At 60.5% G+C, this 95,438-nt stretch carries 80 protein-coding genes and 2 pseudogenes; 42 read left to right on the top strand and 40 right to left on the bottom strand.

Annotated features, from left to right (window positions below; genetic code table 11):
• Positions 1–117, top strand: a pseudogene (locus AACX99_RS18890) (IS1595 family transposase); the annotation flags it as partial.
• 62 nt (positions 118–179) lie between these two features.
• Here the strand turns inward: AACX99_RS18890 and AACX99_RS18885 are convergent.
• Both AACX99_RS18885 and AACX99_RS18880 read right to left on the bottom strand, forming a co-directional pair.
• Positions 180–1,547, bottom strand: coding sequence for a DUF1329 domain-containing protein (locus AACX99_RS18885; RefSeq protein WP_339413971.1), 1,368 nt, complete (start codon positions 1,545–1,547; stop codon positions 180–182).
• A 29-nt stretch (positions 1,548–1,576) separates the two neighbouring features.
• Complete coding sequence (locus AACX99_RS18880; protein ID WP_339413970.1) at positions 1,577–3,328, bottom strand: DUF1302 domain-containing protein; 1,752 nt, start codon at positions 3,326–3,328, stop codon at positions 1,577–1,579.
• A gap of 571 nt (positions 3,329–3,899) precedes the next feature.
• On the opposite strand from AACX99_RS18880, the gene gcvH reads away from it, so the two are divergent.
• The 5 genes from gcvH (at position 3,900) to gcvT (ending at position 11,258) form a co-directional block, all read left to right on the top strand.
• The gene (gcvH, locus tag AACX99_RS18875) at positions 3,900–4,283 is read left to right on the top strand and encodes a glycine cleavage system protein GcvH (RefSeq protein WP_090380831.1); all 384 of its coding nucleotides are present in this window, start codon (positions 3,900–3,902) and stop codon (positions 4,281–4,283) included.
• 9 nt (positions 4,284–4,292) lie between these two features.
• Complete coding sequence (gcvP, locus tag AACX99_RS18870) at positions 4,293–7,145, top strand: aminomethyl-transferring glycine dehydrogenase (protein ID WP_339413969.1); 2,853 nt, start codon at positions 4,293–4,295, stop codon at positions 7,143–7,145.
• Positions 7,146–7,269: 124 nt separating this feature from the next.
• The gene (gene glyA, locus AACX99_RS18865; protein WP_339413967.1) at positions 7,270–8,523 is read left to right on the top strand and encodes a serine hydroxymethyltransferase; all 1,254 of its coding nucleotides are present in this window, start codon (positions 7,270–7,272) and stop codon (positions 8,521–8,523) included.
• 99 nt (positions 8,524–8,622) lie between these two features.
• The gene (locus tag AACX99_RS18860; protein WP_339413966.1) at positions 8,623–9,999 is read left to right on the top strand and encodes an L-serine ammonia-lyase; all 1,377 of its coding nucleotides are present in this window, start codon (positions 8,623–8,625) and stop codon (positions 9,997–9,999) included.
• Positions 10,000–10,136: 137 nt separating this feature from the next.
• Positions 10,137–11,258: a glycine cleavage system aminomethyltransferase GcvT gene (gene gcvT, locus AACX99_RS18855; protein WP_339413965.1), complete on the top strand. Its 1,122-nt coding sequence runs from the start codon at positions 10,137–10,139 to the stop codon at positions 11,256–11,258.
• A gap of 51 nt (positions 11,259–11,309) precedes the next feature.
• On the opposite strand, the gene AACX99_RS18850 is transcribed toward gcvT, so the two are convergent.
• The gene (locus tag AACX99_RS18850) at positions 11,310–11,675 is read right to left on the bottom strand and encodes a glyoxalase superfamily protein (protein WP_339413964.1); all 366 of its coding nucleotides are present in this window, start codon (positions 11,673–11,675) and stop codon (positions 11,310–11,312) included.
• 61 nt (positions 11,676–11,736) lie between these two features.
• Positions 11,737–12,093: a 5-carboxymethyl-2-hydroxymuconate Delta-isomerase gene (locus AACX99_RS18845; protein ID WP_339413963.1), complete on the bottom strand. Its 357-nt coding sequence runs from the start codon at positions 12,091–12,093 to the stop codon at positions 11,737–11,739.
• Between the two features lie 614 nt (positions 12,094–12,707).
• Between AACX99_RS18845 and AACX99_RS18840 the strand changes: the two genes are divergently transcribed.
• Positions 12,708–13,961: an OprD family porin gene (locus AACX99_RS18840; RefSeq protein WP_339413962.1), complete on the top strand. Its 1,254-nt coding sequence runs from the start codon at positions 12,708–12,710 to the stop codon at positions 13,959–13,961.
• Between the two features lie 152 nt (positions 13,962–14,113).
• Here AACX99_RS18840 and AACX99_RS18835 read toward each other — a convergent pair whose 3' ends face one another.
• On the bottom strand, positions 14,114–15,244 hold the full coding sequence (locus tag AACX99_RS18835) for a M14 family metallopeptidase (RefSeq protein WP_339413961.1): 1,131 nt from the start codon (positions 15,242–15,244) through the stop codon (positions 14,114–14,116).
• Between the two features lie 229 nt (positions 15,245–15,473).
• Here AACX99_RS18835 and AACX99_RS18830 point away from each other — a divergent pair, with 229 nt between their 5' ends.
• Complete coding sequence (locus AACX99_RS18830) at positions 15,474–16,019, top strand: tetratricopeptide repeat protein (RefSeq protein WP_339413960.1); 546 nt, start codon at positions 15,474–15,476, stop codon at positions 16,017–16,019.
• Positions 16,020–16,044: 25 nt separating this feature from the next.
• Here the strand turns inward: AACX99_RS18830 and AACX99_RS18825 are convergent, their stop codons facing one another.
• Entirely contained in the window at positions 16,045–16,755 is a 711-nt protein-coding gene (locus AACX99_RS18825; RefSeq protein WP_339413958.1) for a glutathione S-transferase family protein, read from the bottom strand.
• A 114-nt stretch (positions 16,756–16,869) separates the two neighbouring features.
• Between AACX99_RS18825 and AACX99_RS18820 the strand changes: the two genes are divergently transcribed.
• The gene (locus AACX99_RS18820) at positions 16,870–17,817 is read left to right on the top strand and encodes a helix-turn-helix transcriptional regulator (RefSeq protein WP_339413957.1); all 948 of its coding nucleotides are present in this window, start codon (positions 16,870–16,872) and stop codon (positions 17,815–17,817) included.
• Between the two features lie 145 nt (positions 17,818–17,962).
• Here AACX99_RS18820 and AACX99_RS18815 read toward each other — a convergent pair whose 3' ends face one another.
• The 6 genes from AACX99_RS18815 to kdgD form a co-directional block, all read right to left on the bottom strand.
• Entirely contained in the window at positions 17,963–18,901 is a 939-nt protein-coding gene (locus AACX99_RS18815; RefSeq protein ID WP_339413956.1) for a 2-hydroxyacid dehydrogenase, read from the bottom strand.
• A gap of 59 nt (positions 18,902–18,960) precedes the next feature.
• The gene (gene garD / locus AACX99_RS18810) at positions 18,961–20,517 is read right to left on the bottom strand and encodes a galactarate dehydratase (protein ID WP_339413954.1); all 1,557 of its coding nucleotides are present in this window, start codon (positions 20,515–20,517) and stop codon (positions 18,961–18,963) included.
• 24 nt (positions 20,518–20,541) lie between these two features.
• Positions 20,542–21,882, bottom strand: coding sequence for an MFS transporter (locus AACX99_RS18805; RefSeq protein ID WP_339413953.1), 1,341 nt, complete (start codon positions 21,880–21,882; stop codon positions 20,542–20,544).
• Positions 21,883–21,969: 87 nt separating this feature from the next.
• A complete protein-coding gene (gene gudD, locus AACX99_RS18800) occupies positions 21,970–23,325 on the bottom strand; it encodes a glucarate dehydratase (RefSeq protein ID WP_339413952.1) in 1,356 nt (451 codons plus the stop codon).
• A gap of 139 nt (positions 23,326–23,464) precedes the next feature.
• Positions 23,465–24,907, bottom strand: a complete 1,443-nt coding sequence (locus AACX99_RS18795) for an aldehyde dehydrogenase family protein (protein ID WP_339413951.1) — start codon at positions 24,905–24,907, stop codon at positions 23,465–23,467.
• Between the two features lie 54 nt (positions 24,908–24,961).
• Positions 24,962–25,873 carry a 5-dehydro-4-deoxyglucarate dehydratase gene (gene kdgD / locus AACX99_RS18790; RefSeq protein ID WP_339413950.1) on the bottom strand — a complete coding sequence of 304 codons (912 nt, stop codon included), beginning with the start codon at positions 25,871–25,873 and terminating at the stop codon, positions 24,962–24,964.
• A 662-nt stretch (positions 25,874–26,535) separates the two neighbouring features.
• Here kdgD and AACX99_RS18785 point away from each other — a divergent pair.
• The 10 genes from AACX99_RS18785 (at position 26,536) to AACX99_RS18740 (ending at position 37,132) form a co-directional block, all read left to right on the top strand.
• Entirely contained in the window at positions 26,536–27,936 is a 1,401-nt protein-coding gene (locus AACX99_RS18785) for an enolase C-terminal domain-like protein (RefSeq protein WP_339413976.1), read from the top strand.
• 43 nt (positions 27,937–27,979) lie between these two features.
• Complete coding sequence (locus AACX99_RS18780; RefSeq protein ID WP_339413949.1) at positions 27,980–28,951, top strand: tripartite tricarboxylate transporter substrate binding protein; 972 nt, start codon at positions 27,980–27,982, stop codon at positions 28,949–28,951.
• Positions 28,952–29,011: 60 nt separating this feature from the next.
• Positions 29,012–29,500: a tripartite tricarboxylate transporter TctB family protein gene (locus tag AACX99_RS18775; RefSeq protein WP_339413948.1), complete on the top strand. Its 489-nt coding sequence runs from the start codon at positions 29,012–29,014 to the stop codon at positions 29,498–29,500.
• 11 nt (positions 29,501–29,511) lie between these two features.
• A complete protein-coding gene (locus AACX99_RS18770; RefSeq protein WP_339413947.1) occupies positions 29,512–31,032 on the top strand; it encodes a tripartite tricarboxylate transporter permease in 1,521 nt (506 codons plus the stop codon).
• A gap of 427 nt (positions 31,033–31,459) precedes the next feature.
• Entirely contained in the window at positions 31,460–32,278 is an 819-nt protein-coding gene (locus tag AACX99_RS18765) for an NAD-dependent epimerase/dehydratase family protein (RefSeq protein WP_339413946.1), read from the top strand.
• Positions 32,279–32,335: 57 nt separating this feature from the next.
• Positions 32,336–33,226, top strand: a complete 891-nt coding sequence (locus tag AACX99_RS18760) for a glucurono-1,5-lactonase (RefSeq protein ID WP_339413945.1) — start codon at positions 32,336–32,338, stop codon at positions 33,224–33,226.
• Between the two features lie 70 nt (positions 33,227–33,296).
• Positions 33,297–34,268: a TRAP transporter substrate-binding protein gene (locus AACX99_RS18755; RefSeq protein WP_339413944.1), complete on the top strand. Its 972-nt coding sequence runs from the start codon at positions 33,297–33,299 to the stop codon at positions 34,266–34,268.
• Between the two features lie 65 nt (positions 34,269–34,333).
• A complete protein-coding gene (locus AACX99_RS18750; RefSeq protein ID WP_339413943.1) occupies positions 34,334–34,861 on the top strand; it encodes a TRAP transporter small permease in 528 nt (175 codons plus the stop codon).
• Positions 34,862–36,142: a TRAP transporter large permease gene (locus AACX99_RS18745; protein ID WP_339413942.1), complete on the top strand. Its 1,281-nt coding sequence runs from the start codon at positions 34,862–34,864 to the stop codon at positions 36,140–36,142.
• Between the two features lie 81 nt (positions 36,143–36,223).
• Positions 36,224–37,132, top strand: a complete 909-nt coding sequence (locus AACX99_RS18740) for a DMT family transporter (RefSeq protein WP_339413941.1) — start codon at positions 36,224–36,226, stop codon at positions 37,130–37,132.
• Positions 37,133–37,153: 21 nt separating this feature from the next.
• Here AACX99_RS18740 and AACX99_RS18735 read toward each other — a convergent pair whose 3' ends face one another.
• Complete coding sequence (locus AACX99_RS18735; protein WP_339413940.1) at positions 37,154–37,909, bottom strand: FadR/GntR family transcriptional regulator; 756 nt, start codon at positions 37,907–37,909, stop codon at positions 37,154–37,156.
• A gap of 139 nt (positions 37,910–38,048) precedes the next feature.
• On the opposite strand from AACX99_RS18735, the gene AACX99_RS18730 reads away from it, so the two are divergent.
• Together AACX99_RS18730 and AACX99_RS18725 are read left to right on the top strand one after the other, a co-directional pair.
• Complete coding sequence (locus tag AACX99_RS18730) at positions 38,049–38,924, top strand: aldose 1-epimerase (RefSeq protein ID WP_339413939.1); 876 nt, start codon at positions 38,049–38,051, stop codon at positions 38,922–38,924.
• Between the two features lie 716 nt (positions 38,925–39,640).
• Positions 39,641–39,853: a hypothetical protein gene (locus AACX99_RS18725; protein ID WP_339413975.1), complete on the top strand. Its 213-nt coding sequence runs from the start codon at positions 39,641–39,643 to the stop codon at positions 39,851–39,853.
• Positions 39,854–39,912: 59 nt separating this feature from the next.
• Here the strand turns inward: AACX99_RS18725 and AACX99_RS18720 are convergent, their stop codons facing one another.
• Complete coding sequence (locus AACX99_RS18720) at positions 39,913–41,412, bottom strand: helicase HerA-like domain-containing protein (RefSeq protein WP_339413938.1); 1,500 nt, start codon at positions 41,410–41,412, stop codon at positions 39,913–39,915.
• 127 nt (positions 41,413–41,539) lie between these two features.
• Here AACX99_RS18720 and AACX99_RS18715 point away from each other — a divergent pair, with 127 nt between their 5' ends.
• Entirely contained in the window at positions 41,540–43,417 is a 1,878-nt protein-coding gene (locus AACX99_RS18715; RefSeq protein ID WP_339413937.1) for a methyl-accepting chemotaxis protein, read from the top strand.
• A gap of 128 nt (positions 43,418–43,545) precedes the next feature.
• Here the strand turns inward: AACX99_RS18715 and AACX99_RS18710 are convergent, their stop codons facing one another.
• Genes AACX99_RS18710 through purU form a run of 3 tightly spaced genes read right to left on the bottom strand, consistent with a single transcriptional unit; the run spans position 43,546 to position 45,082 of the window.
• Positions 43,546–43,731: a hypothetical protein gene (locus AACX99_RS18710; RefSeq protein WP_339413936.1), complete on the bottom strand. Its 186-nt coding sequence runs from the start codon at positions 43,729–43,731 to the stop codon at positions 43,546–43,548.
• Positions 43,732–43,759: 28 nt separating this feature from the next.
• Positions 43,760–44,185, bottom strand: coding sequence for a CBS domain-containing protein (locus AACX99_RS18705; protein WP_339413935.1), 426 nt, complete (start codon positions 44,183–44,185; stop codon positions 43,760–43,762).
• Positions 44,186–44,230: 45 nt separating this feature from the next.
• A complete protein-coding gene (gene purU / locus AACX99_RS18700; RefSeq protein WP_339413934.1) occupies positions 44,231–45,082 on the bottom strand; it encodes a formyltetrahydrofolate deformylase in 852 nt (283 codons plus the stop codon).
• Positions 45,083–45,384: 302 nt separating this feature from the next.
• Between purU and mvaT the strand changes: the two genes are divergently transcribed.
• On the top strand, positions 45,385–45,759 hold the full coding sequence (mvaT, locus tag AACX99_RS18695; protein ID WP_339413933.1) for a histone-like nucleoid-structuring protein MvaT: 375 nt from the start codon (positions 45,385–45,387) through the stop codon (positions 45,757–45,759).
• Positions 45,760–45,861: 102 nt separating this feature from the next.
• On the opposite strand, the gene sbcB is transcribed toward mvaT, so the two are convergent.
• Positions 45,862–47,292: an exodeoxyribonuclease I gene (gene sbcB / locus AACX99_RS18690; protein ID WP_339413974.1), complete on the bottom strand. Its 1,431-nt coding sequence runs from the start codon at positions 47,290–47,292 to the stop codon at positions 45,862–45,864.
• Between the two features lie 170 nt (positions 47,293–47,462).
• Between sbcB and AACX99_RS18685 the strand changes: the two genes are divergently transcribed.
• From AACX99_RS18685 to AACX99_RS18655, 7 genes are all read left to right on the top strand, one after another.
• Positions 47,463–48,224 carry a hypothetical protein gene (locus tag AACX99_RS18685; protein ID WP_339413932.1) on the top strand — a complete coding sequence of 254 codons (762 nt, stop codon included), beginning with the start codon at positions 47,463–47,465 and terminating at the stop codon, positions 48,222–48,224.
• 100 nt (positions 48,225–48,324) lie between these two features.
• Positions 48,325–49,047, top strand: coding sequence for an RDD family protein (locus AACX99_RS18680; protein ID WP_339413931.1), 723 nt, complete (start codon positions 48,325–48,327; stop codon positions 49,045–49,047).
• Positions 49,044–50,024: a stage II sporulation protein M gene (locus AACX99_RS18675; protein WP_339413930.1), complete on the top strand. Its 981-nt coding sequence runs from the start codon at positions 49,044–49,046 to the stop codon at positions 50,022–50,024. The genes AACX99_RS18680 and AACX99_RS18675 overlap by 4 nt, the downstream gene beginning before the upstream one ends.
• Complete coding sequence (locus AACX99_RS18670; protein ID WP_339413929.1) at positions 50,011–51,588, top strand: DUF4129 domain-containing protein; 1,578 nt, start codon at positions 50,011–50,013, stop codon at positions 51,586–51,588. The genes AACX99_RS18675 and AACX99_RS18670 overlap by 14 nt, the downstream gene beginning before the upstream one ends.
• Positions 51,585–52,838, top strand: coding sequence for a DUF4350 domain-containing protein (locus AACX99_RS18665; RefSeq protein ID WP_339413928.1), 1,254 nt, complete (start codon positions 51,585–51,587; stop codon positions 52,836–52,838). The genes AACX99_RS18670 and AACX99_RS18665 overlap by 4 nt, the downstream gene beginning before the upstream one ends.
• Before the next feature lie 86 nt (positions 52,839–52,924).
• Positions 52,925–53,941 (top strand): AAA family ATPase, encoded by a 1,017-nt coding sequence (locus tag AACX99_RS18660; protein ID WP_339413973.1) that lies wholly within the window; start codon positions 52,925–52,927, stop codon positions 53,939–53,941.
• A 40-nt stretch (positions 53,942–53,981) separates the two neighbouring features.
• Complete coding sequence (locus AACX99_RS18655; protein WP_339413927.1) at positions 53,982–55,313, top strand: DUF58 domain-containing protein; 1,332 nt, start codon at positions 53,982–53,984, stop codon at positions 55,311–55,313.
• 68 nt (positions 55,314–55,381) lie between these two features.
• On the opposite strand, the gene AACX99_RS18650 is transcribed toward AACX99_RS18655, so the two are convergent.
• The 3 genes from AACX99_RS18650 to AACX99_RS18640 form a co-directional block, all read right to left on the bottom strand.
• On the bottom strand, positions 55,382–56,119 hold the full coding sequence (locus tag AACX99_RS18650) for a nitroreductase family protein (RefSeq protein ID WP_339413926.1): 738 nt from the start codon (positions 56,117–56,119) through the stop codon (positions 55,382–55,384).
• Positions 56,120–56,214: 95 nt separating this feature from the next.
• A complete protein-coding gene (locus tag AACX99_RS18645; RefSeq protein WP_339413925.1) occupies positions 56,215–56,697 on the bottom strand; it encodes a glutathione peroxidase in 483 nt (160 codons plus the stop codon).
• A gap of 222 nt (positions 56,698–56,919) precedes the next feature.
• Entirely contained in the window at positions 56,920–57,405 is a 486-nt protein-coding gene (locus AACX99_RS18640) for an FKBP-type peptidyl-prolyl cis-trans isomerase (protein WP_269380130.1), read from the bottom strand.
• Here AACX99_RS18640 and AACX99_RS18635 point away from each other — a divergent pair.
• From AACX99_RS18635 to AACX99_RS18620, 4 genes are all read left to right on the top strand, one after another.
• Positions 57,374–57,745 carry a DUF3565 domain-containing protein gene (locus AACX99_RS18635; protein ID WP_339413923.1) on the top strand — a complete coding sequence of 124 codons (372 nt, stop codon included), beginning with the start codon at positions 57,374–57,376 and terminating at the stop codon, positions 57,743–57,745. The genes AACX99_RS18640 and AACX99_RS18635 overlap by 32 nt on opposite strands.
• Positions 57,746–58,933, top strand: coding sequence for an acetate kinase (locus tag AACX99_RS18630; protein ID WP_339413922.1), 1,188 nt, complete (start codon positions 57,746–57,748; stop codon positions 58,931–58,933).
• A 59-nt stretch (positions 58,934–58,992) separates the two neighbouring features.
• Entirely contained in the window at positions 58,993–61,086 is a 2,094-nt protein-coding gene (pta, locus tag AACX99_RS18625) for a phosphate acetyltransferase (RefSeq protein WP_339413921.1), read from the top strand.
• A 241-nt stretch (positions 61,087–61,327) separates the two neighbouring features.
• Positions 61,328–62,233 carry an acyltransferase gene (locus AACX99_RS18620; protein ID WP_339413920.1) on the top strand — a complete coding sequence of 302 codons (906 nt, stop codon included), beginning with the start codon at positions 61,328–61,330 and terminating at the stop codon, positions 62,231–62,233.
• A gap of 28 nt (positions 62,234–62,261) precedes the next feature.
• On the opposite strand, the gene AACX99_RS18615 is transcribed toward AACX99_RS18620, so the two are convergent.
• The 5 genes from AACX99_RS18615 to AACX99_RS18595 form a co-directional block, all read right to left on the bottom strand.
• Positions 62,262–64,412, bottom strand: coding sequence for a putative bifunctional diguanylate cyclase/phosphodiesterase (locus tag AACX99_RS18615; RefSeq protein WP_339413919.1), 2,151 nt, complete (start codon positions 64,410–64,412; stop codon positions 62,262–62,264).
• 71 nt (positions 64,413–64,483) lie between these two features.
• A complete protein-coding gene (locus AACX99_RS18610) occupies positions 64,484–68,242 on the bottom strand; it encodes a response regulator (RefSeq protein ID WP_339413918.1) in 3,759 nt (1,252 codons plus the stop codon).
• 162 nt (positions 68,243–68,404) lie between these two features.
• On the bottom strand, positions 68,405–69,061 hold the full coding sequence (locus AACX99_RS18605) for an OmpA family protein (protein WP_339413917.1): 657 nt from the start codon (positions 69,059–69,061) through the stop codon (positions 68,405–68,407).
• Positions 69,062–69,173: 112 nt separating this feature from the next.
• Positions 69,174–69,821 carry an MBL fold metallo-hydrolase gene (locus AACX99_RS18600; RefSeq protein ID WP_339413916.1) on the bottom strand — a complete coding sequence of 216 codons (648 nt, stop codon included), beginning with the start codon at positions 69,819–69,821 and terminating at the stop codon, positions 69,174–69,176.
• Positions 69,822–69,823: 2 nt separating this feature from the next.
• Positions 69,824–70,843: an AraC family transcriptional regulator gene (locus AACX99_RS18595; protein ID WP_339413915.1), complete on the bottom strand. Its 1,020-nt coding sequence runs from the start codon at positions 70,841–70,843 to the stop codon at positions 69,824–69,826.
• 385 nt (positions 70,844–71,228) lie between these two features.
• On the opposite strand from AACX99_RS18595, the gene AACX99_RS18590 reads away from it, so the two are divergent.
• A complete protein-coding gene (locus AACX99_RS18590; protein WP_339413914.1) occupies positions 71,229–72,068 on the top strand; it encodes a metal-dependent hydrolase in 840 nt (279 codons plus the stop codon).
• A 150-nt stretch (positions 72,069–72,218) separates the two neighbouring features.
• Here the strand turns inward: AACX99_RS18590 and AACX99_RS18585 are convergent, their stop codons facing one another.
• Together AACX99_RS18585 and AACX99_RS18580 are read right to left on the bottom strand one after the other, a co-directional pair.
• Complete coding sequence (locus AACX99_RS18585; protein WP_339413913.1) at positions 72,219–73,160, bottom strand: alpha/beta fold hydrolase; 942 nt, start codon at positions 73,158–73,160, stop codon at positions 72,219–72,221.
• A 79-nt stretch (positions 73,161–73,239) separates the two neighbouring features.
• A complete protein-coding gene (locus AACX99_RS18580; protein ID WP_339413912.1) occupies positions 73,240–73,920 on the bottom strand; it encodes a TetR/AcrR family transcriptional regulator in 681 nt (226 codons plus the stop codon).
• Between the two features lie 87 nt (positions 73,921–74,007).
• Between AACX99_RS18580 and AACX99_RS18575 the strand changes: the two genes are divergently transcribed.
• Positions 74,008–74,847 carry a hypothetical protein gene (locus tag AACX99_RS18575; protein WP_339413972.1) on the top strand — a complete coding sequence of 280 codons (840 nt, stop codon included), beginning with the start codon at positions 74,008–74,010 and terminating at the stop codon, positions 74,845–74,847.
• Position 74,848: 1 nt separating this feature from the next.
• Here the strand turns inward: AACX99_RS18575 and AACX99_RS18570 are convergent, their stop codons facing one another.
• The 4 genes from AACX99_RS18570 to AACX99_RS18555 all read right to left on the bottom strand — a co-directional run bounded on the left by AACX99_RS18570 (position 74,849) and on the right by AACX99_RS18555 (position 83,273).
• Positions 74,849–77,572, bottom strand: a complete 2,724-nt coding sequence (locus AACX99_RS18570) for a LuxR C-terminal-related transcriptional regulator (RefSeq protein WP_339413911.1) — start codon at positions 77,570–77,572, stop codon at positions 74,849–74,851.
• Positions 77,573–77,852: 280 nt separating this feature from the next.
• Complete coding sequence (locus AACX99_RS18565; RefSeq protein WP_339413910.1) at positions 77,853–79,220, bottom strand: DUF1329 domain-containing protein; 1,368 nt, start codon at positions 79,218–79,220, stop codon at positions 77,853–77,855.
• A 31-nt stretch (positions 79,221–79,251) separates the two neighbouring features.
• Positions 79,252–81,219 carry a DUF1302 domain-containing protein gene (locus tag AACX99_RS18560; protein WP_339413909.1) on the bottom strand — a complete coding sequence of 656 codons (1,968 nt, stop codon included), beginning with the start codon at positions 81,217–81,219 and terminating at the stop codon, positions 79,252–79,254.
• A gap of 371 nt (positions 81,220–81,590) precedes the next feature.
• Positions 81,591–83,273, bottom strand: coding sequence for a fatty acid--CoA ligase (locus AACX99_RS18555; protein WP_339413908.1), 1,683 nt, complete (start codon positions 83,271–83,273; stop codon positions 81,591–81,593).
• Positions 83,274–83,455: 182 nt separating this feature from the next.
• On the opposite strand from AACX99_RS18555, the gene AACX99_RS18550 reads away from it, so the two are divergent.
• Positions 83,456–84,631 carry a thiolase family protein gene (locus AACX99_RS18550; RefSeq protein WP_339413907.1) on the top strand — a complete coding sequence of 392 codons (1,176 nt, stop codon included), beginning with the start codon at positions 83,456–83,458 and terminating at the stop codon, positions 84,629–84,631.
• A gap of 126 nt (positions 84,632–84,757) precedes the next feature.
• On the opposite strand, the gene AACX99_RS18545 is transcribed toward AACX99_RS18550, so the two are convergent.
• The 6 genes from AACX99_RS18545 to AACX99_RS18520 all read right to left on the bottom strand — a co-directional run bounded on the left by AACX99_RS18545 (position 84,758) and on the right by AACX99_RS18520 (position 90,073).
• A complete protein-coding gene (locus AACX99_RS18545) occupies positions 84,758–85,366 on the bottom strand; it encodes a DUF2846 domain-containing protein (protein ID WP_339413906.1) in 609 nt (202 codons plus the stop codon).
• Positions 85,367–85,441: 75 nt separating this feature from the next.
• Positions 85,442–86,599, bottom strand: coding sequence for a phospholipase D-like domain-containing protein (locus tag AACX99_RS18540; protein WP_339413905.1), 1,158 nt, complete (start codon positions 86,597–86,599; stop codon positions 85,442–85,444).
• Between the two features lie 97 nt (positions 86,600–86,696).
• Positions 86,697–87,035: an amidase gene (locus tag AACX99_RS18535; protein ID WP_339413904.1), complete on the bottom strand. Its 339-nt coding sequence runs from the start codon at positions 87,033–87,035 to the stop codon at positions 86,697–86,699.
• The gene (locus AACX99_RS18530) at positions 87,032–88,156 is read right to left on the bottom strand and encodes a serine hydrolase domain-containing protein (RefSeq protein WP_339413903.1); all 1,125 of its coding nucleotides are present in this window, start codon (positions 88,154–88,156) and stop codon (positions 87,032–87,034) included. Before AACX99_RS18530 ends, AACX99_RS18535 begins: the two co-directional genes overlap by 4 nt.
• Before the next feature lie 122 nt (positions 88,157–88,278).
• Entirely contained in the window at positions 88,279–89,064 is a 786-nt protein-coding gene (locus AACX99_RS18525) for an MBL fold metallo-hydrolase (protein ID WP_339413902.1), read from the bottom strand.
• A gap of 121 nt (positions 89,065–89,185) precedes the next feature.
• Positions 89,186–90,073 (bottom strand): acyl-CoA dehydrogenase, encoded by an 888-nt coding sequence (locus AACX99_RS18520; protein ID WP_339413901.1) that lies wholly within the window; start codon positions 90,071–90,073, stop codon positions 89,186–89,188.
• 300 nt (positions 90,074–90,373) lie between these two features.
• On the opposite strand from AACX99_RS18520, the gene olsB reads away from it, so the two are divergent.
• Both olsB and AACX99_RS18510 read left to right on the top strand, forming a co-directional pair.
• Positions 90,374–91,132, top strand: coding sequence for an L-ornithine N(alpha)-acyltransferase (gene olsB, locus AACX99_RS18515; RefSeq protein WP_090249004.1), 759 nt, complete (start codon positions 90,374–90,376; stop codon positions 91,130–91,132).
• 83 nt (positions 91,133–91,215) lie between these two features.
• The gene (locus AACX99_RS18510) at positions 91,216–92,010 is read left to right on the top strand and encodes a lysophospholipid acyltransferase family protein (RefSeq protein ID WP_339413900.1); all 795 of its coding nucleotides are present in this window, start codon (positions 91,216–91,218) and stop codon (positions 92,008–92,010) included.
• Here the strand turns inward: AACX99_RS18510 and AACX99_RS18505 are convergent.
• A complete protein-coding gene (locus tag AACX99_RS18505; protein ID WP_339413899.1) occupies positions 92,007–92,591 on the bottom strand; it encodes an acyl carrier protein phosphodiesterase in 585 nt (194 codons plus the stop codon). The genes AACX99_RS18510 and AACX99_RS18505 overlap by 4 nt on opposite strands.
• Before the next feature lie 127 nt (positions 92,592–92,718).
• On the opposite strand from AACX99_RS18505, the gene AACX99_RS18500 reads away from it, so the two are divergent.
• From AACX99_RS18500 to AACX99_RS18490, 3 genes are read left to right on the top strand one after another with little or no spacing between them, the layout of a single operon-like run.
• Positions 92,719–93,021: an ArsR/SmtB family transcription factor gene (locus AACX99_RS18500; protein ID WP_339413898.1), complete on the top strand. Its 303-nt coding sequence runs from the start codon at positions 92,719–92,721 to the stop codon at positions 93,019–93,021.
• Between the two features lie 38 nt (positions 93,022–93,059).
• Positions 93,060–94,226, top strand: a complete 1,167-nt coding sequence (locus AACX99_RS18495; RefSeq protein ID WP_339413897.1) for an MFS transporter — start codon at positions 93,060–93,062, stop codon at positions 94,224–94,226.
• Between the two features lie 17 nt (positions 94,227–94,243).
• Entirely contained in the window at positions 94,244–95,293 is a 1,050-nt protein-coding gene (locus AACX99_RS18490; protein WP_339413896.1) for an alkene reductase, read from the top strand.
• Between the two features lie 28 nt (positions 95,294–95,321).
• Here the strand turns inward: AACX99_RS18490 and AACX99_RS18485 are convergent.
• Positions 95,322–95,438 (bottom strand): annotated as a pseudogene (locus AACX99_RS18485) (IS1595 family transposase); the annotation flags it as partial.

The following is a 95,438-nucleotide window of genomic DNA, read 5'->3' as shown; positions in this document are numbered from 1 at the left end:
CTCCCGAACTACCTGGGCTGGCGCCGCATGCTTGAACGCTATCAGCAGCGTATTCAGCCCGTTCACTGTATCCAGGAGGCGGTTGGTCGGACCATGCAACACGTAATTGGGACATAGCCATAAAAAAGGCGGCCCGCAGGCCGCCCAATCACGGAGTAACACGATTACAAGTTTCGCGGTTAGCGCACACCGCTATTACGCAGCGCGGCTGGAGTGAAATCCGCGGCACTGGCTTTGAAGCCGAAGAGATAGGCATGTTTCTCTTCGTTTTTCATGCCCAGCGCCAGGTAACGGCCAGCCGTCAGGTCATAAAGCGCTTCAAGGGTGTAGCCTGGGGTTTTATGGTTGTAGTAGTTCTGCGCGTGCCCTTCGGCAACACGCCACAACTGACCACGACCGTCGTAGTGATCAACCAGAGCCAACTGCCAGGTGTCTTCGTCGAAGTACATATGGCGCTTGGCGTAGATATGGCGCTCACCCGATTTGAGGGTCGCCTCCACTTCCCACACTCTGTGCAATTCGTAACGAGTCAGGTCCTGATTGATATGACCGGCGCGAAGGACGTCATCGTATGTCAGCGATGGCGAGTCCAGCTTGTAGGCGTTGTAGGGGATGTACACCTCCTTCTTGCCAATCAGCTTCCAGTCATAGCGATCTGGGGCGCCGGAGAACAGGTCGAAGTTATCCGCGGTGCGCATACCATCTGCGGCGGTACCTGGCCCGTCATAAGCCACCTGCGGCGCACGACGAACACGGCGCTGACCAGCGTTGTAGATCCACGCCAGACGAGGCTCTTTCACCTGATCAATGGTTTCGTGCACCAGCAGTACGTTACCGGCCAGACGCGATGGCGCAGTAACCCGCTGCTTGAAATACAGCAGCACGTTGGCCGACTTGGCCGGGTCGATATCGGGCATGTCCGACGGCACGGCGACCTCGTCAGCGAACTTAACAATGCTGAATGAGCCATTGGTCTGCGGCGTGGCCTGCGCAATCAGGCGCTGGACGTTGCCACCACGGTAGCGGGTGATGTGGTTCCAGATAACCTCGACACCGGTTTTCGGGATCGGGAAGGCGTAGTAACGGCTATCGCCGAAGTTCTGCAGGCCGTTGCCGCCATCAATGGTGGTGGTATTCAGCGCGCTTTTTTTGGCTGCGGCATAAACAGCATCCGGCACTGCAGCGGTGCGATGGGTCGGATACACCGGAATTTTATAATCGGCGTAGCGCTGCAGCATCGCCAGCTGCCCAGGCGAGAGCTTGTCCTGATACTGCGCCGCATTGGCAGCGGTAATGGTGAACAGGGGTTGCTCACTGGCAAATGGGTCAGCGAGGAAACCCTTGCCATCTACTGCACCGGCGTCAGTCGCCAGGCCACCGGTCCAGGCGGGAATGCTGCCATCAGCATTACCGGCCATCTCCGCGCCCAGCGGCGTCAGACTGGTGCCCAGCTGAGCTGCTTCTTGCTCAGAGACTGCGGCCATCACGCTGCTGGCTAACAAAGTCAGCACCAGCGCACCAGCTTGCAGGATTCTTGTATTTTTCATGGTGTACGGATCCTTTTGCACTGCGTTGATCAGAAGTTCACACCAAAGCTCAGGGCAACAAAGTCACGGTCGACGTTGGTGTTGTAATCACCACCAAAGAAGTCGGTGTAACTGAGGCTGGCGTTATAGGTGTTCTGGTAGTCAGCGTTCAGGCCCAGGCTCACCGCCTTACTGCCCTCGCTGAAGTTGGGGCCATAACCATCGACGTCATGCGACCAGGCAATGCTCGGCGTCAGGTTGACCCCGGCGAAAACGTTGCTGTACTCGGCGCTGGCCCGTAGGCGGTAGCCCCAGGAGCTGCTGGTGAAAAAACCATCGTCATTACACTGATCAGGGTTGGCAGCGTTCACCCCTAAAGTACAGGTCGTATTGGGGTTGAGCTGACCAATGCCATAGACCGGATCGCGACCGAAGCGCAGTTCACCGACATCATCACTGATACCACTGACATGGTTGTAACCCACCTCACCCAGCAGGGTCAGGCGACTGGCCCCCAGCACCCGGTCAAAAAACTGCACCGCCGTAACTTGCGCCTGGGTCACCGGCTTGCGCACGTAACCGGATACTTCCTCGCCCACGGCGTTTAAACCATGGCCACTGGTAAATACCGGCGAAAAACCCTGCCGAAGGGATGCAAAGGTCATGTCAGTGGAGTTGATGCCAATTGGCATATTTGGTCGGTAACTGAGTTCACCCGACAACGCCGTGCCTTCGATATTGGTCTGGAAACTTACGCCATAGAGGCGAATATCCTCCGGGTACTCCAGAAAGTAGCGGGCAGCCTGCGGCGCTCCAGTCCCAACAATGATGCTGCCGCTCGGGGTGCGGCTGTGGTAATTCATCGCGTACAGGCCGAACTCAGTGTCATTCAACGACTCGGCAAACCAGCGCAAGGCAACGCCGAACTGACCGCTGTCACGAGCATCACGGTCACCCGCGCGTGGAATGAAGACGGGGTTGCCCGGCGCACCAGTGTTGTTTGACGCGTCCGGCGCGACATCGGCCCCCGCTACAACCAGGCGGTCATTACAGCCATCGGCGGCTGTGTCGCTGGGCGCAAAGAACGTTCCGCAGTTATCGATAACAGTCTGATCCCACTCCAGCTGGTAGAACGCCTCCATGCTGATGGTGTCGGTCAAGCTCTGCGAGACATAGAGCATGTTGACCGGAATCAACCCCTCCTTGATCTCCGCGCCAGGCCGGCGGAACGCTGCCGCATCCACTGGGTTGATCGAGTTGATCGAGTTACCAATAAAGGTACTTTCACCCCAGCTGACCACTTGCTTACCCACCCGCACACTGCCCGGCATGCTGCCCAGGCTGTAGTTGTGATAGATGAAGGCATCGAGAATTTCGGCACCGGAGGCCTGTGCCGCTGTTTTGCGGTTGTGGTCATCGATGTCATACAGCAGACGGCTTTCGTCCTTGGTCTCGAAGTCGTACCAATACTTACCGCGAACAAACACGCCGGTATCGCCGTACTTCAATTCAAGGTCGTGAATACCTTTGAATATCTTCGAAAAGGTTTCACCTTTTTTGAAGTTCAAGCGTCCGTCATCGTTGGTTTGAGAAGATGCCTTACCACCGTTGCGCGTGCCGATAAAGTCAGGATCGGCCCCACGCACGCTCCAACTTGCCCCCACAGAAAGCGATGAATCGAACTGCGCTTCGACCTCACCAATATTGAACGTAATAGCCTGGACAGGCCCTACACAACCGACAGCGATGGCTATTGCCAAGATGCTGGGCTGGAAGATGGCATGTCTTGTTGTTGTTCTCATGCGGCTCTCCTAGAAAGCGGGTTTCGTGTTGAGCCTCCACGCTACCCAGGCACCAGATCCTGGATAAGCGCCCGAAAGAGGTATTTGCCTTGTCAGCCGAAAGAGTGAACGCGCCTCTAAAAAGCCGCTCTGCGCCCGACCCATGAGCCATTTCAATAGAGCTTTATAGGGTGGGTGAATGGCCCTGCCGGCTCTGCGCCAAAATTGGTCATTGCCGGCGCGACGGCGCAGGCCGCATTACAGCGCCAGCGCCGTGGCTGACAGTGAAGCGAAACGAGCCACTGTATCGAATTAAGTACATCGTAATGAAAGCGACACAAAGCGTTCAGCCCACGACGCCAGAGCTTTAGCGCTGTGCTTTGCGTATGAATCGATCGCGCGTGTATCTATATCGATACACGCTTTACAAAAGCAAACTTACAACAACTAACTAAGTCATTGTTTTTGTTGATAAAAATAACAATGGCACCTACCTTGCTAAGGTCTTTTCACCTTCCGCTCGTGCCCGCCACGAGCATCCAGCACATCGCCCCCAGTAGAAAGGGCGAGTCACCACCCTTGAGGAGTTCACATGAGCGAATTGCGTTTTACCGTTGAGCACGAATGGCTGCGTCAGGATGCCGATGGTCTGGTTACCGTGGGCATCACTGCCTATGCCCAGGAGGCCCTGGGTGACGTGGTATTCGTGCAGCTGCCGGAAGCCCAGAGCTACGCTGAAGGCGCTGAAGTTGCCGTGCTGGAATCGGTGAAAGCTGCAAGCAATATCGCCATGCCGCTGGACGGAGAGGTGGTTGAGGTCAATGGCGAGCTAGAATCCAGCCCTGAGCTGGTCAACGAAGATCCCCTGGGCAAGGGTTGGTTCTTCCGTTTCCGTCCGGCCAATGCCAGCGCGGTAGCCGACCTGCTCGACCAGGCCGCCTACGAGCGCCTACTCAACGCCAATGCTGACGCCTGAGAGATTGCAATGACCAAGTTGACCACCCAGAACGAATTTGTCGCCCGGCATATCGGCCCGCGTGACGCCGATACTGCGGCCATGCTCGAACTGCTCGGCTACGCCAGCATCGACGCACTGACCGACAACGTGATTCCCGAGAGCATCAAGGGCACCAGCGTGCTGGGCGCGCTGCCGGGCCTGTCGGAAGCCGACGCCCTGGCCAAGATCAAAGCCATCGCGGGTAAAAACCAGCAATTCAAAACCTATATCGGTCAGGGCTACCACGGCACCCACACGCCGAGCCCGATCCTGCGCAACCTGCTGGAAAATCCGGCCTGGTACACCGCCTACACCCCCTACCAGCCGGAAATCTCCCAGGGTCGTCTGGAGTCCTTGCTGAACTTCCAGACCTTGATCAGCGACCTCACCGGTATGCAGATCGCCAACGCCTCGCTGCTGGATGAAGCCACCGCCGCTGCCGAGGCCATGACCTTCTGCAAGCGTCTGTCGAAGAACAAAGCCAGCAATGCCTTCTTCGCCTCCCAGCATTGCCACCCGCAGACCCTCGACGTGCTGCGCACCCGCGCCGAACCGCTGGGTATTGACGTGGTGGTCGGCGACGAAGCCAGCATCACCGATGCCAGCGCCTACTTTGGCGCCCTGCTGCAGTACCCGGCGAGCAATGGCGACATCTTCGATTACCGCGAACTGGTTGAGCGCTTCCACGCCGCCAATGCCCTGGTCGCCGTGGCCGCTGACCTGCTGGCCCTGACCCTGCTCACCCCACCGGGTGAGTTCGGTGCCGACGTGGCCCTGGGCAGCGCCCAGCGTTTTGGTGTGCCGCTGGGCTTCGGTGGCCCACACGCCGCCTACTTCGCCACCCGCGACGCGTTCAAGCGCGACATGCCGGGCCGCCTGGTCGGCATGTCGATCGACCGTTTCGGCAAGCCGGCTCTGCGCCTGGCCATGCAGACCCGCGAGCAGCATATCCGCCGCGAGAAGGCCACCAGTAACATCTGTACCGCCCAGGTACTGTTGGCCAACATCGCCAGCATGTACGCCGTGTATCACGGCCCAGCCGGCCTGACCCAGATCGCCCAGCGCACCCACCAGTTCACCGCGATCCTGGCCAAGGGCCTGCGCGCACTGGGTTACAGCGTCGAGCAGGAATTCTTCTTCGACACCCTGACCCTGGCCACTGGCGACAAGACCGCGGCCCTGCACGCCGCTGCGCGCAAGGCAGGGATCAACCTGCGGGAAATCGATGGCGAGCGCCTGGGTCTGTCCCTGGATGAAACCACCGATCAGGCTGCCATCGAGGCACTGTTGGCGGTATTCGCCGAAGGCAAGGCTGTGCCGGCCTTCGCCGAACTGGCTGCCGATGTAATCGCCCAGCTGCCGAAAGGCCTGTTGCGCGAATCGGAAATCCTCAGCCATCCAGTATTCAATCGCTACCACAGCGAAACCGAATTGATGCGCTACCTGCGCAAGCTGGCCGACAAGGACCTGGCGCTGGACCGCAGCATGATCCCGCTGGGCTCCTGCACCATGAAGCTCAACGCCGCCAGCGAAATGATCCCGGTGACCTGGGCCGAGTTCGGCAACCTGCACCCCTTCGCCCCGGTCGAGCAAAGCCAGGGCTACCAGCAGTTGACCACCGAACTGGAAGCCATGCTCTGCGCGGCCACCGGTTACGACGGCATCTCCCTGCAGCCGAACGCCGGCTCCCAGGGCGAGTACGCCGGCCTGATGGCCATCCGCGCCTACCACCACAGCCGCGGCGATGATCAGCGCGACATCTGCCTGATCCCGCAGTCGGCCCACGGCACCAACCCGGCCACCGCCAGCATGGTCGGTATGCGCGTAGTGGTCACCGCCTGCGACAGCAGCGGTAACGTCGACATCGCTGACCTCAAGGCCAAGGCCGAAGAGCACAAGGATCGTTTGGCCGCGATCATGATCACCTACCCGTCGACCCACGGCGTGTTCGAGGAAGGCATCCGCGAGATCGCCCAGATCGTCCACGACAACGGCGGTCAGGTGTATATCGACGGTGCCAACATGAACGCCATGGTCGGCCTCTGCGCCCCGGGCAAGTTCGGCGGCGACGTCTCCCACCTGAACCTGCACAAGACCTTCTGCATTCCGCACGGCGGTGGCGGCCCAGGCGTCGGCCCGATTGGCGTCAAGGAACACCTGATTCCGTTCCTGCCCGGTCACGGCCATATGGCCCGTAAAGAAGGTGCGGTCAGCGCCGCGCCGTTCGGTAGCGCCAGCATCCTGCCGATCACTTGGATGTACATCAGCATGATGGGTGGCGAAGGTCTCAAGCGTGCATCGCAGATGGCCATCCTTAATGCCAACTACATCGCCCGTCGCCTGGAAGAGCACTACCCCGTGCTGTATTCGGGCAGCAACGGCCTGGTAGCGCATGAGTGCATTCTGGATATCCGCCCGATCAAGGACAGCAGCGGCATCAGCGTTGACGACGTGGCCAAGCGCCTGATCGACTTCGGCTTCCATGCCCCGACCATGTCCTTCCCGGTGGCCGGCACCCTGATGATCGAGCCGACCGAGAGCGAGTCCAAGGAAGAACTGGACCGTTTCTGCGACGCCATGATCGCCATCCGCAACGAGATTCGTGCGGTGGAAGCTGGCCAGTTGGATGCCAACGACAACCCGCTGAAAAACGCTCCACACACTGCCCTGGAACTGACCGGCGAGTGGACTCACGGCTACAGCCGCGAGCAGGCCGTGTACCCAGTGGCCAGCCTGATCGAGGCCAAGTACTGGCCGCCGGTCGGCCGCGTGGACAACGTGTTTGGCGACCGCAACCTGATCTGCGCCTGCCCGTCCATCGAGGCGTACCAGGACGCGTGATGAACCTCCCCTCTCCCCAAGGGGAGAGGGAATGGTTCGGCGTTTAGCTTCCCCCCAATTTTCAACTCACCCCTACCCGGGGCGGGTCAGTTGCATCCCGAAGAACAATAACGAGGGCCTCACCATGTTTAGCAAGCACGACCAACTGCAAGGCTACGATGATGCCCTGCTCGCCGCGATCAACGCCGAAGAGCAGCGCCAGGAAGACCATATCGAGCTGATTGCCTCGGAAAACTATTGCAGCCAGCGCGTGATGCAGGCCCAGGGCAGCGGCCTGACCAACAAGTACGCCGAAGGCTATCCAGGCAAGCGCTACTACGGCGGCTGTGAGCATGTCGACAAGGTCGAGGCCCTGGCCATCGAGCGCGCCAAGCAGCTGTTCGGCGCCGACTACGCCAACGTCCAACCGCACTCCGGTTCCTCGGCCAACAGCGCGGTGTACCTGGCCCTGCTGAATGCCGGCGACACCATCCTGGGCATGAGCCTGGCCCACGGCGGCCACCTGACCCACGGCGCCAAGGTGTCGTCCTCTGGCAAGTTGTACAACGCGGTGCAGTACGGCATCGACGAGCAAGGCCTGATTGATTACGCCGAGGTCGAGCGCCTGGCCGTCGAACATAAGCCGAAGATGATCGTCGCCGGCTTCTCCGCTTATTCGCGCACCCTGGACTTCGCCCGCTTTCGCGCCATCGCCGACCAGGTTGGCGCACTGCTGTTTGTCGACATGGCCCACGTCGCCGGCCTGGTCGCCGCCGGCCTGTACCCCAACCCGATTCCCTTTGCCGATGTGGTCACCACCACTACCCATAAGACCCTGCGCGGCCCGCGCGGCGGCTTGATTCTGGCCAAGGCTAATGAAGCCATCGAGAAAAAGCTCAACTCCGCCGTTTTCCCTGGCAGCCAGGGCGGCCCGCTGATGCATGTGCTCGCCGCCAAGGCCGTGTGCTTCAAGGAGGCGCTGGAGCCTGGCTTCAAGGCCTACCAGCAGCAGGTGATCGACAATGCCCAGGCGATGGCCGAAGTGTTTGTGCAGCGCGGCTATGACGTAGTCTCCGGCGGCACCGACAACCACCTGATGCTGGTCAGCCTGATCAAGCAGGGCCTCACCGGCAAGGCCGCCGATGCCGCCCTCGGCGCAGCGCATATCACGGTGAACAAGAACGCCGTGCCCAACGATCCGCAGTCGCCGTTTGTCACTTCCGGCATCCGCATCGGCACCCCAGCCGTCACCACCCGCGGCTTCAAGCAGGGCGAGTGCCGCACCCTGGCCGGCTGGATCTGCGACATCCTCGACGACTTGGAAAACCCGACGGTAATTGAGCGCGTTCGTGGTCAGGTTGCGAACCTATGCGCCAGCTTCCCGGTCTACGCTGACTAGAGCGGTACGCAGTTTTTGCCACTCGCGGCGCGGTTATCCAGCGCGCCGCATCAACGCTGCCCCACAAGGGCGGCAGCAAAACACGCAGTCGGAGCAAGCATGTCACTAAGCGTTTTTGACCTTTTCAAGATCGGCATCGGTCCGTCCAGCTCGCACACAGTCGGCCCAATGCTGGCCGCCCTGCGCTTTGCCGAAGGCCTGCGCCGCGATGATCTTTTGACCACCACAGATAGCATCAAGGTCGAGCTGTACGGCTCCCTCGGTGCTACCGGCAAGGGCCATGGCAGCGACAAAGCCGTGCTACTCGGCCTGGAAGGCGAACAGCCGGACAGCGTCGACACCAGCAATGTCGATACCCGTCTCGCAGCAATCCGCAGCAGCGGCGAACTCAAACTGCTCGGCGAGAAAGCCATTCGCTTTGCTGAAAAACAGCACCTGGCGATGATTCGCAAGCCGCTGCCTTACCACCCCAACGGCATGATCTTCCGCGCCTTCGACGCCGCCGGCTTGCAGATCCGCTCGCGCGAGTACTACTCGGTTGGCGGCGGTTTTGTGGTCGATGAACAAGCCGCCGGCGCCGACCGCATCGTCGAAGACACCACCCCGTTGCAGTACCCCTTTACCACCGGCAAGCAACTGCTGGCCCACTGCGCCGAGCACAACCTGTCGATCAGCCAGGTGATGCTGGCCAACGAAGCGGCCTGGCGACCGGAAGCGGAAACCCGCGCGCGCCTGCTGCAGATCTGGCAGGTGATGCAGGATTGCGTCGAAGCCGGCTGTCGCAACGAGGGCATCATGCCGGGCGGGCTCAAGGTCAAACGCCGCGCCGCCGCCCTGCACCGCCAGCTGTGTAAACACCCGGAAGCCAGTCTGCGCGATGCCTTGAGTGTGCTCGACTGGGTAAACCTCTACGCCCTGGCGGTGAACGAGGAAAACGCCAGCGGCGGCCGCGTAGTCACCGCACCGACCAATGGCGCGGCCGGCATCGTGCCGGCGGTGCTGCATTACTACAGCCGTTTTATCCCCAGCTCCAACGACGACGGCGTGGTGCGCTTTCTGCTCACCGCCGCCGCCATCGGCATCCTCTATAAGGAAAACGCCTCGATCTCCGGCGCCGAAGTCGGCTGCCAGGGTGAGGTCGGCGTGGCTTGCTCGATGGCCGCCGGTGCCTTGTGCGAAGTGCTCGGTGGCAGCGTCAACCAGGTGGAGAACGCCGCCGAGATCGGCATGGAACACAACCTCGGCCTGACCTGCGACCCCATTGGCGGCCTGGTCCAGGTGCCGTGCATCGAGCGCAACGCCATGGGCTCGGTGAAGGCGATTAACGCCGCGCGCATGGCCCTGCGCGGCGACGGCCAGCACTTCGTCTCGCTGGATAAAGTGATCCGCACCATGCGCCAGACCGGTGCCGATATGAACAACAAATACAAGGAAACCGCCCGCGGCGGTTTGGCTGTAAATATTGTCGAGTGCTAAAGCCAACACCCCTGTAGGAGCGGTGTGACGCCTAGTCCCGTGCCCGCGAAAATTGCTGCAGAAAAGCATCGCGGGCATGGCCCGCTCCTACCTTGAATCTCTATCCGTCATACAGACACTTAGCTTTGGAGAACCGCATGACCACTGAAACCCTGGCGAAAACCCCGCTACACGCCCTGCATCTCGAACTGGGCGCGCGCATGGTGCCGTTCGCCGGCTACGACATGCCGGTGCAGTACCCGCTCGGGGTGATGAAGGAACACCTGCACACCCGTGAAGCCGCCGGCCTGTTCGACGTCTCGCACATGGGCCAGATCATTCTGCGCGGCCCGCAGGCGGCGCAGGCCCTGGAGCGCCTGGTGCCGGTGGACATCATCGACCTGCCCGTGGGCATGCAGCGCTACGCCATGTTTACCGATGACCAGGGCGGCATCCTCGACGACCTGATGGTCGCCAACCTGGGTAACGACACCCTGTTCCTGGTGGTCAACGCAGCCTGCAAGCACCAGGACCTGATGCACCTGCAACTGCAGATCGCCAGCCAGTGCCAGATCGAAGCTTGTTTCGATCGCGCCCTGCTCGCCCTGCAAGGGCCGAAAGCGGTCGATGTACTCGCCCGCCTGGCACCTGAAGTGGCCAAGATGACCTTTATGCAATTCGCCCCCGTGCGCCTGCTGGGTGTTGACTGCTACGTCAGCCGCTCCGGCTACACCGGCGAAGACGGCTTCGAAATCTCAGTGCCGGCCGCCCACGCCGAAACCCTGGCTCGCAGCCTGCTGGCCGAACCGGAAGTGGCCGCCATCGGCCTTGGCGCGCGCGACTCGCTGCGCCTGGAAGCCGGTCTGTGCCTGTACGGCCACGACATGAGCACCAGCACCACACCGATCGAAGCCAGCCTGCTGTGGGCCATGTCCAAGCCGCGCCGCGCCGATGGCGCACGCGCTGGCGGTTTCCCCGGTGCGGCGCGGATCTTCGCTCAGCAGCAGGAAGGCGTGGCCAGCAAGCGCGTCGGCTTGCTGCCGCAGGAGCGTGTACCTGTGCGTGAAGGCGCGGAAATCGTCGATGCCGACGGCAATGTGATCGGCACTGTATGCAGCGGTGGCTTCGGCCCGACGCTGGCTGCGCCGGTAGCCATGGGTTATCTGCAAAACAGCCATATCGCCCTGGATACCGAGGTATGGGCCATGGTGCGCGGCAAGCGCGTGGCGATGAAAGTAGCCAAGACCCCGTTTGTGCCGCAGCGCTACTACCGCGGTTAACCACTGGATCTGCAGCACCGCCCGCCAGGCCGGTGCTGCTGGCGCTCAACGCTATGCAGCATTGATATCGGTAAAGATCAGCCGATTGCCAAACGGATCGGTCACAGCCATATCACGCCCCCAAGGCTGGTTGGTGATACCCGGCCGCGCATTGCCATACGCCCGCGCCGTCAGCTCGGCGTGCAGGGCATCCAGATCATCGACACTGATACGCAGCGCAGCGCCAGGGCAGCAATCGCCGTGGTGTTCGGACAGATGCAGCACACACCCCGCCCTGGACACTTGCAGATAGAGCGGTAAGCCCGCCTCGAAGCGATGCGCCCAGTCCTCGCAAAAACCCAGAAACTCGCAATAGAAGGCCCGCGCCTTGGCTTCATCGAAGCTGCGCAGAATGGGAATCGGAGCCGCCAGCTGCATAGACACCTCTGCCTGATTATCTGTCGGCACTCTATTTCAGCCCTAGGCGTATGTCACCGGCTCAGTCCGGCAGCAGACAATTGCGCTTGTTGCTGAAGACCTCTCGGTCGATGTCACGCACGTCCAGCGACACGGCATTAACGCTTGGCAAACGCTCGACCAGCGCCCGCACGATCTGCCGCGAGAGCAGGCGCTTCTGCTCATCGGTGCGCCCGGCGAGGATGTAGAAAATCAGGTGAACAAAATCTTCCTGGCGACCGCCCACGCTGAAATGCTCATACAGACTTAGGCGCAGTTTGACCTCGCCCGGCTGGAACAACTGGGTAGCAGTCGCAGCATCCTCGACGACGCCAAGCAGTTCGGACGGAGTGATCAAACGCGTGAGGGTAAGCGAGCCTTCAACCAAGCAATGCGGCATGTTCGTCTCCAATGGCTGGACCCGGGCGGCAGTAATCCAACCGGGGAAAATTGTCATACGTTATCGCACAACCAAGTTATCCGAAATATCCAGCGTGGTATCGACAGCAGGTGACTGAACGTGGCCATAGCCTGTTAATACATAACGTTTAGGCCGATTTACAAGCCCATGCAGGCCTTAAAAACAAAGGAATTAACCTGTTACCCCGCCTCTCTCTGGATGGCTACACGGCAGCTAGCCCATACAACTTTGGTCTGGCATGCGTTGACAAACCCGGCAGAGGCTGTCGATAATCCGATCAATGTTGTATGACAACATACAACAAATCATAAAAACAAAAATAAAGGTCCCGTCATGACGATTGTCGCGCTCGCCACATCGCTCACCCTGTGCCCTGCCACAGCACGCAACGCCACGCCGCTCTATCGACCGAGCCGCCGGCAACTCGCGTATCGCCCTACTGAATTCGCCGACGGCTAAGCCTGAAGCAGAGGCGCACCCCGACCGAGGGTGCGTTTGTCGCCCTGGCATGGGGCAACTCACTCGTTCCTTTCGCCGCTGGCAACTCAGGCCGGCAAGGGAACGGCTTGTTCAAAAATGGGAGCACAACAACAATGACTGCACGCAATGCCCTCTCGCTCGCCCTGCTCACCACTGCAGGCAGCATGGCCCTCGCTCTGCCACTCAGCAGCCAGGCTGCCGGTTTTATCGACGACGCCAAGGTCAACATTGGCCTGCGCAACTACTACTTCAACCGTAACTTCCTCAACCACACCGGGGCGAATGACCAGGGTCAGGCCGCCGAGTGGGCGCAGAGCATGATCATCGATGTACGCTCTGGCTTTACCCAAGGCACCGTAGGTTTTGGCCTGGACGCGCTGGTTCTTGGCGCGATCAAGCTCGACAGCGGCGGCGGCTCTACTGGCAGCGGCTTGCTGTCGACCGACCGCAGCGATGGCGAGTCGGCCGATAGCTACGGGCGCATTGCCGTTGCAGCTAAAGCCAAGCTGTCAAAAACCGAACTGAAAGTCGGCGAGTGGTTTGCCGTGCTGCCTATCCTCCGCGCGGACGACGGTCGTGCCCTGCCGCAAACCTTCCAGGGTGCACAGCTCACCTCCAACGAAATCGACGGCCTGAGCCTGTACGGCGGTCAATTCTGGAAGAACAGCCAGCGTAACAATGCCAGCCGTGAAGAAATGAGCTACAGCGGTATCGAAGGCGATGATTTCAACTTCGCGGGCGGTGAGTACAAATTCAACGCCAACAACACCCTGGTTGGCGTCTGGCACGCCCGCCTGGAGGACGTTTACCAGCAGAGCTACGTGCAACTGACCCACAGCCAACCGGTCGGCGACTGGGTGCTGAGCACCAACCTAGGCTACGTCGACGGCAAGGATGAAGGTGCGGCCAAGGCCGGCAAGCTGGACAACAAGGTCTACCAGGGCAGCCTTACCGCCAAGACCGGCAACAACGCTTTCACCCTGGCCTACCAGCACCTGGACGGCGACACCAAGTTTATGCGTATCGACGGCGCCAGCGGCGGCACGCTGGTCAACGACGGGTTCACCAACTCCTACGACAACCCCGAAGAGCGCTCCTGGCAGGTGCGTCACGACTACAACTTCGCCGGCCTTGGTGTGCCGGGTCTGACGCTGATGAACCGCTATGTCAGCGGTGACAACATCAAAGCAGCGGGCCGCGATGACGCCGAAGAATGGGGCCGTGAATCCGAGCTGGCCTATACCGTGCAGAGCGGTGCGCTGAAAAACCTCAACGTGAAATGGCGTAACTCCAGCGTCCGTCGTGACGTTGGCCAGGATATTCACGAAAACCGGCTGATCTTCAACTACCCGCTGTCCCTGCTGTAAATCCACCGCTCCATCGGCATCGATTACTCCTCGTGTGTGAAACCTTCAGCCCGTCCTTGCGACGGGCTTTTTTATGTCCTGCTATCCATGGCACCCACCCTGCGGGCCGTCGCTACGCGACGTTAAAAATAGCCCTCGGTGATTTCTATGCCTTAGCGCAAATCGTCGACCATCGCCGCAACAACGCTAAGCACATCCTTGCCCAACTGCATCGAGCGCTCGCCGTTCCAGCCCGTGTGCGGGTTGGGGTTGTCGTCGTGATCCTTGAACGGCATTTCGATGGTAAAGGCCAGGCAATCGAACTCCATGCCGACAGCGTTGCAGGCCAGGCTGGTGTTGGCTTGGCCGAACTGATCGGGGGTGTAGCCGAAGGTGGTCTGGAATTCGGCGCCGTTATCGATCAGCAACCGCTTGAACTGGTTTTCCAGACGTTCCAGGCGCGGGCTGTAACTCGGATTGCCTTCGCAACCGGCGGCAAACACATGAGGGATTTCCTCATCACCGTGGATATCCAGAAACAGATCGACGCCCACCGCGCGCATCTGCTGCTGGACGAAAAACACCTCGGGGCTGTCCGCCTCACTGGCTGATTGCCAGGCGCGGTTGAGGTCGCGCCCGGCGGCGTTGGTGCGCAGATGCCCCCGGAAGGCGCCGTCCGGGTTCATATTCGGCACTAGGTACAGGTCGGCCGTATCCAGCAGGTCATTTAGCTCAGCATCGTCGCGTAGTTGCAGGCGCTCAAGTAGACCTTGCATAAACCACTCGGCCATATGCTCGCCGGGATGCTGCTGGGCAATCAGCCAGATCTTGCGCTGCGCCTGTGGGTTGCGGCTGATGCGCAGCAACTCGATGGGCCGACCTTCTATGCTCTTGCCCGTGGCAAACAATTCAGCACCGGCCAAACGCTGCGCATCCTCAATCAACTGGCTATGGCGCTCGCGGCTGTAAGGCTCGAAATAGGCGAACCAGACCTGCTCGTCCTGCGGCTCGATGTCGAACTTCAGTGCGCCTTCTTCAAAGCGGCTCGGCACCCGAAACCAGTTGAACTGATCGTAAGAGGCCACAGCGTGATAACCGCTCCAGGCATCCTTGTAAGACGACTGCCCGGCGTTGCTCAGGCTAAAGCCATAGCGCTGCCCAGGCTGCAAGCCTTCAACCTTGAAATGGAACCACTGGAAATGTCCGCTGTTGAGATCCGGACGAATCGCCAGCACCACTTGCTGCGGGTTGCTGGCGTCGATGACCTCGATATTGCCGCTGTCGAAGTTGGAGCTGATCTGCATGGATACCTCGGAGGCTTGGATGCACGAAAAGACACGAATATGACCAAGAATCGCAGCTCTGGTGCATGGGCGAAACGCTGCAGGCGACAAACTGATATGGATTGTGCAACCTGCAACACAACCGATCACCCGAGCGCCGCGCAACTTGCGTGCGAGCCTGCAGTCTGGTGTTTACCTGCCACAGGTTCAACTCAAGTGCCAAGGCAATATCAAAGGAGCAGCCATCCGTATGAACATTGCGCCATTACGCCAACGCCCACTGTTGTTACTGCTCTGCGCCGGCCTGTTGCTGGGCGGTTGCGCCAGCCAGCCGGAACATAGCCAGACCGAACAGCCCACCCTGGAAGCTGATGCCCCCAGCGAAAACCGTGCTGCCGAGGCCAACCTGCGCAGCCAGGCCAATCGCGGCGACCTCGACAGCCAGTTCCAGCTCGGCAGCCTGTACTTCGTCGGCAAGCCTAATAAGGACCTCAAACAGGCCGAATACTGGTGGAAGCTCGCCGCCGACAAAGGCCACGCCATGGCCGCTGTCAGCCTGGCCTACCTGTATACCGGCCGCGACAACCCGGATTTCAACAACCCGCCGCTGATGCTCAAGTACCTCAACCAGTCCGCCGCCGGCGGCAACCCGATGGCCCAGCACATCCTCGGCAACCTCTACCTGCGCGGCGAACAAGGCGTACCACTGGACGCCAACCAGGCCCGACGCCTGTTTACCAGCGCCTGCCAGCAGAACTACAGCGCCAGTTGCGAAGCGCTAAAAACACTGCCTTGATACCCACGGCCCGAAGCGTTTCGCGTCAATCAGTCGGCAGGCGCGAACGCAGATGCTCCAGGCTGACATGCCCCTGAAATGTGCCGCTTCCTGTGACCGCGTCGCCCTGCTCGATGGCGCTGGCAAAGCGCACCGCAGCGTCGCTACCCAACCGGTCCAGATAACGCGCTAGGTTCGGGTAATCCGCAGGCAGGTCGAACAACTGGTGATAGCTCACCCAGCGCGCTACTCCCGCCAGATAGGCATCGGCCAGGCTGCGCTGCTCGCCGAGCAGCCACGGCCGCTCAGACAGCAGTTGGCTCAGATAGCGACAGGCGTTGCTGACCTGTTCGCGGCCGACGGCTTGCAAAAGGTCACGTTGATCCGCGCTCAGCTCGGCCTTCTCATAGGCGATCCATAGGGGACTGAAGGCGCTGAAAAAATCAGTCACCAGATAGGACAGCATCTGATTGAGCTGGTCGAACGCCGCACTGCCCTGCCGCGGACCGAGACCATCCGCAGCTGAACGAGCGGCCACGTGCAGCAAAATGGCCAGGCTTTCATTGACCACTGCACCGTTCTCGGTCAGCAGCGACGGGGTCTGATACAGCGCATTGATCTGGCCGTACAACGGGTCCCAGGGTTGCTCGAGCATCTCGATACGGCAGAGCTGGTAGGGCTGGCCCAACCATTCCAGAGCCACGATAGAGCCGAACGAGCAGCCCTGGGGAACGCCATAAAATAGAACCGGGTACATAGCTTGTCTCCTTGACGGGGGCTTGCCGCAGCGCCTTTCGCTGCGGCGTTAAACACAAGCTAATGGACTAATAGGCTATATTCCGCCCTATTAAAAAACCGAATTCAATTTTTTATGAGCAACCCCACCACCCGCGTGCTGGCCCTACTGGAGCTGCTGCAAAGCCAGGGGCAGATCAGTGGTCGCGAACTGGCGCAGCGCCTGGAGGTCGATGGCCGCACCCTGCGCCGCTATATCAGCAGCCTGGAAGAACTCGGCATCCCGCTGACCACCGAGCGCGGCCGTCACGGCGGTTATCGGCTGGTCGCCGGCTTCAAGCTGCCACCGATGATGTTCAGCCCCGACGAGGCCCAGGCCATTGCCCTCGGCCTGCTCGCGGCGCGCAGCCTGGGCCTGAGTGACAGCGCACCGGCGCTGGCCAGCGCCCAGGCCAAGCTAGAACGGGTGATGCCGGTTGCCCTTAAGCAGCGGGTTCGCGCCCTCGGCGAAAGCGCGACCCTGGATATACCGCGCAGCCGTGACGAAACCGACCATCAGCTACTGGACGCACTGGCTTTCGCCGCGCAAGCCAGGTTGCGGGTACGCCTCACTTACGAGACAGCGAACCAGGCCAGTAGCGAACGCGAAGTCGACCCCTATGGCCTGGTTTACCGTTGGGGGCTCTGGTACCTGAGCGGGTTCTGTCATCTACGTGGCGACCTGCGCTCGTTTCGTCTGTCGCGCATTCAAGACCTGCAGCCCATGGACATCCCCTTCGAGCGCCCCGCGGACTTCGATGCCGCACAGCACCTGAGTGCCAGCATCGCCAACCTGCCGCGCAGCTATCCGCTGGAAATCCAGCTGCTGACCGATCTACACAGCGCAACCCTGGAGCTGGGTGGCAATGCCGGCATGCTGGTGCCCAATGCCCAGGGCGTACGACTGGTCAGTAGTACCGACAGCCTGACCTGGTTTTCCCGCCAACTGGCGCGCCTGCCATTCGATTTCAGGGTGATCAGCCCGCCCGAACTGAATGCCGCGCTGCACGCCCAGGGACAACGCCTGCTGCGCCTGAGTCAGTAAGGCGTGGTAAAGAGGAATTACCCAGCGCGCTTGTGGCGCGCCGGTCACGCTAGGAGGTGGGGGTAAAACACCCCGCCGCTTGTGGCCGCGAGGCTGATAAGTGCGCCGAGCAGGCTCGGTGCGCTTATTAGGGAAGGCCAATTGCTTACAGCGGGGTAAGCAACTCGCCGCGTTCGATAAAAGCCTGCAGATTGGCCAGCACCAGCTCTTCCATCTGCAAGCGGGTCTCCACGGTACCGCTGCCAACATGTGGCAACAGCACCACGTTAGGCAGGGCGAACAGCGCCTCCGGCACCTTGGGTTCACCTTCAAATACATCCAGCCCGGCGCCGCCCAGCGTGCCGTTGACCAGCGCTGCGACCAGCGCCGATTGCTCGACCACGCTGCCGCGGGCGATATTCACCAGAATGCCCTGCGGCCCCAGTGCGCCCAGTACCTCGGCATCGATCAGATGATGAGTCGCGGCGCCGCCTGGGCAGGCCAGCAGCAGAAAATCCGCCCACTGCGCCAGGGCCAGTAGATCCGCCTCAAAACCATAAGGACTGCTCGGGTCCTGGCGGCGCTTGTGGTAGCGCACCGGCATGGCAAAACCTTCGGCGCGCCGGGCGATGGCCTGACCGATGCGGCCAAGGCCAACGATGCCGAGCTTCTTGCCGCTGACCTTGCGCGTCAGCGGGTAGTTGCCCGCCAGCCACTGCCCTTGCCGTACAAAGCGATCAGCTGCACTCAGTTGTCGCGCCGTATCAATGATCAGGCCCATGGCCAGGTCGGCGACACAGTCGTTGAGTACATCCGGGGTGGTGCTGATAGCGATACCACGCTCGCGCAAAAGCTCCAGCGGATAGGGGTCGTAACCCACGCCAAAGCTGCAGATGGCACGCAGGTTCGGCAGGCACGCCAGCTGCTCAATGCTGCAACCGAAGCGCGCCGAAGACACCAGCAGCTCGAACTGCTGGCCCTGCTCGTGCAGAAAGGTCAGGGGATCGGCCTGTTGCCATAGCGCGGTGACCTTATATTGCTCGGCCAGCGTGCGATTGAAGCGCTCGCTTAACGGACCGATCTGCAGTACCTGGGGTTTGCTCATGGAAGCTCCTTGGTTGAGCGCGGTATCGGTGACGGCTGATGCCTGTGGCACACCGGCATTCAGGTCACGGGGGCCGGGTTGAACAGGGTCAGGTCGTTGTGCAGCCTGTGCTTCTCGGCCCAGGTCTGTTGCTTGCCGCTGGCGACATCCAGGTACAGCTGAAAGATATGCCAGCCCATTTCGTCCAGAGTCATGCGCCCGGAGGTAATCTGCCCGGCATCGACGTCGATCAGGTCGGGCCAGCGCTCGGCCAGCTGGGTACGGGTGGCGACCTTGATCACCGGCACCATGGCCAGGCCGTAAGGCGTGCCGCGGCCGGTGGTGAAGATATGCAGGTTCATCCCGGCGGCGATCTGCAGGGTGCCGCAGATAAAGTCGCTGGCCGGTGTGGCGCAAAACCACAGGCCCTTGCCGCGCACCCGCTCACCCGGTGAAACCACCCCGGCAATGGCGCTGGAACCGGACTTGGCGATGGAGCCCATGGCCTTCTCGACGATATTGTTCAGCCCGCCCTTCTTGTTGCCCGGCGTGGTGTTGGCGCTGCGGTCGGCCATGCCGCGCTGCAGGTAGCGGTCGTACCAATCCATCTCGCGGATCAGCGCATCGGCCACTTCCACCGTGGCGGCCCGCGGGGTCAGCAGGTGGATACCGTCACGCACCTCGGTGTTCTCCGAGAACATCACCGTAGCCCCGGCGCGCACCAGCAGGTCGGCGGCGACACCCAGGGCCGGGTTGGCGGTGATACCGGAAAACGCGTCGCTGCCACCACACTGCATGCCCACCGACAACTCCGACGCCGGCACCGTCTCGCGGCGGCGCTCGTTCAGCACCTGCAAACGCGCTTCGATCATCGCCATGATCTGCTCGACCATGCCGGCAAAGCCGCTGCTGGAGTCCTGCAGGCGAAACAGCCACTCCTCCTCGTCCATGCCATTGGTGAGCTGATCACCATCCATCAACTGGCTGGCCTGCAGCTTCTCGCAGCCGAGGCTGATCACCAGCGCCTGACCGCCGAGGTTGGGGTTGCGGCTGATGTTGTACAGCGTGCGGATCGGCACCACCGCGTCCGGCGCATTGATCGCCACGCCGCAGCCATAGCTGTGCGACAGCGCCACCACATCATCAACGTTCGGGTACTTGGGCAACAGCTCCTTGCGCACTCGGTCCACGCAGTGATCGAGCACCCCGACCACGCATTGCACGGTGGTGGTCACGCCGAGAATATTGCGCGTGCCGACGCTGCCGTCCGGGTTGCGGAAACCTTCGAAGGTGTAGCCGGTAAGCATTTCGACAACTGGCGCGGGCAAGGTTGCCTTGGGCAGGTTGTCCAGCGCCGGCGGCTCCGGCATGCGCAGCTGCGCTTCGGTGACCCAACGCCCGGCGGCGATGGGCTCCAGGGCATAACCGATGACCTCGCCGTAGCGCACCACGTCGCCGTCCACGGCGATGTCCTGCAACGCCACTTTATGGCTCTGCGGAATACCTTCGACGGCCACCAGACCATCGGCAAAGCGGCCGCCCTTGGCCACGCCCTGCTCGTTGACCACCACGCCGACGTTGTCGGCCGGGTGCAGGCGGATATAGCGCGGCGAATCCTGATGGGGAATCAACTGCATGGACATGTTCTCCTCTAGTACTGATCAGGCGCGCGAAATGGACGCCGACGGAGCTGGCGGCTCGTCCAGCTCGATCCTGTGAATACGACCGACGATAAACAGGTAACTGATGACCGCCAGCACAGCGTTGGCGCCGACATAGATCAGCGCCGCATCAAATGAGCCGGTGTGGCTAACCAGGTAACCGACCACGATAGGTGTGGTGATCGCCGCCAGGTTGCCGAAGGTATTGAACAGCCCGCCGGAGAGGCCAACGATCTGCCGTGGCGAGGTGTCGGCCACCAGCGTCCAGCCGAGCGAACCAAAGCCTTTGCCGAAAAACGCCAGGGCCATCAGGGCGATCACCGCGCTATCACTCTCGACATAGATGCTCAGCACGATGCAGCTGGCCAGCAGCATGCCAACAACGATGGGCAGCTTGCGCGCCAGGGTCAGGGAATAGCCGCTGCGCAGCAACCCATCCGACACCAGGCCGCCAAGCATGCCGCCGACAAAGCCGCTGATTGCCGGCAGCGCGGCCATCAGGCCGGCGGTGAGAATGCTCATGCCGCGCGCCTGCACCAGGTACACAGGAAACCAGGTGAGGAAGAAATAGGTAATAGCGTTGTTGCAGTACTGCCCCAGGTACAGACCGATCAGCGTGCGCTGGGTCAGCAGCAGTTTGAGGGTGCGCCACTGCGAGCCGCCCGCAGCGGCCGGCCGTGGGGCCAGGTCGATCAGGCCGCCGCCGTCTTCGATATGAGCGAACTCGGCCGCCCCCAGACGTGGATGTTCACGCGGGCTATGCATCAGCTTGAGCCACACGCCACAGAGCAGCAGGCCCAGGCCGCCCAGCACGAAAAACACATACTGCCAGCCCATGTCCTGCACCACCCAGCCCATCAGTGGGGCAAACACCGCAGTGGCGGCATATTGCGCCGACGTGGACATGGCGGTGGCGGTGGCCCGCTCGCGGGTGGGGAACCAGGCGGCGATGATCCGCGCATTGCCGGGGAAGCACGGTGCCCCGGCAAAGCCTACTGCCAGGCGCAGAAGGAACATGCTGCCAATTGCCCAGGCCAGCGGCAGCATGTCGACAAAGCCCTGCAACAGGGTGAACAGCGACCAGCACAGCAGCGTGATGAAATACACGCGCTTGGCGCCAAAGCGATCAAACAGCCAGCCACCGGGAATCTGCCCGATCACATAGGCCCAGCCGAACGCGGAAAAGATATAGCCGAGCATCACCGCATCGATACCCAGATCCGCCTGCAGCGCGGCACCGGCAATCGACAGGCTGGAGCGGTCAGCAAAGGTGACCGTGGTGACGAGGAACAGCATCAGCAGAATGGAATAACGCACCCGGCCTGGTTTGACTGCTTGCATCTGGCCAACTCATCGAGAAATTCGCGTGGAACGGCCCGGTGTCGTTGGACACCGGGCCGCTAGACCGCCGGGACGCCGGACCGAGGTTTAGCGCACCAGGCAGGGGCGCTTGTTATCGAACTGCCAGTTGGGGATCAGGTACTGCATGGCCACGGCATCGTTGCGCGCGCCCAGACCCATGCCCTTGTACAGCTCGTGGGCCTTGGCCAGCGCATCCCAATCCAGCTCCACACCCAGACCGGGAGTTTTCGGCACCTGCACCAGGCCGCCTTCGATCTGCAGCGGGTTGTGGGTCAGGTACTGGCCGTCCTGCCAGATCCAGTGGGTGTCGATGGCGGTGACCTTGCCCGGCGCGGCGGCAGCCACGTGGGTGAACATCGCCAGGGAAATGTCGAAGTGGTTGTTGGAATGCGAGCCCCAGGTCAGGCCCCACTCGTTGCACATCTGCGCCACGCGCACCGAACCCTGCATGGTCCAGAAGTGCGGGTCGGCCAGCGGAATATCCACTGACTGCAACTGGATGCAGTGACCCATCTGCCGCCAGTCGGTGGCGATCATATTGGTCGCGGTCGGCAGGCCGGTGGCGCGGCGGAACTCGGCCATCACCTCGCGGCCGGAGTAGCCGTTTTCCGCACCGCAGGGGTCTTCGGCATAGGCCAGCACGCCGTGCAGATCGCGGCACAGGTGCACGGCTTCGGCCAGGGACCAGCCGCCGTTCGGGTCGAGGGTTACCCGCGCTTCGGGGAAGCGCTCAGCCAGGGCACGAATCGCCTCGACTTCCTCGGCGCCTTGCAGCACGCCGCCCTTCAACTTGAAGTCATTGAAGCCATAGCGCGCATGGGCCGCCTCGGCCTGGCGGACAATAGTCTCGGGGCTCAGTGCTGTTTCGTTACGGGTACGGAACCAGGCGTCGTCGGCATTGCGCTCATCGCGGTAGCCGAGGTCGGTCTTGCCCTTGTCGGCGATAAAGAACAGGTAACCGAGCATCTCCACCGCATCGCGCTGCTGGCCTTCGCCAAGCAGGGCTGCGACCGGCACACCGAGGTGCTGGCCGAGCAGGTCGAGCAACGCCGCTTCGAGGGCGGTGACCGCGTGGATGGTGATACGCAGATCGAAGGTCTGTAGGCCACGACCGCCAGAATCGCGGTCAGCGAAAGCCTTACGCACTTGGTTAAGCAAGCCGTTGTAGTTACCTATGGACTGGCCGATCAGCAGCGCGCGGGAATCTTCCAGGGTCTGGCGAATGGCTTCGCCGCCCGGTACTTCGCCAACGCCGATATGCCCGGCGTTGTCTTTGAGAATCAGGATATTGCGGGTAAAGAATGGGCCGTGGGCGCCACTCAGGTTGAGCAGCATGCTGTCGTGGCCGGCGACCGGAACCACCTGCAGCTCAGTGATAATCGGGGCACCTGCAAAGGCGCCGGCAGTATTCAGTGCACTCATGACCGTTCCCTTTTTATTGTTAGGCGGGATGCTTACAGCACGGAGTAAATAACCTGAGGCCCGTAGGGTGGATGACGCTTTTTCATCCACCACAACGACGCTGTGGTGGATCGGTGAAGCGTGATCCACCCTAAGTGGGCTAGCCGATATAGGTGGTCTTCACCGTCGTATAGAACTCCTGGGCGTATTTGCCCTGCTCGCGGCTGCCGTAGGACGAGCCTTTGCGGCCACCGAACGGCACGTGGTAATCCACCCCGGCAGTGGGCAGGTTGACCATGACCATACCGGCCTGAGCATGACGCTTGAAGTGATTGGCGTATTTGAGCGAGGTGGTGCAGATACCGGCGGACAGACCGAACTCGGTGTCATTGGCCATGGCCAGTGCGGCGTCGTAATCGGCGACTTTGACGATATTCGCCACCGGGCCAAAGATTTCTTCGCGGCTGATGCGCATATCGGCGGTGCTGTCGGCAAACAGCGTCGGCGCCAGGTAGTAGCCGTCCTGCTCGCAGGAAACGCGCTCGCCACCGCAGACCAGGCGTGCGCCTTCCTGCTTGCCGATTTCGATATAACGCAGGTCCTGTTCCAGCTGCGCCTGGGAGACCACGGGGCCGACGTCCACGCCTTTTTCCAGGGCGTTGCCGACCTTGATCGACTTCATCCGCTCGGCCATGGCCGCGACAAACTGGTCGTAGATACCGGCGGTAACGATCAAACGGCTGGACGCCGTGCAACGCTGGCCGGTGGAGTAGAAGGCGCTCTGCACCGACAGCTCGACAGCAGTTTTCAGGTCCGCGTCATCGAGGATCACCTGCGGGTTCTTGCCGCCCATTTCCAGCTGCACCTTGGCGCCACGCGCCACACAGTTGGCGGCGATAGTGCGGCCGACGCCGACCGAGCCGGTAAAGCTCACGCCATCGACCTGGCTGTTCTGCACGATGGCTTCACCGACCACGCGGCCGCTGCCCATCACCAGGTTGAACACGCCGGCCGGGAAGCCCGCGCGGGAGATGATTTCGGCAATCGCCCAGGCGCAGCCCGGCACCAGATCGGCCGGTTTCAACACCACGCAGTTGCCGTAGGCCAGCGCCGGAGCGACTTTCCAGGCGGGAATGGCGATGGGGAAGTTCCATGGGGTGATCAGGCCGATCACGCCCAGCGGCTCACGGGTGACTTCTACCGAAACACCGGGACGCACCGACGCCAGCAACTCACCGGCCTGACGCAGGCATTCGCCGGCGAAGAACTTGAAGATATTGCCGGCGCGGCTGACTTCACCGATGGCTTCGGGCAGGGTCTTGCCCTCTTCCCGAGCCAGCAGGGTGCCGAGCTCTTCGCGGCGGGCGAGAATTTCACTGCCGACTTTATCCAGCGCATCGCTGCGCGCCTGGATGCCGGAGGTCGACCAGGCCGGGAACGCGGCGCGGGCGGCAGCGATGGCCTGCTCAACCTGGGCAGCATCGGCCTGGGCGTACTCGCCGATCACATCGGACAGATCCGACGGGCTGGTGTTGCTCGAGTAACTGGCAGCAGCGACCCATTGGCCGCCGATAAAGTTGTCGTAACGCGATGGATTGGCCACAAGTGCCTCCTGTTGCGAAGCGGCGCATAACGCGCCGCTATCAGATGACGGGGTTTATTGCGCGCCCTGGGTTTCGATCAGCGCGGCGAGCATCTCGTACTCTTCCGGCAGCAGGTCGGTCAGCGGCGTGCGCACGGGGCCGGCGTCATGCCCAACAATCTTCGCACCGGCCTTGATGATGCTGACGCCATAACCGGCGCAACGATTGCGGATGGCCAGGTACGGCAGGAAGAACTCGTCGATGATCTTGCCAACGGTGGCGTGATCGTCACGGGCCATGGCGTGGTAGAAGGTCATCGCGGTTTTCGGAATAAAGTTGAACACCGCCGAGGAGTACACCGGCACGCCCAACGCTTTATAAGCAGCGGCGTAGACTTCAGCAGTCTGCAAGCCGCCGAGGTAGCTCAGGCGATCACCCAGACGACGGCGGATGGAGACCATCAGCTCGATATCGCCGATGCCGTCCTTGTAGCCGATCAGGTTCGGGCAGCGATCCGCCACCTGCTCCAGCAGCGGCGCGTTCAAGCGGCAGACGCTGCGGTTGTACACCACCACACCGATCTTCACCGACTTGCACACGGCTTCAACGTGCAGCGCCACGCCTTCCTGGCTGGCTTCGGTCAGGTAATGCGGCAGCAGCAGCAGGCCTTTGGCCCCCAGGCGCTCGGCTTCCTGAGCCATTTCGATGGCCTGACGGGTCGGGCCACCGACGCCAGCGAGAATTGGCACGCTGCCGGCGCAGGTATCGACCGCAGTCTTGATTACAGCCGAATACTCTTTGCCCGTCAGCGAGAAAAACTCACCGGTACCACCGGCAGCGAATAGCGCAGAGGCGCCGTAAGGGGCCAGCCACTCCAGGCGGCGGGCATAGGTATCGGCGCGGAAATCGCCGGCAGCATCGAAGTCGGTCACCGGGAAGGACAGCAGACCGGAAGAGAGGATGGACTTCAGTTCTTGTGGATTCATTATTCGAACACCCTGTAGAGCAATTGTGAGGGGAAGCGTCAGCCGCAGCTGTAGAGATACGTTATCGTACAACAATCACTAGCGCCATACCTTTACGCTACCGACCATCGTCGATAGCCGCCCTCGCGTGCCGGCCACACGCCGTGTAGCAATCGCCACACTTCGCATCAGCCCTGATCTAGACGCCCGCTATCGCAATGGCGAAGCACCGCGCAAGGCAGCTGTGCAATCCACTGATTCCGTCCGTAGCGAAAACCAGTGGTCGCTCATCGCACTTTTCAGCCCAGGCTGCGTTGACAAGCCCGGCAAACGCTGCTGATAATCCAGCCAAGTTGTACGACAACGCATAACAACTCTAAAATAAAAGATCAGGCCCAGCCATGATTACAGCAACCCAGGCCCACGTGCCTTTGACATGCCCGACCGCCGCCATCCCGCGAACTTCACTGGGTGTCCGCCAGCCTAATGCATTGCGCCTGCGATGCAGTTCGACCTTCGTCTGCCTTCCTGCCGGCCGATTGCCCCTGCAGCAAAGCGACAGCCCAGCACCCCTCTTTCTATTTGCCCCCATTGCCCAGCGCCATGCTGGTAATGCCGAGCGCCCGAACCGTTAGCGGTTAAGCCCATCACTGCACCGTGCTGTCATCAGGAGAACCATGCGTATGTTTGAACAGGCCCCGACACACACACCGCACGTGGTGACGATGCAGGTCATCCCGGTGGCCGGCCGCGACAGCATGCTGCTCAACCTGTGCGGCGCCCATGCGCCGTATTTCACCCGCAACCTGGTGCTGCTTACCGACAGCGCCGGACGCACCGGCTGCGGTGAAGTGCCGGGCGGCGAAGGCATTCGACAGGCACTGGAACGCTGCCGCGACCTGGTCATCGGCCAGCCAATCGGCCGTTACAACCGCGTGCTCAATCGCCTGCGCCAGGCCATCGCCGGTCGCGGCAATGGCCCGCAAACCACCCAGCATCAGGTCACCTCGGAATCCGAAGCGCGGGTGCTGCAGCAACCCCACGAAATCAACTTGCGCCTGGACAACGTGATCACTGCTGTAGAAGCTGCCCTGCTCGACCTGCTCGGCCAGCACCTCGATGTGCCGGTGGCCGAACTGCTCGGCAACGGCCAGCAACGCGACCGCGTGCCGATGCTGGCTTACCTCTTCTATATAGGTGAGCGCCAGCGCACCGACCTGCCCTACCTGACAGGCAAGGGTTCGACTGAGGACTGGTATCGCCTGCGCCACCAGGCCGCGCTAACGCCAGATGCCATCGCCCGCCTGGCAAAAGCCGCGCATGCGCGTTACGGCTTCAACGACTTCAAGCTCAAGGGCGGCGTAATGCGCGGCGAGGAGGAGATGGACGCGATTCGCGCGATCAAGGCGAGCTTCCCCGACGCCCGCGTGACCCTCGATCCCAACGGCGCCTGGTCACTGGCCGAGGCCATTGAACTGTGTCGTGGCCAAGGCCATGTGCTGGCGTATGCCGAAGACCCCTGCGGCCCGGAGAACGGTTACTCGGGTCGCGAAATCATGGCCGAATTCAAACGCGCCACCGGCATTCCCACCGCCACCAATATGGTGGCCACCGACTGGCGGCAGATGGGCCATTCGCTGCGCCTGGAGTCTGTGGATATTCCGCTGGCCGACCCGCACTTCTGGACCATGCAGGGGGCGGTGCGCCTCGGCCAGGTCTGCGAGGAATTCGGCATGACCTGGGGCTCACACTCCAACAACCACTTCGATATTTCCCTGGCCATGTTCACCCATGCCGCAGCCGCCGTACCGGGGCGCATCACCGCCATCGACACCCATTGGATCTGGCAGGAAGGCGAAGAACGCCTGACCCGTGAGCCGTTGCAGATCGTCGGCGGCCAGGTCGAAGTGCCCAATAAACCCGGCCTCGGCATCGAACCTGATATGCAGCGGATCATGGCCGCCCATGAGCTTTACAAGGAAGTGGCCAGCGGTGCGCGCGACGACGCCATGGCCATGCAGTACCTGATTCCAGGCTGGCAGTACCACCCCAAGCAACCGAGCCTAGGCCGCCAACCGGCCTAGCGCGCAACGCACCCCAGCAACACCTCACCACCGGAGACTTACAATGAAAAAAACACTCTGCGCGTCCCTGATGTCAGCCATGCTGACCTTTACTGCCGGCAGCGCCTTGGCTGCCGACGCCGCCAACTGGCCGACCCGCCCGGTGCAAGTGGTGGTTATCGCCAACGCCGGCGGTGACACCGACTTCAACGCCCGCATGATGGCCAAGTATTTCAACCAGATCACCGGCAAGAACATGGTGGTAACCAATATGGCCGGCGGCGGTGGCACCTTGGCCGCCGAGCAGGTCAAAGGCGCCGCAGCGGATGGCAACACCATCCTCTTTACCCACACCGGCCAACTGATCGTCAACGAAGTCGCCGGTCTGTCCGAAGACAGCTTCGAGGCCTTCGACATTGCCTGTATTGCCGGCGTGGACAAGGGCGCGATCTTCGTTGCCGCTGAGCAAGCCGGGGTGAAAAGTCTGCAAGAGCTGATCGACAAGGCCAAAGCCAACCCCAACAGCGTCAGCTATGGCACCGAGATGGGCAGCTTCTCGCACATCCAGGGCCTGATGTTTGAACAGCTGGCCGGGGTGAAGCTGAAAATGGTCGATGCCGGCACCGTGTCCGAGAAGGTAGTGGCGCTGCTTGGCGGGCGTATCGACCTCGGCGCCATCAGCTACGGCTCCGTGCAGGACTACGTCAGCGGCGGGCAGATGTATGCCCTCGGCCAGCCGAATCAGGAGCGCAACGCACTGCTCGGGGAGGTGAAAACCTTCAAGGAGCAAGGCGTCGACTTCACCATCGACAAGCCTTACGTGGTGGCTTTCCCGAAAGGCACCGACCCGGCAATCGTGCAGAAAATGGCCGGCATCATGAAGCAGATCACCGAGCTGCCTGAATACGCCGACGAGCTGAAGAAGTCCTTCAAGCAACCGGTTGCCTACTACGACAGCGAAAAAGCCGTTGCCGTACTGAGCAAAACCCGCGACGACTTTATGCAGTACAAAGACGCCCTGCGCCAATCCAAGTAATGCCAACGTTAGCCGGCTACCCCAGCCGGCTGGCCGTTACCCATCATGCGAGGTTTCCTGATGGTTATCCGTAATAAGAAGGAGCTGCTGATCGGCGTCGCCATGCTTGGCGTCGGCCTCGGCTACCTGTTTATGACCAGCAAACTGCCACGGCATGCCGGCATCGATGTGGCGTTTGTACCCTACCTGCTCTCAGCCATGCTCTGTTTGCTCGGCGCCATACAGCTGGTCAGCGGCTTTACCGCAGCCAAAGCGACTGAGCAGGGCGCGGATGACGAAACGCTAACCAGCGCGGAGGGCATCGACGTCAAGACTGTGATCAAGACCATGGCGCTGATCATCGGCTATATCGCGCTGCTGAAAACGCTCGGTTTCCCAATCATGACCGTGATCTACCTGTATCTGCAGTTCTGCGTCCTCACCCCGCTCGGGCAGAAGATCAATCACCTGGTCTACGGCCTGATTGCACTGATCAGCTCGGCGACGATTTACCTGCTGTTCCGCGAGGCCTTCGATCTGATGCTGCCATCCGGATTACTCGGCCTTTAGGAGAATCGACCATGCTCGACTTACTGCAGCAAGGCTTCGGCGCCGTGTTTTCGTTTCACATCCTGTTTTTGATGGTGGCGGGCGTGGCCGTGGGCATTGTCTTCGGCGCCGTGCCCGGGCTTTCGGCGACCATGGCGGTGGCCCTGTGCCTGCCGCTGACCTTCACCATGGGACCGCAAGCCGGCCTGTCACTGCTGGTGGCACTGTTTATCGGCGCGACCTCGGGCGGGCTGATCTCGGCGATTTTGCTGAAAATTCCCGGCACGCCCTCCTCCATCGCCACGGTTTTCGACGGAGGCCCGCTGATGGAGCAAGGCCATGGGGTCAAGGCTCTCGGCGTCGGTATCGTGTTCTCTTTTCTCGGCACCATTTTCAGTATCGTCGCGTTGATGTTTATCGCCCCGCAGCTGGCCAAGGTCGCCCTGCGCTTCGGCCCGCATGAATACTTTGCCATCGCGGTGTTCTCCCTGACCCTGATTGCCACCCTGTCTGCCGGCTCCATGGCCAAGGGCCTGTTCGCCGGCGCCCTGGGTTTTGCAGTTTCCACCGTGGGTATCGCCCCCGTGGAAGCGGTTCGGCGCTTTACCTTCGGCGTTACCGAACTCAATGGCGGCTTTGCCATGCTCACGGTGATGATCGGCATGTTTGCCGTCGCCGAAATCATCAAGGTGGCCGAACGTGGCCGCACCGTTAGCCAGGGCAAGGCGCAGTCGGTGAGTATGAAAAACATCAAGGGCTTCGGTTTCTCGCTCAAGGAATTTCGCGAGCAGGTGCCCAATGCCTCGCGCTCCGGCCTGATCGGCCTGGCCATTGGCATTCTGCCGGGCATCGGCGCCGGCACCTCGAACCTGGTGGCCTATATCATTTCCAAGAAGCGCGCGAAAAACCCGGAAACCTACGGCAAAGGCAATATCGGCGGCATCGTCGCCAGCGAGACGGCCAACAACGCAGGTATCGGTGGCGCCATGCTGCCGCTGATGACCCTGGGCATTCCCGGCGACACAGTCACCGCGATCCTGCTTGGCGGTTTTCTGATTCACGGTATCCAGCCCGGGCCGCTGCTGTTTATCAGCCAGGCGCCACTGGTGTACACCATCTTCGCCGCGCTGATCATGTCCACCGTGCTGATGCTGTTTATGGAGTTCTACGGCCTGCGGTTGTTTATCAAGCTGCTCGATATTCCCAAGCACATCCTGTTGCCGATCATCCTGGTGCTCTGTGTCGTCGGCGCCTTTGGCCTCTCCAGCCGGCTGTTCGATGTCTGGTCAATCCTGCTGTTCGGCTTGCTCGGCTATGCCTTTGTCAAAGCGGGGATGCCGGCCGCGCCCTTTATCATCGGTTTTATCCTGGGCCCCATGGCGGAGACCAACCTGCGCCGCGGCCTGATGCTGTCGGATGGCAACTTCGGGGCGTTCCTTAGCAACCCCATCGCGGCGTCGTTTCTCGGCCTGGCGCTAGCGTTCATCATCTGGCAGGGGTTCAGCTCGCTACGCACCAAGAAAAGCAGGGTCAGCGAGATCCTGCGCACCTGACGCTGCTAGCTGCGATGCCGCCCACCCCATGCTCGGTGAACGGCATTGCACACGCACCTAACGCCAGCCTGAGCGCGGCCTCTGTCAGTAAGACCGTACAGCAAAACGATAAGTCGTCGTACAACTAGACATTTATTGGCTTCCTATCGTCCTGCCGCGTGACGGCTCAAGGTTACTACGCTTCACGCTGCTATCCAGCTCCTGATAAAAGCAGCAAAAGCACCGATTTAGAGCGCCTTATCTGAGAATAAAGGCGTAATACCACACGGGTAATACGGCTACTACGCGCGCTACTTAGCCTGCAATTCGAGCAAATTTTCGACCATAGTCGCGTTGACAAAGATCAGCAACACTCCCGATAATCGGAACAAGTCATACGACAACAGATGACACCTCAATAACAACAAGCAGAGACGCAGAGACTGCCATGACCACATCCTACACACCCTTCAATCGCCTGCTGCTCACCGGAGCGGCAGGCGGCCTCGGCAAGGTACTGCGCGAAAGCCTGCGACCTTATGCCAACATCCTGCGCGTATCCGATATCGCGGCCATGAGCCCTGCCACAGGCGCCCATGAAGAAGTCCAGGTCTGCGACCTCGCCGATAAAGCGGCAGTTCACCAGTTGGTCGAAGGCGTGGATGCAATCCTGCACTTCGGCGGCGTATCGGTGGAGCGGCCCTTCGAGGAAATTCTCGGCGCCAATATCTGCGGCGTGTTCCATATCTACGAAGCGGCGCGCCGGCATGGCGTGAAGCGGGTGATCTTCGCCAGCTCCAACCACGTTATCGGTTTCTACAAGCAGGACGAAACCATTGACGCCAACTGCCCACGCCGCCCGGACAGCTACTACGGCCTGTCCAAGTCCTACGGCGAAGACATGGCCAGCTTCTACTTCGACCGCTACGGCATCGAGACCGTGAGCATCCGCATCGGCTCCTCGTTCCCCGAGCCGCACAACCGCCGGATGATGAGCACCTGGCTGAGCTTTGCCGACCTGACGCAGCTGCTTGAACGCGCCCTCTACACCCCCAATGTCGGCCACACCGTGGTCTACGGCATGTCCGACAACAAGACCGTCTGGTGGGACAACAGCCTGGCCGCGCATCTGGGCTTTGCGCCCAAGGACAGCTCCGAGGTGTTCCGCGCGCAGATCGACGCGCAACCGATGCCCGCCGCTGATGACCCGGCGATGGTTTATCAGGGTGGCGCCTTCGTCGCAGCCGGGCCGTTCGGCGACGACTGATCGCACGACAGCGACGCGCAACCTTCATAACAAGAACACACCAGAGAACGAGCTGCCATGCACGCTGAACTGATTCTCGACGCCCGCAATGCCACAGGTGAAAGCCCGGTGTGGAGTGCCGCCGAACAGGCGCTGTACTGGGTCGACATTCCGGCCAAACGCCTGCACCGCTGGAGCGCTGCCGACGGCCAGGCACAGAGCTGGCTTGCCCCGCAAATGCTCGGCTGCATCGCCCGCAGCAGTGACGGCGGCTGGATCGCCGGAATGCAGAGCGGCCTGTTCCACCTGCATCCCCAGGCCGATGGCCAACTGAGCAGCAGCCTGCTCTGCGAGGTCGAGCATGCTCGGCCGGGCATGCGTTTCAACGACGGTCGCTGTGACCGCCAAGGCCGTTTCTGGGCTGGCAGTATGCTGCTCGATATGGCCGCCGCCGCTCCGGTCGGCGCCATGTACCGCTACAGCGCCGGCCAGGACGAGCCGCTCAATGCGCAACTGAGTGGCTTTATCGTGCCCAACGGCCTGGCGTTCAGCCCGGACGGCCGCACGATGTACCTGTCCGACTCGCACCCCTCCATTCAAGCCATCTGGGCCTTCGATTACGACATCGACAGCGGCACGCCGCACAACCGCCGGCTGTTGGTCGATATGCATGACTATCCCGGCCGCCCGGATGGCGCCGCCGTGGATGCCGAAGGCTGCTACTGGATCTGCGGCAACGACGCCGGACAAATCCATCGTTTCACCCCAGGTGGTCGCTTGGACCGCTCCCTCACTGTGCCGGTGAAGAAGCCGACCATGTGCGCCTTTGGTGGCCGCAACCTGGACACCCTCTACGTCGCCTCGATTCGCCCGGATGGCATCGACCTCGCCGATCAGCCGCTGGCCGGCGGCGTGTTCGCCCTCAACCCGGGTGTTACTGGCCTGGAGGAACCCTATTTCAACGACTGAGGCGTACCCGCTGCGCCTCAGTCATCGCAACGCTGCACTCCCAACAACAACAATAGACTGGAGCTTAACCATGACTTTCAAACGCAAGTTGCTTGTCGCCGCCCTGCCCTTTGCTTTCTGCCTGACAGGCCTGGCGCAAGCCACCACGATGAAGATGGCCGAGATCCACCCGGCCGGTTACCCGACCGTGGTCGCCCAGGAAGCCATGGGCAAGAAGATCGAAGCAGCCACCAATGGCGAGCTGAGCTTCAAGATGTTTGCCGGCGGCGTGCTCGGCTCGGAAAAGGAAGTGGTCGAACAGGTGCAGATCGGCGCCGTGCAGATGACCCGCGTCAGCCTGGGCACCGTCGGCCCGGTAGTGCCTGACGTCAACGTGTTCAACATGCCGTTTATCTTCCGCGACACCGCGCACATGCGCGCGATCATCGACGGTGAAATCGGCCAGGAAATCCTCGACAAGATCACCAACTCCGAATTCAACATGGTCGGCCTGGCGTGGATGGATGGCGGCACCCGCAACATCTATTCGAAGAAGCCAGTACGCAACCTTGAAGACCTCAAGGGCATGAAGATCCGCGTGATGGGCAACCCGCTGTTTATCGAAACCTTCAACGCCATGGGCGCCAATGGTGTGGCCATGGACACCGGCGAAATCTTCAGCGCCTTGCAGACCGGCGTGGTCGATGGCGCGGAAAACAACCCGCCAACCATGCTTGAGCACAACCACTTCCGCACGGCCAAGTACTACAGCCTGACTGGCCACTTGATCCTGCCGGAGCCACTGGTGATGTCCAAAACCAGCTGGAACAAGCTCACCCCAGAGCAGCAAGAAATCGTCAAGAAGTACGCCAAGGAAGCGCAGTTCGAGGAGCGCAAGCTGTGGGATGAGAAATCCGCCAGCAGCGAAGCCAAGCTGAAGGAAGCCGGCGTCGAATTTATCGAAGTCGACAAGAAGCCCTTCTTCGACGCCACCGCGCCGATTCGTGCCAAGTACGGCGCGCCCTACGCTGAGCTGATCAAGCGTATCGAAGCGGTCCAGTAACTCGGCATCTCTGAAGAACCCCGTGGCGGCGGCTCAGGCCGTCGCCACGCGCGTGGTGAAGTCTCATGAAAAACTTGCTGTTACGCATCAACGACGTGATTTACCAAGCCTGTATCTGGGTAGCTGGCACCGCCATCGTGGTGATGGCGCTGATCATTCCCTGGGGCATTTTTGCCCGCTACGTGCTGGGCAGCGGTGCCGGTTGGCCGGAACCCATTGCGATCATGCTGATGGTGCTGTTCACCTTTATCGGTGCCGCCGCCAGTTACCGGGCCGGTGCACACATGGCCGTAACCACCTTTACCGACCGCCTCTCGCCCACCTGGCAGCCCTACATCAGTCTGCTGGTGCAACTGCTGATGGCCGCCATCGCGCTGTTTATGACCATCTGGGGCATCAAGCTGTGCGCGGCCACTTGGAACCAGTTTATGAGCACACTGCCGACACTGCGCGTAGGCATCAGCTACTCGCCTATTCCGATTGGCGGTTTTATCACCCTGATCTTCGTCCTTGAGCGCCTGTTCCTCGGCGACCAAAGCCATCGCCGCGTGGTCAACTTCGAGCTGGTTGAAGACAGCAAGGAGGCCGTGTAAATGGACGCTCTGATCCTGCTTGGCAGCTTTATGCTGCTGATTCTGCTGCGCGTACCTGTGGCCTATTCGCTGGGTTTATCGGCCTTGCTCGGTGCCTGGTACATCGATATTCCGTTCCACGCGATCATGATTCAGATCAGCGGCGGCGTGAGCAAATTCTCCCTGCTGGCCATCCCGTTCTTCGTCCTGGCTGGCGCGATCATGGCCGAGGGCGGCATGTCGCGGCGCCTGGTGAATTTTGCCAACGTGCTGGTGGGCTTCGTACGTGGCGGCCTGTCGCTGGTCAACATCCTCGCCTCGACCTTCTTCGGCGCAATCTCCGGTTCGTCCCTGGCGGACACTGCCTCGGTCGGTTCGGTGCTGATTCCAGAAATGGAAAAGAAGGGCTACCCGCGTGAATACTCCACTGCGGTCACCGTCAGCGGGTCGGTACAAGCGCTGCTCACCCCGCCCAGCCACAACTCGGTGCTGTACTCGCTGGCGGCTGGCGGCACGGTGTCGATCGCCTCGCTGTTTATCGCTGGTATCGGCCCTGGCCTGCTGCTCAGCGCGGTGATGATGAGCCTGTGCCTGTTCTTCGCGCGCAAACGCAATTACCCCAAGGGCGAAGTCATCCCGCTTAAAGATGCACTGAAAATCTGCGTGGATGCGCTGTGGGGCCTGTTCACCATGGTGATCATCCTCGGCGGCATTCTCTCGGGCATTTTCACCGCCACCGAGTCAGCCTCGATTGCCGTGGTCTGGGCATTCTTCGTGACCATGTTTATCTACCGCGACTACAAGTGGCGCGAGCTGCCCAAGCTGTTGCACCGCACGGTGCGCACGCTGTCGATCGTGATGATCCTGATCGCCTTCGCCGCCAGCTTCGGTTACATCATGACGCTGATGCAGATTCCCTCGAAGATCACCGCGCTGTTTCTGACCCTGTCGGATAACCGCTACGTGATCCTGATGTGCATCAACTTTATGCTGCTGGTGCTCGGCACATTGATGGACATGGCGCCGCTGATTCTGATCCTCACGCCGATCCTGCTGCCGGTGGTGATGGACATTGGCGTCGACCCGGTGCACTTCGGCATGATCATGCTGGTCAACCTGGGCATCGGTCTGATCACTCCGCCGGTGGGTGCGGTGCTGTTTGTCGGCGCGGCCATCGGCAAGGTCACCATCGAAAACACTATCAAGTCGCTGCTGCCGTTCTACGCCGCGCTGTTTATGGTGCTGCTGGCGGTAACCTATGTTCCGGCCATTTCGTTGTGGCTACCGAGTGTGGTGCTGTAAGCCAGCCCCCAAGCTGTCGCAATGCGTCATGATCCCCTGGAGCCGCCGACCTGGCGGCTCCTTGTTTTGTAAGGACACTGCATGTCTGCCGCGCTCTTCCCCCGCCATATTGCGGTGCTGATTCTAGCCACCCTGGCCTGCTCGTTCGCTGGCGGGCATATCGCCGCACGCATCGCCTTCGACCATGACACCGGCCTGTTGCTGGCGATGCTCTGCCGCTCCGGCGTGACCATGCTGGCGCTCATCGCACTGGTGCTGTGGCGCCGTGAATCACTGCGGCTGAAACCGCAAACCTGGGGCTGGCAACTGTTGCTTGGTTTGCTGATCGCGGTGCAGAGTTTCTGCATTTACTCGGCGGTGGCGCGAATTCCGGTGGCCCTGGCGCTGCTGGTGGTCAACCTCGCACCGATCATGCTGGCACTGCTGACCTGGGCCCTCGGCGGGCCACGGCCAACCGCGCGGGCGGCGTTGCTGATGGGGCTGATTCTATTCGGCTTGGTACTGGTGCTTGACCTGCCAGCGCGGCTGTCGGGGGCAACCCAGATCGATGCCACCTGGATCGAAGGCGTATTGTTCGGGCTGACGGCGGCGGCCGTGTTTGCCTGCGCCCTGTGGGTCACCGAAAACCGCCTAAGCGCAATGCCGGGTACGGTGCGCAGCATGCTGACCATGCTGGTGGTATTTATTGCATCAGCCCTGGCCGGTGCTGGCGGCTTGCTACCGGGCGGTATGGGCCTGCCGTCGGCCGGCCTCGGCTGGGTCGCCCTGGCCTGCCTGGTACTGCTTTATGGCACGGCGTTTTCCACGTTATTTATCCTGGTCACGCGGCTAAACATCGCACGCAATGCGCCAGTGATGAACATGGAGCCGGTGGCTGGGCTGATATTTGGCTGGCTGATTCTCGATCAGCTCCTCGGCGGCATACAGATTATCGGCGGGCTGATCGTGGTCAGCGGCATCGTGCTGCTGACCTACCGCCGGCCGGCCTGAAGCATGTCAGGCCAGCGTGGTTCAGGCCTGCTGAGCTTGCGCCTCGGCGGCTTCGTGAGCCTGGCGCAGGCGCTCGCGGCTGTTGGTCAGATGCAGGCGCATGGCCGCGCGCGCGGCATCGGAATCCTGGCGGGCGATGGCTTCAAAAATCTGCTCATGCTCGCGGCTCAGACGCGCCATGTAATGCTCCTGATCATCGTGAGCAATGCGTGCCGAGTTCAGCCGCGTGCGCGGAATGATGCTGGTGCCCAGGTGGCTCATGATGTCGGTGAAATAGCGGTTGCCGGTGGACTCGGCAATCAGCAGGTGGAACTGGAAATCCGAGGCCACCGCATCGCCCGCCTGCGACACGCTCTGATACAACACATCCAGCACCTCGCGCATGGACGCCAGTTGCTCGGCGCTACGGCGCTGCGCCGCCAAGCCGGCCGATTCAACTTCCAGGCTGATGCGCAGTTCGAGAATCGCCAGCACATCGCGCAGGGTAACGATGGTTGCTGGATCAATACGAAAACCGCTGGGACTCGGCGTATCCAGCACAAAGGTGCCGATGCCGTGACGCGTTTCGACCAGGCCGGAAGCCTGCAGCCGCGACAAGGCCTCGCGCACGACAGTGCGGCTAACGCCCTGCTCTTCCATGATCGCCGACTCGGTCGGCAACTTGTCGCCGCGCTTGATCACCCCATCACGGATGCGCTGCGACAGCTCGGTCACCAATTCCTGAGCGAGGCTGCGGTGCTTTCTGCGGGCGCGTGGCGGGGTGTTCAGATTATCCATATCGGCGGTCTTTCTCGGCTGACGGCTAAAGCGCAATCATAGCCCAGGCAGTTGTACGATGACACACTCCTTGAGTCGCAGTTCCCGCACAAACTCGATTTATCCATCACGGTGAATTTTCTGCCCGAGCGCAACCGCCATGCTGAGCAAACTGCTGATCCTCGAAGACCAATTGACGCGCCTAGTTCTGGCCCCAGAGCTCGGTGGCAGCATCGTCAACTGGACCCTGCGCGCCAACGGTCACGCGCTGCTGCGTTCCAGTGATCAGCAGGCCTTGGAAGCGGCTAACCCACGCCGTCTGGCCTGCTACCCGTTGGTGCCCTGGTCCAACCGCATTGGCCAGGGCGGCTTCAGCAGCCCGGACGGCTGGTTTGCCCTGGCGGCCAACAGCCCCAACGACCCGCTGCCGATCCACGGCAGCGCTTGGCAGCAGCCCTGGCAGGTCATCGAACAGAGCGCGAACGAGGCCTGTCTGCAACTGCAAAGCGCCGTGCCTTTTGCCTACCGCGCGCAACAACGCTTTCGCCTGCATGACGGCTGCCTGCTGATGCACTTGCAGGTCACCCACCTGGACCCACGCGCGGCCTGGCATGGCCTGGGCTGGCATCCGTATTTCCCGCGTACCGCCCACACCCGCCTACGCGCCGTAGCGCGACAATTCTGGCAATGCGACCAGGCGCGCCTATCCAGCGAATTGGCGCCATTGCCGGCTGACTGGAACTTCGCCGAAGCTCAACGCTTGCCAGCCGAGCAGATCGACAACGCCTTTACCGGCTGGGATGGCAGCTGCGAGATTATTCAGCAAGACGCCGGCTATCAGCTGCACTGCCGCAGCCAGGGCACCGACTATTTCATCCTCTACACCCCAGCGGGGCAGGATTTCTTCTGCTTCGAGCCGGTAAGCCATCCGGTCAATGCTCACCATCTACCAGGGCAGCCAGGCTTGTATTTGCTACGCCAAGGACAAACCTGTCAGCTGTCCCTTGAGGTGCAGTACCGGGCGCTGCCCAGTTAGTTCTGATGCCAACTACTTGGCAGAGCCGCCAATAAACTTAATAAAGCGAAGAAAACCCGAGGCGAATTATCCCCACCACATCCAGCAGGATGATTTACGCAACTGCCTAGCGGCGTCTATGGCCTTAGGCATTTCATTGGTGCTGCAGAAAAGCTTAAAAACATATCCGATATCAACCCGCGTAATGAGCCTCAATAACCAGCGTCAGTTATTGAGGCTCAATGCCAGATGCTTTGCCGAGTAGGAATAGTCGTGCTTAGTCGCGATGTGGCCTGTGACTTAATCGAACGCGCAAATATGGATTAATGGCGCCCACCCGGGGATGTCTCACCGAGTTCATATGGCATTGGTTTTCAAGCAAAAGTCAGCCCCGCACAGCCCATTGCCCGCAATCGCAGGCTGAGACACCGTATAAAAACGACCAGCTCGCAATCAATGCGCAGAACGATGGTCTGCAGCTAGCGCATTAATACGCAGGCTGGACTTTTGATCGGGCTTCGCCATAATTGCCAGGCGCAGCCAAATAGCCCTTCAACAAACCTGACAATTCGCTCAGGTACCCACGTTTAAAGGGCAACGGGTGACAACGCGATAGTCACTGCAACTATTCGCCGCGCCTATAAATGCGTTTTATCTAAAACTATTTGGCCGCTTCAGGTGTCTACGCGTTATGCCTGATATTCAGCCAACATCTATTCAAGACCATGGGTAACTACGTGACGAAAGACGAACTGCGCGCCGAACTTGAGCGCCAGGCGCAGCGTTACAAGGATGTATACGGCGGGGAAGTGATTACCTACGCCGCTCAACCGGATCCCGAGCGCAAGCCATGGCGCAAGAAGGCTAACCTTCTCGACCAAGCGTTTGAAAAAGAACTGGAAAAAATCGAAAAAGAGCTGCAAAGCAAAGCCGACGAGGCCTCTGGCTGACGCCCCGCCGCCTGCTGCCGGATCACCTGGCCATCCCTGCTCCGGGATGGCCACTTGGCTCAACGCCCTTTACCACCCATCAGCGAGCCCAACAGACCGCGCACGAGTTGACGGCCGATCTGATTGGCCGCCTGGCGCATGGCTGTTTTCATCACCTGACTGGCCAGGCCACCGAGTAGCTCGCCAGCAGCACCCGCAATCCCACCACTGGTCTCCGCCTTCTTGCCGGCAGCGCTCGGCTTGCTTGGCTCTGCCTGTTGCGCGGCCTGCTCGGCGCGGGCGGTCAGCAATTCATAGGCGGACTCACGATCAATTGGCTTGTCGTAGCGCCCCCGCAACGGCGACTGCTGAATCAAAGCGGCGCGCTCACTCTCGCTCAACGGCCCGATACGCGATTGCGGCGGCGCCACCGCAACACGCTGAACCATGGCCGGGGTGCCTTTAGCCTCTAGCGTGCCAACCAGCGCCTCACCGATCCCTAGCTCGGTAAGCACCGTCAGCGTGTCGATGGCCGGATTGGGCCGGAAGCCATCGGCCACCGCGCGCAGCGATTTCTGCTCTTTGGCGGTAAAGGCGCGCAGGCCGTGCTGAATTCGTAGGCCAAGCTGCGCCAGCACATCTTCGGGCAGATCACCCGGCGACTGGGTGACGAAATACACCCCCACGCCTTTTGAGCGAATCAATCGCACCACCTGTTCCAAGCGTTTCTGCAAGGCCTTGGGCGTGTCGGCAAACAATAGATGCGCCTCATCGAAGAATAGCGCCAGCAGCGGTTTGTCGGCATCACCACGTTCCGGCAGCTGTTCGAACAGCTCGGCCAGCAACCACAGCAGGAAGGTCGCGTAGACCTTCGGCGCCTCGTGCACCAGGCGGCTGGCGTCAAGCAGATGGATGCGCCCGCGACCATCGCGATCCGGATGCAGAATGTCTTCCAATTGCAGCGCCGGTTCGCCAAACAACGCCTCGGCGCCCTGCTGTTCCAGGCCGGCCAATTTGCGTAATAAGGCTTGTGATGAGGTGGCGGTAAACAACGCGCTGTCTTCACCCAGCACCTGGGGATGGCTTTTCAGGTGCGCCAACAGCGCTTTGAGATCTTTCAGATCAAGCAGCAGCAAACCTTCGCGGTCTGCCACCTTGAATGCGGCATAGAGTGCGGCTTGCTGGCTATCGGTCAACTCCAACAGCGCACCGAGTAGCAAAGGCCCCATCTCACTCAGCGTGGTGCGCAGCGGATGGCCGCTCTTGCCCTGCACATCCCATAGCGTGACTGGATAAGCCGTAGGCTGGTGACTGAGCCAGGGCATGCTGGCGATACGTTCAGCCACCTTGCCTTGCGGCGTGCCGGCAGCGCCCAGGCCACAGAGATCGCCTTTGACATCAGCGGCAAACACCGCCACGCCTGCATCGCTGAAGGTTTCGATCAAGCGCTGCAGGGTCACTGTTTTGCCGGTGCCCGTTGCGCCTGCAATCAGTCCATGACGATTGGCCAGGCGCAATGCCTGCCCCACCGGCAGTCCCTGAGGATCGGCCCCTACAACAAACTGCTCGGTTTGCGCCATCTTGTTATCTCCATGGTTAAAGCTTTACTTCAACTAGGCCGACATAGTCAGCATGCCGCATACGTGCGACAGCACTGCCTTACATCAGCTCAAGACTGATGCCAGAACTTACCGGACGCAAGAAGCCATGACTAACAACCTGAAGTTCAGCCACAAGATCCTGCTCGCCGCCTCGCTGGTGGTGATCGCCGCATTCTCACTGTTCACGCTCTACAACGACTACCTGCAACGCAACGCCATCCGTGATGACCTGGAAAGCTATCTGCATGAAATGGGCAATGTCACCGCCAGCAACATCTCAAACTGGCTGTCGGGGCGCATCCTGCTGGTGGAGAACGTTGCCCAATCGGTCGCCCGGGATTCGTCCGCAGACGCCCTGACGGGCCTGCTGGAGCAGAAAGTCCTGGCGTCCACTTTCGCCTTTACCTACCTGGGCAGCGCCGACGGTAGTTTCACCATGCGTCCAGACGAAGACATGCCCGATGGCTACGATCCGCGCCAACGGCCTTGGTACAAGGACGCCATGGCTGCGGCCGGTAGCACCCTAACCGAACCCTATGTCGACGCTGCCACCAGCGAGCTGATCATCACCATCGCCACACCCGCCAAAGCGGCCGGTGTTGTTGGCGGCGACCTGAGCCTCAACACGCTGGTCGAAATCATCAACTCGCTGGACTTTGCCGGCATGGGTTATGCCTTTCTGGTCAGCGCTGACGGCAAGATTCTGGTACACCCAGACAAGTCCCTAGTGATGAAGAACCTCAGCGAGGTTTACCCGCAGAACACTCCACGAATCAGCAGTGATTTCAGCGAAGCAGAACTCAACGGCGAAGACCGAATCCTCACCTTTACTCCGGTCAAGGGGCTGCCTTCGGTGAACTGGCATGTCGGTCTGTCCATCGACAAAACCAAGGCCTACTCGATGCTCAGCGAGTTCCGCGCCTCGGCGATTGTTGCGACCATCATCGCCGTGGTGCTGATCATTCTGCTGCTGAGCATGCTGATCAGCGTGCTGATGCAACCACTGAATGTCATGGGCAAAGCCATGGAGGACATCGCCCAGGGCGAGGGCGACCTGACCAAGCGCCTGAGCATCCAATCCAATGACGAGTTCGGCCGCCTGGCCACAGCCTTCAACCGCTTCGTCGAACGTATCCACAGTTCGATTCGCGAAGTGTCATCCGCCACCAGCCAGGTTAATGAAGTGGCGAAACTGGTGGTCGGCGCCTCCAACTCGTCGATGATCAACTCGGATGAACAAGCCAGCCGCACCAACAGCGTGGCTGCAGCGATCAACGAACTGGGCGCCGCCGCTCAGGAGATCGCGCGTAACGCCGCCGACGCGTCGAATCAGGCTTCCGACGCCCGGCACCTGGCTGAAGACGGCCGCCAGGTCGTGGAAAAAACCATCCAGGCAATGAATGAGCTGTCCGGCAAGATCAGCGCCTCCTGCAGCAATATCGAAACCCTCAACGGCAAGACGGTGAATATCGGCCAGATTCTCGAGGTGATCAAAAGCATCTCCCAGCAAACCAACCTGCTGGCGCTCAACGCGGCCATCGAAGCGGCCCGCGCTGGTGAGGCCGGCCGTGGCTTCGCCGTGGTAGCCGATGAAGTACGCAACCTGGCCCACCGCACCCAGGAATCGGCGCAGGAGATCGAGAAGATGATCGAGGAGCTGCAAGTCGGCTCCCGCGAGTCGGTCACCACTATGACCGAAAGCCAGCGCTACAGCGAAGAAAGCGTGGAGATCGCCAATCAAGCCGGCGCACGGCTGAGCAGTGTGACTGAACGCATCGGAGAGATTGATGGCATGAACCAGTCGGTAGCCACCGCCACCGAGGAACAGACCTCGGTGATCGAATCGCTAAACGTCGACATCACTGAAATCAACACCCTTAACCAGGAAGGCGTGGAAAACCTCAACGCTACACTGCGCGCCTGTGGAGATCTGGAGCAACAGGCCAGCCGTCTCAAACAACTGGTCGACAGCTTCCGCATTTAAGGTATTGACCACAATCAGCTGCGCTTGGGCCCTGCGGCGTTAAAACAGGCTCGTAGGACTCAAGCTCGCAAGGTCATAGCCGGCTGTAGCGGGAATAAAACAAACGGGGCGCTCACTGAGCGCCCGTTTTATTTCGGCTTATCGCTGTTTGTTGGCGGCTGGTGGGCTTGCTGCAATTGCCACCACAACTCGGCAGCATCGGCAAACTCGGTGCCGTCTTCAGGGCTCAACGCCTTTGGGTCATAGCGCTGCGTACAACCCTCCCCGAGCACAGGTGGCGCACTGGATGTTGCACGCTCAAGGGGATCAGTCATAACGCCTCCAGTGCATGTCGTTCAGGCCTCAGTTAGTCGCCAGATGCCCTTCGTCATGCTGGGCGAACTCCTTGACTGCACGCAGTACATCGCTGCGGCTGACCTGCCCGATCAAACGGCCCTCTTCGACCACCGGCAAACGCCGACGTCGACCGCGCAGAAAGCGCTCAGAGATTTCGATGATGTCCGCCTCAGGCGAAATCACTTCCACCTCGGTGGTCATATAAGCGCTGACATCACCGCCTGCTGACTCGTAATAAGCCCCGGACAGAATGCCGCGTAAGCAATCGCCCTCCGACAACAGCCCAACCAGGTGCCCTTGCCCATCGACCACCGGTGCGCCGGAGATACGGTGTTCAAGCAAACGGTTGATGGCGGTAAACAGGTTCATTTCAGGCCGGAAAGTCACCAGATTGCGAGTCATGTAATCACGTACTTTGATTGACTTGAGCATCAGTAAACACCTCTGTCTGCGCTGAACCGAACCGTTATCTGTGCCTCAGTCAAACACCACTGTTTTGTTATCGTGCACCAGCACTCGGTCCTCTAAGTGATAGCGTAGACCACGCGACAGCACCATCTTCTCTACATCCTTACCCAGGCGCACCATTTCTTCGATGCTGTCGCGATGGCTGACGCGCACCACGTCCTGCTCAATGATCGGCCCGGCATCCAATTCCTCGGTCACGTAGTGCGAGGTCGCACCAATCAGCTTGACCCCACGCAACGACGCTTGGTGATACGGCTTGGCCCCGACAAATGACGGCAGAAAGCTGTGATGGATGTTGATTACCCGCTGGGAGAACTCCGCGCACAGTGGCGCAGGCAGAATTTGCATATAACGCGCCAATACAATCACGTCAGCGGCATGGGCTTTTATCAAGTGCGCCACTTCGTCAAAAGCCGGCTGTTTATCCTGCGGATTGACCGGCACATGGAAGTACGGAATGGCATGCCACTCAACCATACTGCGCAGATCGTCATGGTTAGAAATCACGCAGGGAATATCGCAATCCAGTTCGTCGCTGTGCCAGCGGTGCAGCAAATCGGCTAGGCAGTGAGATTCTCGACTGGCCATCAATACCACGCGTTTCTTAACCGCCGAGTCGGTCACCCGCCACTCCATGGAAAACTCGCGGGCAATCGGCGCAAAAGCCTGGCGAAAACCATCCAGATCAAATGGCAACGAGTCGGCGCGGATCTCATGGCGCATAAAGAACCAACCACTCTGGTTATCCGAGTGATGGCTCGCCTCAGTAATCCAACCGTTATAGGTGGCCAGAAAGTTACTGACCTTGGCCACGATCCCGACCCGGTCCGGACAGGCAATGACCAATCGAAAAGTACGCATCAACGGCTCCAGCACTCAAATAAAGTCGGCCATTCTAGTCACAGCCAGAAAAAACTGCAGTACTCAAACAGCGCTTGCCAGCTTAGCAATAGTGCACGATTGAACAGTAGCCGCTACGCAAACAGCACAAAATACCGCTGCCATAACTGACCAATAACTAGGCATGTACAACAGGCCACGCACTCAACTAGTTACTTAACAATACAATTCATAAAAAATACCAATAAAGCGGTTTACTTGTGAAAAGTGCCTGACTACTATTGCTATCACTTAATCGCCAATCCCGAATACAGGTACCCACCATGTCGTTGATCAACGAATACCGCGCCACCGAAGAAGCCATCAAAGAACTGCAAGATCGCCTGAAGAACCTGTCGCAAGACGACAAACTGAAAAAAGAACTGGAATTCGAAGGCAAACTGCGCGCACTGATGGGTGAATACCAGAAGTCACTGCGCGACATTATCGCCATGCTCGACCCAGACGCTAAAGGCAGCAAAGCCACTCGCGCTACCAAAACCACCGGCACCAAGCGCGCTCGCAAAATTAAGCAGTACAAAAACCCGAACACTGGCGAAGTTATCGAAACCAAAGGCGGCAACCACAAAACATTGAAAGAGTGGAAAGCCAAGTGGGGCGGTGACGTAGTTGAAGGCTGGGCAACCCTGCTGGGCTAAGCCTGCCGCTCAAGCGACACGCGCTTTAAGCAAAAACGCCAGCAATGCTGGCGTTTTTTATGGGCGCTATTTCAAGAGAACCCCTGGCATTTACCGTATGGACTACAAGGCATAACGCTGACGTAACTGTTCTGCGTAATCACGCCATTCAAGCAAGATGGCTTGCTGCTCTGCGCTAAGATCAGGCAGTACTGCGGCTAGTGCCTGACTGAATTGTTCGAGCGTATTCGGTGCACCATATTCGGTCTGACTCAAACGCTGTTGGCAGAATGTCCACCAACGCTGTTGCTCTTCAGCGTTCAGCGTCGCTGCAAAGTTTCGCGCCCGGTAACGAAACAACAGCTCGGGTAAACGCTCATCATCAAATGGCCACGCGGCTTCGGCCAAACGCTGCGGCTCGGCACGCCGCACCTGTTCGCACAATCGACGATCACGATCACCAATAAAACCACCGTATAACTGCTGTTCGGGATCTTGGTTGGCCGCAAACTGCTCTTCGGCATACACCTGCGCAAGTTTGTCCTGCCACAGTCCTGGATTGCTGCATAATTGTTCGGCTTGCGCCTGATAAGCCGACACATCGAGTTGCAGGCGCTGAATATCCTCCGCGCGAAATACCTTCATCGGCGCAACAACCGGACAACGATTGATATGCAACAACTTCAGTGGCACCGGCAACTCACCCTCAGCCAGTTGATCACGGCGTGTGTATAAACGCGTACGCAATGTTTCAGCTGACTCATTGAGCAACGGCGAGATCTCAGCCTGCAAGTCACAGACAATCAGCGCATTGCGGTTGCGCGGGTGCCAAGCCAACGGCAACACCACTGCCAGGTAATGCCGTGCCCCGGCGTAACGCCCGGAGATATGCACCAACGGCTGCAACAGGCGTATTTGATCCTGCACACGCTGTTTACTGCGCAGTTGATACAAGTAGTCATAGAGTTTGCGCTGTTTGCTGCGCAGCAAGCGTGCCAGAGCGATGGTGGCACGCACATCAGACAACGCGTCGTGAGCCTGGCCATGTTCGATGCCGTTGGCAGCGGTCAGGCGCTCCAGCTTGAGGGTCACCCGACCCTCTTCTTCCGGCCAGACGATACCTTCCGGGCGTAACGCATAAGCCGTACGCACCAGATCGATCAGATCCCAGCGGCTATTGCCACCCTGCCATTCACGGGCATAGGGGTCGAAGAAATTGCGGTACAGGCTGTAACGCGTCACCTCATCATCGAAACGCAGGCTGTTGTAGCCCACCCCGCAAGTACCGGGCAGCGACAGCTCGGCATGCACACGGCTCATAAACTCGGCTTCATCCAGGCCATGCTGCGCCAGCTTGCTCGGGGTAATGCCGGTTACCAGACAGGCTGCCGGATGCGGCAGGATGTCATCGCTGGGCTGACAGTAGATGTTCAGCGGCTCCGCAATTTCATTGAGGTCTTCATCGGTGCGAATCCCCGCCACCTGCAGCGGCCGGTCGCGCCGCGGGTCAATACCGGTGGTTTCGTAGTCGTACCAAAAGAGGCTGGAAGTCACTGTCATGTCCTGATGCTGAGGCGCTGGCAGTCTACCACCCCGCCAGCATCACGCAGACAAGCGCAGAACCTTGCGCCAGCGCACGCCCCGCTCGGTACCTGTACCTTGTGGGGAGTCCTGGCGGCAACTAGAGTGGGAGGCTCGTTAACCACTCAACACAAGGACGCCCCATGAGTGATATAAGCCCCAGCAATCCATACGCCGCTCCCGCCAGCGCGCTGCAGGAAACGCCACGTGAGAGTCAGGTACCCAGCATCGAAGAAGCCTTGAGCCGTGGCTACGACTTCACCATCAGTGACCTGCTCAGTGAAGCCTGGGGGCGGGTAAAAGGCACCAAAGGCATCATCATCGGCGGCTTTCTGGTGTTCTATGTGGTGCTGCTCGCTGCGTCTTTTCTGATTGGCGGATTTTTCGGTTTGCTGGGCGTAGTTGGCGACAGCCCGATGCTGACGGTAGCGGCCGAGATGATTATTGGTATTTTCGCCTCGGCACTGGCTTACCCCTTCATGGCGGGGATCAACATGGTCGGCATCCGCCGCGCCGCCGGCCAACCGATCAGCTTCAATGAGATTTTCAACCACTTCGGCCGTACCATGCCGCTGGTGATTACCGCCATTATCAGCATGCTGCTGATCTACCTCGGCATGTTCTTGCTGATCATTCCCGGCCTGTACCTGGCCATCGCCTATATGCTGGCCATCCCGTTGGTGGTGGAGCGCGGCCTGACGCCATGGCAGGCACTGGAAGCCTCACGCAAGGCGATTACCCAGCGCTGGTTCAAGGTTTTTGGCCTGTTCCTGCTGCTCGGTTTGATCAGCACCATCAGCGCAATCCCGCTGGGCATTGGCCTAGTCTGGACCATTCCGCTGTTTGTCATTTCAATGGGTGTGCTGTATCGCACCATTTTCGGCGTATTGCCTGCACCGCAATAGTCCTCATAAATAGCACCACTGCGCCGGTTCAGATCACTGAGCCGGTTGCTTCCCTGCCTGCTGCTGGCTAGCATCGGGCTTTCCTCGACGCAGTCTGCCGATGTCGCCCACGCCAACCCCTGCTTCAGTCGCCGCTTGCCCGCTGCTGGATACCCGCTATAAGGTGGAAACACCGGAAGGCATCGACCTGATCCTGCGCCCGGCGGGTGTGGTGCCGCGTGCGCTGGCATTCAGCATTGACCTGCTGATTCGCGGTGCGCTGCTCGCTGCCTTGTTTGCCGTGCTCGCCTTACTCGGCCAGTTCGGCATGGGCCTGGGTACCATCCTGCTGTTTCTCGTAACCTGGTGGTACATGGTGCTGTTTGAAGTGCTCAACCAAGGCCGCTCACCGGGCAAGCAAATGATGGGGCTAAGAGTGATTCATGACGACGGCACGCCAATTGGCTGGGCCGCTTCTCTTACCCGTAACCTGTTGCGCTTTGTCGACATCCTGCCCTTTGGTTACACCCTGGGTATTCTCAGCTGCCTTAATCACCCGGCGTTCAAGCGCCTGGGCGATATCGCCGCCGGGACCCTGGTGGTCTATCGCGATAACGCCCCAACAATCCCTGAACTGCCGCAAGCAGAAGCCCTGCGAGCACCGTTCAGCATGAGCCTGAGTGAACAGCGCGCCCTCCTCAGTTTTGCCGAGCGTGCACAGAGCCTGTCCAGCGCACGGCGTCAGGAGCTGGCAAGCATTCTTGCCGACCCCTTGCAGGTACCTGCCGAGCAGGCCGAGCAGCAGATCCACGGCATAGCCCGTGGTTTGTTGGGGCCGACATGAAACAGAGCCAGTTTGAACACCAGCACCAGACCGACTGGCAAGCCTTCAACACGCAGCTCGAAGCCCTTGAACGCGGCAAGGCCGATAGCCAGCAATGCAAGGCTTTTGCCGCCAACTACCGCAGCCTGTGCCAACACCTGGCCCTGGCGCAGAGCCGTGGCTATAGCAGCCACCTGATCGAGCAGTTGCAGCTGCTGGCCATGCGTGGCCATAAGCAGTTCTATCGCCACCGCAGCCCATTGGGGGCGCAACTGCTCGGGTTTATCCTGGCTGGTTTTCCACGCTTGGTCCGGTCCGAATGGCGCTTTGTCGCGGCCGCCAGCCTGCTGTTCTTTGGCAGCCTGCTGCTGATGGGCACGCTGGTGTATCACTTCCCCGACCTGGTCTACGGGGTGATGGCACCCGATCAGGTCGGCGAGATGGAAAAAATGTACGACCCCGACGCCAGGCGCATCGGCCGCTTCAGCGAACGCGACTCCGGCGATGACTGGATGATGTTCGGCTACTACATCATGAACAACATCGGCATTGCCTTTCAGACCTTTGCCAGCGGCCTGCTGTTTGGCCTCGGCAGCCTGTTCTTTCTGCTATTCAACGGGCTGATGATTGGCGCTGTGGCCGGCCATCTGACACAGATCGGCTACGGTGAAACCTTCTGGTCATTCGTCATCGGCCACGGCTCTTTCGAGCTCACGGCCATTGCCCTGGCCGGCGCGGCGGGCCTCAAGCTCGGCTGGGCACTGCTGGTCCCCGGCCGCCTGCCACGCGGTGAAGCCCTGCGCATAGCCGCCGGCAGCAGCGTGCGGCTGGTCGGCGGGGTGATCGTGTTTCTTCTGCTGGCGGCGTTTATCGAGGCCTACTGGTCATCCATGGACTTGGCCAGCCCGGCGATCAAATACGCAGTCGGCGCCGCGCTCTGGTTGCTGGTACTGGCTTATCTGCTGTTGGCTGGCCGAGGTGTGCATGCGCCTGACTGATGCTAGCGTCGCCATTCGCCCGCGCAGCGCCTGGGAAGCCGTCGACCTCGGCGTGTTGCTGGCCAAACAGCATGCAGGCGTATTGATGCTCAGTTGGGCCTTGGTCACCGTGCCGATTTTCGCCCTACTGTGCCTGCTGCTATGGGATTACCCGAGCATCACCGTGCTGGTTTTCTGGTGGCTGAAACCGGCCTTTGAGCGCCTGCCGCTGTATATCCTCTCGCATGCCCTGTTCGGCGCCACGCCGAGCCTCAAACAGGCACTGAAAGCCCTGCCCGGTCTGCTCAAACCGCAACTGCTGGCCAGCCTGACCTGGCGCCGGCTAAGCCCCACACGCAGCTTCGACTTGCCGGTGATGCAGCTGGAAGGCTTGTCCGGCAAGGCGCGCAGCCAACGCCTGATCGTCCTCGGCCAGCGCGATGCCGGCGGCGCCAGCTGGCTCACCATCGTCGGCGTGCACCTGGAAATGGCGCTGTGGTTCGGCATCATCAGCTTCGTCTATATGCTGCTGCCGGCGCAGATGGAGCTGGACTGGACCTGGGACAGCCTGATCAATGCGGCCTCGGGCGAGTGGTTGTGGCTGGAGCACCTGTCCAACCTGATCTACGTCCTGCTGCTGATCCTCTGGGAGCCAATCTACGTCGCCTGCGGCTTCACCCTCTACCTGAATCGCCGCACCGCTCTGGAAGCCTGGGACATCGAACTGGTCTTTCGTCAGCTACGCCAGCGCCTGACGGGCGTGGCCTATGCCCTGCTGCTGGGCTGCGGCCTGCTGTTGATGCAGCTGCCAAGCAGCGCCATGGCCGCCACAACCGTAAACAGCTGCCCGCTACCGGTTGAAGACCCTATGGGGCCAGAGGCCGAACGACTGCTCAAGCAGCCATTGACCAGTGCCGAAGCGCAAAAGAGCATCGGCCAACTGCTCGATCAGCCGCCCTTCGAACACCGCGAAACCGTCACCCGCTGGCGTCTCGGCGAAGAGCCCAAGGAACCGAGCGAGGAAGACGCCAAGGCCCTGATCGAACTGCTGGAAAAGTTCTTCAAACTCACCGAGTTCTGGAAAAGCGTCGATGCTGTGGCGCTGTTCTTCGAGGTGCTGCTATGGGCAGTGCTGTTCAGCCTAATCGCCTGGCTGCTGTGGCGCTACCGCGACTGGCTGAGCGCCTTTGCCCGGCGCCTGCGTTTGCCGCAGGGACGCACCTATCAACCACCAGAACAGCTGTTTGGCCTGGAAGTGGCGCCACAAAGCCTGCCAGCGGATATCCCCGGTGAAGTGGAACGACTTTGGGACGAGCAGCCACGCGCCGCCCTCGGCCTGCTTTACCGCGCCCTGCTCAGCCGCATGTTGCACGAACAGCGCCTGCCGCTGAAAAGCTCGCACACCGAAGCCGAAGTGCTGCAACTGGTGCAGGCGCTGCAGCAGAAAGACCTCAGCCACTTCAGCCAGGCCCTGACCCGCCACTGGCAGAACCTCGCCTACGGCCATCGGCTGCCGCCAGCTGCGCTCAAACAGGGCCTGTGCAATGCCTGGCGACGCCTGTTCGAACAAGGAGCGCAGGCATGAACCGGCGCATCCAATTTCTTCTCGGTGCTGGTCTGTTGCTGGTACTCGGCCTGCTCGGCATCTACTTGCTGGGCAAACTCACGCCTTATGAGGAAACCCTCGAACACGGCCCAGCCCCCGAGGCCCGGGCCAACCCTTACCTCGCCGCTGAGCACTTTCTGCGCAAACAGGGCCTGCAGGTGCAACGCGCCGATGGCCTGGAGGTCATGAAAGACCTGCCGAGCGCTGGCCAGACCCTGCTGCTGCTCGGCGATCGCAACCGCATGACGCCCAAGCAGGCCGAACGCCTGCTGGCCTGGGCGGCCAAGGGCGGCCACCTGCTGTTTGTTGCCGAACGGTTGTGGGATGAAGATGAAGGCAAGAGCGGCGACCTGCTGCTCGACAGCCTGGGCATCCAGCAATACGAGAGCGAAGAGCTTGACGAGGACGCCAGCGAAGCAGCGGAAGAAGACGCCGCTGCAGAGGACACGGCCGACGCTGAGCCACAAGCCGAACCGCAGGCTGAGGCTGAGGCTGAGGCAAGTGCAGGTTCAGACAATGTCTACCCGGAGCTGACCCAGCTGTATCTGGAAAACGAAGAGGCGCCGGCCTACTTCAACTTCGACACCGATTTTCACCTCTACGATTCCGAGAACCGTGCCCACGCCTGGGCCAACAGCGACGCCGCCACCCACCTGTTGCAGCTCTACCATGGCGATGGCCTGATCAGCGTGGTCAGCGACAGCTGGATCTGGCAGAACCAGAGCATCGGCGAATACGACAACGCCTGGCTGCTCTGGTACATGACCCAGGACAGCCAGGTCACCCTGCTCTACCGTGCCGACCGCGATGACCTGTTCAGCCTGCTGCTCGAACACTTCCCCCAGGCGCTGGTCACCCTGGCGCTGTTGCTGGCATTCGGCCTATGGCACCTGGGCATGCGCCAAGGCCCGCTACTGTTGCCCGCCAGCCGTAATCGCCGCCAATTACAGGAACACCTGCGCGGCAGTGCCGACTTCCTGCTGCGCCACAACGGCCAGCACAGCCTGCTGCAAGGCTTGCAACAAGACATCCAGCGCCGCGCGCGGCATCGTCACCCCGGTTTCGAACGCCTCGCCGTAGCCGAGCAGTGGCAGGTGCTTAGCCGCCTGACCCGCCAACCGTCCAGCGTTATCAGCCAAGCCATGCGGCCGCTGCCCAAGCAGCGTCTGGCCGCCGCCGACTTCACCCGCCAGGTCGCCAACCTGCAAACCCTCAGGAATGCCCTATGACGAGCGAACACACCCCCGAACAGCCGGATAGCGACACCCAACCAGCCCCTGTCGCCGCCGAAACCGTCGAACCTGCTGCCGCCGAAATGCCTGTACCAGCCCCAACACCAGCTGCCCCGGCAGCCGCAGCGGCCAACCCGAATGCGCAGCGCCAACGCGCCAGCCAGTTGGCTCAGGCGCTACGCGCCGAGTTGCAGAAAGCCCTGATCGGCCAGACGACGGTGATCGATGACGTGCTCAGCGCCCTGATCGCTGGCGGCCATGTGCTGGTCGAGGGCGTTCCCGGCCTCGGCAAGACCCTGCTGGTGCGTGCTCTGGCGCGCTGCTTTGGCGGCGAGTTCGCGCGCATCCAGTTCACCCCGGACCTGATGCCCAGTGACGTCACCGGTCATGCCGTGTACGACCTGCAAAGTGAGCAGTTCAAGCTGCGCAAGGGCCCGGTGTTCACCAACCTGCTGCTGGCGGATGAAATCAACCGCGCCCCGGCCAAAACTCAAGCCGCGCTGCTGGAAGTGATGCAGGAACGCCAGGTCACCCTGGAAGGCCGCGCGCTGAATGTGCCGCTGCCCTTTATGGTGCTGGCCACGCAGAACCCCATCGAGCAGGAAGGCACCTACCCACTGCCGGAAGCCGAGCTTGACCGTTTTATGCTCAAGCTGCGCATGGATTACCCCGAGCAGAGCGAAGAGCTGAACATGGTTCGCCAGGTGGCGCGCTCGAGCAAAGCCGACATGCTCGAAGTCACCCCGCTGCGCACCCTGCTGCAGGCCCGCGATGTACTCGCGCTGCAGAAGATCGCCAGCGACCTGCCGATTGATGAGCAGGTACTCGACTACGCCGTGCGCATCGCCCGCGCCACCCGCGCCTGGCCTGGTTTGGCCATCGGCGCCGGGCCGCGCGCCTCGATTGCCCTGGTACGCTGCGGCCGCGCCCGCGCGCTGCTGCGCGGTGGTGATTTCGTGCTGCCAGATGACATCAAGGGTTGCGCCCTGGCCGTATTGCGCCACCGCGTGCGGCTCTCGCCTGAACTGGATATCGAAGGCCTCTCGGTGGATCAGGTGCTGCAACAGCTGCTCGACCAGGTTCCGGCACCGCGCCTATGACCCGTACCTGGCAAAAGCCCGCATTGAAAGGCGCCCCCGCATGAAGCCCTCGCGCGTGCTACTGGCGCTGCTCGCTGGCCTGTTCGCCCTTGGCATTGCCCTGGGCATCTGCAGTGCCCTGGCCATCGCCGTGCCGCGCAGCTTTACCCCAATCTACTGGGGTCTGCTGCTAGTGCTGCTTGGCCTGGCGCTGGTCGACGCCCTGCTGCTGCGCCAAGTGCCGTCGCCACGCATCGAACGCCAGTTGCCCGGTAATCTGCCGCTGGGGCGCTGGAGCGAAGTGCGGCTGAATCTGCACCACAGTTACAACCGTGCGCTGCAGGTTGAGGTGTTCGACCATCTGCCCGGCGATATGGCCTTCGAGCACCTGCCGCTCAAGGTTGATCTACATCCCGGCGAGCAGACTCAGGTCAGCTACCGGGTGCGCCCGCTGCTACGTGGACACTTCCACTTTCCCCAATGCGAGGTCAGCCTACCCAGCCCCATGGGGCTATGGCGGGCCCGCCGTTATTTGCCGCTGGCTGCGGAAACCCGCGTCTACCCCGACTTTGCCCGCCTATATGGCGCGCAGTTGATGGCAGTGGATGACTGGCTCAGCCAGCTTGGCGTGCGCCAACAACAGCGCCGCGGTCTAGGTCAGGAGTTTCACCAGCTGCGCGAGTTTCGCGACGGCGACACGCTGCGGCAGATCGACTGGAAGGCCACCGCGCGCAAACGCACACCGATTGCCCGCGAATACCAGGATGAGCGCGATCAACAGATCATCTTCCTGCTCGATTGCGGCCGACGTATGCGCAGCCAGGACGGCGAGCTGTCGCACTTCGACCACGCCCTCAACGCCTGCCTACTGCTCAGCTATGTGGCGCTACGCCAGGGCGATGCGGTGGGCCTGTCGACCTTTGCCGGCGAGCAGAATCGTTTTCTCGCCCCGGTCAAAGGCCAGGCGCAGCTGAATGTGCTGCTCAATGCGCTGTACGACCTGCACAGCACCCAGCAACCGGCGGACTTTACCGCCGCAGTGGAAAACCTGCTCAGCCGCCAACGCCGCCGCGCCCTGGTGGTGCTGGTAACCAACCTGCGCGATGAAGATGATCAGGCGCTGCTCGGCGCGGTCAAACGCCTGAGCCGCCAGCACCGCGTGCTGGTAGCCAGCCTGCGCGAAGAAGTGCTGGACACCTTGCGCCACACCCCGGTGCAGGACCTCTCCAGCGCCCTGGACTACTGCGGCACCCTGGATTATCTGAGCGCCCGCGCCGGCCTGCACGAGCGGCTGAGCGCAAACAAGGTGCCAGTGCTGGATGCGCGCCCCAGCGAATTAGGGCCGCAGCTAGTGAGCAGTTATCTAGCATGGAAAAAGGCCGGCGTGCTGTAAGAGTCCGGCCATTTCTGCCTTGTCTCGCTCTAGCTCGCGAGATCCGAAACTGTTTCGCGAGCAATAACCTATAGCCAGGTGACGTGCTGCTCCAGCGGAAAACGCAGACGCGGGTTGTACACGCCCTTCTCATCCTGTTTGCCCACCGCCAACAGCATGATCGGCAAGGCCTGACGCGGGATATTCAGGGCTTTGCGTAGGCGCACTTCATCGAAGCCTTCCATTGGGCAGGTGGCATAGCCATGGCTCTGGAAGGCCAGCATCAGATTCTGCGCCGCCAGCGCCGTGGATTTCACTGCCCAGATACGCATCTGCGCCTGGCTGTTGGGGGTACGCATCAGCGGCTTGCGCCAAGCCGCCACGCGCAGCAGCTGACGCTTAAACAGCCCCAGTAAGCCAAATGGCCCCTGGTTGTACTGAAAGGGTGCGGTCTTGTTGTAGAAGCTGTGAATCCGCGCCGGCACTTGCGGCTCCGGCCAGTAGTCAATGATGCTCTGGCAGGCCTGCTTCCATGTATCCGGACGCGCCAGCACGGCAATGATCAGCGGCGCCTTGGCGGCGTTCTGACTCATGCACACCGGGTGTAAACGGGCCAGCAACGCCGGATCGCGAATCACCTGAAAGCTCCAGGGCTGCAAGTTGCAGGAATTGGGTGCGAGCACCGCCAGCTCCAAACAATCACGCACCACATCATCAGGCACCGCTTCGGCGGTAAAACGACGCACCGCGCGGCGACGCTCGATCAGCTCACGCAGCGCGGCGGGGGTAGCGGGGGAAATGGCAGTGTCAGCGGGAAACAGGCTCATCGGGGGCATCCTCGGCAGTTGCCCGATTAAGCCGCGATGCCCGGCCACGAACAAGCCGTATACCGACTTAGTCCGCAGCCTTGGCGCAAATGGCCTTAGCCCAAGGCCTTTTCGATAGCCTGGATGATGCTCGGATCATCCGGCGTGGTACGCGGCGAGAAGCGCGCCAGTACACGGCCGTCATGGCCAACGAGGAACTTTTCGAAATTCCAGGTGATATCACCCGGAAACTCGGCCCCCTCACCCGCCAACAGACGGTACAACGGGTGACGCTCCGGCCCGTTCACCTCAAGCTTGCTGCCCAGGGGAAAGGTTACGCCGTAGTTGAGGCTGCAAAACTCGCGAATGGCTTCCTCGCTGTCGGGCTCCTGCTCGGCAAACTGGTTGCACGGCAGCCCCAGCACGCTGAAGCCCTGCCCCTTGTACTGCTGATAGAGCTTTTCCAGGCCAGCGTACTGCGGCGTCAGGCCGCATTTGGAGGCCACATTGACCACCAACACCACCTGCCCCTTAAAGGGCGCCAGCGGCAGCTCTTGGCCATCCAATGCACGCAGGTTGAGGTCGTGAAAGGCACTCATGGGTAACTCCTTGAGAACACACAGGTTACGTATAGCGGCCAAAAATGGCCGGGAGCCATTTTTAACGTCGCACCGCGACGGCCCGCAGGGTGACCGCCAAGGATGGCGGGTCATAAAAAAGGCGCCTATCTGAAGGCGCCTTTCTTCTGTTGCAGCTTAGCAGTCGAGCCAGCGGTTGATACGACCATAAGTCGACTCGCGGCTATGACATAAGGCTAAACCTTAGTGGTGATGACCACCTTCGCCATGGATATGCCCATGAGCGACTTCTTCTTCGCTGGCATCACGCACGCTGACAACCTTGACCTTGAAGTGCAGGCGCTGGCCAGCCAGTGGGTGGTTACCGTCAACGATCACATCATCACCGTCCAATTCGCGGATGGTGACGATCTGCATGCCGCCATCCGGGCCGGAGGCGTGAAACTGCATGCCGACTTCCAGCTCATCAACGCCTTCGAACATCGAACGGTTAAGGGTGGCTACCAGCTCGGCGCTGTATTCGCCGTAGGCGTCTTCCGGTTCGACTGCAACGTCCAGCTCATCGCCAGCTTGCTTGCCCAGCAGGGCTTTTTCCAGGCCGCCGATGATGTTGCCGGCACCGTGCAGATAAGCCAGCGGCGCGCCGCCTGCGGAACTATCGATCACCTCACCGGCATCGTTAGTCAGGGTATAGTCGATGGAGACGGCCTTATTGGCGGCGATCAGCATGGGGCGAGACCTTTTGCTTGGAAATAAAGAGCGAGCAAGTTTACCCAAGGGCACGCGCGAAAGCGAACCGCACGCAGACGGACGGCCAAGCGCGGCCTTAGTGCGCGTGCTTGATTTTCGTCAGGATGAGCACGGCGATTGGCTGGCAGTATTGTCCTGCGGCCATACTCAGCACCTGCGCCACCAGCCGCCCTGGCAAAATCGCGCCTGGGTCTTGGATGCCCAGCAGCGCCAGACGCAGCTGAAGAAACCTTTCCTTTGCGGCTGGTGCGCGGCTGAAAATTCCGCAAGCGAGGCGCTGACAGAGCGCTCGAACCAAGATTTGAACAAGGAGCGGTAAATGCCCGCGCGCAACATTCTGGTGATCAACTGCGGCAGCTCATCGATCAAGTTTGCCCTAATCAACGACGAGCAAGACGCCTTTATCCTTAGTGGCCTGGCCGAGCGCTTGGGCAGCCCGGATGCGCAAATCCACTGGCAACAGGGCGACAATAACGACAGCCTGATTCTGCCTCATGCCGATCACCGCGCCGCTCTTGCCCAGGTGTTGCCGCTGGTACAGACCGCAGCAGATGGCCGGCTGCACGGCATCGGTCACCGCGTGGTACATGGCGGCGAGCACTTCACCACAGCCTGCCGTCTAGATGCACTGAGCCTTGCCGCGATTCGCGCCACAGCGCCGCTGGCACCACTGCACAACCCGGCGAACCTGCTGGGTATTGAAGCGGCGATCAAATTGTTCCCGACCCTGACCCAGGTGGCGGTGTTCGATACCGCGTTTCACCAGACCCTGCCCGAACACGCTTACCGCTATGCCCTGCCCGACCGTCTGTACCGCGAGCATGGCGTACGCCGCTATGGCTTCCATGGCACCAGCCACCGCTTTGTCAGCCAGCGCGCCGCAGAAATGGCCGGATTAGCGGTGAATGCCAGTAGCTGGCTGGTGGCGCACCTGGGCAACGGCTGTTCAACCTGCGCCATCGTCGACGGCCAGAGCCGCGATACCAGCATGGGCCTGACGCCGCTGGAAGGTGTGGTGATGGGCACACGCAGCGGCGATGTCGATCCCAACCTGCATAGTCATCTGGCCCGCACCCTGGGCTGGAGCCTGGAGCAGATCGAAACCATGCTCAATAAAGACAGCGGCCTGCAGGGCCTTTCCGGCCTGTCCAACGACATGCGCACCCTGGAGCAGGCCCGTGAACAGGGCCATGCTGGCGCCACCCTGGCCATCGAGGTGTTCTGCTACCGCCTGGCCAAATCCCTGGCAGCCATGAGCTGCGCACTGCCGCAACTCGACGGGTTGATTTTTACCGGCGGTATCGGCGAGAACTCGGCGCTGATCCGCAACAAGACCGTCGCTCACCTGAAATTGCTCAACCTAGTGCTCGACGAGCAGGCCAATGCCCGCACCGTGCGCGGCGCGGCCGGGCCTATCCAGGCCCACGGCCATCCGCGCGTGCTGGTCGTGCCGACCAATGAAGAACGCCAGATTGCCCTCGACACCCTCGCGCTACTCGAAGCCTGAGCACATAGCATTCCATTGGGCTTCGCTACGCGAAGCGCCACCCAATACCTGGAGACAGCATGCATACCTTCTTTATTGCTCCCACCGGTTTCGGCGTTGGCCTTACCTCGATCAGCCTGGGCCTGGTCGGCGCCTTGGAGCGAGCCGGCCTCAAAGTTGGCTTCTTCAAGCCCATCGCCCAGCCGCATCAAGGCGACATGGGCCCGGAGCGCTCCAGTGAGCTGATCGCCCGTACCCATGGCCTGCACTCACCGAAACCGCTGGCTCTAACGCATGTCGAGCGCATGCTCGGCGACGGTCAACTGGATGAACTGCTGGAAGAAATCATCAGCCACTATCAGCAAGCGGCTGAAGGCAAAGACGTGGTGATCGTCGAAGGCATGGTGCCGACGCGCCAGGCCAGCTATGCCGCGCGGGTTAACTTCCACCTGGCCAAGAGCGTGGATGCCGAGGTAATTCTGGTCTCCGCACCAGAGCAGGAAAGCCTCAGCGAACTAAGCGATCGGGTGGAGATCCAGGCCCAGCTGTTTGGCGGGCCGAAAGACGAGAAAGTGCTCGGCGTCATCCTCAACAAGGTGCGCAGTGACGACGGCATTGAAGCCTTCGCCAACCGCCTGAAAGAGCTCTCGCCGTTGCTCAAGGGCGATGACTTCCGCCTGCTCGGCTGCATCCCCTGGCAGGACGAACTGAACGCCCCGCGCACCCGTGACATTGCCGACCTGCTCGGCGCGCGGGTGCTGAATGCCGGCGATTACGAGCAGCGGCGCATGCTGAAAATCGTGCTCTGCGCCCGCGCTGTAGCCAACACCGTGCAACTGCTTAAACCCGGCACGCTGGTGGTGACGCCGGGGGACCGCGACGACATTATCCTCGCCGCCAGCCTGGCCGCCATGAATGGCATGCCGCTGGCCGGCCTGCTGCTGTGCAGCGATTTCGCCCCCGATCCACGAATCATGGAGCTGTGCCGTGGTGCGCTGCAGGGCGGTTTGCCGGTGATGACGGTGAGCACTGGCTCCTACGACACCGCGACCAATCTCAACCGCCTGAACAAGGAAATCCCGGTCGACGACAAAGAGCGTGCGGAAACAGTGGCCAACTTCGTCGCCAGCCATATCGACCACGAATGGCTGTTCGCCCGCTGCGGCACGCCACGCGAACTGCGCATGTCGCCACCGGCGTTCCGCTATCAGCTGGTACAACGTGCCAAGGCTGCGAAAAAGCGCATTGTCTTGCCGGAAGGCAGCGAACCACGCACCGTGCAGGCCGCTGCCATCTGCCAGGCGCGTGGCATCGCCCGCTGCGTGCTGCTGGCCAAACCGGAAGATGTTCACGCGGTGGCGCACGCCCACGGCATCGAATTGCCGGAAGGCCTGGAAATCCTCGACCCGGACCTGGTCCGCGAGCGCTATATCGAGCCGATGGTTGAGCTGCGCAAGGGCAAAGGGCTGAATGCGCCGATGGCCGCCGCACAACTGGAAGACACCGTGGTACTGGGCACCATGATGCTCGCACTGGATGAAGTCGATGGCCTGGTTTCCGGGGCAATCAACACCACCGCAAACACCATCCGCCCGGCACTGCAGCTGATCAAGACCGCGCCTGGTTACAAACTGGTGTCCTCGGTGTTCTTTATGCTGCTGCCCGATCAGGTGCTGGTCTACGGTGACTGTGCGGTAAACCCCGACCCGACAGCGGTGGAACTGGCGGAAATCGCCATACAAAGCGCGGCATCGGCCAGTGCCTTCGGCATTACTCCGCGCGTGGCGATGCTCAGCTACTCCACCGGTGATTCCGGCAGCGGTGAAGAGGTCGAGAAAGTTCGCGAGGCCACCCGCCTGGCCAAGGCCATCGATCCGCAACTGCTGCTCGACGGCCCGCTGCAATACGATGCGGCGGCAATTGAAAGCGTCGGCCGGCAGAAGGCACCCGGCAGCCCGGTTGCCGGACGTGCCACGGTGTTTATCTTCCCCGACCTGAATACCGGCAACACCACCTACAAAGCGGTGCAACGCAGCGCCGATTGCGTCAGCGTCGGACCGATGCTGCAGGGCCTGCGCAAGCCGGTAAATGATCTGTCGCGCGGCGCACTGGTCGATGACATCGTCTACACCATCGCCCTGACCGCAATTCAGGCCGCCAACCTGCCGCAGTAACCAACAACTACCAACAGAGCCGTCTACGGCCAGCCCTGCCCAGGAAAAGAGCTAAAAATACGCGAAAGGCAGCGATCACCAGCGTTTCGAAAGGCTTGCAGTTCGGTGCACAGGCGTTAACCTGTGCGCCGACCGATCTGTGGTGGAAAACCACAGGCATAGATAAGTCGGAGCAGTTCCGCTGAGCACCACCCCATCGTTCTCAGCAGAACTGCTCCATTTTTTGGAGGCACCTGCCCCAATGCTGCATTTTCTGCCTGCCCCTGTTCGTGGCTGTCTCGCCGCCCTGATGCTCGCTCTGAATACCCTGATCTGCTGCTGGCCGCTGTTTGCTGTGGCCTTGCTCAAACTGCTGCTGCCTATTCCCGCGATCCAGCGAGGCTTGCGCTTTGTGATGCATGGGATTGCCGAGTTCTGGATCAGCACCAACAAATTCTGGATGAACCTGGTTGGCCGCACGCACTGGGATGTGGCTGGCCTCAGCGGCTTCGACAAGCAGCATTCCTATCTGGTGACCAGCAACCACCAGAGCTGGGTGGATATTCTGGTGCTGCAATACCAGCTCAACCGACGCGCTCCTTTTCTGAAGTTCTTTCTTAAGCGCGAGCTGATCTGGGTGCCGGTAATTGGCCTGTGCTGGTGGGCGCTGGAATTCCCGTTTATGAAGCGCTTCAGCAAGGAATACCTGGCTAAACACCCTGAGAAACGCGGCCAGGACCTGGCCACCACGCGCAAGGCCTGTGCGCGCTACAAGACCAACCCGGTGGCGGTGTTCAACTTCCTCGAAGGCACGCGCCTGTCTCCCGCCAAGCACGCGCAGCAGCAGTCACCCTTCAAGCACCTGCTCAAGCCCAAGGCTGGCGGCATTGCCTTTGTTCTCGATGCCATGGGAGAGCAACTGCACAGCCTGGTCAATGTCACCATTCATTACCCGCAGGGCAACCCTGGCTTCTGGGACCTGTTGTGCGGGCGAATTGAGCAGGTGGTAGTGCGCTTCGATCAGCTGCAGATTCCCGAAGAATTTATTGGCGGCAACTACGATCAGGACGAAGCCTACCGTCTGCAGTTCCAGCAGTGGGTCAACCAGCTGTGGCTGGACAAGGATGCGCAACTCGATGAGCTGAAGAAGCGCTACCCCGCGCGTTAACTAAGCACTGCAACAACCTCAAGTCCGCTTAATCTGCGGACTTTTCATTGAGCAACGGCAAATTCTGCCAATCCAGCTGTGCGGGGAAGGTCTTCAATTGATCGGCGCTCAGACCCGGCGCGACCAAAAAGCCCTGCATGATGGCGCAGTTATGCGCCGCCAGCCAATCGCGCTGAACCATGGTCTCCACGCCCTCGGCAATCACTTCCAACCCCAGGTTACGCCCCAGGTCGATGATGGTGCTGACCACCGCAGCGTCGCGCGGCGAGTCGAGCATATTGGAGATAAACAGACGGTCAATTTTCAGCGTATCCAGCTCGAAATGGCGCAGGTAGGCCAGTGATGAGTAGCCGGTACCGAAGTCATCGATGGCGATCTTCACGCCCAGCTTACGCAACTGGCGTAACTGCTCCTGACTGGTTTCCAGATCCTGCATCAGCGCACTTTCGGTCACCTCCACCTCCAGCTGCTGGGGATCTAGCTGGTGCTCTTCGAGCACCCGGCGCAAGTCTTCGACCAGCTGCGGCATGCCGAACTGCACCGGGCTGACATTCAGGCTAAGCACCAGCTCAGTACCGTACTGCTGGCTAAGTTGCCGGCATTTTTCTACCCCTGCCCGAAAGATCCAGCTACCCAGGCGATTGATCAGGCGGGTCTCTTCCAGCAGTGGAATAAACACCCCTGGCGCCACGGTACCGGCAACCCGGTGCTGCCAACGCAGCAACCCTTCGAAACCACGCAAGCGCCCGCTTTGCAGATAGATCTGCGGCTGATAGACCAGCACAAAATCGTCATTGTCGATGGCACTGCGCAGGCTCTCCTCAAGCATCAGCCGTGAGCGCGCACGCCCGTTCATTTCCGTGGAAAAAAAACGGTACTGCTGGCGGCCGGCACGCTTGGCCTCGTACATGGCCATGTCCGCGGCACGTAGCAAGCCTTCCACGGTTTGCCCGCATTCGGGGAAACAGGCAATGCCCACGCTCGCCCCCAGGGTAACGTCTATGCCGTCTAGGCTATGCCTTACCGACACCTGCTCAATCAGCTTTTCGGCAATTCGCGCAGCGTCTTCAGGATGCTCCAGGCTGTCGAGCAAGGCGGTGAACTCATCACCGCCAATGCGTGCCAGGCTGTCATAGGGGCGCAAGCTGATCTTGAGTTGCTCACCGACCAGCTTCAGTAAGCGGTCGCCTACATCGTGACCGAGTGAATCATTGATACGTTTGAAACCATCCAAATCGAGATAAAGCACGGCCATACGCTGGCCACTGCGATCAATCCGCGCCAACGCCGAATCCAAAGCCTGATAGAAGCCGCGGCGGTTGAGCAGGCCGGTCAAAGCATCGGTAATCGCCTGCGACTCCAGCTGCTGGTGCAAATGGCGCACCACCGACATATCCAGCGCCATGATGACCATGGCGTGCTGCAAGCGTGGCAAGGGTGAACAGGAGAGCGCCACCGGGACCTGCCCCCCCGTCAGCGTACGTAGGCTGGCATCGTGTAGACGATATGACTCACCGCGCCGCCACTGCCGGTAGAACTCTGACATGCGCCACTCGCAAGTCACCTGAGGGTTGAGCAGGTAGGAAAGCATTTCACTGCCTTCCAGATCGCTAATCGCACCATCAAGCATGCGCGCCATGGCTGGGTTGGCGAAATTGATACGGCCATCTTCACCGACCACCATAATCCCTTCGGCGGCGTTATCCAGCACCGACGCATTGAACGCCCGTGCCGTATCCAATTGCTGGGTCAGCTGCAACAGCTCACTGCGGTTGCGCTCGTGTTCCAGCAGGGCATGAATCTTGTGGCGCAAGATGTTGGAGTCGAACGGCTTAAGCATGAAGTCCACCGCGCCGGTGGCATAGCCTTTGAGTACCGACTCCTGAGTCTGGGCGATAGCGGAAACAAAAATGATCGGGGTATAGCGAGTACGCGGATTACCGCGCATCAACCGGGCAACTTCGAAGCCGTCCATGTTGGGCATCTGCACATCCAGCAGTACCAGGCCGACGTCTTCTTCGAGGAGACATTGCAAAGCTGCCTCGCCCGAGTCGACACAGCGCAGCTGCCAGTCGCCTTCCTCCAGCAGAGCTTGCATGGCCTCCAGATTTTCCGGACGGTCGTCTACTACCAATAGAATCTGTGTACTGGCGGCAATTTTCAGCTGCACATGTGCCATATATCCTCCCTTGTCCCTGGCGAGCGCCTTGCGACTCCTGTTGCGGTACAGGGTAGCAGGCCGCGACAAAACTACTGCGGCGGCGCTGCAGGCGCCTCGAATGAGCCAGTATGCGGGTCAGCAGTAGCCAGCCAACGTACCAGCAGCTCCAGCAAGGCTTCGCGGCTGACTGGTTTGGCCAGATAATCATCGGCCCCCGCGGTGATGCATTTCTCCCGATCGCCTTTCATCGCATGGGCAGTCAGGGCGATGATCGGAATGCTGCAGCCATGCTCGGTCTTGAGCAGCCGGGTGGCCGTGTAGCCGTCCATGGTCGGCATGGCCATATCCATCAGGATCAGGTCGAACGGCTCACGCTCGTAACAATTGATAGCTTCCTGGCCGTCCTTGGCCGAGCTGATGATCAGCCCCACCTCATCCAGCAAGGCCGTCAGCGCATAGACATTGCGCACGTCATCATCCACCAGCAACACGCGCAGCCCCTCCAATGGATTCTGTGCCCTTGGCACGCCAACCCGCGAGGAATCACTTACGCCGCCCAGAAAACCCTGTACCGCTTCGCTGAGCGCCTGCATATCCTCACCATGCTTGTGCACCACTACCGCGCTATAACGGCGAAGTCGTTGAAAGGCCTGACGTGTGACGTCGACACCGGTATTGATCACCACCCGCGTGCCATTCAGCGGCCGCTGCCGGTTGAAGCTTTCCAGCAATTCAAAACCGTCCTGGTCGGGTAGATCGAGATCGATCACCAATGCACTAAACACCCCGTCGGCATAGGCCTGTTGCGCTTCATCGGCGCGGGCACAGGCCTGTACGGTGAAACCCAATTGCTCTAGGTGTTCACGGTAATGCTCGCGCTCAACCTCAACATCCTCGACCAGTAACAGGCGCTGTACGGGTAGCTGGTCAATCTGCTGCAGGTCGACAAACACCTGTTCCAAATCCGCCCGCTGGATGGGTTTGACCAAATAACGCGTACCGTCATCGTTCCAATCCACCGGTTGCGGTACGCAGGAGATGATATGCACCGGCGTGCTGCGGTGGCTGGCCTGGCTGCGCAGGCGGCGAAACAGCTGCCAACCGCTGATATCCGGCAGCAGAATATCCAGGATCACCGCGCTAAATCGTTCGCTTTGCAGCACACTGAGTGCCTGCACTCCAGAGCGGCAATGCACGCTGGCAAAGCCGTGGGCGTGGGCTTCCTCGGCGAGTACGGCGGCAAAATTCACATCATCCTCGACAATCAGCACAGCTGGACCCTCGCCACTACGCTGTGGCGCTTCTGCTATTGGCTCCACCGACGCCTGTGCCACCACCCGCACCGGCAGCTGCACGGTAAAGCAGGAGCCTTGGCCTGGGGTGCTTTGCAAGCCTATTTCGCCGTCCATCGCCAGCACCAGCTGACGGGTAATTGCCAGCCCCAACCCGGTGCCGCCAAAACGCCGGCTGGTGGAGCCGTCGATCTGCTGAAACGCCTGAAAAATCTGCTCATGTTGCTCGGCAGGGATACCAATACCGCTGTCGCGCACGCTGAAATTGAGCAGTTCATGGCCCTCCTCCGGCTCGCCTCTGGCGCAGGACACGGTCAGGCTGACCTCGCCATGCTCGGTAAATTTCAGGGCGTTGGACAACAGATTGCGCAAGATCTGCTGCAGGCGGATGCGGTCCGTGTGGATCACCCGCGGCACACCGGCCTCCAGCTGGGTATGCAACCGCAGCCCCTTGATCTCAGCCATTGGCCGCAGGCTGGCATCCAGCTCGACGAGAATGTCCTGCATGTTCAAGGGTTCGAGCTTGAGCTGCATACGCCCGGATTCGACCTTGGCCAGATCCAGCACATCGTTGATCAGTTGCAGCAGATCACTGCCGGCACGGTGCACGATATCGGCATGCTTGGCCTGCTTCTCGGTCAGGTTGCCAGCACTGTTCAGACGCAGCTGGTCGCTAAGGATCAGGATGCTGTTGAGCGGCGTGCGCAGCTCATGGGACATGTTGGCGAGAAACTCCGACTTGTAGCGGTTGGCCAAAATCAACTGCTCGGCCTGGTCGCGCAGGCGCTGCTCGGCCGCCTTGCGCTCGCTGATATCAATAATCACCGCCTGCACCAGAGCATCCTCACCACCGCGGATAGGCGACAGCCCCACCTCTAGCGGAATCAGCCGTCCATCGCGGTGCTGCCCGAACAGCTCACGGTTACTACCCATACGTCGCGGCTCCGGGGATTTTTGATACCCCTGACGCATCGGCACATGACTACCACGCAGGGCCGCAGGCAGCAGAGTCTCAACTGGCTGCGCCAGCAACTCCTCCCGGGCATAGCCAAACAGCTGCTCGGTCTGACGATTGACCATGGCAATACAGCCTTGGTTATCGACCAATACGATGGCGTTGGGAGATGCCTCGACCACCAGGCGAAAACGCTCTTCAGCGCCTTTGCGGGCGCGCAGGTCAATCAGATTGATCAGGTAATTGACCCCACCCGAATCACCCAGCACGCTCAGGCTAAGCCCCACCGGCACCTCTTCACCCAGGTCTCGGCGCGCCAGGTACTCATTGACCAACTCGGCACTGTCGTGATCGATGGCCAGCTCACTCAACTGCTCGACCGTCGGCAGAAAGCGTTTGACCCGCTCTCCGATCAACCCCTCAGGCGTCGAATCGAGCAAGTCAGCAGCACTGCGGTTGGCCATTTCGATACGGCCCTGGGCGTTGCACAGCAGCGTTGCCACCGGCAAGCGCTCGACCAACAGACGAAAGCGCTCCTCGCGTTCGCGCAGCTTATCGGTGGCCAGGTGATTGGCGTGCAGCTCACGCTCACGCAGGTACAGATAGCCGCCGACCAACAAGGCCAGTAAGGCCGCGGCCACCAACCCGACCCACAGGCTGATGCCACCACGGCTTGGCATGGCCGCCTCATACGCAGCCGTGCTGGTCACTTCCAGCACCCAGTGGCGTCCATAGAGTGGCAACTCCAACACATGCTGAAACTGCGGCGGCCGCATGGAGGCTTGCGCGTCGACGCTTAACAACGGGGTTTTCAAAGCCTGCTGGTCCTTGATCGCCACATCGAAGCGCTGCCCTTGCGCGCCGAGAATGCCTTCCATCAGCTCATGACTGCGAAACGCTCCATGCACCACGCCCAGCAAGGCCGCCCGGCGCTCCTCGGCAGTACTCTGCGGCATGTTGGGCAGGTATACAGGCAGGAACAGCAGTACCCCGCCCTGCACATTGGTATCGGTTTCCTGGCGCAGGGTGACGGGCGCACTGAGTATCGCCTGGCCCGTATCGATAGCCTGCTCAACCGTGGTGCGGCGTACGGTTTCGCTGAGCAAATCAAAACCCAGCACCCGGCGATTACGCCAATCCAGCGGGCTGATGTAGTCGATCAACAGGTAGTGTTCGCGCGTCCCCGTGGGGAGTGCGCGGTAATCGGCGCGTCCCTGGCTCTGCTGTGAGGCCAGATAGGCATCAAGCTGCTCGGCACGCAAGTAGCGCGACCATGCCAGGCCGAGGATGCCTGGGTAGCGGTCCTGCAGTTGCAGCTGATCGATAGCACGGTCCCATTCCGCCAGGGACACATAATCACTGCCAGTCATCAACCCGGAAACGCCACGCAGAACCATCTCATAAGCGCGCATGCGGCTTTTCACCCGCTGGCCAATGTCCTGCGCCTCCAGCTCAAAGCGCTGCTGGTGCTGCTCGCGCTCACGCTGCTCGAAGACTTGCCACTGCCAAACGATCAACGCCCCCAGACCAAGCGACAAGGCCAGGGTGACCCATAACGGCAACCAGGGTTTACGCGAGGTGGAAGCATGCCTGTCGTCCATGATTTCTCCAGTTTTCGTCCATGTCCGGCGCGTCGATGCGGCAGGGTTATTGGTACCACTGCCAGCAGTCTAGACATGATTTGAACGGCTGACCGAGTCTAAATCGCAGGCATAAAAAAGCCGCGCATTCGGGCCAATGCGCGGCTTTTTTACAACCTGCGGCTACAGTGGGCGCAGGTTGATTTCTACCCGGCGATTCTGTGCGCGACCTGCCTCATTGGCATTGCTGGCAATCGGCTGATTGGGGCCAGCGCCATAAGACGACAGCCGCGAGGCCGGAACGCCATTGGCACTCAGATACGAGGCCACACTCTGCGCACGGCGGTTTGACAGGTTCTGGTTCAACTCCAACGAACCGGTGCTGTCGGTATGGCCGACAATATCCACACCATTCTTGTCGAACTCCTTGAACACCGTGACCAAGGAGTTAAGGGTTGGATAGAAGCTGCTGGAAATATCCGCCGAATTGCTGGCAAAGGTGATATTGCCCGGCATGATCAGCTTCAGGTCATCACCATTGCGCTGCACCTGCACGCCGGTGCCCTGCAAGGTCTGGCGCAGTTTGGCTTCCTGGGTGTCGACGTAATAACCGTAACCACCACCGGCCGCACCACCGACTGCCGCACCGATCAAGGCACCTTTGGCGCGGTCCTTCTTGCTGGACGTGGCCGCACCAATCACCGCACCGGTAACTGCGCCAACACCACCGTAGATGCCCGCCTTGCCCGCTTCACGCTCACCGGTATAAGGGTTGGTGGTACAGCCGGCGAGCACGCCAAGACCGAGGGTAACAACAGCCAGATTTCGCCACAGCTTCATGCGTACTTCCTTTGAATGTTGGATCAGGGAATATCAGGTTAGCACCTGAGTTTTCGAGCCCTATACGTGGTTAAAGTTCATTACAGGGGAATTGAGTAGGCAAACGCACGAGCTAAGCGCGGACAAACGGGTTATCACGCATCTCATCACCGAGGCGCGTATCGGCGCCATGGCCGGTCACCACGGTGGCGTCCTCGTCCAGGCTGTACAGGCGCTGCTTGATCGAGCGCTCAATGGTCGGGTAATCGCCGCCCCACAAGTCGGTGCGACCGATACCCCGTTTGAACAGGGTGTCGCCGGCAATCAGCAGCTTGTCCTGCGGGAACCAGAAGCTCATCGAGCCGGGCGTATGCCCCGGCGTATGCAGCGCAACGCCGCAGCCGCAGGCCAGTTCTTCATCATCGGCCAACCATTGATCCGGAGCCGGCACCGGGGTGTAGGGCACGCCGAACATGCGGCACTGCATCTCCAGGTTGTCCCAGAGGAACTGATCCTCCTTATGCAGGTGCAGGGTCGCGCCGGTCTTCTCCTTCATCTGCCCGGAAGCCAGGAAGTGATCCAGATGGGCGTGAGTGTGGATAATGCTCACCACCTTCAGCCCATGGGCCTCCAGGCGCGCCATGATGTGCTCGGGGTTACCACCTGGATCGACCACGATGGCCTTCTTGGTCAGCGGGTCGCCAATAATCGTGCAGTTGCACTGCAAAGGCCCGACGGGGAAGGTTTCTCGGATCAGGGTCGGGGTTGCGGCAGAATTCATGGTTATTCCTCAGCGCGGTAATCGCTGGGCAGTTTACCCGTCCATTTCTTGAACGCACGGCGAAAATTCGACGGGTCGCTGAAGCCCAGCAAGTAGGCGATTTCATACAGTGGCAGGTGGGTGGTGGTGAGGTATTGCAGGGCCAGGCTCTTGCGCACCTCATCAAGCACTTGCTGGTAACTGGTGCCCATATTCGACAGATGCCGGCGCAGGCTGCGGCCACTGGTGTGCAGGGCATCGGCGGCGCTGGCCAGGTCGGGGAAGTCACCGGGGCGCGCCAGCAGCAGGCGGCGCACGCGGGTCAGCAGGCCGTCCTGCACATCCAGGCTGGCCAATAGGGCTTCGCACTGTTGCTCGCACATCTGCACGGTGGCCGGGTTGGCCAGGGCCATTGGTCGGTCCAGATAGCTGACCGGCATACTCAGGCGGTGATAGGGCTGATCAAACGCCACCGCCACGCCAAACAGCCGCTCGTAGCGCTCGGCGTAATGCGGCGCGGCATGGGCAAAGCCCACCTCGACCTCCTGCAAACGCTCGCCCACCAGAAAGCGCGCGATGGTGTAGAGGCTGGCCAACAAACCTTCGGCGGCGAAGCGGCTGAGCGGGCCTAGCGGTATTGACTCACTGGCGCGCAGTTCGACTCGCTCGCTCTGCTCGACCATTTCCAGCTCATAAGTCAGGCCCAGTACGCGGTAGTACTTGAGGGCGAACTGCATGGCCTTGCCCAGGTTGGCACTGGACAGCACCGCATAGCCGAGGATGCCGTGGGTCGAGACATTCAGCCGCTGGCCAAGCAATAGACCCAGCGCCGGCTCGTCGCACAAACGCAGGGCGCTGCTGGTGAGTTGGGTGAAATCAATAAAAGACAAACGTCCCTGAGGATTGCCCAGCACCTCGGGCCTGACCCGCGCCTCGGCAAACAGCTGCGCGCGCGGCACGCCCAACTCCTCGACAAAGTCAAGCAAGGCGGCTGCATAAGCAACGGGAACCAGCTCGGCAGAGAAATTCAATGTTGGCTTCATGGGCTTCTTATTATCTGGCCAGATATGACCACTGACAGCGACGATAACCCTGTTCGACAAAACCCGACAAGGGCATCCCACAGCACGGTGCCAGGTCAGTCAGCTTGCGCAGCTTTGCGCGAGCTTTGGCCATACTCAGGACTTGAGCGGCCGATCACCACAACCGAAGGTTGGGCTTGCAAGGCGCAATGTCCATTTCGCCCAGGCAAGCGCTCTAGCACGTAGGCTCGGCAAGCTAACCACGGCGCTGGCAAGCCATATATCCTGGTACACCCGTGCAATATTGGCCATATATGACCGAAAAATTGGCTGTTGTGAACCTTTGCCTAACCGTTTGGCGAATCCATAGTGAACCACGCTTTAGTCACGGACTCAGGGAGTCAGCATGATCAGCACTACCCCGGAAGGTTTGCAGATTCGTCCACGGCATATGGATTTCGATTTTCCCAATCCCCTGCCGCGCCACTGGCACAGCGGTGATGCCTTCAAAAGTCATCTGTTCGACGCCATGTCGGTGCTGTTCCCCGACGGCGAGCGCTTCTTTATCGACTCGGTGCGGCACTTCCGCGACCAGATCGATGATCCGGTGCTGAAAGAGCAGATCCGTGGCTTTATCGGCCAGGAAGGTCACCATAGCCGCGAGCACTTGGAATACAGCAACCGTTTGCGCGACCTGGGTTACGACATCACCCGTATCGAGAAGCGCGCCCAAGCACGGATCCGCTTCACCCAGAAGAAGTTCTCGCCGCAGCGCCAGCTGGCGGCCACCGCAGCGTTGGAACATATCACCGCGATCATGGCTGACGGCCTACTCAAGGATGCGCGCCATATGACTGGCGCGCACCCAACCATGGCGCGCCTGTGGCGCTGGCATGCGCTGGAAGAAACCGAACACAAGGCGGTGGCCTTTGACGTGTACAACCAGGTCTGCGGCAGCCGCAAACTGCTGCGTCGGGCGATGCGCATGGGCACCTTCTTCTTCGTGCTCGACACCAGCCGAGGCCTGGCGCACATGCTTAAACAGGACGGCCTCCTGTGGAACTGGCGCGTGTGGCGCGACGGCCTGCAGTGGATGTGGGGCAAGGAAGGCGTGTTCCGCCCGCTGATCGGTGCCTATCTGGACTTCTTCAAAGCGGACTTCCATCCTTGGCAGCACAACAACCTGGAACTGCTCTACCAGACCCGCGCGGAGTTCGATTTGCCTGCGCAAAGCCAGGCGGCCTAAGCCGGACGCTGAAGCGAACGACAAGGGAGCCCGATGGCTCCCTTTTTATTGTGTCTAAGTATTTTCTGCAGCTCGGTGTAATCCGGGCTATGCCCTACCCGATACTAAAACTGCGGGCCACGGCGAAACTGCAGCCCGCAGATCCAAGAATCACCCCTGCAGAAAACGCAAAGCATCGGCAGCACTTTGTTGCGGTATCTCCTCCATCGGGATATGCCCAACGCCAGGGTAGCTTTTCACCTGAATCCCCGGCAGATCGCGCTGCCAAAGCGGTACATGCTTGGGCGAAATCCAGCGATCACGCTCGCCCCATAGCAGCAGAGTCGGTGCCTGGATCTGCGCAACCCGCGCCGAAGTGCCGTGTAGCTCCTCTTTATTGACCTTGAGCAGCACCCGGAAGATATCCATCATCGCCCGGCGGTTGCCCGGCCGCCGCGTCAGGTCGTTGTAGCGATCCACCACGCCCGGTTTGATCCGCGCCGGCTCACCGTAAACTTCCTTGATGCCCTGGGCGATCAACGCACGCGGCATCCACAGCGGCATGGCCAGGGTGGCACCGGGCAAGGCGGCAGCAGAAATCATCCACGGCACCTTGTGCATGTGATAGCCGGCCGGGTCGATCAGTATCAGTTTCTCCACTCGCTGTGGCTGCGCCAGGGCGAAGTTCCAGGCGATATAACCGCCCAGGGAATTACCGACAATCGATGCCTTGCTTACGCTCAGGTAGTCGAGCAGCAGGGCGAATACCTTGATCATTCGCTCGGCGGAATACACGCCATCACGCGCCGGCCCGGTCAGGCCAAAACCCGGCACATCGAAACGGATCACCCGGTAATCGGCGGCAAAGGCCGGCAACCAGTCATCCCAGGTGTGCAGCGAGGCGACCACGCCGTGAATCAATACCAGCACCGGTTTGTCGCGGCTGCCCTCATCGCGGTAATGCAGGTTGAAGCCATCGAGTTCGATATAGCGCGAGCCATTGGCGGCATTGCCATAGCGCGCCTTGAGGCTTTCCAGCGGCAAAGCGCCGAAACCCAGGCGGGCAAAACCGGCCGCCAGCGGCGGCGTCAGCGGGAGACTGGAAGCAGACATGCAGGCACCTCGATATTGTTGTTTTGGGGAAGACGCATCCGCCCTATCAGAGCATGTCTACCCAGGGCTGACGCCTAACCTAGGTTGAGCGGGCGACAGGACAGAGCGAGGCGATCAGCAGCTCGCTGAGCACGCGTTTGGCCTGTTCGATTTCCTCGCGGCTGGCGGCGCGACTTAGCAACTCCAGAGACGCGGCTTCCATGGCCCAGATCAGGGCGCGGTAGGTCAGCGGCTCGGCCGCCAGGGTCACTCTATGCAAACGCTCGGCGAGCAGCCGTGCCATCTCTGCATGAGCCCGCTGACGGTGCGCGGCCAGCGGCGAGTCGGCGCGCAGTGCTTCTTCCTGCATCAGACGGATAATCGGCCCGACCGCCAGGTGATAGTCGAAATAACGTCCGACCATGCCCTGCAACCAGGCCTGCGGGCTACCGGCCAGGCTCTGCATCTCACCGAAGCGCGACAGAAGCAGGGACACGGCCGTCTGGTAGATGCCTTCGAGCACCTGCATCTTGTTTTCGAAGTATTTATAGAAGGTACGCCGCGACACATTAGCTGCTGCCAGCAGGTCATTCACTGTGGTGTCCGCCAGCCCCTTGCGGGCAAATACCGGAATCGCCGCCAGCTGGATATTGGTGCGCTGCAGATGGCCGATCAGCGGCCCGTCGCCATCCTGCTCTTGCTGCTGGGCCACCGCGCCGTATCCGCCGAGATCCTCAAATACCGCACGCACAGCCCCCAGTTCTGCCAACGCCTGCTGCATCGCACATTTCCCAACCAAGGCGCGGGTGACGCGGATAGCCAAGCTGGTTACGCTGAACTACGCCATCGCCGCAGGATTATTGTTGTGCTGAACACGCTAACACGCCGCCTTTGCCCATCGCTGGCCATCCTTTTGCTGGTTCTGCTGTCACCGGCACAGGCAGCCGAACTGTTCTATCTCGGGCAGAAAATTCCCGATATCCACAAGCCCTGGAATAGCGCCGACTATCAGCAATTGCTGGAAGCGTTGAACAAGGTCGACAGCACCCAGGTCAACGCCCTGCCCCGGCGCAGCGGCGAGTTCACTGGGCCGATCTATGAGCGCATGGTCAGCGAAGAGAACTTCCGCCCGCAGTTGAATATCTACGCACCGCTTGAACTACGGCAGAACGAAGCCCGTGAAGCATTGTTTCGCCTCAAGGAACTGATGCGCCTGTATTTCGATTTTCGCGCCGTGCAACAGCCTTATGCTGCCGAGGCGTTGGGTCTGATGAGTTATTCGCTGCGCCAGCAAGCGGTGCTGTTCACCCTGACCACCGAGTTCTGGATGACCCTCTCGGAAACCGAGCAGAGCAACCCGGTACGCCTGCAGGGCCTGCATGAAACCAAGGCGGCAGCGGCCATGCTTACCTCAAGCGCCCTGGACTATCTGGGGCTGACCAAACAGTTCGGCCGTGAAGAGCTGGTGCTTTACAGCGCCGAACTGAGCAAGCAACTACCCGAGCTGTTTATCCATTTAAGCGGAGATGTTCGCGATACGCTGCTGCAACGCGTTGAGCAGCTTGCCCAGCAGCATGCCTATACAGAAGTGCAGACCAACATGCGCGAGTTACAGCCGGTGTTGTTGAGTATCCAGCAGGATGTGCAAAGCAAACTCGCAGCCGCGCAAGGCGCCCGCACGCAGCCTCGACCTGTCGGTACCGACTGAGTCAGTGCAGTAGACCGAGGCTCTTGGCGCGCGCTACGGCCTGGGTGCGCCGCTCGACGCCAAGCTTGCTGTTGATATGCCGAGCGTGGGTCTTCACCGTGTGCAGGGAAATAAACAGGCTGTCGCTAATCTCTTGGTTAGAACAGCCCTGAGCGATCAGTTGCAGCACTGCTAATTCACGCGAGCTGAGAGCATCGACCACACCGGCATAGTCGTCCCGGCTGTCCATCTGCGCTACCTGCGGCAGGTGTTGCCGCAAGGCTTCAATCAAGGGGCTCGGGTCCTGCCCCAGCAACTGCTCGCGCAACCACTCCGGCTGCTGATTTATTAGCCCATGAAATGGCAGTAACCCGCCACCGGCGGCTGCCTGCAAAGCACTGCGCAGCAGCTGCTGCGCCTCGCGCTCACGACCGCCAGCACGCAGCAGGGCCACTAGTTGCATCTGTGCAATCGCCCCGAGCAACTGTCCGCCGGCGTTCTGCGCCAGTTGACTCAAGCCACGCAAACGCCGCTCGGCTTGCTCATTCTCGCCCTGCAAACGCTCGTAAGTGGCCAGATGCAATTGGATATGCAGCGGCAATTGCGGATGAAACTCGGGGGCCGCCGCGGCCTGCTCGCCACCATAGGCATCCAGCAGACGGCTCAACCAAACACCCGCCAGCTCGGTTTGCCCCTGACGCAACCACAACTCACATTTGGTCAGGGTGATCATCGCCAGGTAGTAAATCGGCGGAATATCCCAGATATGCATCAGCCGTTCCGCTTCGGCCAGATGGGCAAAGGCCTGCGGTAAGTTGCCACTGCGCCCTTCCAGGCTGGCCAGCACGCAGTAACCGACCAACACACTGATATCGCGACAGCTACGCGCTTCGGCTATCCCTGCCAGCAGGCGTTGCCTCGCCTGCTGCGGTTGCAGACGTAGGCTCAGCAGATAACCTTCATACAGGGTCAGCCGCCCACGCGCGGCGTACTGCCGCTGCGCCGGCAGACTGGCCAGGCGCTGCTGGCCCTGGCGCACTTCGTCCAGCGCGCGCAGCACTTCGCCACGGGCCTGCAGCACGCGCGCACGATCGTAATGGGTCAGGGCCTCGAATAGCGGATTACCGACACGCTGCGCCAATTCCAGAGCTTCGCGATTCAGCCCACGCGCACGCCACAAATCACCATGCACGATGGCCAGATTAGCCAAGCTGGAGAGGCACATCAGCCGCTGACCATAACGGTCCAACGGCAAACAGCTCAGCGCCTCGCTGCAATTGGCCAGGGCCTTGGCGCTGTCGCCACGTCCACGGGCAATCACCCCACTCAGAGCTAACCATTGAGCCAGCAGGCCTTCCTGCTCACAGTGCTCACGGGCGGGGAGAAAACGCCCCAGTTCAGCCAACAGCTCTTCGGCGGCATCCAGCTGACAAGCCAGCGCCAGTGCCCAGCCGTACAGCAGAATAAGACGCGGGGTGCTGGTCAGCAGGCTGTCCGGCAAGTCCATTTTCCAGCGTAACAAGGTGGCGACGTTCTGTTCGGCCAGCAGTTGTTCTTCGGAGAGGTTCTGCACCAGGTTGGCTGCCACATCCGGTTGGCCTGCGCGCAACGCCTGCTCAATGGCTTCATCCAGCAGACCCTCGGCGCTGAACCAGCGACACGCTCGCAAGTGCAGACCAGAGGTTGGCTGCGGGCGACTGCGCAGCAGATCGGAAAACAAGTGATGATAACGAAACCATTTGCCCTGCTCATCCAACGGCACCAGAAACACCTGATGCGCCTGCAGATGACGGAGGATAGCGGCGCTGTCATGGGCATCGCGCAGGGCATCGCATAGCTCGGCGCAGAAGCGCTCCTGGCAAGCGGTTTCGTAGAGAAAAGCCTGTACCTCGGGAGGTTGGCGTTCGATTACCTCCTCCAGCAGATAATCATGAATTAATCCATCACTGCCCTGGGCCAGCGCCGGCAGCGCTGCGGACTCCTGCGATTCACTGGCGGCCAGTGACCACAGACGCAAACCCGCGACCCAGCCCTCACTGCGCTGCAGCAGAACGGCCAGCGCCTCGGCTGACAGCACGCGGCCCTGCAGCGCGAGTAATTCAGTACATTCCGTATCGCTCAGGCGCAGATCCTGCTCGTGCAACTCCAGCAGTTGCCGCGAGAGACGTAGACGCGCCAAGTGCCAGTCCGGGCGTTGGCGACTGGTCACCAACATCACCAGGCCGGGCGGCAGATGGCTCAAGAAGAACTGCAAACAGCGGTCGAGCACCGCGCCCTGTGCCAGGTGGTAATCATCCAGCACCAACAGTAACGGTTGCTGAGGATCGAGACGTAGCGCCAGCTCATCGAGCAGACCATCGAGCCATTCTTCAAAGGCAAACGGCTGATGCCGTTGACGCAAGCGCAGCAAGCCCAGCGCTTCCTGCCCAACACCAGGGAAAAACTGCTGCACGCCGCCAAGCAACCGTTCAAGAAAACGCCCCGGATCACTGTCACGCGAACTCAAGCCCAGCCACAGGCTTTGCCAGTGCTCGGGCAAATGCTCGCAGAACTCGATGGCCAGTGAGCTTTTACCAAAACCGGCCGGCGCACTGATCAGCAGCAAGCGCCCCGTCAGGCCGCCCAGCAGACGCTCACACAATTCTGGGCGCGCTACGTAACTGGCCGGTAAGGGTGGTCGATAGAAATGCCCGCCCAGTACGTTGGGCGCGGCAACCAAACCAGGAATGCGGGACAGATCAGTCATTAGCCGGTTTCTTGTAGTAGTCAGGCAGAGGCACTACCAATGCCCCGCAGACTAGCCTCTTGATGCGCGCATTTGAAGCCCTTGCGGCCATCAGGTAGCAAACAGCAATGATTGCTCACCACCTATTGAACATTTCCCGGCTTTTATCACAGACATAAAAAAATGGCCGGGAGCCATTTTTAGCGTCACGCCGCGATCGACCGAAAGGAGGCCACCATGGATGGCTGGCCATAAAAAACCGGCCCTCAGGGGCCGGTTCTTTAAGCAGCATTACTCAGGTTTAGCGTACGCCAGCCTGGCGCAGGGCCGCTGGGGTGTAATCGCTTTCCTTTGCAGGGTAGTCGAACTCGTAAGCACTTTTCTCTTCGTTCTTCATACCCAGAGCCAGGTAACGACCGGACAGCAGGTCATACAGGGTCTCTACGCTGTACCACGGCACTTTCTTGTCGTAGTAGTACTGAGCATGGGCTTCGGCCACACGCCACAGAGTACCGCGACCGTCGTAGTGGTCAATGACAGCGGCTTGCCAGGTGTCTTCGTCAAGGTAGAAGTCACGTTTGGCATAGATATGACGCTCGCCCGATTTCAGGGTTGCAGTCACATTCCATACGCGGTGCAGCTCATAACGAGTCAGGTCCTGGTTGATGTGGCCAGCCTTGATGATCTCGTCATACTTCAGCTTCGGTGAATCCAGACGGTAGCTGTTGTAAGCGATGTAGATGTCCTTCTTACCATTAAGCTCCCACTCGTAACGGTCAGGAGCACCGTTGTACATGTCGAAGTTATCGGAAGTACGCAGGCCATCAGCTGCAGTGCCTGGACCGTCATACGACACCTGCGGCGCGCGGCGCACGCGACGCTGACCGGCGTTGTACAACCACGCCAGACGCGGCTCCTTCACCTGATTGAGGGTCTCGTGTACCAGCAGTACGTTACCCGCCAGGCGAGATGGAGCGGTTACGCGTTGTTTGAAGTAGAACAGCACGTTGCTTGGCTTGCTGGTATCTACATCCTTCAGCGCACCACGGAAGGTGAACTCATCCTGGAAATAAACCAGGCTGTAAGAACCATTGGCCTGCGGAGTAGCCTGAGTTACCAGACGCTTCACGCTGCCGCCGCGATAACGGGTGATGTGGTTCCAGATCGCTTCCAGACCGTCCTTTGGAATTGGGAAAGGATAAGCCTGGTCGAAGTTCTCCAGACCGTTACCACCCTCAACCATCTTGGTGTTGACTGCGTTGTTCTTCGCAGCTGCCAGGACGGCATCCGGCATTGTGGCAGTACGGTGAGTCGCAAACACCGGCATTTTGTAGCTTTCCGGGTAACGCTTGAACATCGCCAGTTGGCCAGGGGTCAGCTTGTCTTTGTACTGATCCACATTTTGCGCGGTGATGGTAAACAGCGGCTGCTCATTCGGGAACGGGTCCGAGAGGAAACCAGCAGCATCAGCAGTGCCAGCGCTGGCTGGCAGGCCGCCAGTCCAGGCTGGAATAGAACCATCGGCACTACCTGCCATTTCCGCACCGACTGGGGTCAGCGTGGTACCCAGCTTGGCCGCCTCATCCTGCGATACCGCCGCCATCACACCGCTGGCCAACAGCGAGAGTGTCAGGGCGCCGGTTTGCAGCAGACTTTTTGTTGTTTTCATAGTCATAGTCGTCCTCAAAAATCTCGTCCGCTTAGAAGTTCATACCGAAGCTGAGTGCCACGAAGTCGCGGTCAGTTGAAGTGTTGTATTTACCGCCGAAGAAATCGGTGTACGCCAAGCTGGCGGTGTAGGTGTTCTGGTATTCAGCATCCAAGCCCAGGCTGACAGCCTTTGCACCTTCAACAAACAGGTTGTTCGGGCCATAACCGTCAACATCATGCGACCAGGACACGCTTGGGCGCAGGTTAATACCAGCGAATACATCTGGGTAATCCCAGATGGCACGACCGCGGTAACCCCAAGCGGTTGAGGTAACAAATCCATCGTCCTCACAAAACTTGGTCAGATTCTTCGCATCGGGATTGCCACCAAGACCGCCAAGGTTAGTCGTACGGCATTGGTCGCCCGGCAGCGAGCCCGAACCATAAATAGCATCGCGACCGTAACGAACGTCACTGGAGTTCTCTAAGCCGCCGACGTGCACAACACCTACCTCACCAACCAGAGTAAGACGACTAGCGCCCATGACTTGGTCAAAGAAGTGGGTGAATGTAGTCTGGAACTGGGTTACTTCTTTGCGGCGGTAACCATGCAGATCAGTGCCTGGAGTACCTTGCAGAAGAGAAACGTTCGGAGCCACAGGTGTTAAACCAGCGTACAGAACATCGGTAGAGTTAAGAGCGACAGGAGCATTAGGGCGATAGCTAACTTCGCCGGCCCATGATGTGCCGGTAGGCAATGTTGTAGAGAAGCTCAAACCATAGAGCTTGATGTCTTCTGGGTACTCCATAAAGTAGGTGCCATTACCGGCAATGACTAAAGGCAATAAGCTTCCAGTAATACCCCCCGCGATAGCACCCGCACCCGCGCCGCCTACTATTGGAGTAAGTGCACCGACAAGTTGACCACCTAACCCTGCTGCACTATATGCAGAGGCAGGACCAGACGATCCGCTAAAGAAAGGAGCGCGACTATGATAGTTCATGAAATAGGCACCAAACTCAGTGTCTAACGGCTCAAACATATAGCGGAACGCCAAGCCCCACTGGCCACTATCACGGGCATCGCGGTCGGCGGATCGACGAACCAAGACCCCTTCATCTGGGACCTCCCAAGCTACACCATTGGCATTAAGAACACCCAAAACCGCATCCATTGCGCCGGGAACAGCACCTAACGCCGCTACATTATTTGCCAATGTAGTTGTGAGCTGGCTTTCAGTCCTGAGAACGGCCAAATTATTATCGCAACCATCCGCTGCAATATCCGCCTGGGAGAAGAAAGTACCGCAGTTATCGATAACTGTCTGATCCCACTCAAGCTGATAGAAAGTCTCCATGGAGAGATTTTCTGTCAAGCTCTGCGATACGTAAAACATATTAACTGGAATCAAACCTTCTTTGATCTCAGCGCCTGGGCGGCGAAATGCAGAAACGTCGACCGGGTTAATTTCGTTGATGCTGTTACGGATAAAAGTACTTTCGCCCCAGCTAACTACTTGCTTACCCAAACGTACCGAACCAGGCTGATCCAAGATGTCGTAATTGTGATAAACGAAGGCATCAAGGATTTGACCGCCAGAGGCTTGTGCACCCTCTTTGCGATTACTGTCACTGATATCTTTGAATTGGCGGCTTTCATCTTTCAGCTCGAAGTCGTACCAATATTTACCCCGAACGAAAACGCCAGTGTCGCCGTACTTCAGTTCAAGGTCATGGATACCTTTGAAAATTTTCGAGAAAGTTTCACCTTTCTTGAAATTCAAATGACCATCATCAGTGGTCTGCGACAGTCCACGGCCACCATTGTTAAAGCCAATCAGGTCTTTATCAGCACCTTTCACCGACCAACTCGCACCGACCGACAAGGAAGAGTCGAGCTGACCTTCGATTTCACCAATATTGAAAGTAACGCCGAATGCAGGTGCGGCGAGGGTGGATGCGAGGCTGACGGCCAGTGGCAGTTTTGCCAGGCGCCAGGTTTGTTTTGTTTTTGTCATCGACGCTACTCCATGTGTTTTTTGTTATGGATGGTGCGGACTATAGCCAGCGGGTACTTCTGCTTGATCCCTCTAAAGTGTGATTTGCAGCCCCCAGGCACTCTGGCTCGCTGGTTTCGGCGTGTTTGCCACAGCCGGCAGAGCCAAGAATGGCTTGGAATGAGCAATTAGCAAGCCAAACGCTTGTTTGACTGACCAGTCACCAAAAACGACTTAATTTAGCGCGAATGGAACATCCCGCTGCGCGCTGTCAACCACCCCAAGAGAACCCTGCTACATCGCCTGAAAGCCTTTATCCAAAAGGCTTTCAGGCTATTGAAAGGCAAGCGCGAAAACGGGCGAAGCCTGCGCCTCACCCGTGGCTCAACCCCTTAGACAGTGGACAGAAACGGGCTGCCTGCGGCCTGCCACTGGACGATATCCAGGCGAATGCGTTTCTTATCCAGCTTGCCGACGCTGGTCTTGGGAACTTCGGTAACAAGGGCGATCTGCGACGGTATCGCCCACTTGTTGATGCTGCCCTGATCGACATAAGGCTTGAGGTGTTCCTTAAGGCCCTTGGCATCCAGACTCTGACCTTCGCGCAGCACCAGCAGGGCAAATGGCCGCTCGCCCCACTGCGGATCAACCACACCCACCACCGCCACTTCACGCACCGCTGGGTGACGACTGATCAGGTCTTCCAGCTCCAGGGAGGAGATCCATTCACCGCCAGTCTTGATTACATCCTTGATGCGGTCGCGGATATCGATAAAGCCAAAGTCGTCGATGGTCGCTACGTCACCGGTGTGCAGCCAGCCGTGTTCCCACAGCTCAGCACCCTTCTCCGGTTCGCGGAAGTAACCCTGAGTCAGCCACGGCGCACGCAGCACCAGTTCCCCCTGGCTTTCGCCATCAGCCGGTAACAGGGTGCCATCGGCGGACATGATCGCCGCCTCCACCAGCGGCACAGGCACACCAGCCTTGATCCGGTAAGTGGTGCGCTCATCTTCGCTGCCGGCCATCAGCTCATCATTGATATGTGCGCAGGAGATCAGCGGGCAAGTTTCCGACATGCCGTAGGCAGCGGTCAGCTGGATGCCACGCGCCTTGGCAGCCTCATACAGCGAGCGATTCAGTGCGCTGCCACCGATGATCATCTTCAGCCCGCCAAAATCATGACCCTGATCCCCAGGGGCGGCCAGCACCATTTGCAGAATGGTTGGCACACAGTGGGAGAAGGTGACCTTCTCCTCTTTGATCAGGCGGCAGAGCATGTCGGGTTCATAACGGCCGGGATAGACCTGCTTGATCCCCAACATGGTGGCCACATACGGAATGCCCCAGGCATGCACGTGGAACATCGGGGTGATCGGCATATACACATCGTTGGTGCCCAGCAGTCGGATGCTGTCCAGACTGCCCAGCACGCTGGCTTCGGCCATGGTGTGCAGCACCAGCTGGCGATGGCTGAAATACACGCCCTTGGGGTTGCCGGTGGTACCAGTGGTGTAGAAGGTGGTGGCGACCGAGTTCTCGTCGAAGTCCGGGAAGTCATAGCGTGGGCTGGCGGCGGCCAGCAGATTTTCGTACTCGCCGACCAGGCCGCCCATATCAGCAGTTTTCTCGGCTGCGTCGGTCAGCAGAATGGTTTTCTGTACCGTGGTCAGCTGGCTTTCGATGCCTTTATAGAGCGGTACGAACTCGCTGTTGACCAGCACGAACTTATCGTCGGCATGGTTCATGGTGTAGAGAATTTGCTCAGCCGATAGGCGGATGTTGATGGTATGCAGCACCGCGCCGATCATCGGGATGGCAAACATGCACTCCAGGTAACGGTGGCTGTCCCAGTCCATCACGGCTACGGTGTCCCCGGCCTTGACCCCGGCTTCGGTGAGCACATTGGCCAACCGCGCCACGCGCTCATTAAGGGTGGCGTAGCTGTAGCGCAATTGATCGCGGTAGACGATTTCGCGGGTTTTCTCGTAGCGGATACCGGACAGTAGCAGACGCTTGATCAGCAGCGGCGCTTGGTGGGCATTGTCGGCGGGGGCGATCAGACGGGTCTGCAGCATGGCGGTACCTTATTGTTGGTTTTTTCAGTGCGGCCAATCTAGAGCCCCAGCCGCTTGCTCAAATCAGCCCAAAGAATGATTTTTTGCGTGACTCTTTGGGCATTTTTAGTCACGCAGTAGAATCGGTGGCTTGCATTCAATGTGTTTGGCTGCGATTTACTACAAGAACGAGGAGTTTCCCGATGTCCGATATCGTCATCGTCAGCGGCGCACGTACGCCGATGGGTGGTTTTCAAGGCAGCCTGTCGAGCATTGCTGCGGTTGACCTGGGGGCGGCCGCCATTCGCGCGGCAGTTGAGCGTTCCGGCATTGCGCCTGCCGACGTGCAGGAAGTGATCATGGGCTGCGTACTACCCGCCGGCCTTAAACAGGGCCCGGCACGTCAGGCATCGCTGAATGCCGGCCTGCCCGCCGCCACCGGCTGCACCACGATCAACAAGCTCTGCGGTTCGGGCATGAAAGCCGTGATGATGGCGTTTGATTCGCTCAAGGCCGGCAGCAATAACGTGATGATTGCCGGCGGCATGGAGAGCATGTCCAACGCGCCCTACATCATGACTAAAGCCCGCGCGGGGCTGCGTATGGGCCACGGCGAGATCAAGGACCACATGTTCCTCGACGGCCTGGAAGATGCACGCACCGGCCGCCTGATGGGCTCCTTTGCCCAGGAAACCGCCGACCAGTACGGCATCACCCGTGAGCAGATGGACGCCTACGCCATCGAATCGCTGAAACGTGCCCAGGCCGCCATCGCCAGCGGTGCACTGGATGCGGAAATCGTCCCAGTCACCGTCAGCGGCCGCAAAGGTGATGTCGTGGTCAAGGATGACGAACAGCCGCTAAATGCCAACCTGGAGAAGATCCCCGGCCTGAAACCGGCCTTCCGCAAGGACGGCAGCATCACCGCGGCCAACGCCAGCTCGATCTCCGACGGCGCCTCGGCGCTGCTGCTGATGACCGCCGAGGAAGCTGCAAAGCGCGGCCTTAAGCCACTGGCGAAGATCGTCGCCCACGCCACCCAGAGCCAGGACCCTAGCGAGTTCACCATCGCGCCGATCGGCTCGATCAGCAACCTGCTGAAGAAAACCGGCTGGGACAAGGCCGAGGTTGACCTGTACGAGATCAACGAAGCCTTTGCCATGGTCACCATGCTGGCCATCCGTGAACACGGCCTGGATCACGCCAAGGTTAACGTTTACGGCGGCGCCTGCGCCCAAGGCCACCCGGTCGGCTCTACCGGCTCGCGGATCATCCTGACCCTGATCAATGCGCTGAAAAACACCGGCGGCAAGCGTGGCATCGCTTCGCTGTGCATCGGTGGCGGCGAAGCGACGGCGGTAGCGGTTGAGCTGATCTAAAAGGATCGACGCATGGCCGCAATGGCCATGCTCACGTTGCGGTAACAGGCCAGCCTTGCGCTGGCCCAACGCGTTAAAGCCTGCCGGACTTTGCCACAGTAGAGCAGCGTGAAGTTCGACAGGCTCCTAGATGCCGATTTTGTCCAGCGACTTGCCAACCTTGCGCCAGAAGCTGCGTTGCATGCGCTCGGTTTCACCGCTGGCGGCAATCCGCTCGAAGGGCTGCACTTCATGGGTGGCGCCGATTTCCGTATCTGCCACTGCCTTGGCTACCAGTTGTAACGGGCCATCGCCCTGGCTGGGCGCCTGCTCGTTAACCGGTGGTGGGTTGAGCTCGTCATAGCGTAGGTAGTAGATACCGCCGGCTTCGGCATCCAGGGTGAAACTGCTAATCAGGGTGAAGTCCAGCGGGCCATCGGCGAAGAAGGTCCAGTGCGTGCCAAACAGCGGCCGGCGCATCTCCAGCTGGTAACTGGCGGTATCGAACTCCAGCACCATATAACCATTGCTCGGCAGGCTGCCGATGCGCGCGTTATTCAGAAACAGCGCAGGCGCTTCCATTTCCTGATCGGCCCAGTCACTTTGCGGGCGGTATAGGTAGACCAACGCATGGTTGTCATCACTGAGCGCATGCTCACGGAATGCCTCACCCTCGGTTGCACCAAAAAACGCGCCTGGGGTCGAGCAACCACTCAAGGCAATCAGCAACACAGCAAGCCAGGGCAAAGCACGCATCGACAGCATCCTTATCGGTGTAATCGGCCGAGCATAACCCTGCCTGGCACTGCCTACACCCGACAAAAGTGCGGGTCAGCGGCGACGATCAAGCACATTGACCACCAACTGATCCAGGGCTCCCCACACCGACTGCTGCAGCCGTCGCCACCAGGGCCGCGCGCGCCAATCAGCCAGGGTAATTTCCTGGCTCTCGGCAAAGTCCGCCTGAAAGCTTGCCGCCACACTGGCGGTAAACTGCGGGTCCAGCGCTTCCAGATTGGCATCCAGATTGAAGCGCAGGTTCCAGTGATCAAAATTGCACGAGCCAACGCTGACCCAATCATCCACCAGCACCATCTTCAGGTGCAGAAAACGCGGCTGATACTCGAAGATGCGCACCCCGGCCTTGAGCAACGTGGGGTAGTAGCGCTGGCCGGCAAAGCGCACCGCTGGGTTATCCGTGTGTTGCCCGGCCAATAACAAACGCACCTCAATGCCGCGCTTTGCAGCCTGGCGCAGGGTGCGGCGCACGCGCCAGGTAGGTAGAAAATAAGGCGTCGCCAGCCAGATACGCTGCTTGGAGCCACGCAATGCACGCACCAGCGAGAGCAGTATGTCGCGATGCTGCGAGGCGTCTGCATAGGCCACGCGCCCCAAGCCCTGACCCAGAGCAGGCAATGCCGGCAGGCTCTTCAAGCGCAACGGCATACGGGGTCGCCAGACGATCCAGTCCTGACCCGCCTGCCACTGCCGTTCAAATAACTGTTGCCAGTCGGCCACCAGCGGCCCGCTGATTTCCACCATGACCTCGTGCCAACGGCTGCTGGGGTATTCCGGATGCCAAAATTCATCCGTCGCGCCCGTGCCACCGATAAAAGCAAACTGCCTATCAACCAATAACAACTTGCGGTGATCACGGTGAAAGTTGCGCAGGCCATGCTTCCAGCGCAGCGGGTTGTACCACTGCACCTGCACGCCGGCTGCCTGCAGGCACTGCCGATCAGCGCTGTACAACCGTTGCCCACCAAAGGCATCCAACAGGCATCGCACGGCAACGCCGCGCTGGGCGGCAGCGCACAAGGCATCAAGCAAAGCGCTGCCGCAGGCGCCGCTTTCCACCAGATAAAGTTCCAGTTCGATCTGCTTCTGCGCCGCATTGATGCGCGCCAGCATCTGCACAAAGAACTGCGGCCCGTCGATCAGCAGCGCCAGCGTGTTACCACGCCGCCAGGGAAAGACGTTATGCGGCATAACCATTCATTCTGGGCATTGCGTCTCACGCATCGTGAATAGGAGACGCCACCATAGCGGCCCGGCAGAGCCTTGCAAACCCTGCCCGGCCTTACCCTCAGGACTCGGGCAACGCAGCCGCTTGCGGCAGCAACTGGCAGCCCTGACGTGGCCCCAGCCACTGCGCAGTTTGAGTGCTGCCCAGACCGCGCGCCGTCACGCGTTTATTGGCTTGATCATCGAAGAAGCCTGAAAGCGCAACATACTGCGCCACATACGCCTCACAGTAGTCGGCCGGGTTGTTCACCACATAGCGACACGAGCAATACTCCTTGGCCGAATAAGCACCGACGATGCCTGGGAAGGCCTGCAGGTGCATGCGGTTCTGCCAGGCCAGCGCGGCGAGCAACAGCGCAAGAAGCAGCAACAGACTACTGAATGGACGACGGCGGATCATGGCTGCACCTCCTGGGCCAACGCGGCGAGAACCAGCTTGAGGAAATGGTTGCGATCAAAACTGCCATCGCGGTCATCGGCATAGCGCACGATCAGCAGGTTCTCGCTGGCGATCACATAGAGTCCCTGCCCCCAATGCCCGGACGCCACCAGAGTGTCCTCGGGCGCATCCGGCCAGGGCCTGCTCGCCCCAGCCACCGCAGCGTTAAGCCACCAGTGCCCGCCAGGCACCGCCTCACCGGCTAGCTCGGCCTGCGGCTGGTAATTGGCAAAGGGCGTACGGTTGAACTCGACCCAGGCTTTCGGCAGCAACTGCTGCTCGCCCCAACGGCCATCGCGCTGCATCAGCAAGCCAACGCGGGCCAAGTCGCGGGCACTCATATAGGCGTACGAGGAACCGACAAAGGTGCCCGCCGCATCGCGCTCCCACACGGCAGTCTTGATTCCCAGCGGGTCGAACAGCGCAATCCAGGGGTAATCGGCGTAAGCCTCGGCACCAACCATGTTCTTCAACGCGGCGGCCAGCACATTCGTGTCACCACTGGAATAGCGAAAGCGCTCGCCCGGCTCGGCATCAGCGCTGTGCGCAGCTGTAAACGCCGCCATGTCACTGCGACCGCGAGTGTAGAGCATTGCCACCACCGAGGACTTCAGCGGCGCGTATTCATAGTCTTCCTGCCAGTCCAGGCCCGAGACCCAGTTGAGCAAATGCCCGACCTTGACCTGCGGATGTGCGGCAAATGGCGGGTAGTAATCGGCCACCGGGGCATCCAGGCGAAAACGCCCCTGCCCATAGGCCACGCCCATCGTGGTGGCCAGCAGACTCTTGGCCATCGACCAGGTCAGATGCGGCGTAGCAGCAGTCGTCGGCGCGGCGTAGCGCTCATAAACCACCTGACCATCGCGGATCACCAGCAGGGCGTCGGTGCGCACACCCTTGCGGGTGGCGTCATCACGGGACGGGAAGGCGTAGCTTTCTAGCTCGCTAAGCGCGCTACTGGGCGCGGCTAACTGGCTGTTCCAGTCTTCACCTGGCCAGTTTTCGGCCTGCGCTGCCGCGCAACCCAAGCTGAAGGCGCACGCCAGGATCAGCCGCCGTGCGGGAAAGAGAGAGAAGGACATTGCGCTGCCTCTGCGGGATCGGAGGCGGCACCCTAGCATGCGTTTGACGCCGACAAAAAGCGCCGAACACGCCGGTTTACCCAGTGATTCGGCGCGAAAAGTCACTGCGCAAACTTAGGCCGCTATTTCGGCAGGCGGTAATCCTCCGGCCCCATCAAATCCATGCCGCACTCCAGATTCTCGATCCAGTAGAGGAAGGCATTGATCATTTCCGCGCCGACAAAAGGCCGGCCGTGCTGTGGCACGATCATCGCCACATCCATCTCACGCACCATCGCCGCCCACAGACGGCAAACCTTGTTGCTAGCCATATAGCGTCGGTGAAAACCGAGCATGTTCGGCACATGGTTGATGAAGTCCGTTACCGGATGCGCGTCGTCGACCAGCGAGGCGCCCATGTCACCGGAGAACAGGATTTTGCTCACCGGGTCATACAGCTGAAAGTTGCCCACCGAATGAAGAAAATGCGCCGGCACCGCCTTGAGCGTGCATTTGCCCAGGGCAAACGACTGACCGCGATCCGGCAGCGCGATGATTCGGTCAAAGGTATTGATGCCGCGGCTGAGCGCCAGGTAGTTGGCCGTCAGGTGCGGCAGAAAGCGCGCCCAGAGCTTGGAGCAGATCACCCGCGCACGGGTGTGCAGAAGCCATTTGTCCAGCGAGGCGATGATGTCCGGGTCCTGGTGCGAGGCGAAGATATAGGTCAGATCCTGCACCGGAATATGCTTGGACAGCTCCAGCGACAGCGGCGTGTAGGTCAGGTCGCCGCCCGGATCGAGCAGCAGGTATTGCTCGTTGTCGGTAATCAGAAACTGGTTGGACTGCACGCCCTCCCCGCTGACCAGGTCATCGAACATCATGCATTGATGCTCGCCGTTATCGAACAGCACTATGGGCTCGCGTCGCATGGCAGGCTCTCTCCCGAAAGCCGGCGAGCTTAACCACCTGCCGTCATCGGCTTACTGATCTGGATCAAGCCGGCCGACATGCATCGGTAAACCGTAGCCCGGGCTACATCCGCGCCATTAATTAGAGAGTTATGCCAAGAACTGCCTGCGCCTTTTGCAAACGCTTGCCACGCGCGCTGCCGGCAATAGCCAGCAACCCTTTATCGCGTTGCCAGAGTTGCGCCCAGTGCGCATCACCGGCGGCAAAGGCGCTATCGAGCTCGGCACGCAAGCTGTCGAACTGGGCAAATAGCCCGGCCAGCAACAGATGGCCGGAAGCCGAGTTCGGGCATTGCCGCGCCACTTCTACACAACCCGCTAACAGACCGAGCAGGCGTAACTGTAGGGCCTGCGTCCAGACCGACTCCTGACCCACCCCGATAAGCCAGGCTGTCAGCGCCGCCAGCACGTGAGTATCCTCCAAGGTGCGGAAAGGTTTTACGTAGTCATCCCAGCCATCACCAGGCAGTCGTTCGCACTGCGCTCCTTGCAGATGCAAACGGCCGTGGCTGATATCCGGCATCAGTGGTAACGCTGGCAGTGTCTCGATCTGCACACCCGGCGCACCACTGCGCACCACGCCCAAGGCCAGTTGTACCGACACACCGGTAGCGTCCTCACGAGCGGCCACCAGCAACCAGTCGGCGGCTTCGGCGGCGGTGACAAAATCCTTGCGGCCATCCAGGGTCAGGGCGTTGATTCGCGTATTCATATCCGCCGGGCGGGTGCTGCGGTTCTCGGTCACGCACAGCGCGCCCAGAGTCCAGGGCGCAGCCGGCCAAAGCGCACGCAACGCGCCTTGGTAGCCGGCGAGAAACGCCAGCCCCGGCGTCGCCGCCAGCCGTCCGCCGAGCAGGGCTAACTGCAACGGGGTTGGGTTACCTACACGCTCAAGCAAGCTGGCGTACCACTCCTCCAACCCCGCGACCGGCAGACGCGCTTGCGGGCTAAACAACTGTTGCCAGGGCATGCATTGCTCCTTGTTGGGGTCAACAGACCCTCGTGAAATCACTGTCACACAAGCATCACCAAATATTCACGGAGATGACACCGCCGCTCCCTAGCCTGAGCTTGCCCAACAAGATCGACCGGCTGCAAGGCAAAAGCCGGCTAACTAGGCCAAGTGAAAACGTCGCGAGCGAAGGTTAGGCAAGGCGAAAGCAAGCGAGGAAGCGGAGTGTACGAGTTGTACATGAGCATTCCGAGGTTGCTTTCAACGCGGCATAACCGAGCGCAGTAGTTTTCACACGGCCGAAATGGAGATGACGGCATGACCCAGATGGCAATCACCCGCGACCGCACTACCCCCGCTCGTCGCCTGCAGGCCGAGCGCTTACACGGCGCTGCCGCCCTGCGCGAAGCCCAGGCGCTGCGTTTTCGCGTATTCAGCGCCGAATTCGATGCCAAGCTCAAGGGTGCCGAACTGGGCCTGGACATGGATGACTACGATATTCACTGCCAACACATCGGCGTGCGTGACCTCAACAGCGGTGAGCTGGTGGCCACCACCCGCCTGCTCGACCATCGAGCAGCCGCCAGCCTGGGGCGTTTCTACAGCGAAGAAGAATTCAGCCTGCATGGCCTGCCGCACCTCGAAGGCCCGGTGCTGGAGATCGGCCGCACCTGCGTCGACGCGGCCTACCGCAACGGCGCCACCATCGCCGTGCTCTGGGGCGAGTTGGCCGAAGTGCTCAACGAAGGCGGTTACCGCTATCTGATGGGCTGCGCCAGCATCTCCATGCAGGACGGCGGCATCCAGGCCCAGGCGATCATGCAGCGCCTGCGCGAACGCTACCTGTGCACCGAACACCTGCGCGCCGAACCGAAAACCCCGCTGCCGGCGCTGGATGTGCCGAGCAACGTAATCGCCGAAATGCCGCCGCTGCTCAAGGCCTATATGCGCCTGGGCGCGAAGATCTGCGGCGAGCCATGCTGGGATCAGGATTTCCAGGTTGCCGACGTGTTTATCCTGCTCAAGCGCGACGAACTCTGCCCGCGCTATGCACGGCATTTCAAAGCCGCTGTTTAACAGCAGGTCGGAGTAATCTTGCACAACTCGCCGGCACTCTGTAGACAGTGCCGGCGTTTGTGTTTTTGTCGCGAGAGTGTTCGATGAAGAAAGTGCGTTTATACCTGCGCCTGGCGCGCCTGCTGCTGGTGATCAGCCTCGGCACCCTGCTGGCCGGAGGCATCACTTTGCTTGAACGCCTGGTGCGGCATGACCTGATGCCGACCCGTCAGCGCCTGACCCGCTGGTTTCTAGCGCGTCTGGCAGGAGCGCTGCCATTCCGCTTGCAGGTACGGGGCGAGCTGCCGCGTCAGCCGATGCTGTGGGTCAGCAATCACGTGTCCTGGACCGATATTCCGCTGCTCGGCATGCTCACCCCGCTGTCCTTTCTGTCCAAGGCCGAGGTGCGTACCTGGCCAGTGGCTGGCTGGCTGGCGCACAAGGCCGGCACCCTGTTTATCCGCCGCGGCTCAGGTGATAGCGGCCTGCTCAGCCAGCAGCTGGGCAACCACTTGCAACGCGGGCGCAACCTGCTGATCTTCCCCGAAGGCACCACCACCGATGGCCTCGGCCTGCGCACCTTTCATGGCCGCTTGCTGAGCAGTGCGATCGACAGCGGCGTATCAGTACAGCCGGTGGCCATCCGCTACCTGCGCGACGGCAAGCCCTGTAGCGTTGCGCCGTTTATTGGTGACGACGACATGCTCTCGCATCTGCTGCGTCTGCTAAGCAGCGAGCTGAGCGAAGTGCAGATCCAGCTGCTGACGCCGATTGCCAGCAGCGAGCTGAACCGCAACGCCCTGGCCCGTGCAGCGCAGCAAGCGATCAATCATGCACTGTTTGGCGCGTCAGACATCGCTGAAACAGCAAGAACGGAAACCGAAAGCCAGGCCGCCTAACCGCCTAGCCCACGCTCGCGAGCAACGAAGGCCTGTAGCTCAGGATAGAACTGGCGAAAATCCTCCAGCAGCGGCTGATACAGCCGCTCCAGCTCGGCGGCACCGCCGGCCAGCAAGCCCGGCCGCGAAAGCCGCCGATCAATCCCCGCGACCACCTGCTCCAGCACGGCGAACTCGCGGTAACTGCCCAGCCAGTCCTGCGCGGCCATGCGCGGCGCAATACGTGCCAGGCGCTCGGGTAAGCGCGGCTCGGCGGCCAGCACCTGATACACCCGCCCAGTAAAATGCGGCAGCGGCTCGGCGGCATAGTCGCCCCAATTCAGCGCCAGGCAGTGATCGAAAAACACATCCAGCAAGATACCGCTGTAGCGCCGCCGCTCTAGGGCAAAACGCGCCCGCGCCTGCGCTTGCAGCGGATGACTGTCGGTGAATACATCGATGCGTCGGTGCAGGCGGATCGCCGCCTCGATATCCGCCGGCCACTGCCCGACCAGCGGCCCTTTGACGAAATCGCCATACAGGCTGCCGAGCAGCTGTGCCGGGGCGTCGCCGCCGAGATGTAAGTGCGCGAGGTAATTCATGGCCACAGCTTACACATCAGCCGCCGTGATGATGACTATCGCCACGAACGATCTGTATATCGCCATGAACCGATATAAGGTTCGCCCCATCGCGATATGACGTTACCGCACACAGGGGATACCCCGCATGCAACTCGACATTGATGAAGTGATCAAGGCCCTGGCTCACCCCGTGCGGCGTGACATCCTGCACTGGCTGAAAGACCCACAGGCGTATTTCGCTGACCAAGAGCACTCGCTGGAGATCGGTGTGTGCGCCGGCAAGATCGATCAGCGCACCGGGCTGTCGCAATCCACAGTCTCCGCGCACCTGGCAACCCTACAGCGCGCCGGTCTGGTGAGCAGCAAGAAGGTCGGCCAGTGGAACTTCTTCAAACGCAATGAAGAGACCATCCAAGCGTTTCTCAACCACATAAGCCAAGCGCTTTAAACCAACTTTTACATTCACTTTTTTCAGGAGCTGACGGCATGCCTGCAGCGCTTCTCGTCCTCGCTTTGTCCGCGTTTGCCATCGGCACCACGGAATTCGTCATTATGGGCCTGCTGCCGGAAGTCGCCGGCGACCTTAACGTGTCGATTCCAGGTGCCGGCTGGCTGGTCACCGGTTACGCCCTCGGTGTGGCCATCGGCGCGCCCTTTATGGCCCTGGCCACTGCCAGCTGGCCACGCAAAGCGTCACTGCTGACGCTGATGAGCATCTTTATCGCCGGCAACCTGTTCTGCGCCCTGGCCAGTGACTATCAGATGCTGATGCTCGCCCGGGTGATCACCGCCCTCTGCCATGGCGCGTTCTTCGGCATCGGCTCGGTAGTAGCTGCCAGCCTGGTGCCGGCCAATCGCCGCGCCTCGGCGGTGGCGCTGATGTTTACCGGGCTGACCCTGGCCAACGTGCTGGGCGTGCCACTGGGCACCGCCCTCGGTCAGTACGCCGGCTGGCGCTCGACCTTCTGGGCCGTGACCCTGATTGGGGTGATTGCCCTGATCGGCCTGTGGCGCGTACTGCCCAATAAAACCGATGAAGCCAAGGCCGACTTCGCCAGTGAAGTGCGCGCCCTGCGTGGTGCCGGCCTGTGGCTGGCGCTGAGCACCACGGTACTGTTCTCCGCGTCGATGTTTGCCCTATTCACCTATATCGCGCCGCTGCTCGGTGAAGTGACCGGCATATCGCCGGCCGGTGTGACCTGGACCCTACTGCTGATCGGTCTCGGCCTAACCCTCGGCAACGTACTCGGCGGCCGCCTGGCTGACCGCAGCCTGAAAGCCACCCTGCTCGGCGTGTTTATCGCCATGGCAGTGGTCTCCACTCTGTTCAGCTGGACCAGCCAGGCGCTGATCCCCGCCGAAATCACCCTGTTCCTTTGGGCCACTGCGGCGTTTGCAGCCGTGCCCGCGCTGCAAGTCAACGTGGTGGCCTTCGGCAGCGGCGCACCGAACCTGGTGTCGACCCTGAATATTGGCGCCTTCAACCTCGGCAACGCCCTCGGCGCCTGGGTAGGCGGCCTGGTGATTGCCGAAGGTTTCGGCCTGACCCGCGTGCCCCTGGCCGCTGCCGCCCTGGCTGTACTGGCGCTGCTGGGCACCCTGCTGACCTTCAGTACCCGTAGCCCTGAACCACAACTTGCACTCAACGAATAACCCGAGAGGACCATCCCATGACTACGCTTTTCGACCCGATCCAGATTGGCGATCTACAACTCAACAACCGCATCATCATGGCTCCGCTGACCCGCTGCCGCGCCGATGAAGGCCGCGTGCCCAATGCGCTGATGGCCGAGTACTACGTACAACGTGCCAGCGCCGGCTTGATCATCAGTGAAGCCACCTCCGTAACCCCAATGGGCGTCGGCTACCCGGACACCCCCGGCATCTGGTCGGCTGATCAGGTACGCGGCTGGAGCAATATCACCAAGGCCGTGCACGCCGCAGGCGGCAAGATCGTCCTGCAGCTGTGGCACGTTGGGCGCATTTCCGACCCGATCTACCTGAACGGTCAACTGCCGGTCGCGCCGAGCGCCATCCAGCCCGCGGGCCACGTCAGCCTGGTGCGCCCGATGAAGGATTTCGTCACCCCGCGCGCCCTGGAAACCGAAGAAGTCGCTGATATCGTCGAGGCCTATCGCCAAGGCGCGGAAAACGCCAAAGCCGCCGGTTTTGATGGCGTGGAAATCCACGGCGCGAACGGTTACCTGCTCGACCAGTTCCTGCAAAGCAGCACCAACCAGCGCACTGACCGTTACGGCGGCAACCTGGAAAACCGCGCACGGCTGCTGCTGGAAGTCACCGATGCGGCAATCGAAGTCTGGGGCGCTGGCCACGTTGGCGTGCACCTGTCGCCACGGGCTGACCTCCACGATATGGGCGACGCCAACCGCGCCGAGACCTTCACCTACGTGGCGCAGGAGCTGGGCAAACGCGGCATCGCCTTTATCTGCGCCCGTGAGCAGGAGGCCGACGACAGCCTGTCACCCAGCCTGAAACAAGCCTTCGGTGGGGTATTTATCGCCAACGAACGCTTTACCAAGGATCAGGCCAATGCCTGGCTGACTGAAGGCAAGGCCGATGCGGTGGCCTTCGGCGTGCCGTTTATCGCCAACCCGGACCTGCCCGCGCGCCTGGCGCAAGATACCGAGCTGAATGCGCCACACCCGGAAACCTTCTACAGCCAAGGCCCGGTCGGCTACCTCGACTACCCAACGCTGTAACACGGTGGTTCAACCGGCATAAAAAAGGCTATGTCCCAATCGCGTGTTGCATGGTCCGACCAACCGCCTCCTGGATACAGTGAACGGGCTGAATACGCTGCTGATAGCGTTCAAGCATGCGGCGCCAGCCCAGGTAGTTCGGGAG

Source organism: Pseudomonas sp. EA_35y_Pfl2_R5, from assembly GCF_963970805.1.
In the GTDB taxonomy this organism is placed as follows: Bacteria; Pseudomonadota; Gammaproteobacteria; order Pseudomonadales; family Pseudomonadaceae; genus Aquipseudomonas.
Note: the sequence above shows the minus strand (reverse complement) of the source record. Positions and strands in the feature narration are given on the sequence as shown.

Excerpts from the sequence above, each read along its gene's own strand:
- AACX99_RS18885 (WP_339413971.1), bottom strand. The coding sequence starts at position 1,547 with ATGAAAAATACAAGAATCCTGCAAGCTGGTGCGCTGGTGCTGACTTTG.
- AACX99_RS18880 (WP_339413970.1), bottom strand. The coding sequence starts at position 3,328 with ATGAGAACAACAACAAGACATGCCATCTTCCAGCCCAGCATCTTGGCA.
- gcvH (WP_090380831.1), top strand. The coding sequence starts at position 3,900 with ATGAGCGAATTGCGTTTTACCGTTGAGCACGAATGGCTGCGTCAGGAT.
- gcvP (WP_339413969.1), top strand. The coding sequence starts at position 4,293 with ATGACCAAGTTGACCACCCAGAACGAATTTGTCGCCCGGCATATCGGC.
- glyA (WP_339413967.1), top strand. The coding sequence starts at position 7,270 with ATGTTTAGCAAGCACGACCAACTGCAAGGCTACGATGATGCCCTGCTC.
- AACX99_RS18860 (WP_339413966.1), top strand. The coding sequence starts at position 8,623 with ATGTCACTAAGCGTTTTTGACCTTTTCAAGATCGGCATCGGTCCGTCC.
- gcvT (WP_339413965.1), top strand. The coding sequence starts at position 10,137 with ATGACCACTGAAACCCTGGCGAAAACCCCGCTACACGCCCTGCATCTC.
- AACX99_RS18850 (WP_339413964.1), bottom strand. The coding sequence starts at position 11,675 with ATGCAGCTGGCGGCTCCGATTCCCATTCTGCGCAGCTTCGATGAAGCC.
- AACX99_RS18845 (WP_339413963.1), bottom strand. The coding sequence starts at position 12,093 with ATGCCGCATTGCTTGGTTGAAGGCTCGCTTACCCTCACGCGTTTGATC.
- AACX99_RS18840 (WP_339413962.1), top strand. The coding sequence starts at position 12,708 with ATGACTGCACGCAATGCCCTCTCGCTCGCCCTGCTCACCACTGCAGGC.
- AACX99_RS18835 (WP_339413961.1), bottom strand. The coding sequence starts at position 15,244 with ATGCAGATCAGCTCCAACTTCGACAGCGGCAATATCGAGGTCATCGAC.
- AACX99_RS18830 (WP_339413960.1), top strand. The coding sequence starts at position 15,474 with ATGAACATTGCGCCATTACGCCAACGCCCACTGTTGTTACTGCTCTGC.
- AACX99_RS18825 (WP_339413958.1), bottom strand. The coding sequence starts at position 16,755 with ATGTACCCGGTTCTATTTTATGGCGTTCCCCAGGGCTGCTCGTTCGGC.
- AACX99_RS18820 (WP_339413957.1), top strand. The coding sequence starts at position 16,870 with ATGAGCAACCCCACCACCCGCGTGCTGGCCCTACTGGAGCTGCTGCAA.
- AACX99_RS18815 (WP_339413956.1), bottom strand. The coding sequence starts at position 18,901 with ATGAGCAAACCCCAGGTACTGCAGATCGGTCCGTTAAGCGAGCGCTTC.
- garD (WP_339413954.1), bottom strand. The coding sequence starts at position 20,517 with ATGCAGTTGATTCCCCATCAGGATTCGCCGCGCTATATCCGCCTGCAC.
- AACX99_RS18805 (WP_339413953.1), bottom strand. The coding sequence starts at position 21,882 with ATGCAAGCAGTCAAACCAGGCCGGGTGCGTTATTCCATTCTGCTGATG.
- gudD (WP_339413952.1), bottom strand. The coding sequence starts at position 23,325 with ATGAGTGCACTGAATACTGCCGGCGCCTTTGCAGGTGCCCCGATTATC.
- kdgD (WP_339413950.1), bottom strand. The coding sequence starts at position 25,873 with ATGAATCCACAAGAACTGAAGTCCATCCTCTCTTCCGGTCTGCTGTCC.
- AACX99_RS18785 (WP_339413976.1), top strand. The coding sequence starts at position 26,536 with ATGTTTGAACAGGCCCCGACACACACACCGCACGTGGTGACGATGCAG.
- AACX99_RS18780 (WP_339413949.1), top strand. The coding sequence starts at position 27,980 with ATGAAAAAAACACTCTGCGCGTCCCTGATGTCAGCCATGCTGACCTTT.
- AACX99_RS18775 (WP_339413948.1), top strand. The coding sequence starts at position 29,012 with ATGGTTATCCGTAATAAGAAGGAGCTGCTGATCGGCGTCGCCATGCTT.
- AACX99_RS18770 (WP_339413947.1), top strand. The coding sequence starts at position 29,512 with ATGCTCGACTTACTGCAGCAAGGCTTCGGCGCCGTGTTTTCGTTTCAC.
- AACX99_RS18765 (WP_339413946.1), top strand. The coding sequence starts at position 31,460 with ATGACCACATCCTACACACCCTTCAATCGCCTGCTGCTCACCGGAGCG.
- AACX99_RS18760 (WP_339413945.1), top strand. The coding sequence starts at position 32,336 with ATGCACGCTGAACTGATTCTCGACGCCCGCAATGCCACAGGTGAAAGC.
- AACX99_RS18755 (WP_339413944.1), top strand. The coding sequence starts at position 33,297 with ATGACTTTCAAACGCAAGTTGCTTGTCGCCGCCCTGCCCTTTGCTTTC.
- AACX99_RS18750 (WP_339413943.1), top strand. The coding sequence starts at position 34,334 with ATGAAAAACTTGCTGTTACGCATCAACGACGTGATTTACCAAGCCTGT.
- AACX99_RS18745 (WP_339413942.1), top strand. The coding sequence starts at position 34,862 with ATGGACGCTCTGATCCTGCTTGGCAGCTTTATGCTGCTGATTCTGCTG.
- AACX99_RS18740 (WP_339413941.1), top strand. The coding sequence starts at position 36,224 with ATGTCTGCCGCGCTCTTCCCCCGCCATATTGCGGTGCTGATTCTAGCC.
- AACX99_RS18735 (WP_339413940.1), bottom strand. The coding sequence starts at position 37,909 with ATGGATAATCTGAACACCCCGCCACGCGCCCGCAGAAAGCACCGCAGC.
- AACX99_RS18730 (WP_339413939.1), top strand. The coding sequence starts at position 38,049 with ATGCTGAGCAAACTGCTGATCCTCGAAGACCAATTGACGCGCCTAGTT.
- AACX99_RS18720 (WP_339413938.1), bottom strand. The coding sequence starts at position 41,412 with ATGGCGCAAACCGAGCAGTTTGTTGTAGGGGCCGATCCTCAGGGACTG.
- AACX99_RS18715 (WP_339413937.1), top strand. The coding sequence starts at position 41,540 with ATGACTAACAACCTGAAGTTCAGCCACAAGATCCTGCTCGCCGCCTCG.
- AACX99_RS18710 (WP_339413936.1), bottom strand. The coding sequence starts at position 43,731 with ATGACTGATCCCCTTGAGCGTGCAACATCCAGTGCGCCACCTGTGCTC.
- AACX99_RS18705 (WP_339413935.1), bottom strand. The coding sequence starts at position 44,185 with ATGCTCAAGTCAATCAAAGTACGTGATTACATGACTCGCAATCTGGTG.
- purU (WP_339413934.1), bottom strand. The coding sequence starts at position 45,082 with ATGCGTACTTTTCGATTGGTCATTGCCTGTCCGGACCGGGTCGGGATC.
- mvaT (WP_339413933.1), top strand. The coding sequence starts at position 45,385 with ATGTCGTTGATCAACGAATACCGCGCCACCGAAGAAGCCATCAAAGAA.
- AACX99_RS18685 (WP_339413932.1), top strand. The coding sequence starts at position 47,463 with ATGAGTGATATAAGCCCCAGCAATCCATACGCCGCTCCCGCCAGCGCG.
- AACX99_RS18680 (WP_339413931.1), top strand. The coding sequence starts at position 48,325 with ATGTCGCCCACGCCAACCCCTGCTTCAGTCGCCGCTTGCCCGCTGCTG.
- AACX99_RS18675 (WP_339413930.1), top strand. The coding sequence starts at position 49,044 with ATGAAACAGAGCCAGTTTGAACACCAGCACCAGACCGACTGGCAAGCC.
- AACX99_RS18670 (WP_339413929.1), top strand. The coding sequence starts at position 50,011 with ATGCGCCTGACTGATGCTAGCGTCGCCATTCGCCCGCGCAGCGCCTGG.
- AACX99_RS18665 (WP_339413928.1), top strand. The coding sequence starts at position 51,585 with ATGAACCGGCGCATCCAATTTCTTCTCGGTGCTGGTCTGTTGCTGGTA.
- AACX99_RS18660 (WP_339413973.1), top strand. The coding sequence starts at position 52,925 with ATGCCTGTACCAGCCCCAACACCAGCTGCCCCGGCAGCCGCAGCGGCC.
- AACX99_RS18655 (WP_339413927.1), top strand. The coding sequence starts at position 53,982 with ATGAAGCCCTCGCGCGTGCTACTGGCGCTGCTCGCTGGCCTGTTCGCC.
- AACX99_RS18650 (WP_339413926.1), bottom strand. The coding sequence starts at position 56,119 with ATGAGCCTGTTTCCCGCTGACACTGCCATTTCCCCCGCTACCCCCGCC.
- AACX99_RS18645 (WP_339413925.1), bottom strand. The coding sequence starts at position 56,697 with ATGAGTGCCTTTCACGACCTCAACCTGCGTGCATTGGATGGCCAAGAG.
- AACX99_RS18635 (WP_339413923.1), top strand. The coding sequence starts at position 57,374 with ATGGAGACGGCCTTATTGGCGGCGATCAGCATGGGGCGAGACCTTTTG.
- AACX99_RS18640 (WP_269380130.1), bottom strand. The coding sequence starts at position 57,405 with ATGCTGATCGCCGCCAATAAGGCCGTCTCCATCGACTATACCCTGACT.
- AACX99_RS18630 (WP_339413922.1), top strand. The coding sequence starts at position 57,746 with ATGCCCGCGCGCAACATTCTGGTGATCAACTGCGGCAGCTCATCGATC.
- pta (WP_339413921.1), top strand. The coding sequence starts at position 58,993 with ATGCATACCTTCTTTATTGCTCCCACCGGTTTCGGCGTTGGCCTTACC.
- AACX99_RS18620 (WP_339413920.1), top strand. The coding sequence starts at position 61,328 with ATGCTGCATTTTCTGCCTGCCCCTGTTCGTGGCTGTCTCGCCGCCCTG.
- AACX99_RS18615 (WP_339413919.1), bottom strand. The coding sequence starts at position 64,412 with ATGGCACATGTGCAGCTGAAAATTGCCGCCAGTACACAGATTCTATTG.
- AACX99_RS18610 (WP_339413918.1), bottom strand. The coding sequence starts at position 68,242 with ATGGACGACAGGCATGCTTCCACCTCGCGTAAACCCTGGTTGCCGTTA.
- AACX99_RS18605 (WP_339413917.1), bottom strand. The coding sequence starts at position 69,061 with ATGAAGCTGTGGCGAAATCTGGCTGTTGTTACCCTCGGTCTTGGCGTG.
- AACX99_RS18600 (WP_339413916.1), bottom strand. The coding sequence starts at position 69,821 with ATGAATTCTGCCGCAACCCCGACCCTGATCCGAGAAACCTTCCCCGTC.
- AACX99_RS18595 (WP_339413915.1), bottom strand. The coding sequence starts at position 70,843 with ATGAAGCCAACATTGAATTTCTCTGCCGAGCTGGTTCCCGTTGCTTAT.
- AACX99_RS18590 (WP_339413914.1), top strand. The coding sequence starts at position 71,229 with ATGATCAGCACTACCCCGGAAGGTTTGCAGATTCGTCCACGGCATATG.
- AACX99_RS18585 (WP_339413913.1), bottom strand. The coding sequence starts at position 73,160 with ATGTCTGCTTCCAGTCTCCCGCTGACGCCGCCGCTGGCGGCCGGTTTT.
- AACX99_RS18580 (WP_339413912.1), bottom strand. The coding sequence starts at position 73,920 with ATGCAGCAGGCGTTGGCAGAACTGGGGGCTGTGCGTGCGGTATTTGAG.
- AACX99_RS18570 (WP_339413911.1), bottom strand. The coding sequence starts at position 77,572 with ATGACTGATCTGTCCCGCATTCCTGGTTTGGTTGCCGCGCCCAACGTA.
- AACX99_RS18565 (WP_339413910.1), bottom strand. The coding sequence starts at position 79,220 with ATGAAAACAACAAAAAGTCTGCTGCAAACCGGCGCCCTGACACTCTCG.
- AACX99_RS18560 (WP_339413909.1), bottom strand. The coding sequence starts at position 81,219 with ATGACAAAAACAAAACAAACCTGGCGCCTGGCAAAACTGCCACTGGCC.
- AACX99_RS18555 (WP_339413908.1), bottom strand. The coding sequence starts at position 83,273 with ATGCTGCAGACCCGTCTGATCGCCCCCGCCGACAATGCCCACCAAGCG.
- AACX99_RS18550 (WP_339413907.1), top strand. The coding sequence starts at position 83,456 with ATGTCCGATATCGTCATCGTCAGCGGCGCACGTACGCCGATGGGTGGT.
- AACX99_RS18545 (WP_339413906.1), bottom strand. The coding sequence starts at position 85,366 with ATGCGTGCTTTGCCCTGGCTTGCTGTGTTGCTGATTGCCTTGAGTGGT.
- AACX99_RS18540 (WP_339413905.1), bottom strand. The coding sequence starts at position 86,599 with ATGCCGCATAACGTCTTTCCCTGGCGGCGTGGTAACACGCTGGCGCTG.
- AACX99_RS18535 (WP_339413904.1), bottom strand. The coding sequence starts at position 87,035 with ATGATCCGCCGTCGTCCATTCAGTAGTCTGTTGCTGCTTCTTGCGCTG.
- AACX99_RS18530 (WP_339413903.1), bottom strand. The coding sequence starts at position 88,156 with ATGTCCTTCTCTCTCTTTCCCGCACGGCGGCTGATCCTGGCGTGCGCC.
- AACX99_RS18525 (WP_339413902.1), bottom strand. The coding sequence starts at position 89,064 with ATGCGACGCGAGCCCATAGTGCTGTTCGATAACGGCGAGCATCAATGC.
- AACX99_RS18520 (WP_339413901.1), bottom strand. The coding sequence starts at position 90,073 with ATGCCCTGGCAACAGTTGTTTAGCCCGCAAGCGCGTCTGCCGGTCGCG.
- olsB (WP_090249004.1), top strand. The coding sequence starts at position 90,374 with ATGACCCAGATGGCAATCACCCGCGACCGCACTACCCCCGCTCGTCGC.
- AACX99_RS18510 (WP_339413900.1), top strand. The coding sequence starts at position 91,216 with ATGAAGAAAGTGCGTTTATACCTGCGCCTGGCGCGCCTGCTGCTGGTG.
- AACX99_RS18505 (WP_339413899.1), bottom strand. The coding sequence starts at position 92,591 with ATGAATTACCTCGCGCACTTACATCTCGGCGGCGACGCCCCGGCACAG.
- AACX99_RS18500 (WP_339413898.1), top strand. The coding sequence starts at position 92,719 with ATGCAACTCGACATTGATGAAGTGATCAAGGCCCTGGCTCACCCCGTG.
- AACX99_RS18495 (WP_339413897.1), top strand. The coding sequence starts at position 93,060 with ATGCCTGCAGCGCTTCTCGTCCTCGCTTTGTCCGCGTTTGCCATCGGC.
- AACX99_RS18490 (WP_339413896.1), top strand. The coding sequence starts at position 94,244 with ATGACTACGCTTTTCGACCCGATCCAGATTGGCGATCTACAACTCAAC.